The sequence below is a fragment of the Streptosporangium sp. NPDC023963 genome, assembly GCF_040639135.1.
In the GTDB taxonomy this organism is placed as follows: Bacteria; Actinomycetota; Actinomycetes; order Streptosporangiales; family Streptosporangiaceae; genus Streptosporangium.
Genome location: NZ_JBEZZK010000024.1, coordinates 1 through 90,502 on the forward strand (window position 1 = coordinate 1; position 90,502 = coordinate 90,502).

86 protein-coding genes and 1 pseudogene are annotated in these 90,502 nt (G+C 71.2%); 48 read left to right on the forward strand and 39 right to left on the reverse strand.

Features of this window, described 5'->3' with window-relative positions:
- Positions 1 to 449 precede the first annotated feature (449 nt).
- Positions 450 to 1,316, forward strand: coding sequence for a universal stress protein (locus AB0F88_RS41055; protein WP_362696948.1), 867 nt, complete (start codon positions 450 to 452; stop codon positions 1,314 to 1,316).
- Between the two features lie 110 nt (positions 1,317 to 1,426).
- On the opposite strand, the gene AB0F88_RS41060 is transcribed toward AB0F88_RS41055, so the two are convergent.
- Positions 1,427 to 2,296 (reverse strand): universal stress protein, encoded by an 870-nt coding sequence (locus tag AB0F88_RS41060; RefSeq protein ID WP_362696950.1) that lies wholly within the window; start codon positions 2,294 to 2,296, stop codon positions 1,427 to 1,429.
- A 347-nt stretch (positions 2,297 to 2,643) separates the two neighbouring features.
- Here AB0F88_RS41060 and AB0F88_RS41065 point away from each other — a divergent pair, with 347 nt between their 5' ends.
- From AB0F88_RS41065 to AB0F88_RS41075, 3 genes are all read left to right on the forward strand, one after another.
- Complete coding sequence (locus tag AB0F88_RS41065; RefSeq protein WP_362696952.1) at positions 2,644 to 3,546, forward strand: universal stress protein; 903 nt, start codon at positions 2,644 to 2,646, stop codon at positions 3,544 to 3,546.
- A gap of 38 nt (positions 3,547 to 3,584) precedes the next feature.
- Positions 3,585 to 4,229: a CBS domain-containing protein gene (locus AB0F88_RS41070; RefSeq protein ID WP_362696954.1), complete on the forward strand. Its 645-nt coding sequence runs from the start codon at positions 3,585 to 3,587 to the stop codon at positions 4,227 to 4,229.
- A 151-nt stretch (positions 4,230 to 4,380) separates the two neighbouring features.
- On the forward strand, positions 4,381 to 6,093 hold the full coding sequence (locus tag AB0F88_RS41075) for a GAF domain-containing sensor histidine kinase (protein ID WP_362696956.1): 1,713 nt from the start codon (positions 4,381 to 4,383) through the stop codon (positions 6,091 to 6,093).
- Positions 6,094 to 6,224: 131 nt separating this feature from the next.
- Here the strand turns inward: AB0F88_RS41075 and AB0F88_RS41080 are convergent, their stop codons facing one another.
- Together AB0F88_RS41080 and AB0F88_RS41085 are read right to left on the reverse strand one after the other, a co-directional pair.
- Complete coding sequence (locus AB0F88_RS41080; RefSeq protein WP_362696958.1) at positions 6,225 to 6,533, reverse strand: BON domain-containing protein; 309 nt, start codon at positions 6,531 to 6,533, stop codon at positions 6,225 to 6,227.
- A gap of 11 nt (positions 6,534 to 6,544) precedes the next feature.
- Positions 6,545 to 7,219, reverse strand: coding sequence for a pyridoxamine 5'-phosphate oxidase family protein (locus AB0F88_RS41085; RefSeq protein ID WP_362696960.1), 675 nt, complete (start codon positions 7,217 to 7,219; stop codon positions 6,545 to 6,547).
- Between the two features lie 414 nt (positions 7,220 to 7,633).
- On the opposite strand from AB0F88_RS41085, the gene AB0F88_RS41090 reads away from it, so the two are divergent.
- The 10 genes from AB0F88_RS41090 to AB0F88_RS41135 all read left to right on the forward strand — a co-directional run bounded on the left by AB0F88_RS41090 (position 7,634) and on the right by AB0F88_RS41135 (position 18,709).
- Positions 7,634 to 9,310, forward strand: coding sequence for an NAD(P)H-dependent oxidoreductase subunit E (locus AB0F88_RS41090; RefSeq protein WP_362696962.1), 1,677 nt, complete (start codon positions 7,634 to 7,636; stop codon positions 9,308 to 9,310).
- The gene (gene fdhF, locus AB0F88_RS41095; RefSeq protein ID WP_362696964.1) at positions 9,298 to 12,006 is read left to right on the forward strand and encodes a formate dehydrogenase subunit alpha; all 2,709 of its coding nucleotides are present in this window, start codon (positions 9,298 to 9,300) and stop codon (positions 12,004 to 12,006) included. The genes AB0F88_RS41090 and fdhF overlap by 13 nt, the downstream gene beginning before the upstream one ends.
- A gap of 158 nt (positions 12,007 to 12,164) precedes the next feature.
- Positions 12,165 to 13,088, forward strand: a complete 924-nt coding sequence (locus tag AB0F88_RS41100; RefSeq protein WP_362696966.1) for a universal stress protein — start codon at positions 12,165 to 12,167, stop codon at positions 13,086 to 13,088.
- 129 nt (positions 13,089 to 13,217) lie between these two features.
- A complete protein-coding gene (locus AB0F88_RS41105) occupies positions 13,218 to 14,087 on the forward strand; it encodes a universal stress protein (RefSeq protein WP_362696968.1) in 870 nt (289 codons plus the stop codon).
- A complete protein-coding gene (locus tag AB0F88_RS41110) occupies positions 14,084 to 14,566 on the forward strand; it encodes a CBS domain-containing protein (protein WP_362696970.1) in 483 nt (160 codons plus the stop codon). The genes AB0F88_RS41105 and AB0F88_RS41110 overlap by 4 nt, the downstream gene beginning before the upstream one ends.
- Positions 14,567 to 14,620: 54 nt before the next feature.
- A complete protein-coding gene (locus AB0F88_RS41115; RefSeq protein ID WP_362696972.1) occupies positions 14,621 to 15,142 on the forward strand; it encodes a universal stress protein in 522 nt (173 codons plus the stop codon).
- A 114-nt stretch (positions 15,143 to 15,256) separates the two neighbouring features.
- Positions 15,257 to 15,790 carry a hypothetical protein gene (locus AB0F88_RS41120; RefSeq protein ID WP_362696974.1) on the forward strand — a complete coding sequence of 178 codons (534 nt, stop codon included), beginning with the start codon at positions 15,257 to 15,259 and terminating at the stop codon, positions 15,788 to 15,790.
- Positions 15,685 to 16,908 (forward strand): HAD-IC family P-type ATPase, encoded by a 1,224-nt coding sequence (locus AB0F88_RS41125; protein WP_362697190.1) that lies wholly within the window; start codon positions 15,685 to 15,687, stop codon positions 16,906 to 16,908. Before AB0F88_RS41120 ends, AB0F88_RS41125 begins: the two co-directional genes overlap by 106 nt.
- Before the next feature lie 131 nt (positions 16,909 to 17,039).
- Entirely contained in the window at positions 17,040 to 17,702 is a 663-nt protein-coding gene (locus tag AB0F88_RS41130) for a CBS domain-containing protein (RefSeq protein ID WP_362696976.1), read from the forward strand.
- Between the two features lie 14 nt (positions 17,703 to 17,716).
- Complete coding sequence (locus AB0F88_RS41135) at positions 17,717 to 18,709, forward strand: hypothetical protein (RefSeq protein ID WP_362696978.1); 993 nt, start codon at positions 17,717 to 17,719, stop codon at positions 18,707 to 18,709.
- A gap of 222 nt (positions 18,710 to 18,931) precedes the next feature.
- On the opposite strand, the gene AB0F88_RS41140 is transcribed toward AB0F88_RS41135, so the two are convergent.
- Positions 18,932 to 19,948, reverse strand: a complete 1,017-nt coding sequence (locus tag AB0F88_RS41140) for a TerC family protein (RefSeq protein WP_362697193.1) — start codon at positions 19,946 to 19,948, stop codon at positions 18,932 to 18,934.
- A 302-nt stretch (positions 19,949 to 20,250) separates the two neighbouring features.
- Here AB0F88_RS41140 and AB0F88_RS41145 point away from each other — a divergent pair, with 302 nt between their 5' ends.
- Positions 20,251 to 20,574 (forward strand): helix-turn-helix domain-containing protein, encoded by a 324-nt coding sequence (locus AB0F88_RS41145; protein WP_362696980.1) that lies wholly within the window; start codon positions 20,251 to 20,253, stop codon positions 20,572 to 20,574.
- Positions 20,575 to 20,726: 152 nt separating this feature from the next.
- Here the strand turns inward: AB0F88_RS41145 and AB0F88_RS41150 are convergent, their stop codons facing one another.
- Positions 20,727 to 21,689 carry a nitroreductase family protein gene (locus AB0F88_RS41150; protein ID WP_362696982.1) on the reverse strand — a complete coding sequence of 321 codons (963 nt, stop codon included), beginning with the start codon at positions 21,687 to 21,689 and terminating at the stop codon, positions 20,727 to 20,729.
- Positions 21,690 to 21,963: 274 nt separating this feature from the next.
- Here AB0F88_RS41150 and AB0F88_RS41155 point away from each other — a divergent pair, with 274 nt between their 5' ends.
- The 5 genes and pseudogenes from AB0F88_RS41155 (at position 21,964) to AB0F88_RS41175 (ending at position 27,579) form a co-directional block, all read left to right on the forward strand.
- On the forward strand, positions 21,964 to 22,965 hold the full coding sequence (locus tag AB0F88_RS41155) for an ABC transporter ATP-binding protein (protein ID WP_362696984.1): 1,002 nt from the start codon (positions 21,964 to 21,966) through the stop codon (positions 22,963 to 22,965).
- On the forward strand, positions 22,962 to 24,584 hold the full coding sequence (locus tag AB0F88_RS41160) for an ABC transporter permease (protein WP_362696986.1): 1,623 nt from the start codon (positions 22,962 to 22,964) through the stop codon (positions 24,582 to 24,584). The genes AB0F88_RS41155 and AB0F88_RS41160 overlap by 4 nt, the downstream gene beginning before the upstream one ends.
- Before the next feature lie 98 nt (positions 24,585 to 24,682).
- Positions 24,683 to 26,464, forward strand: coding sequence for a wax ester/triacylglycerol synthase domain-containing protein (locus AB0F88_RS41165; protein WP_362696988.1), 1,782 nt, complete (start codon positions 24,683 to 24,685; stop codon positions 26,462 to 26,464).
- Between the two features lie 191 nt (positions 26,465 to 26,655).
- Positions 26,656 to 26,871 (forward strand): annotated as a pseudogene (locus AB0F88_RS41170) (glyceraldehyde 3-phosphate dehydrogenase NAD-binding domain-containing protein); the annotation flags it as partial.
- A 54-nt stretch (positions 26,872 to 26,925) separates the two neighbouring features.
- On the forward strand, positions 26,926 to 27,579 hold the full coding sequence (locus AB0F88_RS41175) for a hypothetical protein (protein ID WP_362696990.1): 654 nt from the start codon (positions 26,926 to 26,928) through the stop codon (positions 27,577 to 27,579).
- Between the two features lie 76 nt (positions 27,580 to 27,655).
- Here AB0F88_RS41175 and AB0F88_RS41180 read toward each other — a convergent pair whose 3' ends face one another.
- Together AB0F88_RS41180 and AB0F88_RS41185 are read right to left on the reverse strand one after the other, a co-directional pair.
- On the reverse strand, positions 27,656 to 28,312 hold the full coding sequence (locus tag AB0F88_RS41180) for a hypothetical protein (protein ID WP_362696992.1): 657 nt from the start codon (positions 28,310 to 28,312) through the stop codon (positions 27,656 to 27,658).
- A gap of 210 nt (positions 28,313 to 28,522) precedes the next feature.
- Complete coding sequence (locus tag AB0F88_RS41185; RefSeq protein WP_362696994.1) at positions 28,523 to 28,663, reverse strand: hypothetical protein; 141 nt, start codon at positions 28,661 to 28,663, stop codon at positions 28,523 to 28,525.
- A 488-nt stretch (positions 28,664 to 29,151) separates the two neighbouring features.
- Here AB0F88_RS41185 and AB0F88_RS41190 point away from each other — a divergent pair, with 488 nt between their 5' ends.
- The 4 genes from AB0F88_RS41190 to AB0F88_RS41205 all read left to right on the forward strand — a co-directional run bounded on the left by AB0F88_RS41190 (position 29,152) and on the right by AB0F88_RS41205 (position 33,438).
- A complete protein-coding gene (locus AB0F88_RS41190) occupies positions 29,152 to 30,525 on the forward strand; it encodes a cytochrome ubiquinol oxidase subunit I (RefSeq protein WP_362696996.1) in 1,374 nt (457 codons plus the stop codon).
- Between the two features lie 12 nt (positions 30,526 to 30,537).
- Positions 30,538 to 31,506, forward strand: a complete 969-nt coding sequence (cydB, locus tag AB0F88_RS41195; RefSeq protein ID WP_362696998.1) for a cytochrome d ubiquinol oxidase subunit II — start codon at positions 30,538 to 30,540, stop codon at positions 31,504 to 31,506.
- A gap of 404 nt (positions 31,507 to 31,910) precedes the next feature.
- Positions 31,911 to 32,771 (forward strand): universal stress protein, encoded by an 861-nt coding sequence (locus tag AB0F88_RS41200; protein ID WP_362697000.1) that lies wholly within the window; start codon positions 31,911 to 31,913, stop codon positions 32,769 to 32,771.
- Positions 32,772 to 33,282: 511 nt separating this feature from the next.
- Positions 33,283 to 33,438, forward strand: coding sequence for a hypothetical protein (locus AB0F88_RS41205; protein ID WP_362697002.1), 156 nt, complete (start codon positions 33,283 to 33,285; stop codon positions 33,436 to 33,438).
- Here AB0F88_RS41205 and AB0F88_RS41210 read toward each other — a convergent pair.
- From AB0F88_RS41210 to AB0F88_RS41230, 5 genes are all read right to left on the reverse strand, one after another.
- Positions 33,425 to 34,594 (reverse strand): DSD1 family PLP-dependent enzyme, encoded by a 1,170-nt coding sequence (locus AB0F88_RS41210; protein WP_362697004.1) that lies wholly within the window; start codon positions 34,592 to 34,594, stop codon positions 33,425 to 33,427. The two genes, AB0F88_RS41205 and AB0F88_RS41210, sit on opposite strands and share 14 nt — an antisense overlap.
- Positions 34,591 to 35,580, reverse strand: a complete 990-nt coding sequence (locus AB0F88_RS41215) for an ornithine cyclodeaminase family protein (protein WP_362697006.1) — start codon at positions 35,578 to 35,580, stop codon at positions 34,591 to 34,593. The genes AB0F88_RS41210 and AB0F88_RS41215 overlap by 4 nt, the downstream gene beginning before the upstream one ends.
- Positions 35,564 to 36,001 carry a RidA family protein gene (locus tag AB0F88_RS41220; RefSeq protein ID WP_362697008.1) on the reverse strand — a complete coding sequence of 146 codons (438 nt, stop codon included), beginning with the start codon at positions 35,999 to 36,001 and terminating at the stop codon, positions 35,564 to 35,566. Before AB0F88_RS41220 ends, AB0F88_RS41215 begins: the two co-directional genes overlap by 17 nt.
- 4 nt (positions 36,002 to 36,005) lie before the next feature.
- A complete protein-coding gene (locus tag AB0F88_RS41225) occupies positions 36,006 to 36,716 on the reverse strand; it encodes a PAS domain-containing protein (RefSeq protein WP_362697010.1) in 711 nt (236 codons plus the stop codon).
- Positions 36,717 to 37,373: 657 nt separating this feature from the next.
- Complete coding sequence (locus tag AB0F88_RS41230) at positions 37,374 to 37,757, reverse strand: DUF4389 domain-containing protein (RefSeq protein ID WP_362697012.1); 384 nt, start codon at positions 37,755 to 37,757, stop codon at positions 37,374 to 37,376.
- A 416-nt stretch (positions 37,758 to 38,173) separates the two neighbouring features.
- Here AB0F88_RS41230 and AB0F88_RS41235 point away from each other — a divergent pair, with 416 nt between their 5' ends.
- The gene (locus tag AB0F88_RS41235; protein ID WP_362697014.1) at positions 38,174 to 38,497 is read left to right on the forward strand and encodes a hypothetical protein; all 324 of its coding nucleotides are present in this window, start codon (positions 38,174 to 38,176) and stop codon (positions 38,495 to 38,497) included.
- Here AB0F88_RS41235 and AB0F88_RS41240 read toward each other — a convergent pair.
- The 3 genes from AB0F88_RS41240 to AB0F88_RS41250 form a co-directional block, all read right to left on the reverse strand.
- The gene (locus tag AB0F88_RS41240; protein ID WP_362697016.1) at positions 38,494 to 39,549 is read right to left on the reverse strand and encodes a zinc-binding alcohol dehydrogenase family protein; all 1,056 of its coding nucleotides are present in this window, start codon (positions 39,547 to 39,549) and stop codon (positions 38,494 to 38,496) included. The genes AB0F88_RS41235 and AB0F88_RS41240 overlap by 4 nt on opposite strands.
- 128 nt (positions 39,550 to 39,677) lie before the next feature.
- Positions 39,678 to 40,292 carry a class I SAM-dependent methyltransferase gene (locus AB0F88_RS41245; RefSeq protein WP_362697018.1) on the reverse strand — a complete coding sequence of 205 codons (615 nt, stop codon included), beginning with the start codon at positions 40,290 to 40,292 and terminating at the stop codon, positions 39,678 to 39,680.
- Between the two features lie 467 nt (positions 40,293 to 40,759).
- Positions 40,760 to 41,350 carry an HIT family protein gene (locus AB0F88_RS41250; RefSeq protein ID WP_362697020.1) on the reverse strand — a complete coding sequence of 197 codons (591 nt, stop codon included), beginning with the start codon at positions 41,348 to 41,350 and terminating at the stop codon, positions 40,760 to 40,762.
- A 1,111-nt stretch (positions 41,351 to 42,461) separates the two neighbouring features.
- Between AB0F88_RS41250 and AB0F88_RS41255 the strand changes: the two genes are divergently transcribed.
- Together AB0F88_RS41255 and AB0F88_RS41260 are read left to right on the forward strand one after the other, a co-directional pair.
- Positions 42,462 to 42,923: a hypothetical protein gene (locus tag AB0F88_RS41255; RefSeq protein ID WP_362697022.1), complete on the forward strand. Its 462-nt coding sequence runs from the start codon at positions 42,462 to 42,464 to the stop codon at positions 42,921 to 42,923.
- 340 nt (positions 42,924 to 43,263) lie between these two features.
- Positions 43,264 to 44,313 (forward strand): tyrosine-type recombinase/integrase, encoded by a 1,050-nt coding sequence (locus AB0F88_RS41260; protein WP_362697024.1) that lies wholly within the window; start codon positions 43,264 to 43,266, stop codon positions 44,311 to 44,313.
- A 100-nt stretch (positions 44,314 to 44,413) separates the two neighbouring features.
- On the opposite strand, the gene AB0F88_RS41265 is transcribed toward AB0F88_RS41260, so the two are convergent.
- The gene (locus AB0F88_RS41265; RefSeq protein ID WP_362697026.1) at positions 44,414 to 44,668 is read right to left on the reverse strand and encodes a helix-turn-helix transcriptional regulator; all 255 of its coding nucleotides are present in this window, start codon (positions 44,666 to 44,668) and stop codon (positions 44,414 to 44,416) included.
- A gap of 192 nt (positions 44,669 to 44,860) precedes the next feature.
- A complete protein-coding gene (locus AB0F88_RS41270; RefSeq protein ID WP_362697028.1) occupies positions 44,861 to 45,415 on the reverse strand; it encodes a helix-turn-helix domain-containing protein in 555 nt (184 codons plus the stop codon).
- A gap of 159 nt (positions 45,416 to 45,574) precedes the next feature.
- Between AB0F88_RS41270 and AB0F88_RS41275 the strand changes: the two genes are divergently transcribed.
- Positions 45,575 to 46,507, forward strand: coding sequence for a zinc-binding dehydrogenase (locus tag AB0F88_RS41275; RefSeq protein WP_362697030.1), 933 nt, complete (start codon positions 45,575 to 45,577; stop codon positions 46,505 to 46,507).
- 32 nt (positions 46,508 to 46,539) lie between these two features.
- Positions 46,540 to 46,923 (forward strand): hypothetical protein, encoded by a 384-nt coding sequence (locus AB0F88_RS41280; RefSeq protein WP_362697032.1) that lies wholly within the window; start codon positions 46,540 to 46,542, stop codon positions 46,921 to 46,923.
- Positions 46,924 to 46,986: 63 nt separating this feature from the next.
- Here AB0F88_RS41280 and AB0F88_RS41285 read toward each other — a convergent pair whose 3' ends face one another.
- On the reverse strand, positions 46,987 to 48,984 hold the full coding sequence (locus tag AB0F88_RS41285; protein WP_362697034.1) for an ABC transporter ATP-binding protein: 1,998 nt from the start codon (positions 48,982 to 48,984) through the stop codon (positions 46,987 to 46,989).
- Positions 48,985 to 49,415: 431 nt separating this feature from the next.
- Between AB0F88_RS41285 and AB0F88_RS41290 the strand changes: the two genes are divergently transcribed.
- Positions 49,416 to 49,721 carry a DUF3817 domain-containing protein gene (locus AB0F88_RS41290; RefSeq protein WP_362697036.1) on the forward strand — a complete coding sequence of 102 codons (306 nt, stop codon included), beginning with the start codon at positions 49,416 to 49,418 and terminating at the stop codon, positions 49,719 to 49,721.
- A gap of 68 nt (positions 49,722 to 49,789) precedes the next feature.
- Here AB0F88_RS41290 and AB0F88_RS41295 read toward each other — a convergent pair whose 3' ends face one another.
- The 4 genes from AB0F88_RS41295 to AB0F88_RS41310 form a co-directional block, all read right to left on the reverse strand.
- Positions 49,790 to 50,809, reverse strand: a complete 1,020-nt coding sequence (locus AB0F88_RS41295; protein ID WP_362697038.1) for a DUF4037 domain-containing protein — start codon at positions 50,807 to 50,809, stop codon at positions 49,790 to 49,792.
- Between the two features lie 79 nt (positions 50,810 to 50,888).
- Positions 50,889 to 51,578 (reverse strand): GNAT family N-acetyltransferase, encoded by a 690-nt coding sequence (locus AB0F88_RS41300; protein ID WP_362697040.1) that lies wholly within the window; start codon positions 51,576 to 51,578, stop codon positions 50,889 to 50,891.
- A 95-nt stretch (positions 51,579 to 51,673) separates the two neighbouring features.
- Positions 51,674 to 53,104, reverse strand: a complete 1,431-nt coding sequence (gene purB, locus AB0F88_RS41305) for an adenylosuccinate lyase (RefSeq protein WP_362697042.1) — start codon at positions 53,102 to 53,104, stop codon at positions 51,674 to 51,676.
- 160 nt (positions 53,105 to 53,264) lie between these two features.
- Entirely contained in the window at positions 53,265 to 56,576 is a 3,312-nt protein-coding gene (locus AB0F88_RS41310; RefSeq protein WP_362697044.1) for an efflux RND transporter permease subunit, read from the reverse strand.
- A gap of 88 nt (positions 56,577 to 56,664) precedes the next feature.
- Here AB0F88_RS41310 and AB0F88_RS41315 point away from each other — a divergent pair, with 88 nt between their 5' ends.
- The 3 genes from AB0F88_RS41315 to AB0F88_RS41325 all read left to right on the forward strand — a co-directional run bounded on the left by AB0F88_RS41315 (position 56,665) and on the right by AB0F88_RS41325 (position 59,176).
- A complete protein-coding gene (locus tag AB0F88_RS41315) occupies positions 56,665 to 57,141 on the forward strand; it encodes a MarR family transcriptional regulator (RefSeq protein WP_362697046.1) in 477 nt (158 codons plus the stop codon).
- Positions 57,142 to 57,155: 14 nt separating this feature from the next.
- A complete protein-coding gene (locus tag AB0F88_RS41320) occupies positions 57,156 to 57,929 on the forward strand; it encodes an SDR family oxidoreductase (RefSeq protein WP_362697048.1) in 774 nt (257 codons plus the stop codon).
- Between the two features lie 86 nt (positions 57,930 to 58,015).
- The gene (locus AB0F88_RS41325; RefSeq protein WP_362697050.1) at positions 58,016 to 59,176 is read left to right on the forward strand and encodes an MFS transporter; all 1,161 of its coding nucleotides are present in this window, start codon (positions 58,016 to 58,018) and stop codon (positions 59,174 to 59,176) included.
- 204 nt (positions 59,177 to 59,380) lie between these two features.
- Here AB0F88_RS41325 and AB0F88_RS41330 read toward each other — a convergent pair whose 3' ends face one another.
- Positions 59,381 to 59,812: a nuclear transport factor 2 family protein gene (locus tag AB0F88_RS41330; RefSeq protein WP_362697052.1), complete on the reverse strand. Its 432-nt coding sequence runs from the start codon at positions 59,810 to 59,812 to the stop codon at positions 59,381 to 59,383.
- A gap of 104 nt (positions 59,813 to 59,916) precedes the next feature.
- Between AB0F88_RS41330 and AB0F88_RS41335 the strand changes: the two genes are divergently transcribed.
- Positions 59,917 to 60,528 (forward strand): TetR family transcriptional regulator, encoded by a 612-nt coding sequence (locus AB0F88_RS41335; RefSeq protein ID WP_362697054.1) that lies wholly within the window; start codon positions 59,917 to 59,919, stop codon positions 60,526 to 60,528.
- A gap of 24 nt (positions 60,529 to 60,552) precedes the next feature.
- Here AB0F88_RS41335 and AB0F88_RS41340 read toward each other — a convergent pair whose 3' ends face one another.
- Positions 60,553 to 61,524 carry an alpha/beta hydrolase gene (locus AB0F88_RS41340; RefSeq protein WP_362697056.1) on the reverse strand — a complete coding sequence of 324 codons (972 nt, stop codon included), beginning with the start codon at positions 61,522 to 61,524 and terminating at the stop codon, positions 60,553 to 60,555.
- 188 nt (positions 61,525 to 61,712) lie between these two features.
- On the reverse strand, positions 61,713 to 62,654 hold the full coding sequence (locus AB0F88_RS41345) for an AraC family transcriptional regulator (protein ID WP_362697058.1): 942 nt from the start codon (positions 62,652 to 62,654) through the stop codon (positions 61,713 to 61,715).
- An 81-nt stretch (positions 62,655 to 62,735) separates the two neighbouring features.
- Between AB0F88_RS41345 and AB0F88_RS41350 the strand changes: the two genes are divergently transcribed.
- Positions 62,736 to 63,569 (forward strand): NmrA family transcriptional regulator, encoded by an 834-nt coding sequence (locus tag AB0F88_RS41350; RefSeq protein WP_362697060.1) that lies wholly within the window; start codon positions 62,736 to 62,738, stop codon positions 63,567 to 63,569.
- A gap of 196 nt (positions 63,570 to 63,765) precedes the next feature.
- On the opposite strand, the gene AB0F88_RS41355 is transcribed toward AB0F88_RS41350, so the two are convergent.
- On the reverse strand, positions 63,766 to 64,269 hold the full coding sequence (locus AB0F88_RS41355; RefSeq protein ID WP_362697062.1) for a MarR family transcriptional regulator: 504 nt from the start codon (positions 64,267 to 64,269) through the stop codon (positions 63,766 to 63,768).
- A gap of 38 nt (positions 64,270 to 64,307) precedes the next feature.
- Here AB0F88_RS41355 and AB0F88_RS41360 point away from each other — a divergent pair, with 38 nt between their 5' ends.
- The gene (locus AB0F88_RS41360) at positions 64,308 to 65,324 is read left to right on the forward strand and encodes an EamA family transporter (protein ID WP_362697064.1); all 1,017 of its coding nucleotides are present in this window, start codon (positions 64,308 to 64,310) and stop codon (positions 65,322 to 65,324) included.
- Here the strand turns inward: AB0F88_RS41360 and AB0F88_RS41365 are convergent.
- Positions 65,222 to 67,147, reverse strand: a complete 1,926-nt coding sequence (locus AB0F88_RS41365; protein WP_362697066.1) for an amino acid transporter — start codon at positions 67,145 to 67,147, stop codon at positions 65,222 to 65,224. The two genes, AB0F88_RS41360 and AB0F88_RS41365, sit on opposite strands and share 103 nt — an antisense overlap.
- A 457-nt stretch (positions 67,148 to 67,604) precedes the next feature.
- On the reverse strand, positions 67,605 to 68,363 hold the full coding sequence (locus AB0F88_RS41370) for a TetR/AcrR family transcriptional regulator C-terminal domain-containing protein (protein ID WP_362697068.1): 759 nt from the start codon (positions 68,361 to 68,363) through the stop codon (positions 67,605 to 67,607).
- Between AB0F88_RS41370 and AB0F88_RS41375 the strand changes: the two genes are divergently transcribed.
- From AB0F88_RS41375 to AB0F88_RS41385, 3 genes are all read left to right on the forward strand, one after another.
- Positions 68,340 to 68,702 carry a hypothetical protein gene (locus AB0F88_RS41375; protein WP_362697070.1) on the forward strand — a complete coding sequence of 121 codons (363 nt, stop codon included), beginning with the start codon at positions 68,340 to 68,342 and terminating at the stop codon, positions 68,700 to 68,702. The two genes, AB0F88_RS41370 and AB0F88_RS41375, sit on opposite strands and share 24 nt — an antisense overlap.
- A 196-nt stretch (positions 68,703 to 68,898) precedes the next feature.
- Positions 68,899 to 70,413, forward strand: coding sequence for a M1 family metallopeptidase (locus AB0F88_RS41380; RefSeq protein WP_362697072.1), 1,515 nt, complete (start codon positions 68,899 to 68,901; stop codon positions 70,411 to 70,413).
- 256 nt (positions 70,414 to 70,669) lie between these two features.
- Complete coding sequence (locus AB0F88_RS41385) at positions 70,670 to 71,074, forward strand: ATP-binding protein (RefSeq protein ID WP_362697074.1); 405 nt, start codon at positions 70,670 to 70,672, stop codon at positions 71,072 to 71,074.
- 81 nt (positions 71,075 to 71,155) lie between these two features.
- On the opposite strand, the gene AB0F88_RS41390 is transcribed toward AB0F88_RS41385, so the two are convergent.
- The 3 genes from AB0F88_RS41390 to AB0F88_RS41400 form a co-directional block, all read right to left on the reverse strand.
- Positions 71,156 to 71,995: a hypothetical protein gene (locus AB0F88_RS41390; protein WP_362697076.1), complete on the reverse strand. Its 840-nt coding sequence runs from the start codon at positions 71,993 to 71,995 to the stop codon at positions 71,156 to 71,158.
- 15 nt (positions 71,996 to 72,010) lie between these two features.
- Positions 72,011 to 72,565, reverse strand: a complete 555-nt coding sequence (locus AB0F88_RS41395) for a hypothetical protein (protein ID WP_362697078.1) — start codon at positions 72,563 to 72,565, stop codon at positions 72,011 to 72,013.
- A 408-nt stretch (positions 72,566 to 72,973) separates the two neighbouring features.
- Positions 72,974 to 74,005, reverse strand: a complete 1,032-nt coding sequence (locus tag AB0F88_RS41400) for an LLM class flavin-dependent oxidoreductase (protein WP_362697080.1) — start codon at positions 74,003 to 74,005, stop codon at positions 72,974 to 72,976.
- 752 nt (positions 74,006 to 74,757) lie between these two features.
- Here AB0F88_RS41400 and AB0F88_RS41405 point away from each other — a divergent pair.
- The 3 genes from AB0F88_RS41405 (at position 74,758) to AB0F88_RS41415 (ending at position 77,115) form a co-directional block, all read left to right on the forward strand.
- The gene (locus AB0F88_RS41405; RefSeq protein WP_362697082.1) at positions 74,758 to 75,105 is read left to right on the forward strand and encodes a YciI family protein; all 348 of its coding nucleotides are present in this window, start codon (positions 74,758 to 74,760) and stop codon (positions 75,103 to 75,105) included.
- Positions 75,106 to 75,107: 2 nt separating this feature from the next.
- Positions 75,108 to 76,403 carry a DUF6596 domain-containing protein gene (locus AB0F88_RS41410; RefSeq protein WP_362697084.1) on the forward strand — a complete coding sequence of 432 codons (1,296 nt, stop codon included), beginning with the start codon at positions 75,108 to 75,110 and terminating at the stop codon, positions 76,401 to 76,403.
- Positions 76,404 to 76,482: 79 nt separating this feature from the next.
- Complete coding sequence (locus AB0F88_RS41415; protein WP_362697086.1) at positions 76,483 to 77,115, forward strand: maleylpyruvate isomerase family mycothiol-dependent enzyme; 633 nt, start codon at positions 76,483 to 76,485, stop codon at positions 77,113 to 77,115.
- An 88-nt stretch (positions 77,116 to 77,203) separates the two neighbouring features.
- Here AB0F88_RS41415 and AB0F88_RS41420 read toward each other — a convergent pair whose 3' ends face one another.
- Both AB0F88_RS41420 and AB0F88_RS41425 read right to left on the reverse strand, forming a co-directional pair.
- Positions 77,204 to 77,698, reverse strand: coding sequence for an NUDIX domain-containing protein (locus AB0F88_RS41420; protein WP_362697088.1), 495 nt, complete (start codon positions 77,696 to 77,698; stop codon positions 77,204 to 77,206).
- A gap of 204 nt (positions 77,699 to 77,902) precedes the next feature.
- Positions 77,903 to 78,304, reverse strand: coding sequence for a DUF6326 family protein (locus tag AB0F88_RS41425; RefSeq protein WP_362697090.1), 402 nt, complete (start codon positions 78,302 to 78,304; stop codon positions 77,903 to 77,905).
- 234 nt (positions 78,305 to 78,538) lie between these two features.
- Here AB0F88_RS41425 and AB0F88_RS41430 point away from each other — a divergent pair, with 234 nt between their 5' ends.
- The gene (locus AB0F88_RS41430) at positions 78,539 to 79,759 is read left to right on the forward strand and encodes a histidine kinase (protein ID WP_362697092.1); all 1,221 of its coding nucleotides are present in this window, start codon (positions 78,539 to 78,541) and stop codon (positions 79,757 to 79,759) included.
- Positions 79,738 to 80,418: a response regulator transcription factor gene (locus tag AB0F88_RS41435; RefSeq protein ID WP_362697094.1), complete on the forward strand. Its 681-nt coding sequence runs from the start codon at positions 79,738 to 79,740 to the stop codon at positions 80,416 to 80,418. The genes AB0F88_RS41430 and AB0F88_RS41435 overlap by 22 nt, the downstream gene beginning before the upstream one ends.
- Positions 80,419 to 80,618: 200 nt before the next feature.
- On the opposite strand, the gene AB0F88_RS41440 is transcribed toward AB0F88_RS41435, so the two are convergent.
- From AB0F88_RS41440 to AB0F88_RS41455, 4 genes are all read right to left on the reverse strand, one after another.
- Positions 80,619 to 81,257, reverse strand: a complete 639-nt coding sequence (locus AB0F88_RS41440) for an SRPBCC family protein (protein ID WP_362697096.1) — start codon at positions 81,255 to 81,257, stop codon at positions 80,619 to 80,621.
- Positions 81,258 to 81,382: 125 nt separating this feature from the next.
- Positions 81,383 to 82,027, reverse strand: coding sequence for an SRPBCC family protein (locus tag AB0F88_RS41445; RefSeq protein ID WP_362697098.1), 645 nt, complete (start codon positions 82,025 to 82,027; stop codon positions 81,383 to 81,385).
- A gap of 1 nt (position 82,028) precedes the next feature.
- Positions 82,029 to 82,286 (reverse strand): metalloregulator ArsR/SmtB family transcription factor, encoded by a 258-nt coding sequence (locus AB0F88_RS41450; protein WP_362697100.1) that lies wholly within the window; start codon positions 82,284 to 82,286, stop codon positions 82,029 to 82,031.
- A 175-nt stretch (positions 82,287 to 82,461) separates the two neighbouring features.
- The gene (locus AB0F88_RS41455; protein WP_362697102.1) at positions 82,462 to 83,007 is read right to left on the reverse strand and encodes a MarR family transcriptional regulator; all 546 of its coding nucleotides are present in this window, start codon (positions 83,005 to 83,007) and stop codon (positions 82,462 to 82,464) included.
- Positions 83,008 to 83,133: 126 nt separating this feature from the next.
- On the opposite strand from AB0F88_RS41455, the gene AB0F88_RS41460 reads away from it, so the two are divergent.
- From AB0F88_RS41460 to AB0F88_RS41470, 3 genes are all read left to right on the forward strand, one after another.
- The gene (locus tag AB0F88_RS41460) at positions 83,134 to 84,744 is read left to right on the forward strand and encodes a DHA2 family efflux MFS transporter permease subunit (protein ID WP_362697104.1); all 1,611 of its coding nucleotides are present in this window, start codon (positions 83,134 to 83,136) and stop codon (positions 84,742 to 84,744) included.
- A 78-nt stretch (positions 84,745 to 84,822) separates the two neighbouring features.
- Positions 84,823 to 85,620, forward strand: coding sequence for an SDR family oxidoreductase (locus AB0F88_RS41465; protein ID WP_362697106.1), 798 nt, complete (start codon positions 84,823 to 84,825; stop codon positions 85,618 to 85,620).
- Positions 85,621 to 85,919: 299 nt separating this feature from the next.
- Positions 85,920 to 86,951, forward strand: a complete 1,032-nt coding sequence (locus AB0F88_RS41470) for an aldo/keto reductase (RefSeq protein ID WP_362697108.1) — start codon at positions 85,920 to 85,922, stop codon at positions 86,949 to 86,951.
- 193 nt (positions 86,952 to 87,144) lie between these two features.
- Here AB0F88_RS41470 and AB0F88_RS41475 read toward each other — a convergent pair whose 3' ends face one another.
- Entirely contained in the window at positions 87,145 to 88,296 is a 1,152-nt protein-coding gene (locus tag AB0F88_RS41475) for an ATP-binding protein (protein ID WP_362697110.1), read from the reverse strand.
- Complete coding sequence (locus AB0F88_RS41480) at positions 88,293 to 88,946, reverse strand: response regulator transcription factor (protein WP_362697112.1); 654 nt, start codon at positions 88,944 to 88,946, stop codon at positions 88,293 to 88,295. Before AB0F88_RS41480 ends, AB0F88_RS41475 begins: the two co-directional genes overlap by 4 nt.
- 88 nt (positions 88,947 to 89,034) lie before the next feature.
- Between AB0F88_RS41480 and AB0F88_RS41485 the strand changes: the two genes are divergently transcribed.
- A complete protein-coding gene (locus tag AB0F88_RS41485) occupies positions 89,035 to 90,402 on the forward strand; it encodes a S41 family peptidase (protein ID WP_362697114.1) in 1,368 nt (455 codons plus the stop codon).
- Positions 90,403 to 90,502: the final 100 nt, after the last annotated feature.

The window sequence follows — 90,502 nt, forward strand, 5'->3', positions numbered from 1 at the left end:
CCGGCCTGGCCGGGCGCTCGGCGCACCTGCGCCAGCACATGGCCGACGCCCGGCTACGCGCCCGCGCCCACACCCGCGAGCACGGCGAGGACCCCACCGACATCCGCGACTGGACCTGGCCACAGTAAGGAGAGGCTTCGATGGCCGGTCACACCGCCATCCTGTTCCTTCCTGTTCCTTCGCCGGGACGGCGGTATGAGTCCGGCCTTCGCGAAAAGGAGGCGTCCTTCTCGAAACGCCCGCGAGGGGTGTGCGGTCCGGGACGAGGAATCCGCGCAGACCGGCCGGACGGCTGACCGGACACCGCTCCCGGCGAACCTACCGAGCCCACGTGGTTTTTCGGGGGAGACGTTGGTCCTTGTGACGGGTGACGTTCGGCCGGTGCCGAATCTCTTTCGCGGGTGTGCGATGGAGGTGAAGGCACAGAGGCTCTCTGGGATGAGGCGGCCATGACCGGACTGATCGTCGTCGGTACCGACGGATCCGCACCCGCGACGGCGGCGGTGCGATGGGCGGCCGAGGACGCCGCGCGCAGCGGCGCGGCATTGAAGATCGTGCATGTGCGCGAACCGTGGAACGCCCTCGTTCTCCTTTCCGGGACCGGGGAGGAGAACGACTCGGCCGAGCATGCTCACCGCGTGCTGGCCGCGGCCGCGCAGCGGGCCCGGGACCACACACCCGACATCAAGATCACAACTGCTCTGGCGACCGGAGCGGTGGTCGAACGGCTGAAGAGTGAATCCGAGCGGGCCGACGTGCTCGTGATCGGCAGCAGGGGCGTCGGCGGGTTCGCCGGGCTGGTGCTCGGATCGGTCGGGCTCGCTCTGGCGGGCCACGCGGCCGGTCCCGTCGTCATCGTCCGCGCGCCGGTCCGGACCGCGCACGGCGTGATCGTCGTGGGGTTCGACGGGTCGGAGCATTCGCAGGCCGCGCTGGAGTACGCCTTCGCCCGGGCCCAGCAGCACGGATCGCGGCTGCGGGCGGTCCACGCCTGGCAGATGCCGGTGCTCTCGCCGTACGCTCTGGGCTACAGCCCGGCGCTGAAAAGCGTCTTCGCGGACGAGGCCGAGGCCGCCCGGCGGCTGTTGGCCCCCTGCCGGGAAAAGTATCCGGACGTCGCGGTGAAAGAGTCGATCGTCTGTGATCATCCGGTCCGCGTACTGTCCGACGCCTCACGCCGGGCGGACCTGGTCGTGGTCGGCTCACGAGGGCTGGGCGGATTCGGCTCGGCGGTGCTGGGCTCGGTCAGCCACGGCGTGCTGCACCGGGCACACTGCCCTGTCGCCGTCGTTCGCCCCCCGCTGGATGAACGATGACGCCGAGACCCTGACCGTCGGGCAGGTGACGTCGCAGGTTCGGGTGCCGTTGAAACCGTTGATTCACCGGTATGGCAGGTGATGTCGCGACGGTCCTCTGCCGGGAAGGCTCAGTTCCGGCGAGGGCGCGAGGTGCGGTGGACGGCGACGGGCGCCTGAGCGTGGTGGAGCAGGGCGCGTACGGTCGAGGTGAGGAACAGCGCCCGGCCGGGGGCTCCCACCACGACCAGCTCGGCGCTCTCGGAGGCGTCGACGAGCGCTTTGGCCGGATGCTCGTGCACGACGTGCTCGATGAGGGTCACGTCGGGGAATCTCTCGCGCCGGCCGCCGAGCGACTCGGCCAGCAGGCGGGCCTCTTCGTTGCCGACCTCTTCGACGTCGTAGACGAGTGGTTGCATGTCGCCGGGTGCTCTGGTGGCCGGATGGGTCCAGGCGTGCACCGCTCGGAGCGGGCGCCGGCGCAGGACTGCCTCGTTGAAGGCGAATTCCAAAAGGGGATCCTGGTCGGGGCGTCCGGTGAGGCCGACGGCGATTGTGGTGTCTTGAGCGGTGGGTAGTCGATTGACGACCACCACTGGGCACGGGGAGCGTGCGGCCAGGTCGTAGCTGACCGAACCCAGGAGCAGCCCGGTGAATCCGCCCAGGCCTCGGCGGCCGACGACGATCAGCTGTGCGGTCTCGGCCGCGGTGGCGATCGCCTCGGCGGCGCTTCCGTCGAGGATCTCGGTGGTGACCTCCACGGTGGGGGCTTCGGAGCGGGCCTGTTCGGCGGCCTGGCAGAGGAGTTCCTTGCAGGCTGCCTCCTCGGCGGGTCCCCAGTGGGCGGGCTGGGGAACGAGAGGGACGTCGTAGGCCCAGCGGAGGGCGGCGTGCACGACGTGCAGTGGCGCTTTCCTCAAGGTGGCCTCCTGCGCCGCCCAGGTCACGGCCTGCAGTGAGGATGTCGAGCCGTCGACGCCGACGACGACGGGGTCTGTCATGGTCACCACCTTCGATTCGTCGCCGGGGGTCGATGCCCTGGTCTCGGTGGGTGGGCCCGCGGCTGGATGAGATCGTCCGCTCGTGTCTTCCACGGCCCTGGTTTCTCTCATTTTTCGCAGCTCTGCCATTCGCCGGGTAGGGGCGAAGGTCCCCTGGGTGCCGTCGGGCGCCACTTCGTTGCCCGGCCAGCGGAAAATCGTGGTGTTTTCCTTGGTTTCGCAGGTCGGCGCTGTGATTCGCAGGTCTGCGCCGTGACGAGAGGGGGCGCAAGGTCCCATGCCGTTGGGACCTTCCGCCCTGCTCCTCGCAGTCCTTCCTGGCGAGCATGGAAAGGGAGGTGAGAGTGATGACCGGTATCCGGGAAGTCGTCGTCGGCTATGACGGTTCCGACTTCTCCATGCAGGCCCTGGAATGGGCGATGGACGAGGCCGAGCTCGGGAAGCTGCCGCTGAGGGTGGCCCACGCGTGGCGGTGGCCGTACGGGGAGGCCGACGAGGAGGCCAGGCTTCATTTGCGTAAGGCCGCCGAGCATGTGCTGTACCACGGGGCCGATTGCGCTCGTGCGTGCAGCACGCTGGCTGATGTCACCACGGATCTGCACGAGGGCGCGGCCGCTGAACGGCTGGTCGAGCTGTCGAAGCGTGCCGCGTTGATCGTGGTGGGTTCTCGTGGCATGGGCGCCCTGGCCAGGACCGTCTTGGGGTCGGTAGCCGGGTATGTGGCGGCGCACGCGTACTGTCCGGTGATCGTCGTGCGCGGACCCGGGCCGATTCCCGTGCCGAGAGAGCGCGGCGCCGTGGTCCTGGGGATGAGCGGGGACACCCCTGACGGGGTGATCGAGTTTGCTTTCCGTGAAGCCCGCATCAGGCAGCTGAAGCTGACGGCGGTGCATGCCGGACGCCTGCAGCCGTTGGCGCAGGGGGCGCGGATCGCGATGAAGGCGGTGGAGGACGGCATGCTCGAGCGCCTGGGACCATGGCGGATCGCCTGCCCCAAGGTGGCTGTTCGCGTTTGTTTCGCCGCCACGGCCGCGAAGGATCTCCTGGTGGACGCGTCAAAGGAGGCGAGCTTGGTGGTGGTCGGCGGAGCACGTGAGCACGGCAGGCTCGGCTCGACCTCCAGGGCGGTTCTCCAGCACGGTCTGTGCCCCGTCGCGATCGTTCCCGCCGTCCGAAAGAGCCCGCCGCCAAACGAGCCCGCGCCGGCGGGCTCCAACGCCTGCGGTGACGCGCGGGTCTTCAAGGGCTGAGCGGCGTAGGGCTGAAGGGGGTGAACATGACGCTTCAGGTGAAGGACGTCATGGGCGCGGTGGCCATCGCGGTCCGCCCGGAGGCGGCGCTCTCGGAGCTGGTGGAGACCATGCGTCGCTTCAAGGTGGGCGCGGTCGCCGTGATCGACGCCGAGGGGCGTCCCATCGGGGTGGTGTCGGAGGACGACCTGTTGCCGAAGGAGGTCGATCTCTCGCACGGCGAGATGATTCCCGCAGGTCATAAGCGATGCCGGGAGCACGAGAAAGCCACTGGCACGACCGCGCGCGACGTCATGACCAGTCCCGCGCTGACGGTTGTCGAGCAGACCGCGGTGCGGGAGGCGGCCCGCCTGATGAACGCCCACCGGATCAAGCAGCTGCCGGTGGTCGACGTCGCCACCGGGAAGATCGTCGGTACTGTGCACCAGGTGGACCTGCTGAAGATCTTCTCCCGGCGGGCCTGTGACGTTCTGGCGGATGTGGCGGCGGCCGTCGCGCGTCTGAGTCCGGATCCGAAAGCGCTGACGATCATGGTTGACGCGGGGGTGGTCCGTGTCGCGGGAAAGCTCGCCAGGCGCTCGCAGATCGCTGAGATCGTCGAGGCCGGCCGCCGGGTGGACGGGGTCGTCGATCTGGACGTCGATGCCACCTACGACGAGGACGACGTGGCAGGAAGCCGGTAGGGCGTCATGTCCTCGCACCTCGCCGGTCAGGGGCTCGCCGTGCATCTCGCCGGTCAGGGGCTCGCCATCGTGGGGTAAACGATGGTCGGCCGGTGGATGCCGGCTCCTGGGCGGGACGGACGTCCACGTGCCCCGGTGTGAGACTTGAGGTATGGCGAAGATCGAGCCAGGTGCGTTGATCGCGCACATGCGCCTGGATGAGCTCTTGGCGGAGTTGCGGGTGCGCCTGGAGGCGGTGCTGGCGACCCGGGACCGGGTGCACGCGCTGCTGAACGCGGTGGTCGCGGTGGGCGGCGATCTGGATCTGGAGACGGTGCTGCGCCGGATCGTGGAGGCCGCCACCGCGCTGGTGGACGCCACCTACGGCGCGTTGGGGGTAGCCGGGGACCACAGCACACTCATTCAGTTCGTCCCGGTGGGTTTGAGCGAGGAGGAGATCGCCAGGATCGAGCACTGGCCGCACGGGCTGGGCCTGCTGGGGTTGTTGATCAAGGAGCCGCAGACGCTGCGGCTGGCCCACATCTCCGACCATCCGGCGTCCTACGGTTTCCCGCCCGGCCACCCGCCGATGGGGTCGTTCCTGGGGGTGCCGGTGCGGGTGCGCGAGGAGGTGTTCGGCAACCTCTACCTGACCGAGAAGCGCGGGGGAGGGGAGTTCGACGCCGACGACGAGGCGATGGTGACGGCGCTGGCGAGTGCGGCCGGGGTGGCCATCGAGAACGCGCGGTTGTACGAGGAGAGCCGGCGCAGGGAGATGTGGCTGCAGGCCTCGGCGGAGGTCACCACCAGCCTGCTGTCGGGTGCCGAGCCGCACGAGGTGCTCGTGCTGATCGCGCGGCGGGCACGGAAGATGGCCGGGGCCGACGTCGTGGCGGTTTTGTTGCCCGATGAGGGCGGACGGGTTCTGCGGGTGCTGATCGCCGACGGGGAGGCCTGCGATCAGGTGGCCCATGCCGAGGCGCCGATCGCCGACTCCCTGGCCGGTCGCGCCTTCACCAGTGGTGAGCCGCTCATGGTCACCGACGTGTGCGAGGCGACGGTGCCGATCGTGATCGCCGAGTACGTCTCGCTCGGGCCGGTGGCGGTGGTGCCGATCGGCGCGTCGGGCGGTGTGCGGGGGGTGTTGTCGCTGGGTAAGCGTTCGGGTCGCATCCCGTTCAGCCGGGATGAGCTGCGCACTTTGCACTCTTTTGCCGGGCAGGCCGCGATCGCTCTGGAGCTGGCCGAGAGCCGGATGGACACCGAGCGGCTGAGCTTGCTGGAAGATCGCGACCGGATCGCCAAGGACCTGCACGATGTGGTGATCCAGCGGTTGTTCGCCGTGGCCATGACGCTGATGAGCACGGTACGGCTGATCGAACGGCCGGAGATCTCCTCGCGGGTGCGGAACTCCATCGACGAGCTGGACGGCACCATCCGGCAGATCCGCTCCACCGTCTTCGCCCTGCAGGCTTTTCCCCAGGAGGGTGATTCCGGTGTGCGCGCGCAGATCGTGGCCCTGGTGGAGGGGGCGCGCGGTCATCTGGGTTTCATGCCGGGTTTGGACATGGGGGGCCCGTTGGACAGCGAGGTGCCGCCGCGGACGGCCGAGCACCTGCTGGCCGCGTTGCGCGAGGCGTTGTCCAACGTGGTGCGTCATGCCGAGGCTTCGAAGGTCGATATATCAGTGAATGTCGGTCAGGAGCGGCTCGTCCTGACCGTGGCCGACAACGGCGTCGGGCTGTCCGCCGATGGCAGGCACGATGGCAGGCACCGTGGGCTGCGCAACCTTCGGGAGCGGGCCGAGCGGCTCGGCGGTTCCTTCGCCGTCGGCTGCCGGCCAGGGGGCGGTACCCGCCTGAGGTGGAGCGTTCCCCTGGCGTGAGGGCGGGCCACAGAGCCGATCGGCGAAGGCCGGCTCCAGGCGCGCCGGGCGCCCGGCCGGTAGGGCGCCCTACCGGTAGGGCGCCCTACCGGTAGGGCGGAGGGGCGGTAGGGCGGTAGGGCGCGGAGGGCTTACCGCCACTCCCCGGCGGGAGTGTTGTCCCGGTCCCAGGTGAGTTCGTCGATCACGTCGACGACCCCGTTGGTCTGCCAGGTCATCCACAGCGCGATCCGTGTGTCCGCGCGCAGGGTCATCCGCCCGCTGAGCGTCACCACACCGTCCTCGACCGTGACCTGGACACGGGAGGTGTCCATCCACAGCGACCGCGTCAAGACCTCCACGCGGACCTCGTGCTCGATGTCGTGGTCGGAGCGGACGAATACCTTCAGCAGGTCGCAGCGGCTGACGATGCCCGCCAGGCGGCCATGCTCGTCGATCACCCCGGCGTCGATCACCGGCTGTGCCGGATGCGGCGGCCCGTGATCTCAACGGGAGTGATCTTGATGTAGAGCTCGCGGTCGCCGCCGGCCCAGGGCTGGACGCTCGAAGCCATCACGGCCGCCTGCTCCTCGGCGGTGGAGACGTGGTGGACGCCGCCGCGGACGAGCACGCTCCAGCCCTCCCGGTTGGCGTCGTCGATCCGATCGACCTCGAAGGCGACTTTGAACTCGACCCCCTTCACCCCGGTGCTCAGATTCGCGTCGAACGGGCCGCCGAAGGCGGTACGGAAGATCACGCAGCCCTCGTGCAGGACGTAGTTGACCGGCAAGATCGTCGGACTGCCAAGGTCGTCGAAAGCCAGCCGGCCGACCCCGCCGGGGGAGATGAGCCGCAGGCACTCCTTCGTGTCCAGGCGCTCCAAACCGGGATGAAGGGCGGCTCGCCCCTGCCCGGGCGGCTGGTCGAGGGTCGCTCCGAGAAGTTCGGCGGTGCTGGTGTCCAGAGCGAAAGCCAGGCGCTCTATGGTCTCGATGGCGGGCGCCGCCGCCCTCTGCTCCACGTAGGCGAGGTAGGAGGGCTCGATCCCAGCGCGTTCTGCCAGCTCCTTGCGGTCCAGACCGAGGCTTTCACGTCGGCCGGCGATCCGGCGGCCGAGGTCACCGGGAGCGGCGAGGCGTTCAGCCATGGGACTCTCCTTTCACACGGTCGGACATCGTCGGCGAAGGCCGCGCCCGATACGACGCCGATACGACGCCGAGCTCTCATCGGTGGCCCCTGGAGATCGACGACCTCTGGAGATGTCTTCTCACTGGGAACGCTATGGCGAGGAAAGAGGGACAAACAGGGCCGAAAGTCCTGTTCGTCGTGACTGGGTGACCTTGCTGGTTCCCGGCATCCGACCTGGACGCACACCGTGACCGGCAGGCCGTACCGGCTCATCGCGGCCGGTGGGCAGCTCGGCGCTCACGCCTCCCGCAGGGCAGGTCGAAAGATGAAACATGTCATCAAAGGTCGAGAAAAAGTATCCGAGGGCTAAAAGTCCCCCTGGGTGGGTTCATAGGGCCTGATGGACTGCGGGAGGCGGGTCCATGATGAAGGTATGGGTTCGGCCGGTCGTTTCGACGCCTTCCGCGCGCTGGCCGACCGGCGTGGACGTCCCGGTGCCCGGCTGACAAAATCCCTGGCCAGGGCCGCCGCCGATTCGCCGGACGGCCCGCAGGCATGGGCGCCCGAGGCGGCGAGGCGGCTCGGGCTGCCGGCGGCCGCCGGGCTGGGACCGGCCACCTTCTACGCCGACCTCGCCGCCCGGCACGGTCGCCGTCACGTGCGGATCTGCACCGCCGCGGCCTGCTTCGCCGCCCGCGCCGGCTGCCACCTGGCCGAGGTCGAGAACGCGCTCGGCGCCACCGCCGACAGCACCGACCCCGATCCTCAGGTGTCGCTGCAGACGGTCCGCTGCCTGGGCTACTGCTACGCGGGCCCCGCCGCTCTCGACGGCGACACCCCCTGTACCGGCCCGGACCTCGCCGGCCAGCTCTCCGGCCGTGTACCGCCACGGGCCCCCTCGATCCCGGCCGCCGACGCCACCGGTGATCCGGTGGTGCTCGCCGGCGTCGTCGCCGGGGAAGCCGCCTGGCAGGTGTGGCCGGAAACGGTGGGGGCGCTCACCCCCGAGCAGATCCAGGCCGAGGTGGCGGCGTCCGGGCTGCGAGGGCGCGGCGGAGCCGGATTTCCGGTGGCCGCCAAGTGGGCGGCCACCGGCGGCTCACCCGAGACCGTGGTGGTCGCCAACGGCGACGAGGGCGACCCCGGCTCCTACGCCGACCGGCTGCTGATGGAGGCCGACCCGGCGCGGGTACTGGAGGGGCTGGCCCTGGCCTGCCTGGCCTGCCGGGCCCGCCACGCCGTCGTGCTGGTGCGCTCGGAGTACCCGCGAGCGCTGGCCCGGATGCGAGCCGCGGTACGAAAGGCCTACCAGGACGGGCACCTGGGACGAAGGATCCACGGCAGCGACCTGGAACTCGACGTCGAGGTGGCCGAGGGCGCCGGATCCTACGTGGCCGGCGAGGAGACCGCCCTGATCGCCGGCCTGGAAGGGGGACGCGGATGCGCCCGGCCGCGGCCGCCCTACCCGACGCGACACGGCCTGTGGGACGTGCCCACCGTGGTCAACAACGTCGAGACGCTGGCCGCCCTCCCCTGGATCGTGCGGCGAGGCGGCGACGCGTACGCCCGGCGCGGCACACGAGCCGAGACCGGCACGAAACTGGTCTGCCTGTCCGAACGGTTCGCCCGGCCCGGCTGCTACGAGGTCGAACTCGGCACCTCGGTGCTCGGCATCGTCACCGAACTGGGCGGCGGCCTGCGCCAGGGGGCACGATTGAGCGTTTTGCAGGTGGGCGGGCCGCTGGGCGGCTTCTTGGCCCCCGACCGGCTGGACGTGCCGCTGACCGACGCCGACCTGACGAGCCGCGGCGCGGCGCTCGGCCACGCCGGCCTCGTCGCCTTCGACCAGCGACTGGAAGCGCGAGAGGTGCTGCGGCACGTGTGGGAGTTCGCCGCCGCCGAGAGCTGCGGGGCCTGCTCGCCGTGCCGGGCAGGCTCCCGCCGCGGCCTGGAGATCGCCGCGTCCGGGACGCCCGCCGGTGAGGAGTACGCGCGGCTGCTGCGGGTGATGGGCCAGGCCAGCCTGTGCGCCTTCGGGCGGCGGGTTCCCGCCGCCGTGCGCAGCCTCGCCCGCGCCTACGGGAACCGGCTGAAGGGATGGGACCCGTGAGGGTCACCGTCGACGGCATCACCGTCCGCCCGGCCCAGGGCGCCACACTGCTCACCACGGTGCGCCTGGCCAAAGCCGAGCTGCCCACACTGTGCCATGACGACCGGTTGACCCCGGCGGGCTCCTGCCGCACCTGCCTGGTGAGATCGGACGGGAACGTGGTGGCCGCGTGCGTGACCCCGGCCGCCGACGGCGCGGTGGTCGAGGTCGCCGGCGAGGAGTTGCGGGTGCTGCGCCGCGAGGCCGTTCAGGTGATCGTCGCGGCCCTGCCGCCCCACGCGCTGGACGGCGATGTCGACGACCACGAGCTGGCCCGGGTCTGCCACACGATGGGGATCGCGCCGCAGACCGCCCAAGGACGCGGCGGCCGGGGCCGCGACGACAGCCACCCCTACGTCCACCTGGATCGGGATCTGTGCATCGCCTGCGGCCGCTGCGTGCGCATGTGCGCCGAGGTCCAGGGCACCTTCGCCCTCACCCTGACCGGCCGGGGCGCCGACACGGTCGTCGCCCCCGGCACGGGCGGGCCGTGGGCGCAGTCCGACTGCGTCGCCTGCGGCGGCTGCGTCGACACCTGCCCCACCGGGGCCCTCACCGAACCCGGACTGCCCCTCGGCGGCGGGACGGCGGCCCTGACACGCACGGTGACCACGTGCGGCTACTGCGGCGTCGGCTGTTCCCTGGAGGCCCTCACCCGTGACGGTCAGGTCGTGGCCGTCCTGCCGGACCGCGAAGGCCCGGTCAACCGCGGGCACGCCTGCGTCAAGGGCCGCTTCGCCCACGGCTTCCTGCGTTCCCCCGAACGCCTCACCCGGCCACTGCTGCGCCGTGACGGCCGCCTGGAGCCGGTGACCTGGGACGAGGCCCTGGAGCACGTCGCCCAAGGCCTGCGGGCCGCCGTCGCCGCCGGCGGTCCCGACGCGGTGGCGGTGATCTCCTCGGCGAGGGCCACCAACGAGGAGAACTATCTGATCCAGAAGTTCATGCGGGTCGCCGTCGGCACCAACAACATCGACAACTGCTCCCGGCTCTGCCACGCCCCCTCGGCGGCCGGGCTGACGGCCGCGTTCGGCCTGTCCGGCGGCACCGACACCTTCGACGACGTCGAGACGGCCGACTGCCTGCTGCTGGTGGGCGCCAACCCGGTCGAGGCCCACCCGGTGGTCGGCGCACGGCTGCTGCAGCGGGTCCTGCGCGGGGCGCGGCTGGTCGTCGCCGACCCCAGGGCCGTCGGGCTGGCCCGCTACGCCGACGTGCACCTGCGGCCCCGCCCCGGAACCAACGTCGCCCTGTTCCACGGGCTGGCGCACGCGCTCTGGGCCGAAGGCCTGGCCGACGAGGAGTTCCTGCGCCGCCGCGCCGGCGGCCTGCCCGAGCTCCTCGCGCTGCTCGCCGGCTACCCGCCGGACCGGGTGGCCGCCCTGACCGGCGTTCCCGCCGAGGATCTGGTCGCCGCGGCCCGGCTCTACGGGCGGGCCGAGCGGCCGGCGATCGTCTACGGGCTGGGGGTCACCGAGCACCTGCACGGCACCGACGGAGTGCGCGCCCTGGCCAATCTGGCGATCCTGCGCGGTGCGGTCGGCACGGAGCGCGGCTTCGGGGTGAACCCGCTACGCGGCCAGAACAACGTCCAGGGCGCCTCCGACATGGGGGCGCTGCCCGACGTCCTGCCCGGGTACGGCAAGGTGACCGATCCGCTCGCCCGGGCCAGGGCCGAGGACGTGTGGGCAGCTCCGGTGCCGGACCGGCCCGGGATGCGCATCCCGCAGATGTTCGCGGCCGCCCGCGCGGGAACGCTTGGCGCATTGTGGATCGTGGGGGAGGACGTGTGCGCCACCGACCCGAACGCCACCCGGGTCGCCCAGGCACTGGAGGCCTGCCCGCTCGTCGTCTGCCAGGAACTGTTCATGTCCCAGACCGCTCAGCGCGCCGACGTCGTGCTGCCGGCCGCGTCCTGGCTGGAAAAAGACGGCACCTTCGTCAACTTCGACCGCCGCTTCCAACGGGTGCGCCCCGCCCTGGCCCCACCGGGACAGGCCAGGACCGACTTCGCGGTCGTGCACGCCCTGGCCTCGGCGCTGGGGGTGGATCTGGGCTGCCGGACGCCGGCCGAGGCGCTGGCCGAATGCGGCCGGGTGGCGCCCCTGTTCGCGGGCCTGTCCCATGAACGTCTGGACCGGGAGGGCGCCATCGCGTGGCCGTGCCCCGATCCCGACGGCCCCGGAGAGGCCAAACTCTACCGGGAACGGTTCGCCACCCCCGACGGACGGGCACACCTGGCCGCCTGCCCCTACCTGCCGCCGGGCGAGAACCCCGACGACCACTACCCGCTGATCCTGGTGACCGGACGGCGCTGGGCCCACTACAACTCCGGCGGCATGACCCGCCGCACCGGCAACATCCGGCTGGATCACACCGACCGGCTCGACCTGCACCCCGCCGACGCCGCCCGGTACGGGCTTCACGACGGCCACCCGGTCACGGTGGAAAGCCGCCACGGCCACGCCACACTGACCACCAGGCTGAGCGACGACCTGATGCCCGGACAGGTCTTCTGCGCCTTCCACTTCCCCTCCAGCGCAGTCAACACCCTGACCTCCGATCACGCGGACACCGTGACCTCATGCCCGGAGTACAAGGTGACCGCGGTACGGCTGATCCCCGGACCCGGCACCGCGGCGCAACGAGGTGAATGACCCGCCCCTCGCCTGGATCACCCCGCGGCTCATCCCGAGCCGGTGAGGGCCTGACAGGCCGGACCGTGTCGAAAGGCAGAAGGTCCCTACGAGGAAGGGACCTTCCGCCCTGCTGATGAAGCCCCGCATCGCCAAACGATGGAACAGAGGTGAGGACCATGACGAGACAACATGGGATCGTCGTCGGCTACGACGGTTCGGACTTCTCCCTGCGAGCCCTGGAATGGGCAACAGAGGAGGCCGAATCCCGAAAACTCCCGCTCACCGTCACCTACGCCTGGCGCTGGCCCTACAGCGAGGCCGACGGCGAGGCCAAACTCCACCTGGGCAAGGCGGCCGAGCACGTGCTGCTCCACGGCGCCAAATGCGCCCACGCGCACTCCCCGATCGTCGAGGTGATCACCGACCTTCACGAAGGCTCGGCCGCACAGCGACTCGTCGAACTGTCCGACAACGCGCACCTCCTCGTGGTCGGTGCCCACAACCGGGGGATGACCGCCCGATTCATGATCGGCTCTGTCGCGGCGTTCGTGGCGGCCCGAGCCCGATCTCCAGTGATCATCGTGCGCGAAGCGGGCCCGGCACCCGTCCTCCCGCAGCCGAAGCCCGTCCTCCTGGGGGTCAAGGACACCACGGCCGACGCGGTGCTGGACTTCGCGTTCCAGGAGGCCGCCCTGCGGAATCTTCCTTTGAGGGTGATGCACGCCGGCCACCCGCGCCCGATGGCGTGGGGCATCGCCATGGCCCACGCGCCCGATCTCGAAGACTCCGCCCGTGCCTGCCGCGAGCGGGTGCAGGAGCGCCTCATCCCGTGGCGGCGCAAGTACGCGGACGTCCGCCTCGACGTCGCCTCGGCCACGACCGCGCCCAGGGACGCTCTGTTGGCCGCGTCGGCCGAGGCCGCCCTCGTCGTGGTGGGTACGGGCCGGACGGCATCGCGCACCGGCCACCTCGGAACGATCACCGGATCCCTGGTCAGGCACGCGTCCTGCCCCGTGGCCGTCGTACCGTCCCAGGAGCACCGCTCCTCGCCCACACCGCCCACCGATCAGGCGAGAGCGGCGCGGGACCGGTCCCGGTGATCGACCCAGCGGTCGTCGGGCTGGTGACGGGGGCCGGAAGTCCCTGACGGACAGGCCTTTGGACCGCTGCCAAAACCACCGCCGGCCGGTCGAATGGAAGAAGAAACCACAGAGCCCAGGGAGGTCGCCATGACAGCGCATGTGGTGGTGGGAGTGGACGGTTCGTCTCCCTCGGACGGTGCGGTCGAATGGGCCGCCGACGACGCGATGCGGCGCGGATGCGCCTTGAAGATCGTCCATGTGTGCGAGCCGTGGCCCGGTGACATCCCGCTGCAGACCCCGCCGGGCTTTCGCGACTCCGTCACCGAGTACGGCCAGGAGGTGCTGGAACGCGCCGCCGCGCTGGCGCGCGAGCGCGCCCCGCACCTGGAGGTGGACACCTTCATGGAGTCGGGCCGGGTGAGCGAGGTCCTGCGGCGCGAGGCCGAGGACGCCGAACAGGTCGTACTGGGCAGCCGCGGACTGGGCGGATTCACCGGGATGCTGCTCGGCTCGGTCTCCCTGGCAATGGCCGGACACGTGGCCGCTCCCGTCGTGGTCGTCAGAGGCACACCGGAGCGCACGCACGAGCGGATCGTGGTGGGCTTCGACGGCTCCGACCACTCGGCGGTGGCGCTGGAGTACGCCTTCGAGGAGGCCGCCCGCCGCGGCGCCAGGCTGCAGGCGATCCACACCTGGCAGATGCCCCTCGTGGGACCGGGCGCCCTGATCTACACCCCGCTGGTCGAGGACGTCCTGGCCGCCGAACGGCAGGTCTGCGCCGGCACGCTCACCCCGTGGCGGGAGAAGTACCCGCGGGTCGAGGTCGAGCAGACACTGGTCTGCGGGCACCCGGCCGGCGTCCTGTGCGAGGCCTCGGCGGCCGCGGACCTGGTCGTCGTCGGCTCCCGGGGACTGGGCAGGTTCGGCTCGGCCGTGCTGGGCTCGATCAGCCACGGAGTCCTGCACCACGCCCACTGCCCCGTCGCCGTGGTCCGCGCCCGAGGGGAGGCACGATGAAGGCCGCCACCCTCACCGTGGCACAGGTGATGAGCCGGACGCTGGTCGCCGTCGACCTCGAGGAGTCCCCGCTGCTGGCCTGGGAGATCATGCGCCGCGCGGGAGTCCACCACCTGCCGGTCGTCGACCGGCACGGCTGCCTGCGCGGGATCCTGACCCGAGAAGACCTCACCGCCCGCTGGTCCGGCGGCCCGATCGAGCAGTCACACGTGCGCGTGCGCACGCTCCTGGCCGATCGCCGCCGCCCGCACACCACACCCGACATGCCCCTGGCCGACGCCGTCGCCGCGATGCTCGACGCCGGCGTCGACGCGATCGGGGTCATCGGAAAAGATCACCGGCTGGCGGGAATGATGACCACCACCGACGTACTGCGAGCCGTGGCCGGCCGCATCACCGAGCACCGGGAACCCCCCGAGCTGATGACGGGAATGTTCCGCCTGGTCCCGGTCCTGCCCTCCCACGTCCCCGCCGGATGAGGCGGGATTCTCGCCGTTGATATGACGTCACCGTCATGGCTGGAGGGTGTTCCCATGAGGCGAGAGATCATCGTCGCGTTCGACGGGTCGCCACACAGCCGTCGCGCGGTCGAATGGGCGGCGCTGGAGTGCGTAACGCAACGAGCGGAGCTGACCGTCTGCCACATCTGGGACGGCCCCCACGCCGAACGCGAGACGGCGATCACCGAACAACGGCGCCGGCACGCGAGCCACATCCTGCTCGAAGGAGTACAACTGGCCGAACGACTACTACCGGGCCGAGAGGTACGCTCGATCCTGGCCCGGGGAAACCCAGGACCGGAACTGGTCTCACTCAGCCGGACGGCCAGAACCCTGGTGGTCGGATCCCGGGGACTCGGCGGACTCACCAGCCTGCTGCTCGGCTCGGTCAGCGCCCACGTCGCCGCCCACGCGTTCTGCCCCGTACTGGTCATCCCGCCACACGCCACCCCACAGGTGTCACCCATCACCGCCGGCCACCGGCTCCCGAAGATCAGGTCGTGCCTGGGCCCGGACTTCGGGTTCGGTGAGCCAAGGACCGCCCCGAGCGAGTAGGCGCCGGCTCGCCGCCCGGACCCGGGCCGGTCAAGACGACCCCGGACGAGCCGGTGCGGGCCGCGCTCATCGGCGGGCGCAAGGTCCTGATCGAACGAGAGCACCTACGCGGGAGTGGTACGGCTGGCGCGGCAGGCCGAAACGGACAGCGCTCCCGTCGTACGGCTCGCCGACCGGTTCGCCGCCTGGTTCCTGCCCCTCACCCTCCTGCTGGCGGGAGCCGCCTGGCTGCTGTCGGGCCAGCCGGTACGGGCCGTCGCCGTACTGGTCGTGGCCACCCCCTGCCCGCTGCTGCTCGCCGCCCCCGCCGCCATCGCCTCGGGGCTGTCTCGCACGGCACGCCACGGCGTGGTGGTCAAGGGCGGGGGAGCGCTGGAAAAGCTGGGACAGGCCCGCACGCTCATCGTGGACAAGACCGGAACGCTGACCGCCGGACGCCCCCGGGTCGTCGACGTCGTGGCCGCACCCGGCGCCCGCGCCGACGACGTGCTGCGCTGGGCCGCCGCGGTGGACAGATGTCCTCTCACGTCCTGGCCGCCGCGATCGTCGAGACCGCCCGCACCCACCAGGCCGAGCTGCCGCAGCCGGCCGCGGTCCTGGAGAAGCCGGGCACCGGCACCACGGGGGTGGTGGAGGGCCGCCGGATAGAGGTCGGCAAGGCGACGACCTTCTCCTCGGAGTGGGAACGGGCCCAGCGGGCACGGGCCGCGCTGGACGGCGCCATGACCGTCTGGGTGAGCGTGGACGGCGAAACGGCGGGCGTGATCCTGCTTCGCGACGCCGTACGGGCGGATGCGGCACGGACCCTGCGGCGGTTGCGCGCCGCCGGGATCGAACGGGTGATCATGCTCACCGGGGACCGGGCCGAGGTCGCCGAGAGCGTGGGCACGGTGCTCGGCGTCGACCAGGTGCTGGCCGAGCAGAGCCCCGCGGCCAAGGTGCGGGCGGTACGACATGAGGCGGCCAAGGCGGTGAGCGTGATGGTGGGCGACGGGATCAACGACGCCCCGGCCCTGGCCGCCGCCGACGTCGGGGTCGCCATGGGCGCCCACGGCTCGGCCGCCTCCGCCCAGGCGGCCGACGTGGTGCTCACCACCGATCGCCTGGACCGGCTCGCCGACGCCATGGACGTCGCCCGCCGCTCCCGCCGCATCGCCGTGCAGAGCGCGAGCGCGGGAATGGCCCTCTCGCTGCTGGCCATGATCGTGGCGGCGGCCGGAGCGTTGCCGCCCGCGGCCGGCGCCCTGCTGCAGGAGGTCATCGACGTGGCGGTGATCCTCAACGCGCTGCGGGCCCTGCGTCCCGCCCGGGGGACCCGCACGGTGGTCGACGCCACCACCGAATCCCTGCTGCACCGCTTCAAGACGGAACACACCTCGTTGCGGCCGCCGCTGGAGCTGATCCGGGAGACCGCCGACGAGCTGGCCGGGAACCCCACAGCGCGGGCCGTTGACCGGCTGAGGGAGGTTCACGCCTTTCTCACCGAACGCCTGCTCCCGCACGAACGGGCCGAGGAAAAGCGGCTCTACCCGGCGATGGAACGCGTTCTCGGCGGCCCCGAGGTCACGATGACCATGAGCAGGGCACACGCGGAGATCGAACGGCTCGTCCGCCGGCTGGGGCGCCATCTCGCCCTGGCCGAGGACGGCGGAGTGCGCCCAGAGCAGCTCGACGACCTGTGCGCCTGCCTCTACGGCCTGCACGCGGTCCTGCTGCTGCATTTCGATCAGGAGGAGGAGGCCTACTTCTCGCTGGCCTCCTTGTGATCACCGGTTCACGGGCGGGACGAAGGTCGGCCCCCTGGAAAGAAACAGACCATAAGTCCCTCTGATCAGGGGACTTTCGCCGCTGACGCTTCCCGGACCGCTTTGCGATCGTTGAAGTGAGGAGGTGCGTCATGAAGGTCAGGGAAGTCATGGGCGGCGCGGCGATCGCGGTGCGGCCGGAGGCGACGTTCACCGAGATGGTCGACGCCATGCGGCGTTTCAAGGTCGGCGCGCTCACCGTCATCGACGCCGACGATCACCCGATCGGGGTGGTCGCCGACGATGATCTCCTGCTCAAGGAGACCGATTCCGGCGCACACGCCGGCAGCGTCTTCGACAGCCGCAAAAGACGGCAGGAACATCGCAAAGCCGCAGGCGGTACGGCCAGGCAGGTCATGACCACCCCGGCGATCACCATCACGAAGGACGCCACCGTCCGGGACGCGGCGCGGCTGATGCACCGCCATCGGATCAAGCAGCTGCCGGTGATCGACGCGGTCACCGGGCGCATCACCGGCACCGTCCACCAAAGCGATCTGCTCAAGGTCTTCGCCCGCCCGGCCGAGGAGATCGAACGCGAGGTCACCACGATCTGTGACCGGCTCGCCATCGACCCGGAGACGATAAGCGCCGGCGTCGAGGCGGGGACGCTCACGCTGACAGGCCGGCTCGCCTTCCGGTCGCAGATCGCCCCTCTGATCACCGCGGCCCGCGAGATCGACGGCGTCCTCGACGTCGCGAACGCCCTCACCTACCGATCCGACGACCTGGCCGTCGTCCCGCCGTTCCTGTGACAGGGGTGAACGTCATGAACACCCGTACCAGCGAGGAGATCGCCTCGGTGATCCGTACGGCGGTGCGGGCCGCCACATGGGCGCCGTCGGTCCACAACACCCAGCCCTGGTCCTTCGCCGTCGACGGCGACGAGATCGCGCTACGTGCCGACAGTGACAGGAAACTGCGCGTCGGCGACCCTATCGGCAGGGAGTTGCTGGTCAGCTGTGGTGCGGCCCTGATGAACGTGCGGCTCGCGCTGCGTGCGCTGGGGTACGAGCCGCAGGTGCGCGTGCTGCCCGATCCCGACCGGCCGGCCCTGCTGGCCACGGTGCGGCCGGGAGCGGCCGTGACCGCCGACGAGCACACCCGGATGCTGTACGCCGAGATCGAACGCCGCCGCACCCACCGGGCCGGTTTCACGCGGTTGCCCGTGCCGGAATGTCTGCTGGAGGCGCTGGTGGCCGAGGCGGGCGGCGAGGGGGCGCGGCTGACGCCCGTCCGGTCCGAGCCGGCGATCCGGGTGTTTTCCGCGATCACCTGCGCCGCCCAGGACGTGCAGGCCCAGGACCGGCCGCTGTCACTGGAGCTGATCGGCTGGGCGCGGCCGCCGGGCAGCCCCCGCGAGGACGGCGTGCCCGCCGAGAGTTATCCGCGCGAGCCCCGGCGGACCGAGCCGCACTTCGCCCAGCGCGACTACGCCCGCGGCCGCCCCTGGGGCAGTGACGCCGACCAGTCGTTCTCCGTCTCCACCGGTGTCGTGGCGGTCCTGACCACGAAGGGCGACTCGCGCGGAGACTGGCTCGCGGCCGGCCAGGCACTGCAGCGGATCTTGCTGCGCGCCTCCGCCTACGGTCTCAGCGCGGCCTTCCACACCCAGGCGCTGGAGATGTTCCACCTGCGGGAGTTCCTGCGCCAGGAGCTGTGCTCGCAGGAGTACCCCCAGATGATCATGCGGCTGGGCATCACCTTCGACGACAGCCAGGGTGTCCGCCGCCCGGCCACCGAGGTACTGGAAGAACGCTGACCGAATCGGCCGCCAGACCCAAGGGCCCGGAAGGCCACCGATGGGGCGGGGCACCCGTCGTGCCGGTTACGCATGGGCCGTCGCCGGCCTTCCGGGCCGGTGGGCCCGGCCGTGAGGTCACCAGGGGCTGTGAGCGGCCCGCCGTCACCCCGGAGACGATGACCGCCGGTGCCGAGACGGGGATGCGCACGCCGAGAGGGCGGAACGCCACGGCCGGGCAGATCACCTCGTCCGTCCGCGGTGGTTCGCGCTGGACCGGGCGGGAATGCGGGGCGGTTGCGGGGCGCCAGTGGCGGACGGAGCCGCCGGGTCGCCGCCGGGAGGACCGTCGGTGCCGCGTGTGCTGCGCAGGCTCCACACGATCGACACCGTGATCGTTGCCACGATCACGCCCAGCGTCACCGGGATGGGCAGCTTCCCGATCGGGGTCTCGGAGAGGATGAGCTTGACGCCGGCGAAGGCCAGCAGCACGGCAAGGCCGTAGTGCAGGTGCACGAAGCGGCGCAGCAGCCCGGCCAGGCAGAAGTACAGGCTGCGCAGGCCCAGGATGGCGAAGGCGTTGGCGGCCCAGACGATGAACGTGCTGGTGGTGATGGCCAGGATCGCGGCGACGGAGTCGATGGCGAAGATCAGGTCGGTGGTCTCGACGGCGATCAGGACGACGAGCAGCAGGGTGGCGACGCGCCTGCCGTTGACGCGGGTGAAGAACTTGTCGTCGTGGTAGTTCGCGTCGGTGGGGATGACCCGCCGGACCAGGCGCACCACGGGGTTGCGGTCCGGTGGGGTCTGCTCGTCGTGGCGGAAGGCCATCTTGTAGCCGGTGTAGATCAGGAACGCGCCGAAGACGTACGCGGTCCAGAAGAACGTCTCGAGCAGTTCCGCTCCGACGAAGATGAACACCAGCCGGAACATCAGCGCTCCGATCACGCCCCAGAACAGCACCTTGTGCTGCACCGCCGCCGGCACGGCGAAGTAGGAGAAGATCAGTGCGAAGACGAAGACGTTGTCGATCGACAACGCCTTCTCGATCAGATACCCGGCGTAGTAGGTGCCGGCCACGTCGCCGCCCTGCCAGACCCACAGGATCACGCCGAACAGCAGTCCCGCGGCTATCCAGACACCGGACCAGACGGCGGCCTCACGAAAACCGATGAGGTGATTATCGCGGTGCAGGAACAGGTCGATCGCGAGCATCGCGGCGATCGCCAGCATCAGCACCGCCCAGACCCACCAGGACACGGACAACGGGAAACCTCTCGACCGGCCGGACCTCCGCGCGAAGGCCCGGTGCTGCTGGCCGAAGGTCTCCCCAGCCCACCGCACCGGTGGGTGCGCCGCCGGGACCCGGATCTGCCAGGGCCGTGCTGACGGCGACGCGTCGGACGTCGGGTACTCCCCCTCAAACTACGATCGAGTATTCACGAAGTGCAGTTCGTATGTCAAGGGGCGGGTGCGGGACCCACGATTCTGCTTTCGTGTCTTCGTGTGCGTACATTGAAGGATGACCTGCCCCCCGGCCACACCGTACGGATGGTGATCAGATGTCTTCGACGGCTCGCGCCGGAGCGGATCGCGGGGCGAAGGAGTGGACGTTCCTGACCAACCACGCCCACGTGCTGCTGGCCATCGCCCGGGAGCCGACCGTCCGGCTGCGTGACGTCGCCGACGCCGTCGGCATCACCGAACGCGCCGCGCAGGCCATCGTCGCCGACCTCGAGGCCGCCGGCTACCTGCGCCGCGAACGCGTCGGACGGCGCAACGAGTACACCGTCAACCCGGCCGGGCACTTCCGCCATCCCGCCGAGGCCGACCGGCGCATCGGTGACCTGCTCGCCCTGTTCACCGACTCCCGGATCACCGGGTGACGGCCGGACCGGCCGGGAGGAAACGCTCGCGTCAACCGGATGATCCCGGTGCCCGCGCGGGTCGCGTGTGACATGACCGACGTCCGCGCCTTCGCCGACCTGACGGGAACTCGCGTCACGGTCCGGGGTACGCGGGGCGAGGCCGCCGCGGGTCACGCCATCCCGAGCAGTTCCAAGGCCGGTCGACGCGGGGCACGTGGTACGGCGGGACCGTAGCCGAGACGGATGATCATCTGAGGGTGGCCGCCGGGGTGCCGGGGGTCGGCATGACGGCGCATGTCGCGCAGGTCCAGCGGCTGGTTGAGAAACGACGCTGACACCCCGTGCAGGGTGGCGACGAGCAGCAGGCGCTGCAGCGCCTGCCCGGCTCGCAGCCAGTCCGCCGGGCCGTCGCCCAGCGTGGTCACCACGGCGAGCCGGGGGTGGGGCTCGAACCGGGCCCGCTCCCCGCTCAGCCGGGCGAGGTCACGCACGGGCGCGCGGTCGCCGATCGGCCGGGGTCCCTGGACGTAGGGCGGCATGCCGTCGCGATGCGACCGTCCCGAGGTCCACCGCGCCAGCTCGGCACGGTAGTCACGGTCACGCGCGAGCGCCTCCTCGGCCGCGGCGACCTCCTCCAGGAGTACGGCGCTCGCCGAGGCATCGAGGAGGACCAGCTCGGCGCCTTCCATCCGGGCCGCCGTGCTCAGCTCGTCCATGACCGCCCGGGGGACAGGCCTCCCGGTGAACGGCTGCCGGTTGGTGCGCCGCGTCGTGATCGCTTCGTACAGGTCACACTCGGCCGCCGAGGCGGGCGCGGCCGATGCGGGCCGGACGGCGGCCAGCAGGGTGGGCGAGCCGTCCCCGGCGGGCGCGACGGACCAGGTGACCGGCCGATGGCCGCTCACCCGCAGGGCGAGGCGGAGGTTGAGCAGGGCCGCGCCGCAGCTGATGTGCAGGGAGCGGCCGCGCGGGTCGGCCACCTTCAGCCGGCGGCCGGGGTCGGCGTGGAGTTCGACGTACTCCCGGTGGCGGACGACGAAGCGCCACGGCTGGGTGTTGTGCACCGAGGGCGCAGCGCCGGCCGCGGTGAGGAGACGGCGCGCCCCGGCGTGCGTGGCAAGTGGATTGAGCATGGCGAACCTCCTTGACTCAAGAGTCGTCCGCCGTCACCGGCCGGGGCAGGGGCGAAGGTCCTGGTGAGGAAAGACTTCCGGCTCGAGAGCTCGGGGGAGGACCTCATCGTCAGACCAAAGCCCCGCCGGTGGCCGGCGTTGGTCCCCACCGTCGTCGGCCAGGTCCACCGGGGCCTGCCGGTAAGGCCCAAAGGCCCTGCGCTCACGCGTCCTATGACTCTGCCCGATCCCGGTGCGGCGGCGGATCATCAAAATCCCCGAGGGAGGAGCCGACATGACCGCGGTGATCGTCGATGGGCTGCGCAAGCACTACGGGCCGGTACGCGCGCTCGACGGAGTGAGCTTCACCGTCGCCGAAGGCGAGGTGTTCGCCCTGCTGGGGCCCAACGGTGCCGGTAAGACCACCGCGGTGGAGATCCTGGAGGGCCACCGTGACCGCGACGGCGGCACGGTCTCGGTACTGGGGTTCGACCCGGCCACCGGCGGGCGCGCCTACCGCGAACGCATCGGGATCGTGCTGCAGGAGGCCGGATTCGAGGAGGAGTTCACCGTCGCCGAACTGGTCCGGCTGTACGCGGGCCTCTACCCGCATCCGCGCCGCCCGGACGAGGTGATCGAGCAGGTCGGGCTGGCTGACAAGAAGGACGCCCGGGTCCGTACCCTGTCCGGCGGGCAAAGACGCCGCCTGGATCTGGCGCTGGGACTGGTGGGCCGGCCCGACCTGCTGTTCCTGGACGAGCCGACCACCGGGTTCGACCCCTCGGCCCGGCACCGCGCGTGGGAGCTGATCGAGGGTCTGCGCGCCCTGGGCACCACGATCCTGCTCACCACCCACTACATGGACGAGGCCCAGCACCTGGCCGACCGGGTCGCGGTGCTGCGCGCGGGACGGCTCGTGGCCGTCGGCGCGCCGGACACACTCGGCGGCAGCGGCCGGGGCAGCGTGCTGTCCTTCCAGCTGCCCGAAGGCACGGCCCCGGCCGACCTGCCCGTCCTCACGGGGGTGATCGAGCCGCGCGGCGCGGCGGTGGCCGTACGGACCACCGAGCCTGCCCGTGACATGCACACCCTGACCGGGTGGGCCCTGGAGCGGGGAGCGGAGCTGACCTCGCTGACGCTGTCGCGGCCGAGCCTGGAGGAGGTCTATCTCGACCTCGTCGAGGAGGCCGATGAACGCTCCGGCGGCCCACCGCCCACACCCGAGGCGGGCCTCGGGCCCGCGACGAGGAAGAGCCCGGTCACCGAGGAAGAGCCCGCACCCGGGAGGCGGTCATGAACGTCCGCCTGGTCGCCCGCCTGGCCCGGCACGAGACGCTCTCGTTCCTGCGCACACCGGTCGCGGCGTTCTTCACCGTCGCGATGCCGCTGCTGATGACGGTGATCGTCGGCGCGGCGGTGGGCAACGAGACCGTCGATCCCGCCTCCGGCGTGCGCGTGATGCAGTTCGTCGTCCCGGTCATGACCGTGTTCGGCATCGCCCAGGGCTGCTTCGGCGCCCTGGCCATCCACCTGGCGGACCTGCGCGATCGCGGCTGGCTCAAGCGCATGCGCGGCACCCCGGTACCGGCCTGGGCGCTGATGGCCGGACTGGCCGGCGCGTCCCTGGCGATCGCGCTGGCGACGGTCGTCGTGCTGCTCGGGGCGGGGCTGGTCTTCTACGACGTACACCTGCTATGGCGCACGATGCTGGCGCTGCTGCTCACTCTGCTGCTGGGTGCACTGTGCTTCACCGCGCTCGGCTTCGCCATCGTCGCGCTGGTGCGCAACGCGGCGGCGGTGCAGCTGATCGGCACCGGTCTGCTGCTGGCGCTGGCGTTCATCTCCGACATCATCTTGGTCGGCGCCCGGATGCCGGCCTGGCTGGAGACCGTCGGCTGGCTCTTCCCGCTACGCCATTTCGCCGAGGCCGTACGCGATGACTTCAACCCCTTCCTGCACGGAGCAGGCTTCCACGGTGACCACCTGGCCGTCCTGGCGGCCTGGGGACTGGGTGCGGGGGCGGTGGCGGTGTGGCGCTTTCGCTGGGAACGTCCGCCGACGCGAGAGAAGGCGGGGACGGCGCAGACGGCGCCCGCCCTGAGCCCGGCGCAGATGGGGTCCGGTCACCTGCCGCGTCCCGAGGGCCGCCCTCCGGCCTGGCGGCTGATCGGCGACCAGGCCGCGCACGCCACGCTCCGGCTCCGCCGGGACCCGTCCACGGCGTTCTTCACCGTGCTGCTGCCGGTGCTGCTGCTGGTGCTCATCTCGCTGGTCTTCGGCGAGGTGCGAGTGGAGGGGGTACGGCTGCCGCTGTTCATGCTGGCCGCGATGATCACTTACACGGTCGGGGTGTCGGCCTACGTCAACCTCGCCGAGGCCGTCACCGGCGACCGGGACCGGGGCGTGCTCAAGCGGCTGGCCGGCACACCACTGCCGAACTGGGCCTATTACGCGGGCTGGATCACCTGCGCGCTGTGGGTGACGCTGGCCACCGCCGTCGTGCTGGCGCTGGTCGCGACATTCGGCTACGGCGTCCGGATCGGACTCTTGGCGATCCCCGCGATTTTGGTGACGGTGCTGCTCGGGGTGGCGTGCTTCGCCGCTTTGGGAGCGCTGGTGGCGACACTGGTACCCCGCGCTCCGGCCGCGAACGCGATCACCCTGGGCACCTTCCTGCCGATGGCCTTCGTCTCGGACGTGTTCGTCGTCGGCGGGCCGCTGCCCGATGTGCTGGAGAGGGCCGGGGACGTGCTCCCGCTCAAGCACGTCTCGCACGCGCTGCTGGCCGCGCTGGACCCGGCGGGCCGCCCTTGGCCGTGGGCGGACCTGGCGGTCGTGGCCGCCTGGACGCTGGCAGCGGTTCTGGCCGTCGCCGTCGTGAACAGCCGGCGGACGAGAGGTGGTGCGCCCTCATGACAGGAGCCGGCCGCAAGACGGGTACAGGGCGGAGAGCACCTGCAGTCCCGCCCGTCGCGCCCCCGCCGGGCCGGCGGCCGCACCGGGTCGCGGACCGGGTGCAAAGGCACCTGGTCGATCCGCTGGTGCGCCGGCTGCTGCGCTCCCCGTGGCATGCTCTGATCTCCCGGCGGGTCGTCCTGCTGGCCATCACCGGCCGGCGCAGCGGCGCCACCGTCGTGGTTCCGGCGCAGTACGCCTACAACGGTCAGGGGCTGACGCTGGTCAGCAAGCGGTCGCGGGTGTGGTGGCGCAACCTGGAGGGCGGGGCTTCGCTGCGGCTCACCCTGCGGGGCGTCGAGCGCGCCGGGCGGGCGGATGTCAGTCGTGATCCCGAGCGGGTGCGCGCTGCACTGCTGGCGGTCGGGCGGGCCATCGGCCGCGACAAGCTGATCATGCCGGTGGAGGAGGCCGTCGCGGTCACCGTACATCTGGACCCTCTCGACCTCGGGGAAACGATGACCGGTCCACGGCAGGCGATTGAACGTGCCGGTCCCACGGATCTGGCGATGCTGGCGATGGGTGCGTCCGGACCGGTGCCTCAGCAGATGGGGGCACTGCTGGTGCTGGCGGCGGGACCCGGATTCGACCCGGCGGCCGCACGAGAAGTGCTCGCCGAGCGGATCCGGTCCGTCCCGCGGCTGCGGCAGCGCCTGCTGCGGGTGCCGCCGGGATGCGGCCGTCCGGTGTGGGTGGACGACCCGGCCTTCGACGTCGGATCGCACGTGCGGAGCATGCGCTGCCCGCCGCCGGGGGATGAGCGTGCGCTGCTGGATGCGGCCACCGCCGTGGTGTGCGAGCGGCTGCCAAGGGACCGGCCGCTGTGGGCGGCGGTGTTCGTCACGGGCCTGGCCGATGGTGCGACCGGGCTGGTCATGGTCGTGGACCACGTGCTGGCTGACGGCATCGGCGGGCTGGCCGTACTCGCCGAGCTGGTGGACGAGACAGCTACGTCGGCGTCTTTCGCCTTTCCCCGGCGCCCGCCCTCGCTTCCCGCGCTCGCCGCCGACGCCCTCCGCGAGCGGCTGCGGGCACGGCCCCGGCCGTCGCTGTTGTGGCGTGCCGTACGCGCGGTCACCTCGGCCGGGGACGAGCTCCATCCGGTAGCGGCCGCCCGGTGCTCGCTGCTGCGGCCGACCGGGCCCCGGCGCCGGGTGGAGGTGGTCCGAACCGATCTGGCCGAGCTCCGGACGGCGGCTCACCGCTGCGGCGGGACCGTCAACGACGCCCTGCTGACCGCGATCACCGGTGCGCTGCGTGCGCTGCTGACCCACCGAGGCGAGGCCGCCGACACCCTCACCGTGGGGATCATGGTGGCCGGCCGTCGCGTCGCCGCCGGCGACCGGCTGGGCAACGAGGCCCGCCCGCTGGTGGTGACCCTTCCCGCCACGGGCGACCCAACCGGGCGCCTGGAGAAAGTCGCCGCCATCCTGGCGGCAAGCAAGGAACGGATGTCGGGTCCGCCCGTCATCGCCCTGCTGACCCCGCTGCTGCGCGGCGCGATTCGGCTCGGTCTCTACCGCTGGTTCATGCGGCGTCAGCGCCGCATCCACACGCTGGTGAGCAACGTGCGCGGCCCCGACCGGCCACTGACCTTCGCCGACGCCGCGATCCGCACGCTCGTCCCGCTCGCGGTCTCCGAGAGCGGCAACATTCCGGTGAGCTTCGACATCCTGTCCTATGCCGGGACGCTCACGATCGCGCTCATCGCCGACCCCGACCACATTCCCGACCTGCCCGTCCTGGTCGCCGCCCTGCGGACCGAACTCGCCGGCCTTGGCGCGCCTCACGCCCTCCCTGAAAGCCAGGGCCCTCCCTTTGTTGCCGGCCCTGCCGTGTGAGCAGGGCCGTAGGTCCTCCCGTCACCGGGCCATCGTGCCGCTTCGCCGGCCCCTTGGTCCCTACAGCACCGGGCCCCGGCGCCGGACGATGAGATCAGAACCCCATGTCGGAAGGAACCACCATGAAAATCGGCATCAACGGATTCGGCCGCATCGGCAGAGCCTTCCTGTGACGCGCGCTGCCCGCGGGCCTGGAGGTCGTCGCGATCAACGACCTCGCCGACGCCCCCGCTCTGGCGCACCTGCTGGCGTTCGACTCCACCTATGGCCCCTTCGGCCTCCCGGTCGCCTCCTCGGCGACCTCGATCGATGTCGGCGGCCGCAGCATCCCGGTCGCCGCGCACCGCGACCCGGCGGACATCGACTGGGCCGCCTGCGGAGCCGACCTGGTCATCGAGGCCACCGGCAGGTTCCGCACCCGTGACCAGACGGCCGTCCATCTCAAGGGCGGCGCCCGCCGGGTGCTCATCTCCGTCCCGGGCAAGAACACCGACGCCACCATCGTGCCCGGCGTCAACGATGCCGCCTACGACCCGGCCCACCACGAGATCATCTCCCTGGCCTCCTGCACCACCAACTGCGTCGCGCCGATGGTCAAGGTGCTGCACGAGAGCTTCGGCCTGGTCAAGGGGTTCATGACGACGGTGCACGCCTACACCGGCGACCAGCGGCTACTGGACGCCCCGCACAAGGACCCGCGCCGGGCCCGGTCCGCCGGGGTCAACATCATCCCCACCACCACCGGCGCGGCCCGCATGGTGGGCGAGGTCCTGCCCGAGCTGGCCGGACGGCTCGACGGCACCGCCCTGCGGGTGCCGGTGGAGGACGGTCCACTGACCGACCTGTCGGCGCTGCTGGCCCGTCCGGTCACCGCCGAGGAGGTCAACCAGGCCTTCGCCGAGGCGGCCGGGGGAGAGCTGAAGGGCATCCTGCGCTACAGCACCGCCCCGCTGGTCTCCCGCGACATCATCGGCGACCCCGCCTCCTGCGTCTTCGACTCCGCCCTCACCCAGGCGAGCGGCGAGCTGGTCAAGGTCTTCGGCTGGTACGACAACGAGGGCGGTTACGCCGGCCGGCTGGTGGAGATGGCCGCCCGCATGGCCGCGCAGCGGTAGCCGCGATCCGTGACGCATCCCTCGGCGGCGGGTCACCGGCCCGCCGCCGAGGGGAACACCCCGTCGACCGGCGCGGTCACCCGATGCGCGCCAGGCGTTCGGCCCGCTCTTTGACGCCCAGGAGCATCTTGCGTTCCATGATCAGGCTGCCCGGCTCCATGAGCAGGGTGACCAGCCGCCCGAGCGGGCCGGCGTCAGGGGCCGCGATCCGGTTGCGGCTGATGAGCCTGGTCATCTCCCCTTCGGGACGCAAGACGAAGGCCCACACCCAGTTGCCGTCCTCGGACCAGAACACCAGTGCCTGTTCGGCCTGCACGACCTGCGCGCGCATCCGCGGGCCGGTCGCCCCCAAAGGCAGGACGTCGCCGGCCTTGAGGCCCTGGAACCGCGGCAGGATCTCGTCGGCGCTGTGCATGTTCAGACCGAAGAGGTTCTCGATCCAGTCGTAGGTGTAGGCGCCCCCGCGACCGCTGCCCATCTGCACCAGCCACGGCCAGACGGCACCGGGCGGCGCGTCGACGGTGACGGCGCGGGTGGCGACCAGGCAGGGCCCGGGCAGCAGTTCGTCCCCGGGCAACACACTTCCCGCCTCGTCATGAGTCGCTCCCCAGGTCAGGCACCATCTGCGGAGCAGCAGCGGGTAGGCCGCCGCGGCGATGCCCGCGGCCAGTAACCCCATCCGGACAGATGACTTCAGCACGGTGTTCATTGGGGTGTTCATTGCGGTGTTCATCACGCTCTCCTGTGGCGTTTCTCTTCGACGCCATGTATGTGGCCACGGGTCGTTTCGGAGTCGAAAGCCTGGAATGCGGGGCCGAAGGACCGCCGGCGCTGCGGGCCGTCGACACCGACAGTGCCGTCGGCCGACGCGTCGAGCAGACGGATCGTCCCCGTGGCGATGGCCGCCTTGCTCTCCGTTTCGGGCTCCGGCGGCCCCATCCGGTCAGAAGCGGGTCGTGGGCGCTTGTATCAGCGCCTCGACCAGTTCCGTGAGGTGGGCGACCTGAATCTCCAGGTCATGGATGCGGGCCTCAAGACCCGCCACGGAGGGGGGCTGATAGGTCATGGCAATCTGGCGGGCCATCGTCGCTCCTCTTCCTCTTTCCGGTCCGGGACGTGCCGGGACGCACGATGACCGCATCCGGCTCGATCCCGTCGTCACGCACGGACGGATCGTCCACGCCCTCAGTGTCCGCGCCGACCCAGCCGCAGACCACGGCCGATGGGCCCACGGGCGTGGGCCGACCGGCCCTGGTTGTGTCCTCGCGCAGGAACGCGGAGACGGGGGAGCGGTGGTCCTGCGCGACCAAGCCGCCGGCGCCACCGAGATCGTGGTCACCGGCAGGGGCCCGTACGCTGCGCGGCGCCACGCCGCGGGCCCTCTCACCTCGTAGCGGCAGACCTACCCGCAGGTGAAAGTCGTTCTGGCGCGCGACGCCCAGATCCGAGCCGTCGAAACCGGCAGGACACGCAGTAGCCGGGAACGCCGGTGGCAGGCGCGGGACCAAGGTCCCCCGGGGCAGGGGCCGCTCGGCTCTACGGGACGAAGCGGCCGTCCTCCAGCCTGGCGGCATGGATGTGCTCGACCTCTCGCGCTGGCAGTTCGGTATCACGACCGTCTACCACTTCTTGTTCGTGCCGCTCACGATCGGCTTGTCAATCATCGTGGCAGGGCTGCAGACGGCCTGGTACCGGACGAAGAAGCCGCAGTACCTGCGGCTGACCCGGTTCTGGGGGCGCCTGTTTCTGATCAACTTCGCGATGGGCGTGGTGACGGGGATCGTGCAGGAGTTCCAGTTCGGAATGAACTGGAGTGATTACTCGCGCTTCGTCGGGGACGTGTTCGGGGCGCCGCTGGCCATGGAAGGGCTGATGGCGTTCTTCCTGGAGTCGACGTTCCTCGGATTGTGGATCTTCGGGTGGGACAAGCTGCCGCCCCGGCTGCACCTGGCCACCATCTGGCTGGCCGCGATCGGCACCAACATCTCGGCCTATTTCATCCTGGCGGCCAACTCCTGGATGCAGCACCCGGTCGGCTACCGCATCGACAACGGCCGCGCCGAGCTGACCGACATCTGGGCGGTACTCACCAACTCGACCACCCTGGTCACCTTCCCGCACGTCATCTTCGGCGCGTTCCTGACGGCCGGCGCGTTCGTGCTGGGCATCAGCGCGTGGTTCCTGCTGCGCGAGCGAGACGTCCCGCTGTTTCGCACGTCGGCGCGGCTGGCGCTGGCCATCAGCGCGGTGGCGGCGATCGGGGTGTCGATGTCCGGCCACTGGCAGGCGCAGATCATGACCGAGCAGCAGCCGATGAAGATGGCCGCCGCCGAGGCCCTGTGGGAGGACGAGAGCGCGGCCGGCTTCTCACTGTTCGCCGTCGGCGACGTCGAGAACGGCCGCAACCACATCAACGTGCAGATCCCCCACGGGCTGAGCCTGCTGTCCACCAACACCCTGGACGGGAAGGTCGAGGGCGTCAACGACATCCAGGCCCGCTACCAGGCCCTGTACGGGCCGGGCGACTACCGGCCGGTGGTCGGGCTGGCCTACTGGTCGTTCCGGCTGATGATCGGCTTCGGGGCGTTGTCGGCGCTGCTGGCACTGGCCGGTCTGTGGCTGACCCGGCGCGGCCGGCTGCCGTCGAGCCGCTGGGCCTACCGGCTGGCCATCGCCGGGATCGGGCTGCCGTTCCTGGCCAACAGCCTGGGCTGGATCTTCACCGAGATGGGCCGCCAGCCGTGGGCCGTCTTCGGCCTGATGCGCACCGCCGCGGCCGTGTCGCCCAGCGTCGACGTCGCCTCGGCGGCGATCACATTGACCGGCTTCACCCTCGCCTACGCCGTGCTGGCGGTGATCGAGGTGCGGCTGCTGATCAAATTCATCCGCATCGGGCCGCACGAGGAGCCCGCCCTGGAAACCCCCGCGCCCGCGCTGAGCTACTGAGGGATCCCCGCCATGGAACTCACCACTGTCTGGTTCGTACTGATCGCCGTGCTGTGGACCGGCTACTTCGTTCTCGAGGGCTTCGACTTCGGCGTCGGCATCCTGCTGCCCTTCCTCAGCAGAGGGGAGACCGACCGGCGCACCATCGTCACGACGATCGGCCCGGTGTGGGACGGCAACGAGGTGTGGCTCCTGGTGGCCGGCGGCGCCACGTTCGCCGCGTTCCCCGAGTGGTACGCCACCTTGTTCAGCGGCTTCTACCTGCCGCTGTTCCTCATCCTGCTGGCCCTGATCGCACGCGGGGTGGCGCTGGAGTACCGCGGCAAATCCGACAGCACGCGCGGCTGGGACCGGGCCTTCTTCTGGGGCTCCCTCGGCCCGGCCTTCCTGTGGGGCGTCGCCTTCGCCAACATCCTGCGCGGCGTCCCCTTGGACGCCGACCACGAATACACCGGCACCCTGCTGACCCTTCTCAACCCGTTCGCGCTGCTCGGCGGGCTGGCCACACTCCTGCTGTTCACCCTGCACGGCGCCATCTTCCTGACCCTGCGCACCACGGGCGAGCTACGCCAGAGCGCCTCCCGCACGGCCAAGAGCCTGGCCCCGGTGACGATCGCGGTGGTGATCGCGTTCCTGCTGTTCGCAGGCGGTGGCAAGCCGATCTGGTGGGCCGCGGTGGCACTGGTCGCGCTCGGCCTGACCGGCGCCCTGGCCGCGACGCTACGCGGCCGCGACGGGTGGGCGTTCACCGCCAGCGCGATCGCCGTGATCGCGCTGGTGACCGCCCTGTTCAGCGGCCTGTGGCCGAACGTGCTGCCCGCCCTGGATCCGGCCAACAGCCTCACAGTGACCAACGCCGCCTCCTCGCCGTACACGCTGACGGTGATGACCTGGGTCGCGGCCATCTTCACACCCGTGGTGCTGGCCTACCAGGCGTGGACGTACTGGGTGTTTCGCCGCCGCCTCACCGGCGCGACCTGACGATCTCGACCACTGCCCAGCCGGCAACCGATGCTTCTACCGCACCTTAGACCGGCTCACCAGCCTGCAGGCTCGGCACGCCGCACCCGCCGGCCTCGGCACGAGGCCGACCTGCTCACCGCTCACGGGCCGGACGCAACCACCATCCGCCGCATGACCATCGCCTTGCCGCAACACCCAGCCCAGAGTCGGCATCGCCACGCCCGGCAACGGGAACGCCGACCTCCACCAGCGCCATGACACCACCCGGGTCTTCCCGGACACCCACTCCGCAATTCCCACGCGCCGACCCGGCGCAGACTACGGCCGATAGGCCCGCGGTCATGGGCCGACCGGCCCTGGTACGTCCTCGCGGGGAAACGCTGAGATGGGGGAAAGACAAAGAAACACGAAGGAGAACGACCATGTCCGATCCCGTGATCGTGGGCACCGATGGTTCGGCCGCCGCTTCCGCCGCCGTGGAATGGGCCGCCGACGACGCGGCGCGCATGCGTGCTCCGCTGCGCATCGTCTTCGCCCTGAACCTCTTGCCGTACGACATCCCGAAGTTCTCCGCCCCCGAGTGGGAGGATCCCCTGACCCGCAACGCGGAGCGGGTCCTGGCCGAAGCCGAGGCCCTCGTCCGCGAACGCCGGCCCGAGGTCGAGGTCACCACCCAGACGATCCAGGGCGCACCCCCGGTGGTCCTGCGCGACCAGGCCGCCGGCGCCACCGAGATCGTGGTCGGCAGCAGGGGCCTGGGCGGGTTCGCCGAAGCCGTGCTCGGCTCGGTGAGCATGCACGTGGCCGGGCACGCTCGCGGTCCGGTGGTCGTCGTCCATTCCGGGCCCCGGACCGTTCACGGGGAGATCGTCGTCGGTATCGACGACTCCCCGCAGTGCGATCCCGCGCTGGCCTATGCCTTCGAGCAGGCCTCGCTGCGCAACGCCACGCTGCGGGCCCTGTACGCCTGGCAGGCACCGGTGCACGCCTACGCCCCGGAGATCGTCTACGACATGGACGAGATCCGCCGCGCCCAGCACCAGGTCGCAGCCGACAAGCTCACCTCGTGGCAGCAGACCTACCCGCAGGTGAAGGTCATCGAGGACGTCCGGTGCGGGCATCCGGTCGAGGTCTTGACCGCGGCGTCGAAAGAAGCGGACCTGGTCGTCGTGGGCTCCCACGGCCGGGGAGCTCTGGGGTCGCTGGCCCTGGGCTCTGTCAGCCGGGGCGTCTTGCACCACGCCCGCGGCACCGTGGCCGTGGTCCGCTCACCCCTCGCCTGAGACCACGAGCTCCGCGGGTCCCCTCGACGAGCGGACCCGCAGCAGTTCCTCGGCGCCGCAGCCGCCGCTCTCGGCACCTTCCGCCTGGACATGGACAAGCGCCTCGACCTGGCGCCGGCCGCCGTCGTGCCCCGCTCCCGCACACTGGCGGATGCCGCCGACCGAACGCGTACGGAGACACGATGAAAGACTTCCAGGCCCCCGGATGAACGAGACCGTATGGTGGATTCCCGCTCGCCGAACCCTTGCTTGTCCGGGCGGTCGGTACATCGGGTTTGACCGGTACGGCTGGTGCCCGTGACCGCTGAGCGTCGCCAGGCCCGCCCAGCGCGGGTGACCACGGCGACGTTCACAGCGGTAGCCGTCTCACCTGCGGCGGGCGACCGAGCCGGAGATGCCTGGAGACGCGAGACTCGACGGGTGTTCCGCGGCTGGCCATGCGATGTCGTCAACAGCGAGAAACAGCTCGTTGGCCACGGACGCGGGGGTTGCTCCGGTGAACGGGGGTGTGGTGGGCGATACCGTTGAGCCGGGCAGCGGCATCGCCGACGTCGCCGAAGGTCACGGGCAAGGCAGTGGCCATGGGGTGTCGTTGAGCAGGCCGGGCAGTGAGGGCGAGTCGGGCGGCAGGGTGACAGCGGTCCTGTTGCTGGTCACCAGCCGGTGATGCGCTCCCAGTGGGCCTGGATGGCGGGTGCGGGGTCCGTGGGCTGGGTGCTGTCGATGACGTGATAGCCGCGGTGCTGGGCGGCGGTGGCGCACGCGTGGTTGGGCAGGATGCGCAGCCGGGTGCCGACGGGCAGGTCGGGCAGGTCGGCGCCGTCGCGGGCGGTGAGAGTGCCGTGCTCCTGGCTCACAGCGCTCGTGATCAGGTTCGGGATCGGGTTTCCGGCCAGGTCCAGGACGAGGCCGTAGCCCTGGTCCTGGACCTGGACAGCGGTGCCGCGGTCCCGGGACATGGCCATCCATCCGCCGTCGGTGACGATCCAGCCGTGCTCGGGGCGGTGGCCGATGACGGTCACGACGACCGACAGGGCGAGGTCTTCCACGCGGCAGACGCCCAGACCGGCCATGACGAGGTCGAAGAAGACGTAGTTGCCTGCGCGCAGTTCGGTGACGCCGGTGAGGTCCTCGGCCGCGTGCGCGGTCGGTGTGGAGCCGACGCTGACCGTGCTGACGGGCAGACCGGCGGCGCGCAGCCGCTCTGCTGCCGCGACCGCGGTGTCGCGTTCGTTCTTGGCTGCCAGCCGCTGGTCTTCCGGGGTGTAGGCGAAGTAGGACTCGCCCGCGTGGGTCAGAACGCCGTCGAGGCATCCGGCCTCGTGCAGGATGCGGCCGATGTCGACGAGTCCGGGGGCATCGGCCCTGAGGCCGCCGCGGTGGCCGTCGCAGTCGATCTCGATCTGCGCCGGGACGGCGAGACCGGCTTTACGGGAGGCGTCGGCGACGAAGGCGGCCTGTTCGCGGCTGTCGAGCAGGACGCGCAGGGTGACGCCGCGGCGCAGGAGGGCGATGACGCGGGGAAGCTTGTGCGGGTCGATGCCGACGGCGTACGTGATGTCGGTGTAGCCGCCGTCGGCGAACGCCTCGGCCTCGGCGAGGGTGGAGACGGTGACCGGACACGGGGTGCCGCCGTGCATCAGGGCGGCGATGTCGAGGCTCTTGGCCGTCTTCACGTGCGGCCGCAGGGTGACCCCGAGTCGGTCGGCCCGCCTCGCCAGTCGTTCGATGTTGCGCAGGGCCTTGTGCACGTCGACGACGGCGAACGGGGTGTCGGGGTCGGCAAGCGTCGTCGCGGAGGCCGGGGGCGGGGTGATGTTCACAGGGTTATGTCCATCTTCTTGAGGAGGGCCAGACCCAGGTAGAGGTCCTGCAGCCCGATCCCGGAGCTGTCGAAGAGCGTGATGTCGTCGTTGCCGCCCCGCCCCGGGGCGCGCCCGATAAGGACGGCGCCGAGCGCGATGAGCTCTGTGCCCTGTGAGGCGTGCTGGCTCTCGCCCATGCGCTGGGCCTGCTCGGGGAGATCGCAGAAGACGCGGGCGCGGGCGAACAGATCGGGCGGGAGTTCCCGCTTGCCGGGGGCGTCGGCGCCCATGCAGGAGAGGTGGGTGCCGGGGCGGACCCAGTCGGCCTCGAACAGGGGCGGGGCGTCGGCTCGGGTGGTGGTGGCGGTGACGATGACATCGGCCCGTGCGCAGGCTTCCTCGGCGCTGACGGTCCGGGCGTCGTGGCCTTCTGAGGTCAGCTGTGCGGCCAGCCGGCCGGCGCGGTCCTTGTCCCGTCCCACGACCAGCACCGTACTGATGGGTCGTACGCGCGAGACGGCCCTGACCTCGTAGGCGGCCTGGTGCCCGGTGCCGAAAACGGCCAGGGTCGCGGCGTCGGTGCGGGCGAGAAGGTCCACCGCCAGGGCGTCGGCGGCGGCGGTCCGGTAGGCGTTGGCAGTGCCGACCTCCAGGACGGCCGCGATCCTGCCGATGGTCTGGTCGAACAGCAACAGGGTGGAGTGGTGCCGCGGCAGCCCCTGCGCGGGGTTGTCCGGCCAGAAGGTACCGATCTTCACTCCGGCATGGGTCGCGGAGGCGGACGGTTTGAGGCTGAACTGATTGCGTGGGTCGGATCCATGCACGACAAGGCTGGGCAGGACGGTAGCGTCCATGGTGGCGGCGAACGCGGCGCGGGCCGCGTCGAACGCGAGGACCTCATCCACCAGCGTGGCGGTCTGCTGCTCGGTGATGTACAGCAGGCCGGACGGTCCCGGCAGCCGGTCCGCGCTCGGCACGGGGTGGCGGTCAGTCGAGGGCTGCAACTGCGTGCACCTCCACCGCGGACTCGTGGTGCAGCTCCCTGGCGCCGGCGACGGCCCGCGCGGGCCTGGTCGTACCGCGCCACTCCTTGTACACCTGGTCGAAGGCCGACCAGTCACCGATGTCGCTCAGGTAGACGGCGACCGAGATCTGCCTCTCGCTGCCGGTGCCGGCCGTGCCCGGACACGCATCGAGGTTGTTGAGCACTTGGCGTGCCTGGACTTCGAACGGCTCGCCGGCCAGGGGGGAGTCGTCGGGCGTCACGGGGAGCCGGCCGGAGATGTAGGCCACGCCGCGGTGGGTGGCGATATGCGAGGAGTGGTCTGCCGGCGGTGTCGGCTGCGGACTGTCGAACGTGTGGATCGACGGGGTACCGCCCATGTGGGGGCGGTCGTTCCCCGTGGTGATCTCGCTGGTGGCCATCGTCTCACTTCGTGTAGGAGTAGACGCTGGCTCGGGAGATGCCGAGGAGGTCGGCGATGGTCTGGGCGGCGTTGCGGGTGTCGAAGTAGCCGTCCTCGTACAGGCGTCGCACCAGGTCCTTCTTCGCTTCCCGGGGCAGGGCCCGTGGGGTTGTGGAGCGCTCGGCGGCCGCCGTCTCGATGACTTCGCGCAGTTCCCGGCGGCTCCGGTCACTCAGCCTCTCGAGCTGGACGTCCCGGTTCTCGGGATCGGTCGCGACCAGGTTCGACAGCGTCAGCGTGATGGGCGAGAGCGTTGAGATGTCCAGGTTCAGGCAGAGGGCGGCGATGTACTGCCCGGCGGCGTTCTTGATCCCGATCGAGGTGCTCTTCGCGGGGCGTCCGTCGGGGAACTGGTTGGCGTAGTTCTGGATGACGCTGGGGTAGTGCGGGTCCCTGATACGGGCGAGACCCAGTTCCGTGGCGGACTCTCCCACCTCGCGTCCGGACAGGTTGTTCTCGATGAAGCGGATGGCGTGGTCCGGATCGCGCAGGTCGTGCAGCACGACCTCGCAGATGCCGGGGAACATGCGGCCCAGCGCCTGGGCGATCTTCTCCGCCTCGGCCAGGAGGTGCTCGTCCTCCGGCGCCCCTGACCTCGCCGGCCCGGGGAGCCGCCCGGCCTGTAGCTGCGTGCCGTCCTGGCCGCTCACGTGGCGGTTGCCTTGCGAGGTCATAGCCCGGCCCTCCGTAGGGGTGTCACTGCCACTCATCTCCTGATCCTGCTTCCGTCAGGTGCTCTGTGCACTCACCCACGCGCCGCAGGAGTTCGCTCTCGCCAAGCCTGCGGCCGTGCGCAGGGACCGGCATTCGATGTTCTCGGATTTTTCGTCCAGCTTTATATGGACAATCTATCTATCTCTGGAGTTATTGTCCAGCACTGGGGCTGGCTGGTACCGGCCGACCAGGACGAAGACAGGCCGATGCCGCTTCGCCAGTAGGGGTGAGGCCGGAATACGAGCCAAACGTGCCACGCTCCAGCGGCCAAGTAGGTCACAGGCGCGAACCGGTGCCGTAGGCGGTGGCGCGGACGTCCGCCGACTCCAAGTGACGACTGCGCGGACACTGAGGCCGTTTCGTGCGCCCAGCAGAACCAGAGGTGAAGCCGTGACATAGCGGCTCATCTTGTTGTTCGTAAGCTCGTCGTCGCTCGCCGGTGAAAGTCCGGCCCGGGTAGCTGCCAGGAGGCCCGGTAGCAGGCTGGCGATCTCGTCTGGAAACGGGCGGGGTCGAAGCCCAGCGTCAAAGGCCCTGCAAGAGGGGGAGCGAGGATGCGGTCCGTAGCATGAAGCGAAGCCTGCGGCGTCGTTACTCAGCCGCCCTTGGTGTCTAAGCTAGGACTCCAGGGCCGACCACACATGGGACTGCTGCCGGGGCGGGACGGTGGTGACCGCTCCCGGTTCCGCTCCTGTGAGCAGGGGGTTCCCGCCCGCCGGGGGAAGGCCGGTCTCTGCCGGCGGAGGCTGGGGGCCTTCTGCGGGTTCGTCCTCACCGGCATCGAGGCGGAAGAGCGGGTAGACGTCGGTCATCAGGGTGGCATAGGCGGCCACCCGCAGCGTCCACCGGTTCATGCCCAGCACGAACTCGAAGATCGAACGCGGGTAGCGGCCGGTGAACAGGATCGCGAAGAAGGCGATCACCGTCAAGACGGCGAAGGCGAACCACAGCAATCCCAGAACAAGGTAGTGGGGGAGTGCCAGTAGCCCTTGACCAGCCACAGGCCACGGCTCAGCGGCTCGTCCAGGTGGCCGCGCACGCGTACGGGATAGGCGCTCATGGTCCGGGCTCCTTCCGGGAGACACCGATGAGAACGGCTTACCCCCACCAGCCCATCAGCCGGCCGCGCTCGCGCCACCGGCTGAAGGCCCCGAACTGCCGCGCTGATGGCCCTGGATTCCAGGTGTTTTCCACGCCTGGCGGTCATGACGATCGGCGGCCCTGTTACCACGGATCTCACGATGATGAGGCGTTTCACGGCCTGGACGGTTTCCATACCCGATGTCGAGCGGAGGCTGGCCAGCGCGGTGGCTCAGGACGATGGTCCTTGCGGCAACTGACGTCCGACCGGTGCCGCGGCTCTCCCGCAGGTGTGTGATGGAGACGAAGGAAGACGGATCTCTCGAAGGAGACGGCTGTGGCCGACCGCACCGTCGTCACCGGAGAGCCAGAAGCGCCGGTCGCTTCGTTCCGCGTCGAACCGGTGTCGCTCACTACTGAGGAGCCACTCGTGAAACGTTCGCACAAGCACTGGAGTGACCTTTCCGCCCGGCAGCAGGCGGCGATCTTGACGCTGGCCTCCGTGGAGCTGTCGCTCACCGCTACGGCGGCCGCCGACCTGTGGTGCAGACCCGCCGGCCAGATCCGGGGTTCCAAGACGCTGTGGTGGCCGCTGTTGCTCATCCAGCCGATCGGGCCGATCATCTATCTCACGCTGGGTCGTGCCCCCTTCACCGGCTAACCCACCGGCCGGACACCGCGATCTGCGGCAGGTGAGCTGTCGCCGATGCGAAGGATGGCGGCGCCGGTGACCCGGTCGGCGGCCAGGTCCGCCAACGCCTGGTCGGCCCGCTCGAAGTCGTAGGCGGTGGTGGTGACGCGTGGTGGATGGCGGGCGGTGTGCTCCAGCAGGGCTCGGCCGTCGGCGCGGGTGTTGGCGGTGACGCTACGCAGCGTACGCTCCTGGAACAGATGGTCGCAGTAGTTCAGCGGCGGGATGTCGCTGAGATGGATTCCGGCCACGGCCAGGGTGCCGCCGCGGTCCAGGGCGGCCAGCGCCACCGGGACCAGGTCGCCGACCGGGGCGAACAAAATGGCGGCGTCCAACGGTTCGGGAGGAACGTCGTAGGCGCCGCCCGCCGAGGCCACGCCCAGCTCCAGGGCCAGCCCGCGGGCGGACGCGGAACGGGTCAGCACGTGCACCGTGGCGCCCCGGGCGAGCGCGACCTGAGCGGTGAGGTGGGCCGAGGCGCCGAACCCGTACACACCCAGCCGCCCACCCGGCGGCAACTCCGCGCGCAGCAACGCCCGGTAGCCGATGATGCCCGCGCACAGCAACGGAGCCAGCTCCTCGGCAGGCTGATCCTCGGGCAGGGGATAGGCGAAGCCCTGCGGCACGGTCAGGTACTCGGCGTAACCGCCGTCGGCGTCCCAGCCGGTGTAGCGCGAGTACGGGCACAGATTCTCCGCACCCCGCGCGCAGTAACGGCACTCACCACAGGTGGAACGAAGCCAGGCCACACCGACCCGGGCGCCGACGCAGAACCGATCGGCTCCGGGGCCGCGGTCCGCGACACGCCCGACCACCTCGTGCCCGGGCACCGTACCGGGCCGCCGGGGGAGCAGGTCACCCTCGGCCAGATGCAGATCGGTGCGGCAGACGGCGCACACCTCGACCCGGACGAGCACCTCACCGGCAGCGGGCTCGGGCACCGGCAGCCGCACCCGCTCCAGCGGGTGGGTGGCCATGGGCCCGGGGCGGCGAACCACCCAGGCGGTCATCGTCCGCGTCACCCTCCCATCGTCACACGCACCGCCGCGCACGCCCCCACCGACACCCCACCGGCCCGAGCCGGGAACTCACACGACCCCGCACGACCTGGCGCGACCTGGCGCGACCTGGCGTGATCGAAACAGCACAGCTAGCGGCCGGGCTTCTCCCAGGTCAGCGAATACCGGCGGAGCACATGCCGGCGATAGCGCATGCCGGGCAGCAGCCGCCGCGCCGCGGCCCGCACCTGCCCGTAACTCATCGGCGGGGCGGCGACCGGCATCCCCTCCGGGCCGTGCGCGCGACGCAGCACCTTGACGATCCGCACGACGGGGGCAGCCGCGATCGTCGCCGCCCACTCCGCCGGGGTCGTCTCGCAGGCCAGGCCGACCACCACCAACGTGCCGCCAGGGCGCAGCATCCGGCGCATGCGCGCCAGGGCCGACTCGAAGTCCATGTGATGGATCGCAGACACCGAGCAGATGAAGTCATAGCCCGCAGCGGGAAGGTCCGCGGTAAGGAAGTCACCCTCGACGAAGGTGAGATCCGAAGGGCCGGGGGCGAGTTCACGGGCGCGGGCGATCATCTGTGGCGAGCTGTCGATACCGGTGACGCGCTCTGCCCGCTCGGCCAGCTTCCGCGCGAGCAGACCGTCACCGCAGCCGACGTCCAGCGCATCGCCGCACCCCTCGGGGACGGCGCGGAGGATGCCCGGGTGCCGGGCGACGTTGGTGTTCCAGTAGGGCTTCGGGTCGGCCTGGCGCATCGGATCATCGTAGGAGCGCAACGGCCATCGTAGGAGCGCAACGGCAGAAACCCGAGCTTGCCCAAGATTCACCGGCAAAGAGGAAGATCAACCGTCACAGGACCGGGCCCCGCGGGAACCGGGCGGACGAGAGCGCGGGGCCGTTTTGCTGAGAAGACGATCACCCATGTGGGCCCGGGAACGAGACTCAAGGAGCATTTCGCTGAGACGAAATCACGCGTGGGGCCAAGGTGGGGCCAAGGTGGTGAGACAGGGGCCGACTTCCGTGAGACAGGACAGCGACTGTCCTGTCTCAAGCAAAGTGGCCCCGTCTCACGAAAATGGCCCCGTGGTTGGAGCCTGTGAAGTGGGCGTTCACGCATAGTGTCTAGCCAGGCGGTTGAGTCGTCTCACGAAAATGGTCCCGCGATCGCGTTTATCTCAGCAAAGTGGCCCTGTAGAACAAGGGACAGTGACCGCAGTCAAGATCACATACTTCCACTGCGCTTGGCCAGGATCGCGCGGAGGCGTTCGGCGAGGTCAACGGCCTGGCGCATTGTCCAGGGGAGCACGCCGTTCTCAGTCATCAGGGCGTGGTACTGCTGCTGCTCGTAGGGGGTTCCAGGCGGCAACGGGGCAATGTGCCAGTGAAGGTGGGCGTTGCCCTGCTGACTGCCCAGCGAGAGCAGATAGGTGCGCTCGGACGGGACGGCTTCCTCAACGGCGAGAGCGATCAGGCGAACTGTCAGCATCAACCGCAGGTAGGCCGCTTCGTCGAGGTCACGGATCACATGCTCGACGTGAGCCTTCGGGGCCACCAGGACTTTACCGGGCATCGTGGGATAGCGATCCAGGAAGGCGACGTGATGCTCGTCCTCGAAGACGATTTGTTCAAGATCGTAGCCGGGGTCGCCGGCCAGTAGTGCACAGATGAAACAAGGCCCGCCTTGGCTGCGCCGGACGTAAGAAGCAAGGTCAAAACCCACTTTCTGCCGGGTCTCAGCGGCGATCACGGCCTCTCCCGTGCCGGAACCGACGATCGCCGAACGGATCACACCAGAAGACATCTCCTCGCTCATGCCCGTCACCCTAAGCCTTGGCGAAACCGGAGCCATTTCGCTGAGACGAAATCACGCGTGGGGCCACTTTAGTGAGACGGGGGCCAAGTTCCGTGAGACGAGACAGCGACGCGAAGAACGCCCATAAATCATGAGATCTTATACCAGACAGAATTGACCTTCTGTCTGGTATAAGACGAATGGTGTTAATCTGTCGCCTTATCGCCCCACCTCCGGGCCACCTGCTCGAACCACAGACCCGGCCCGGCTCACGCGACCCGCTCGGTGAAGATCTTTGCGGGCGTACGCCGGGTCTCGCGTCTCACCCGGCCCGCGTTGCGAGCATGATCGTCCAACCCGCTTTCGATCATGATCATCGCCGCGATCATGATCTTCTTGAGTGATCCGTTCGATGGTCGTGCTCACCTGGAGGACGCGCAGGCCTTCAGGGGGCAACCGCCCGGCTGCGGGCGCAAGCCTGTCGGCGATTTGGCGATTTGGCGATGTCGGCGCACGGGCGGCCTCTCCCCCGTCGCGAGAACGAATATGTACTGATTGTCGGTTTTGTTACTGGGAGTGCTTTCATGCGTGAGGACCGGCCGCCCTGCCCGCGCTCCCCCTGAAGGCACTCGGCCGGGCAACGGCCAAATCCGGCGAAATATGCCCTGAAAATATGTCCTGACCTGCATTGATGCTGCCGGCTTCGTCCGGTCTGCGCCCTCATCCGCCGGCGGCGTCCCACCTCGTTGCGTCGGGACCTCCGCGCCGGCGGGTTTCCGGTGCAGGACACCGGGTTTCCTCGGCCGGGTGGCGAGCTCTCGAGATGCGTCGTTCTCACCGATTGTCGTCCTCGCCGATGATCGAGCCAGGGCGTATACGTATGAGTTGAGCAGTCCGCTTCCGGCTTCTCCCCCGCGATCGGGTACGTCGCACCGCACTATGCTCCATGGGGTGTCCGAGATCCGATCCCGCACCGGCTGGGGTAACGGCCGGGTCCCGCCTCGGGGAGCATGTGGGGCGACCTGGGGTGAGGCGTCCTGAGCGGGTCGCCACCGAACCCCTTTCGCGATCTTCGCGAGTGCTTTTCGGCCGGATCACCCGCCGGGCCCCCGACCGTATTGGAGAAGTCGTCATGAGCGTGCCTGAGCACATCACCACCTGGCGCGACGCCCGCTTCGACATGCCTGTCGGCCGGCAGCTGGAGCGCTACAACGAGCTGGCCGCCAAGAACGCGTCGGCTCGTGCCCGGGCCGAGCTGGTGGCCCGGGGAGTCTATGATCCTGCCCGGCACGGGGCCGAGGAGCGGCCCGCGCTGACCGTGGACGAGCACGTCGAGCTGCTGGCGCTGGCGGAGTGCGTCGCGCGTACGGTGCGTCATCCCTCCAACGTTCACCACGCGTTGCTGGCCGGGGTCACGTGGACGCAGATCGCCCATGTCGTCGATTCCGACGAGCTCACCGTACGGCGGGCCTACCGGCAGTGGGCCGAGGACCAGCATGACCTCAACCAGCGCTACCCCGACCGCGGCATGACCGCCGAGGAGTATGCCGCCGCGAGCGCCAGGGTGGCGGAGGGCGCCGGGGACACCCGCTGAGCGGGACGGCCGCCTGGGTGAGGGACGCGGCGCCTCAGGGCCGGGGTGGGCGGGACTTTTCGCGCGGGCCCTGCGGGCGCGGGCGTTCGTCTACCGTGGGGGGATGTGCATGATCGGTGATCTGCCGGGTGGGCCGCTCCCCCGCGGTCGTGGCCGGCGGTGCCGTCCGGGTCGTCCGGGTCGTGGCCGGTGACGGCGGCGTGGCGGGCGGGCGCCGGTGGCGGTGTTTCGGCGGGCGCGGATGTGGCACTGGTGCGGGGTGAGCGGCCGTTGACGGCGGCCCGGATGCGGGAGGGGTGTCGCCGGGATCATGCGGCCTGCTGATCTGAATCGTCTCAGTGTGGGCGAGTCGGCCGATCGTTACGTGGAGCTGGTGCGGGCCAAGACCCTGACCGGCGCGCTGTCGGTGTCGACGGCGGAGGTGTACGCGCGTGATGTGGCCACCTTCGTGGATCTGGTGGGTGAGGAGGTGGTGCTGGACGACCTGAGCGGCGAGGACGTGGACGCCGTCTTGCTGGCCTTCGCCCGCAAGCCCGACGGCCGGCGGCGCTCGCAGCCCGGCGAGCAGGCGGGTGCCACGCAGTCGGCCTCCTCCCAGGCGCGGTTTCGGCGGTCGATCTCGGCGTTGTTCAAGCACGCGGTGCTGGCGGGGTGGGTGCAGGTCAATCCGATGGCGATGGCGACGGTGACGGCCCGGGAGCGCGGGGGGTTGCGGCCCGAGCGGCGGGCGTTGACCCGCGAGCAGGCGCGGGGGCTGATCGGTGCGGCGCGTGAGCTGGGTGGCGGGCCGGGCGGTGGTGCGTCGGAGGCGTCGGAGGCGCCCGTGGCGGGTGCGGCGGGTGCGGGGCGGGTGCGGCGGCGTGACCAGCACACCGAGTTGCGTGACGGGCTGATCGTGTTGATGTTGTCGACGATGGGGCCGCGGGTGTCGGAGCTGGTGCGGGCCAATGTGGAGGACTTCTACACCAACGACGGGGTGCGGTACTGGCGGATCTTCGGTAAGGGCGGCAAGACGCGGGATGTGCCGCTGCCCGATGATGTCGCGCTGGTGCTGCAGGCCTATCTGCTGCATGGGCGGATGGCCTCGGCCGACAAGGCGTTGTTGTTGTCGTGGCGGGGGCGGCGTCTGGCGCGGGGGGATGTGCAGGCGGTGATCGACCGGGTGCAGCGCAGGGTGGATCCCGATCGTCGTCGTTCGGTGACGCCGCACGGGTTGCGGCATACCACGGCCACTCACCTGCTGGCCGACGCGGTGGACATGGACGCGGTGCGGCGGGTTCTGGGGCACAGTGATCTGGCGACGCTGGGGCGTTACCGCGATGAGCTGCCCGGGGAGCTGGAGGTGGCGATGCGGTCGCATCCGTTGCTGCGCGGTCCGGCGTCGAGCTGATCGGTCGAGCCGGTCATCGGCCGGGTGGTGGGGTGCGGTGGGCTCCCCGGCGGGTTCTCTGTCGCGGGGTCACCGGCTTCGGGGTGGTCGGGGTGGGTGGTCAGGCGGCGCGTTCTTCGGCGTAGACCTGGGCCAGGACGTCCAGGGAGACGTTGAGGGCGTGGGCCAGGGCGGCGACGGTGAAGAAGGCCGGGGTGGGGATGCGGCCTGTCTCGATCTTGCGGAGGGTCTCCGCGGACAGTCCGGCGGCGGCGGCCACTTCGGTCATGCTGCGCGTGCCGCGTGCCTGGCGCAGGATGGCGCCCAGGCGGTGGCCGCGTTCGCGGTCGAGTTCGGTCAGCGGGGGTCGCACCATGGACCGGATCCTAGCAAGCGGTGATAACAATACCGGTCGAGGTGGCCGGCGCCGGGGTTGAGGGAGGCGTGGCGCACCTGGACGGGCAGCCGGCCGGGGCCGGGTTCGGGGTCGGCGGTCTCGCCCGCCGCAGGGCGCGGCGCCGGTCGGGCCGGTTCAGGCGGCTGGGCTGGTTCAGACGGTCGGGCTGGTTCAGGCCAGCAGCTCCCCCACCAGCTGGCGCAGTGAGCGGGCGAACCTGCCGGGGTCGCCCTCCCGGGTGAGGCGGCGCACCATGTCGGCGTCGAACATGCCCAGCAGGGCGTGGGCCACGAAGGTGGCGTCCAGGTCGGGGCGGGCCTGGGCGATCAGGGTTTCCAGGTGGGCGTGCCAGCGCACGTAGGTGGGGTCGGCGTGTCGGTCGGTGGCGCAGGAGCGTTCGTGGGCGGCCAGCAGGGCGAGGTTGCCGGCGGCCAGCTGGGAGAGGGCGTCGAGGAAGGCGACGATGCGCTCGGCGGGCGGCGCGCCGGGTCCCAGGGGTGCCGGCCCCGACTCCAGTGCCTCGCGCAGTTGCACGGCCCGCTCCTGCAGCAGGGCCTGCATCAGGCCGGTGCGGCTGCCGAAGCGCCGGAAGACGGTGCCCTTGCCGACCTGGGCGTGCGCGGCGACCTGGTCCAGGGAGATGTGGGCGCCGTGGGTGGCCAGCAGTTCCTCTGTGGCGCGCAGGATGGCGTGGCGGTTGCGGGCGGCGTCGGCGCGTTCGCCCATCGCTCTCCCCTTTTTTCTCAGGTGACAGGTAACCGGTCGCGTTTGCGTAACCGGACTATTAGTCCGTATATTAGCCCACATGTAACCGGACTATTAGTCCGTTTTGTTCGGTGTGCGGGGGTTCTCGTGCGCCGCCTCTCCCGGTCAGGAGCATCCGCCATGCGCGCTCTCGTCGTCGATCCCTCGCTCCCCTGCGGTCTGCGCCTGGGTGAGGCCGCCGACCCCGAACCCGGCCCCGGCCAGCTGCTCGTCCAGGTGCGCCACGCCTCCCTCAACCCCGGCGAGCTGGGCATGCTCGCCCAGCTGCCCGCCGGTCACGTGGGCGGCTACGACGCCGCCGGAGTCGTCGTGCGCCCTGCGGCCGACGGCACCGGCCCGGCGGCGGGCACCCGGGTGCTGGCCTTCGGCCCGGGCGCGTGGGCCGAGCTGCTGGCGGTCTCCAGTGCCGACGTCGCCCCCCTGCCGCGGGGAGCCGCCCTGGCCGAGGCCGCGGCACTGCCCATGGCGGGCATGACGGTCCTGCGTACCCTGCGCGCCGCCGGCTCCGTCCTGGGCCGGCGGGTGCTGATCACCGGGGCGAGCGGCGCCGTGGGCCGCTACGGCGTGCAGCTGGCCGCCCGGGCCGGGGCCCACGTTCTGGCCTCGGTCCGTGACGGCGCCTGCGCACCCGACCTGACCGCGCTGGGCGCCCACGAGGTCGTCGTGGGCCTCACCGGCCTGCGGCAGGTGGCCGAGCCGGTCGACGTGGTGCTGGAGACCGTCGGCGGACCCTACCTGGTGGCCGCCTGGGCGCTGCTGGCCCCCGGCGCCACCCTGCAGAGCATCGGCTGGGCAGGCGGCGAGCCCGCCGTCTTCCCTCCCGGCTCGACCTTCTTTCCCGGCGCGGCCCGCACTTTGAGCTCCTTCGGTGACGCCGCCGCCGTCGGCGCCGACCTGGGCCTGCTGGCCGGGCTGCTCGCCTCGGGGGCGCTGTCGGCGCAGGTCGGCTGGCGCGGTCCCTGGGAGCGGGCCGAGGAGGCGGTACGGGCGGTCCGCGAGCGGAAGGTCACCGGCAAGGCCGTCATCGACGTCACCTCGGCCCCGGCCGTATAGGCACGGGCCCGGGGATTTGACCCTGCCGTAACGTGAGGGTGCAGGCTGGCACGGTGAACCAGGAGAGGCGATCTGGCGCACCTGCGGCGCCAGCACGAGTCACCCGGCGCATCGACCGGCTGCGGGCGATGGCGGGGGCGGTCGAGCACGCGATGGAGGCGAACGTCCTGAGCATTCCCCTGACCCCCCAGGAGCGTTTCGAGATCTTCGGCGACTTCGTTCCCGAGGACCACGACGAGGAGGCGCGCCGGCGCTGGGGCCACGGCGAGGCCCGGCGGCAGTCCCGCGACAGGGCGGCCGCGATGACCGGCGCCGACTGGGCGCGATTCACCGAGGATGCCTCGGCCGCCGGCCTGACCGTCTACATCCGCGACGCCATCCACGCCAACGCCGACCGCGCCGAGCGGCCGGCCTGACCGCCCCTCCCCCTCCCCCGGTACGGGGAGAGGGGGCCGGGCGGCCGAGGGGTGTTCAGCGGATCAGCGGGCGGCCACGGCGCCGCCGGCGACCTCCCGCCCCCCGCCGAGCTCACCATCGAGCTCACCATCGAGCTCACCGCCGCCGGGCCGGGCCGCGCCCAGGTGGCCGGTGTCCAGGTGGCCGGCCGGGGTGGTGGCCTGGCGGCCGAACTGGGTGCGGTACAGCTGCGCGTAGCGGCCTCCGGCGGCCAGCAGCGTGGCGTGCGTGCCCCGCTCGGCGATCCGCCCGCCCTCCACCACCAAGATCAGGTCTGCGGCGCGGACCGTCGAGAGCCGGTGGGCGATGACCAGCGCCGTGCGCCCGGCCAACGCCTCGGCCAGGGCTTCTTGGACCGCGGCCTCGGAGGTGGAGTCCAGGTGCGCGGTGGCCTCGTCCAGCACCACCACCCGGGGGCGGGCCAGCAGCAGGCGGGCGATGGTCAGCCGCTGGCGTTCCCCGCCCGAGAGCCGGTAGCCGCGCTCGCCGACCACGGTGTCCAGCCCGTCGGGCAGTGCCTCGACCAGATCGGCCAGCCGCGCTCGCCGCAGCACCTGCCACAGCTCCTCGGTTTCGGCCTCGGGGCGGGCCAGCAGCAGGTTGGCGCGGATCGAGTCGTGAAACAGGTGCCCGTCCTGGGTCACCACGCCCAGCGTCTGGCGGATCGAGGCCGCCGACAGCTCGCGCACGTCCACCCCCGACAATCGCACCGCGCCGTCGTCGACGTCGTACAGGCGGGCCAGCAGTTGCGCGATCGTGGACTTGCCCGCCCCCGAGGAGCCCACCAGGGCGATCATCTGCCCGGCCTCGGCGCGGAAGGACACCTCGTGCAGCACCGTCGCGCCGCCGCGCGCGTCCAGCGTGGCGACCTCCTCCAGGGAGGCCAGCGACACCTTCTCGGCCGAGGGGTAGGCGAAGCCGACGTGGTCGAACTCCACCGTCACCGGCCCCTCGGGCACCGCGCGGGCGTCGGCCCTGTCGGTGATCAGCGGTCGCAGGTCGAGGATCTCGAAGACCCGCTCGAAGCTGACCAGGGCGCTCATCACCTCCACCCGCGCCCCGGCCAGCGCGGTCAGCGGCGCGTACAGGCGGGTCAGCAGCAACGCCAGCGCCACCAGCGCGCCCGGCTCCAGGCGGCCGCTCAGTGCGTAGAAGCCGCCGACCCCGTACACCAGGGCCAGGGCCAGCGCCGAGACCAGGGTGAGGGCGGTGACGAACACCGACTGCACCATCGCGGTGCGGACCCCGATGTCACGCACCCGCCGGGCCCGCGCCAGGAACTCGGCCGACTCCTGGGCCGGGCGGCCGAACAGCTTGACGAGGGTGGCGCCGGGCGCGGAGAAGCGTTCGGTCATCTGGTTGCTCATCGCCGCGTTGTGGTCGGCGGCCTCGCGTTCCATCCGGGCCAGCCGGGTGCCCACGCGCCGGGCGGGCAGCACGAACAGCGGCAGCAGGACCAGTGCCAGCGCGGTCAGCTGCCAGGAGATGCCGATCATCACCACCAGGGTCAAGGTGAGCGTCACCAGGTTGCCCGCCACCCCTGAAAGGGTGTCGCTGAAGGCCCGCTGGGCGCCGATGACGTCGTTGTTCAACCGGCTGACCAGGGCGCCGGTACGGGTGCGGGTGAAGAAGGCGATGGGCATGCGCTGCACGTGGTCGAAGACGGCGCCGCGCAACCGCAGGATCAGCCCTTCACCGATGCTCGCCGACATCCACCGGGTCACCAGGCCCAGTCCCGCCTCGGCCAGCGCGATCACCGCGATCAGGACGGCCAGCCTGACCACGACGCCCGCCGCGGCGCCGCCGACGATGGCGTCGACCACCTGCCCGGCCAGCACCGGGGTGGCCACCGCCAGCACCGCCGACACCACGCTCAACAGCAGGAACCACGCCAGCAGGGTGCGGTGCGGGCGGGCGAAGGCGGCGATGCGCCGCAGCGTGGCCGCCGAGAAGGGCCGCCGGTCGTCTCGGGCGTGCATCGTGCTGTACAGCGAGTGCCAGGCCGCCATTTCCATGCTCATCACACGTCACCATGTTTCCTGTGTTTCCTGCGCTCGTTGTAGGCGCTCGTCGTACGGGGGATCGCCGGCGGCCGGCTGCGGCCCGCCTCCTGCGCACCACCGGGCCGCGTCCGGCGAGGGCGCGTGGGCGGTGCCACACCACGACCCTAGAACCTGAAGTTAACTTCAGGTCAACGGCGCCGGCTCCGCCGTTCCACAGCACCACCGCCGCCGGGTCCTGCCCGCCCCGCCGGGACGGTGCCCTCCGCCGCGTGTCGCGCGTGCCCGCGCCGCCGGAGTAGGCCGCCCGTCTCGCGCGGCCGGCTCCGGCGGCGCGGGTGGGGCCCGGCGGGGTGGGCGGCGCCCCGTCCCCCTAGGCTGGAGGCCGTTCCCCTCCGGTCCGGACGCCCCGTTTTCCGGACGGTTTCCCCTTTTGGAGAGGTGTATCCGCCGTGCCGACCGCACTCCGCCTGTTCCGTTACGTGGCGATCGCCGAAGCGTGCTCGTGGGCGGGACTGCTCATCGGCATGTACTTCAAGTACGTCGCCGCCACCGGGGACCTCGGCGTGAAGATCTTCGGCCCGGTGCACGGCGCCCTGTTCGTGCTCTACCTGGCCGCGGTGCTGTACGCGGCCCGCCAGGCCCGCTGGAGCCTGGGCACGATCGTCGTCGGCCTGGTGTGCTCGGTGCCGCCGCTGGCGACCTTGTGGTTCGAGCGGCGCATGCTCGCCCGCCACCGGGAACCGGTCACCGCCTGACCCCGGCTCCACCGCCCCGTCCCACCGCACCCCGGCTCCCCCGCCCCCCGCTTCGCGGTTTCGCGGTTTCACAGCTCCAGGACGGCGCGGGTGGCCGCCCGGCAGCGCCGCGGGTCGGTCAGCAGGTCGACGCAGTCGCCGAACTGGTCGATCGAGCCCACCGGTGGCAGTGCCCGCACCCGGGGGTCGGTGATGGCGCCGTGCAGGGCGCCGGCGAACCGGCCGGCGTCGATCACCTGGAAGGGCCGGCGGTGGTAGGGCCGCAGGCTCCCCTCCAGCGCCGGCGCCACCCCCATCCGGTTGTGCAGGGCCGCCACCCGCCGGTACACCACCCCCAGGTGCTCCTCGCGCCGGCGCCACCCGGTGGCCGCCACCGCCGCCGACAGCGCGTCCCCCAGTTCCGCGGTGCCCGGCAGGCGGGCGAAGGCGCTGCCCAGCCATTTGGCGTACGGCGGGTAGCGGCGGCGCGTCAGCACCACCAGCCGCATCAGGTCGCGGGCCAGCTCGGCGGTGACCAGTGCCGAGCCCAGGTCGTCGCCGACCTCTCCGCACCGCCCGGGGAAGGCCTCCTGCTGGGCCAGGCGGCGCCACTGCCCGGCCAGCACGTAGCGTTCCAGGTCGGGCGGATACCAGCGCAGCGCGGCGCGGGCCGGCTCGATGACCTGCAGGCCGTCGTGGAAGACCTCCCCGCTGGTGACCTCGGCCAGGCGCTGCCAGGGGGTCGACAGCCAGTCCAGCACGCTCACCCCGCCCAGCGGGTCGAAGCCGAGCCGTTCGGTGAACCAGGTGGCCGGGTCGCTCACCTGCACCCCGTGGCACTCACCGGTCACGGTGGTGCGGTATCCGCGAAAGTCCTCGGGCAGGTGTTCGCCGACGGCGCGCCGGACCGCTTCGGCCCGGTGCGCCGCGACGAACACCACCACCCTGGGTCCCCAGTCATGGTCGGTGGAGCGTTCGGTGTCGAAGGCCAATACCTCCGACCCGGCGCCGATCAGCGCGGCACTGTGCGGCACGTCGGCCACGATCGGCCGCACGACCTGGGCGTAGAAAGCACGCGAAAGCTCCAGGCCAGGTATGAAACTGGACATCATTTCGTCCACTCTGCCTGCCGGGGCCGCGCCCCGCACCAGGTTTTCCCTCGTCCCCGCCCCGGCGCCGGGGCGGGGGTCAGGTGGCGTCCAGCGCCGCGGCGGCCAGTGGCCGCCCGCGCAGTCCCAGCCGCTCGTACAGGGCGATGGCGGCGTGGTTGTCGGTGTCGACCATCAGCGCGACCCGCTCGTGCGCGGCCGCCAGCTCGCCCAGGGCGAACCGGCACACCCGCTCGCCGTACCCGCGGCCGCGCACGGCCGGCGCGGTGGCGACCCCGGCGAGGAATCCCACCGGCGGGCAGGACCAGGCGTCGGCGGCCACGGCCACCAGGTGCCCGTCGTCGTCGCGCACTCCGGCCCAGCGCCGCACCCCCGTCACGCCGGGTACCGCCCACGCCGAGGGGGCCGCCCGCGCCAGCAGGGCGCTCACCTCCCCCTCCTGGTCGTCGCGCAGCCACCCCACCCGTCCCGGGCCGGCCTCCTCGCCCGCCGGGCGGGTGAGCGCGGCGCCCGGGGCGCCGGGCGGGGTGTCCATCCACTCGAAGGTGCCCAGTACCCGCAGCCCCGCGTCCCGGGCGACCACCTCCTCGACCAGTGCCCGCTCCCCCACCATCCGGTAGGACGGGCCGGCCTGCGCCAGCGCCCATCGCACCAGGGTGCTGACCGCTCCCGTCGGGCCGCACACCGTGAGGCGGTCGCGGCGGTTGAGGTCGGGGCAGGCCACCGCCACGGCCTCCCCCAGCGCCCACGCCCGCACCTTCGGGCCCATCGTCTGGGCCCCCCACAACACGAGCGCGTCGCCCAGGCAGGCGTCGGCGACCTCGGCCGCCTTCGTCAGCGTTGTCGGCGTTGTCGGCGTGCCGTTCAGAGGATCGCTCCGGGCCGGTAGGCGGCCGCCTGGGGGTGGCGGTCCACGACCTGGGCCACGCGCGCCACGACCGCCTCCACCTGGGCCGAGGCCGCGCCGGTGAAGGAGATCGGCTCGCCCAGCAGGTCGCGCAGCTCCGCCTCGCCCAGCGGGAACCGCTCGTCGGCTCCCAGGCGGGCGATCAGCTCGTTGCCGCCCGCCCCCTCGCGCATCGCCAGGGCCGAGGCCACCGCGTGCTCCTTGATCAGCTCATGGGCGCTCTCGCGGCCCACCCCGGCCCGCACCGCGGCCATCAGCATCTTCGTCGTGGCCAGGAACGGCAGGTAGCGGTCCAGCTCGGCGGCGATCACCGCGGGGAAGGCGCCGAACTCCTCCAGCACCGTCAGCATGGTCTCCACCAGCCCGTCGAAGGCGAAGAACGCGTCCGGCAGCGCCACCCTGCGCACCACCGAGCACGACACGTCGCCCTCGTTCCACTGGTCGCCGGCCAGCTCCCCGGTCATCGAGGCGTACCCGCGCAGGATGACCGCCAGGCCGTTGACCCGTTCGCAGGAGCGGGTGTTCATCTTGTGCGGCATCGCCGAGGAGCCGACCTGTCCCTCGGCGAAGCCCTCGGTGACCAGCTCGTGCCCGGCCATCAGCCGGATCGTCTTGGCCAGCGAGGAGGGGGCCGCGGCCAGCTGCACCAGCGCGGTGACCACCTCGTAGTCCAGTGAACGCGGGTACACCTGCCCCACGCTGGTCAGCCGGTGGGCGAATCCCAGGTGGGCGGCGACCTCGTCCTCCAGCGCCGCCAGCTTGGCCGCGTCGCCGCCCAGCAGGTCCAGCATGTCCTGGGCGGTGCCGACCGGCCCCTTGATCCCGCGCAGCGGGTAGCGGGCGATGAGCTCCTCCAGCCGGGTGAACGCCACCAGCAGCTCGTCGGCCGCCGAGGCGAACCGCTTGCCCAGCGTCGTGGACTGGGCGGCCACGTTGTGCGAGCGCCCGGCCATCACCAGCTGCGAGTGCTCGGCCGCCAGGCGTGCCAGCGCGGCCAGCAGCGCCACGCACCGGTCGCGGACCACCACCAGGCTGTCGCGGATCTGCAGCTGTTCGACGTTCTCGGTCAGGTCCCGCGAGGTCATGCCCTTGTGGACCTGCTCGTGGCCGGCCAGCGCGTTGAACTCCTCGATGCGGGCCTTGACGTCGTGGCGGGTGACGCGCTCGCGGGCGGCGATCGACTCCAGGTCGACGTGGTCGACCACCTTCTCGTAGTCCGCCGGCGCCTCAGGCGGCACCGCCACTCCCAGCCGCGCCTGGGCGGCCAGCACGGCCAGCCACAGGCGTCGCTCGGCCACCACCTTGTACTCGGAAGACCACAGGCGGGCCAGCTGCGCGGAGGCGTAGCGGGCGGCAAGGACATTGGGGATACGCGGCTTGGCAGTCACGTTGGGTCAGTATATTCCGCCGTCCCCGCCCGCCCCGCCCCGCCCCGGCCCCTCCTGACCCGGCCTGACCCGTCCTGAACAGGGGTACTTGCCTCCGCGAAGCGGGAGAGCCGCTCGCCACGCGGGCGAGCGGCTCTCCTTCCTGCCTCACCGCAGGGACCTACCGGGTCGTCGGCGCCAGCTCGTCCTTGTCGTAGACCTTCAGCTGCGGCCGCTCGCCGCCGTCCTTGGGTGTGCGCCGCAGCCGCTCCTTGAGCCGCTCCACCATCACGTACAGGGTCGGCACCAGCACCAGCGTCAGCAGCGTCGACGACAGCAGCCCGCCGATCACCACGATCGCCAGCGGCTGGGAGATGAACCCGCCGGAACCGGTCAGCCCCAGGGCCATCGGGACCAGCGCGAAGATCGTCGCCACCGCGGTCATCAGGATCGGCCGCAGCCTGCGCCGGCCTCCCTCGATCACCGCCTCCACGATGCCCATGCCCTGCTCGCGGTACTGGTTGATCAGGTCGATCAGCACGATCGCGTTGGTCACCACGATGCCGATCAGCATCAGCATGCCGATCAGGGCCGGAACCCCCATCGGCGTGCCCGTCGCCAGCAGCAGCCCGATCGCGCCGGTCGCCGCGAACGGCACCGACACCAGCAGGATCAGCGGCTGCACAAAGCTGCGGAACGCCGCCACCATGATCATGAAGACGATCGCGATCGCCGCCAGCATCGCCAGTCCCAGCTGCCCGAACGCCTCGGCCTGGTCCGCGCTCACCCCGCCCATGGTGAAGCTCGCCCCCGCGGGCAACGCCAATGCCTCCAGCTTCGACGTCAGCCGTGTCGTCACCGCGCCCAGGTCGCTGCCGGTCGCCGTGCCCGACACCGTGGCGCTGCGCTCACCGTCGATCCGCGTCACCTGCGTGGGGCCGGCCACCGTGGACACCTTGGCCACCTGCGACAGCTTCACCACGCCCGTGGCCGTCGGCAGCTTCAGCGCGCCCACCGCCTTGACGTCCTCGGGCGCGTCCGCCGTCCGCAGCACCACCGCGCCCGAGCGGCCGTCCAGCGTCAGCTCACCCAGCGGCGCCCCGCGGAACTGCTGGGCCACCAGCTGCCCGATCTGCGTCTCCGTCAGCCCCCTGGCCGCGGCCTTCTCCCGGTCGACCCGCACCTCGACCCGCTCGGCGCCGGCCGCCAGGTTGGAGGTCACATCCCGCAGCCCGCCCAGGTCGGCCATCGCGGTGCGGACCGTCTCGGCCGCCGTCCGCAGCGTCGCCACATCCGGCGCCTGCACGATCACCTGCAGCTGGTCGGTCGCCCCGCCGCCGGGGCCGCCCTGGCCGCCGCCCACGGTGACCTCGCCGATCTCGCTCTCGGGCAGCTCCTTCAGCCGCCCGCGCAGCTCCTCCTCCAGCGCCGCGCTGTCGGTCTCCTCGGCGACCGTCACCGAGTACGACGCCCGGTCACCGCCGCCGCCGCCCGTTCCCAGGAATCCGCCGCCGCCGCCCACGTTCACCTGGTAGTCGCGCACGCCCTTCAGCGATGCCAGGACCTCCTCGACCTCCTTGGCCGCCGCGTCCGTCGTCGCCAGGTCGGTGCCGGCCGGCATCCGCTGGCTGATCGACACGGTGTCCTGGCCGGAGGAGTCGATGAAGTTGGTCTCCAGCCGCCCGGCCAGGCCCATCGTCGCGGCGAACACCAGCACGCCGGCCAGGAGCGTCACCAGGCGCCGCCGGGTGGCGAACCGCAGCACCGGCAGGTAGGCCCGCTGCAGCGGGCTGCGCAGCTCCTTGGCCTCGGCCTCCTGGCGCACCGCCCGCGCCTGCTCCGGCGAGAGCACCGGCGCCTTGAGGAACCAGTACGCCAGCACCGGCACCACCGTCAGCGACACCAGCAGCGACGCCAGCAGCGCCACCGTCACCGTGATCGCGAACGGCGCGAACAGCTGCCCCACCATGCCGCCCACCACCGCGATCGGCAGGAACACCGCCACCGTCGTCAACGTCGAGGCCGTCACCGCGCCGCTGACCTCGCGCACCCCGGCCAGCACCGCCTTGCGCTTGGCCTCCCCGTATCCCAGGTGCCGCTTGATGTTCTCCAGGACCACGATCGAGTCGTCGACCACCCGGCCCACCGCGATCGTCAGCGCGCCCAGCGTCAGCAGGTTCAGCGAGTAGTCGCCCACCCACAACGCGATCAGCGCGATGACCACCGACAGCGGGATCGACGCCGCCGTCACCAGCGTCGAGCGCACCGACAGCAGGAAGACCAGGATGACCAGCACCGCGAACGCCAGGCCCAGCAATCCCTCGGTCGTCAGGTCCTCGATCGACCGCTCCACGTACGGCGCCTGATCGAAGATCACCGTTATCTCCGAGGAGTCCCCGATCGCCCGTACCAGCTCCGCGCGCTTTTCACGCACCTGGTGCGAGATCGCCACCGCGTTGCCGTCGGGCGTCATCGTCACCGACAGCCCCAGGCTCGGCTGCCCGTTGGTCCGCGTCAGCGACGTCCCCTCGGCCAGCGTCCGCTCCACCGTGGCCACGTCCCCCAGCCGCACCGGCTTGGGGGCCGCCGGGGGGCGCTGCGCCTGCGCCTGCGCCTGGGCCCGCTGTGCCTGCTGGGCCTGCTGGGCCTGCTGGATCTGCTGGGCCGATCCGCCGCCCGGCGCCTGCCGGGCCTGCGCCGGCGCCTGCTGCGCCGCCGGCGCGGCGGGCGTCAGGTACAGGTCCTTCAGCTCCTCCAGCGTCGAGACCCGCGCCCCCACCTGAACCGTCAGCGACAGCTTGTCCTGGGTCACGCTGCCCGCCGGAACCGGCTGCCCGTTGGCCCGCAGCACCTCGGCCACCGACGCCGGCGACAACCCCAGCAACGCCAGCTTGCGGGCGTCCGGAGTGATCGTCACCACCTCGTCGCGGGCCCCCGTCACCGTCGCCGAGCGCACCCCCTCGATGGCCTGCAGCTCCGGCACCACCAGCCGCTCCAGCTTCTCGGCCATGTCCCGCTGGTCACCGCCGTCGCCCACCGCCAGCTGCATCACCGGGATGTCGTCGGTCCCGCCTGAGAGAACCTGCGGATCGACCCCCTCGGGCAGCTGCGCCTCGATCCGCGAGATCGCCTGCTGCATGTCCGCGACCGCCGCGTCGATGTCGGTGCCGTACTCGAACGCCACCTGGACCTGCGCCATCCCCTCCCGGGAGGTCGAGGTCACCTCCGAGACCCCCTCCAGCCCCTGGAAGCTGTTCTCGATCGGCTCGGTCACCTGCTCCTCGACGATCTCGGGAGAGGCGCCCGGGTAGGAGGCCGCCACGAACGCTCCCGGGAACGACAGCGAGGGCAGCAGCTGCTGTTTCAGCGAGGGGATCGCGAACAGGCCGAACGCGCTCAACACCAGCGCGATCATTATGACGAGGCTGCGGTTGGCGAGGCTCAACCTGGCCAGGGAGGTCATGGGGGCGGGCTCCTCAAGGAGGGATGTCACAACAAGATTCGCCCTAGACTAACACTTCGCCTCATACGAATATTTAACGATGCTTACCAATCCTGATAACCTTCTCAGGAAGCGAGAGGTGAGCGTGAACGACGACCGCGAACAGCTGATCGACCAGATCGGCGCCATGCAACGCGACCTGGGCCGGCTCCTGGCCCAGCACCGCGCCCCATCCCCCCTCTTCGACTCCAACCTGACCATGCGCCAGCTCAAAGTCGTCATGATCCTCTCCGGTCAGGACTCCGCCTCCGGCCAGGACCTCGCCACCCACCTCGACGTCGGCCTCGGCACCGTCACCGGCATCGTCGACCGCCTCGTCGCCCACGGCCTCGTCGCCCGCCGCGAGGACCCCCACGACCGCCGCATCCGCCGCGCCCGGCTCACCCCCGCCGGACGCGCCCTCGTCGAACAGATCGCCGACGCCGGACTCGCCGAGTTCCGCCGCCTCCTGCAACACCTCGACACCCCCACCCTGCACGACCTGTCCGCCGTCATGGACAAGATCCAGCAGGCCGCCCTGACCCTCCACGATCACCCCCACAAAAAGGTCGGATGATAGGTTCTGTCGTTGTGACAGCGCCCACCCACACCCTCTTCTCCCTCGCCGGCCGCACCGCCCTCGTCACCGGCGGCAGCTCCGGCATCGGACACGCCATCGCCCACGCCCTCGGCCACGCCGGCGCGGCCGTCGTCATCGCCGCCCGCCGCACCACCGAACTCACCCGCACCCTCACCGAACTCCACGAGCACGACATCACCGCCGCCGCCATCACCGCCGACCTCGCCGACCCCGACGACCTCACCCGCCTGTGCCACCAGGCCCCCACCCACTTCGGCGACATCGACATCCTCGTCAACAACGCCGCCAACAACATCCGCGCCCCCATGGCAGACCTCACCACCGACGACTACCAGCAGACGATGGCCGTCAACATCACCGCCCCCTACCTCCTCGGCCAGCACTTCGGCCCCCGCATGGCCCGGCGCGGCTGGGGCCGCATCATCAACATCGGCTCCCAGCAATCCCACAGGGCCTTCGGCGACAGCGGCGCCTACGGCATCTCCAAAGCCGCCATCACCGGCCTCACCCGCTCCCAGGCCGAAGCCTGGTCCCCCCACGGCGTCTGCGCCAACACCATCATCCCCGGCTTCGTCCTCACCCCCCTCACCGAACCCGCCCAAGCCATCCCCGGCCGCGTCGAAGCACTCGCCGCCCGCACCATGACCGGCCGCAACGGCCTGCCCGCCGACTTCGCCGGCATCGCCGTCCTGCTCGCGAGCGACGCCAGCGCCTACATCACCGGACAGGCCATCTGCGTCGACGGCGGCTTCTCCGTCCACTGACACCCCCGCCACCCCCCAGCACCCCCGCCACCACCAAAACCCGCCATGATTGAATACGCCCCCGATCCAACACACCCGGGGACCTCATGACCACCACCCAGCGGCCCCCCGCCCACGCCCGCAAAGCCGTCTGCTACTTCTTCATCCTCCTCGGCATCACCTCCGGAGCCTGGGCTGCCCGCATCCCCGCCGTCAAACACACCCTCAACCTCAGCGACGGCCAGCTCAGCTACGGCCTCCTCGCCGTCGCCATCGGACTCGTCACCGGCATGCGCTTCGCCGGACACCTCACCGACCGCCTCGGCAGCGCCCGCCTCATCACCCCCGCCGCCATCGCCACCGCACTCACCGTCATCCCCCCCGGCTACGCCACCACCCTGCCCGCCCTCATCGCCACCCTCTTCCTCTTCGGCTTCACCAACGCCTTCCTCGACGTCTCCATGAACGCCCACGGCGTCGAAGTCGAACGCGCCTACCGCCGCCCCATCATGTCCTCCTTCCACGGCATGTTCAGCCTCGGCTGCTTCACCGGAGCAGGCATCGGCGGCCTCTTCGCCGCCCTCGACCTCAGCGCCGCCGCCACCCTCACCACCGTCGGCCTCCCCCTGGCCCTCATCTCCCTGTACGCCCGCCGCCACCTCCTCCCCACCACCCCACCCCCAACAACCCCCACCACACCCCGCCAGAGCGCCCCCTGGACCGCCTGGATCATCCTCATGGGCATCGTCGCCTTCGCCGGCCTCGTCGGAGAAGGCGCCGCCAACGACTGGACCGCCGTCTACCTCTTCCAAAACCTCGGCGCCCCCCAGGCCGTCGCCGCCGCCGGATTCGCCGCCTTCTCCATCGCCATGACCATCGGCCGCTTCACCGGCGACCACCTCGCCCAACGCCTCGGCCCCGTACGCCTGGTCCGCTACTCCGGCCTCCTCGCCGCCCTCGGCCTCGCCACCGCCCTGCTCGTCGGACAGATCCCCATCGCCATCGCCGGATTCACCCTGTTCGGCCTCGGCCTGGCCGCCATCGTCCCCCAGGTCTTCTCCGCCGCCGGCAACCACGACCCCGCCCGCGCCGGACAAGCCATCGCCCAGGTCGCCACCGTCGGCTACGCCGGCCTCGTCGCCGGCCCCGCCATCATCGGCGGCGCCGCCGAACTCATCGGCCTGCCCGCCGCCCTGGGCATCCCCGCCCTGCTCGCCACCTTCATGGCCGCCTCCGCCGGAGCATTACACCCCAGAAAACCGGCATGACACGGGGGCCGGGCTGCGACCGACCGGAAAACGGCGTCAGCGGGCCGGCCCGGCCGCGGTTGTCGCCGTTCACCGTTGTGACAGGTAATACGAATTCCGTGTCACAGCAGCACAGGGGGTTTGGGGACGGGTACCGGCGAGGTCCCCGAACCGGATGAGGAGCTCGCCGTTCTCATGGGTGCCGATGGCGATGTGGTGGCGCGTTCATATATCGCGTCCTATGGCGGCTGCGGCTGCCGGGATGTTGACATAGTCGCGCAGATGGGTGATCTGCCCGTTATGCACCGTGAGCACAACGATGTTGGGAAGCGCGAACTCGCCGGTGGACGCGCTGGTCCCGAGAGCCTCCTGCTCGACGATGATCGTTTCTGGATCGTCGGTCTCGTGGATGGCGAGAGTCCGGTAACGCTCATACCTCAGCAGGTCGGCCTTCCACCCCGCGGCTATCCAGTTCACGATTTCGTCCCGGCCCTCAAGCCGGGACGGCAGGCCTGGGAGGGTGAACGGGAACTCGTGGACCGCACCGACTGCGTACAGACGGCTCATGTCATCGACGGACTGGCCGATAGCGGCTTGGCGGAAACGCTCCAAGACCTCGCGCGCGCCAGCTGCCCGCTCTCGTTCCGACAGCGCCATGGGGCACTCCTCCCTGCCTCGGGTGAGCCATGCCAGTAAAGTGAGGCATGGTCCGGTTAAATGGATACGGTAGCGGACCGTGTCCCCGGTTAACAAAAGGTGTGGTGATCGCGCTGGCGGGCCAAAATTCACGGCCGCACGCCGGGCGCCCGATGCGTGCGGACGCCCGGCGCAACCACGGGCAGTTGGTCGAACAGGCCCGCATCGCGTTCGCCGAGTTCGGCGTGGACGCCTCCCTGGACGAGATCGCCCGGCGGGCAGGAGTGGCCAGCGGAACGCTGTACCGGCATTTCCCCACCCGACTGAATCTCATAGAGGCGGTGCTCGCCAAGCAGATAACCGAGCTGACCGGCCTCGGCCGCGAGCTGCTGACGGCCAAGGACGAGTTCGACGCGTTGTCCACGTGGTTGCGTGCCGCGCTCACACACGCCTTGACCTATCGAGGTCTGGCGGCCACGGTGATGAACTCGGCGCTCGACCGCGGGAACAGCCCGGTATCAACCTGGCACACGGAGTTGTTCGAGGTGGGAGCCGCACTGCTGGCGCGGGCACGGCAATCAGGCGTGGTCGTCGCCGATGCGGACGAAGCGGATGTGCTGAAGATGGTCGGCGCCATCGCCTGGGCCGCCCAGGACACCCCGGACAGCTCAGCCCAAGCCGACCGCCTGCTCGCCCTCCTCATGAACGGACTACATCACGGCGGCGCCCAGCGATGACCTTACCGACGACAAGACCCACCCTCACGGCACCCGCGACGCACGCCAGCGCGCCACCGCCTCCACATAAGCCGCCGGAACCTCCATCGGCGCCAGATGCCCCACCCCCTCCAACACCCGCGACTGCCAGTCAGGCCTGCGCCCCAGCAGATAATCGACCACCGCCCGCCCGATCAACGGATCCCGATCACCCCACAACAACAACGTCGCCACCCCCACCCCGTCCACCGCCCCCAGAACAGGCCCCCGATCGACATACATCGCCGACACCACCGAAGCGAAGGCCACCACCGCATCACCCAACCTGTCCGGCCGGGCACGCATCTCCCAACGCTCCTCGGCCTGCAACGCCACCAACTCCGGCGAGACCCGCCGCAGATCACCCCCCACCAGATCCAACCCACCACCCGGCGAGACCACAGGATCACCCCTGCGCAACTTCGCCTCCAGCAACCGCCCTCCACACAACCCCAACGTGCCACGCAAGACCGGCACCCCGGCCAGCAGCGCGAACCGCCCCACCGTCTGCCAGCCCAGCGCCTCGCCCACCGTCAAAGGACCCGGCAGAGTCGGACTGGTCAACACCAACCCCTCCACCTCCACCTCACCGGCACCCCGCGCGAACAACAGACCCACCAACCCACCCATCGACCAGCCGTGAACGACCACCCGCTCCACCCCGAGCCTGCGCATCAACGCCCGCAGAAACCTCGCATTGACATGCGCCCTGGCCGCCCGGCGATGCGGCGTCCCCGTGTGACCGGTGAACGTACCCGGCAGATCCGGCGCGACGACCGGCCCATGAGCAGCCAGCGACGAGATGACATCCAGCCAGAACGTCCCGGTGGCACCCATCGGATGAACCAGCAACTGCGTGGGCATCCCCGCATCCCCCCGCGCACGCAGAAGATGCACCGCAGTGCCCTGCAGATCGACCATCTCACTGCGGATGCCCGCCCAACGCGGCGAACGCTCCCCCCAGTCGTCGTATCGCACCAGGCCTCCCCGGATCGCGGTGATCGCCGGAACTCCACGCTACAACCGGCGAACGCGCCACGGACCCGGACCCGGACCCGGACAAACAGTCCCCCGCCAGAAACCCCCGCCACAACACCACCAGCCCGAACAGACCCCAGCCCGAACAACCGACGCCGCACCCGCCAAACCCGCCGACCACACCCGGCTCACCACGCCGGCCCGGCACCGCGATACTCCTGCGGGCTGATGCCGTACACCCGCTTGAACGCCGAACTGAGAGCGAACCCACTGCCATAACCGACCTGCCGGGCGACGACGTTCAACGTGGCATCAGACTGACGCAACAGATCGGCGGCCAACGCCAGACGCCACTCCGTCAGATAAGTCATCGGCGGCGTACCGACAGCACTACGGAAACACTCCGCCAGCGTCGCCCGCGACACACCCACCTCGGCCGCGACCCGCGCCAACGTCCAACCGCTCGCCGGGTCCTCGTGAAACAACCGCAAAACCTCCCCCGCCACCGGATGGGTGTAAGCCCGATACCAGGCCGGAGCCTCACTCTCAGGCCGGTCCAACCACACCCGCAACACCGAGATGAGCAACAGATCGAGCAGGCGATCGAGCATGACCCCCTGAGCCGGCCCCTGCTTGGACACCTCACCGGCCAGCACCGCCACCAGCGCCGCATCCCACATGTCCTCGGACACGACCAGCAACGGCGGCAGCACATCAAGCAGACGCTGACCGACGGCACCGACCTCCTCGTACACCCCCAGCAGCATCTGCACCGACCCGTCGGGATCGCTGCCCCACGTACGCACCCCCAACGCCATCCGCTCACGCAACTCCACACCCTCAGGCGTGACACACTGCTGACCGGGATACACGATGACCCGCGGCGGGCTTGTCATGCCGTCACTCATCACATAGGGATCCGGCCCGCGAACGACCGCGACGTCACCCGGACGCAACCACACCGGCTCACCGTGCTCAGGCGCGAAACACGCCTCACCCCTGAGCATGACGGCCACACACAACGGCGACCCGTCCTGCACCCGGATCGACCATGGGGGATCCAGCACGATGCGAAGAAGGAAAGCACCACTGGCCCGCGGCCCCTCAAGCAACCCCGCGAGCGCGTCCACCCCCCAACAGTAGACGACCGGACATGCATTCCGGCATCTCAGCCATGGACCATCCAGACAGCACCGCTCCAGGCTGTAACCATGACAACAAACAAGCACACGACACTGGTCCTCGGCGGCACCGGCCGGATCGGCCGCCGGGTGACCCGGAAACTGATCGAACGAGGCCTCGACGTACGAATCGGCTCCCGCACCGGCGAGCCCCCGTTCGACTGGGAGAACCCCTCAACCTGGGCCGGCGCCGTCACCGGCGTCACCTCGGCCTACCTGATGTACCACCCCGAGATCGAATGGCCCGGCGCCGGCGACGCCATCGCCACCATGGCCCGGCTAGCGGCCGACGCCGGCGTCGAGCGCCTGGTCCTGCTGTCCGCCCGCAACCAGGCCGAGGCCGTCCGCTGCGAGAACGCCGTGACAAGCCTCCCCGTCCAGTGGACCATCCTCGCCCCGGCCTCGTTCAACCAGAACTTCGACGAGGGCGTGTTCCTCCAACCGCTGCGCCACGGCGTGCTGTCCCTGCCCGCCGGCGACAACGCCGACCCCTTCATCGACGCCGACGACATCGCCGACGTCGCCGTGGCGGCCCTCACCGAGGACGGCCACGCGGGCGAGCGCTACGAGCTGACAGGCCCCCGCCTGTGGACCTTCGCCGAAGGCGTCGGCGAGATCGCCCGGGCGACGGGCCGCGAGCTCCGCTACGAGCCGATCACCCGGGACCGGTTCGCCGACGCGATCGCCGACGACGGCGCCCCGCGCGAGTTCGCCGAACCGCTGGCCACCCTCATCTCCGAGTTCTTCGACGGCCGCAACAGCTCGCTGGCCGACGGCGTCGAACGCGCCCTGAACCGCAAGCCCCGCGACTTCGCCGACTGGGTGGCCGAGATCGCCCCCACCGGCGTGTGGAAAGCCGCCTAGCCGAGCGGCTCCAAGGGGTGCCCGGCCGAGCGTGAGGCGAGGGAGCCCATACCTGACCCGCTCCGGCACCGTACGGCGGCGCGCGCCCATCGCCTACCGAGCCGCACTCCGGCGGCCCTTGCTTTTTGGAGAGGGGTCTTCAGTCCGCTGTAAATGATCTTGGCACCGGCCGAACGCCTTTACAATGTAGATTTATTTATCGAGGTGCCTCGAAACGGGCCAGCCAGGTGGTGAGGAGCGATTCCAGCAGGGCCGCCTCCTCGGGAGACAGCTCTTCCAGGAGGCGGTGCTCGTTGCGCATGTGCTCGGTGAAGGCCCGGTCGATCAGCTCCCTGCCCGCGGCGGTGAGCGCGACCACCCGCCCCCGGCCGTCGCTCTCGCTCGGCCGGCGGGTGACGAGCCCGTCGCGTTCGAGCCGGTCGATGCGCTTGGTCATCGCGCCGGTGGTGACCATGGTGAAGGCGGCGAGCTCCCCGGGGGCGCGCTCGAAGGGCGCCCCCCCGCGCCGCAGGGCGGCCAGGACGTCGAACTCCCCCTCCCCCAGCCCGTACCGCCGGTAGACGACGCAGAGCTGTTCGGTGAGGTGCCCGGCGAGCCGGTGCAGGCGCCCGATCACCCCCTGCGGGCTCACGTCCACATCCGGGCGCTCACGGGCCCACTCCCGCTGGATGCGGGCGACATGATCCAGAGGTTCGCTCATGCCCCCAGCATAGCTTCCCGGGAAGCTATATTCCTTCCATGGAAGCTACCTTTCGTTGGACGTTGGTCACGGCGACGGCACCGGTCGCGTGGGGGACGACCTACTTCGTCACCCAGCAGTTCCTGCCGCCCGGCTACCCGCTGTACGGGGCGGCCATCAGGGCGCTGCCCGCCGGGCTCCTGCTCCTCCTCCTGAGCGGGAGGCTCCCGCACGGGTCGTGGTGGTGGAAGTCCCTCGTCCTGGGAACGCTCAACATGAGCGCGTTCTTCGCGCTGATCTATCTCGCGGCCCAGCTGCTGCCGACGAGCGTCGCCTCGACGATCATGGCGATGTCGCCCGTGGTGATGATGCTCCTGGCCTGGTCGATGCTCGCCGAACGGCCGCGGATCGCGCACCTGGCCGGAGCGGGCGTCGGCATCGCGGGGGTGTGCCTCATGCTGTTCACCGGCACGGCCGCCGTCGACGCCCTCGGCGTGCTCGCCTCCGTCGCGGCCATGGTGATGTCGTCGTTCGGCTACGTGCTGGCCAAGCGATGGACCACCGGCGCCGGCACGCTGTCGTCGACCTCCTGGCAGCTCATCGCCGGAGGGCTGGTCCTGCTGCCCTTCGCCGCCGCGCTGGAGGGGCCGCCGCCGGCGCTGGAGGGACCCGCCCTCCTCGGGTTCGGCTACGTCACCGTCGTCGCGACGGCTCTCGCCTTCGCCGCCTGGTTCTCGGGACTGCGCCACCTGCCGGCGGCGACGGTGGGACTCGTCGGGCTGCTGAACCCGGTGACCGGGGTGCTGCTCGGCACGACGGTCACCGCAGAGGCCCTCACCGCGCGCCAGCTCTGCGGGCTGGCCCTGGTCGGCCTCGGAATCCTCCTCGGGCAGCCCGCCGCGACCCGCCTCGCCGCCCTCCTGCGGGACCGCGAGCGGCCTTCGCGACCGGAAGGAGGAGGGCGCGGCCGGTCTCAGCCGACGTGGACCAGGGGGCGGCGGGCCGTCTCGTGCTCGGCCTGGCGCAACACCTCGCGGGTGAGCGGCGGGATGTCGCCGCCGCCGAAGACGAGGTAGCGCAGCAGCGCGCCGACCGGGTTGCCCTCGGCGGCCCAGTGGAAGTAGACGTGCGGGGTCTTGCCGGTCTGGTCACGCAGGTACAGCAGCAAGGCGGCGATGGCGTTGGCGATGGTGGGGCTCTCCATCCGCAGGATGCGGAACCCGTGGCGTTCCTCGCCGACGACGTGCAGCTCACCGGCGAACTCCGAGGCGTCGGAGACGCTCACCTCCAAGAACAGCAGGCCCTCGCCGGTGCGCAGCCGGTGCAGCTCCCAGGCCTCGCGGGCCTTGTCGACGTACTCCTTGCAGTCGCGCGCGTGCGGCTCGTTGGCGATCAGCCGGATCTCTCCGCACTCGCTGACGTAGCGGCGGGCCAGGTCGTCCATGGTGACCTTGGTGACGCGCAGCTCGGTGGAGCGGGTGGCCCGGGAGATCAGCGAGGTGATCACGATGGCCAGCACGAACAGCAGGGCGATCACCAGGCCGTCGGGGCGTTCGACGACGTTGGCGACGGTGGCGTAGGCGAAGATCAGCGTGATGATCCCGAACGAGACCGCCACGCGGGTGCGGCCGTCGTTCCAGGCGGCCAGGGTGACCGCGACGGCGGCCGACAGGATCAGCGCGAGCACGCCGGTGGCATAGGCGCCACCCTGGGACTCCACGTCGGCGCCGAAGAACAGGGTGATGAGGAAGGAGATGGCGGTGAAGACCAGCACCATCGGCCGGGCGGCGCGCGACCAGTCGGGGGCCATGCCGTAGCGGGGAAGGTAGCGCGGCACGATGTTGAGCAGCCCGGCCAGCGCGGAGGCTCCGGCGAACCACAGGATCGCGATGGTGGACAGGTCGTAGGCGGTGCCGAACCCGTCGCCCAGATACTCGTGCGCCAGATAGGCCAGGGCGCGCCCGTTGGCCGCGCCGCCCTCGGCGAACTCACCGGCCGGGATGAGCATGGTGGTGGCGAAGCTGGAGGCGATCAGGAAGACGCTCATGATGATCGCCGCGGTGGTCAGCAGTTTCCTCGCGCCGCCGATCCTCTGGGCGAGGTCCCCCTTGACCAGCGGCATCACGGCCACGCCCGTCTCGAAGCCCGACAGGCCCAGGGCAAGCTTGGGCATCACGTACAGCGAGACGGCGACCATCGCCAGCGGGCTGGAATGCTCGGCCGCCAACGCCTCACCCCAGCCGGTGACCAGCGCGGGGTCGGCGAGCACCCGGTGCAGGGCCGTGCCCAGGACGACCACGTTCAGCACCAGGTAGAGGGCGACCAGGACGACGGCGATCGAGATGGCCTCGCTGAACCCGACCAGGAACACCCCGCCGAGTGCGGCGATCAGCGCCAGGGTGACCGGGACCTGCCAGCCGGACAGGAACTCCGGCACGAAGGGGTTGTGCAGGATGTGGGCGGTGGCGTCGGCCGCCGACAGGGTGATGGTCACGATGAAGGCGGTGGCCACGAACCCGAGCAGGAACAGCACCAGCAGCTTGCCGCGCCAGCCGGGCAGCAGGCGCTCCAGCATCGACAGCGAGCCCAGCCCGTGGGGACTCTGCCCGGCCACCGCCCGGTAGGTCGGCAGCGCGCCGAACAGGGTCAGCGCCACCAGCAGCAATGTCGCGAGCGGGCTGAGGGCGCCGGCGGCCAGCGCGGCGATGCCCGGCTGGTAGCCCAGGGTGGAGAAGTAGTCCACCCCGGTCAGGCACATCACCTGCCACCAGGAATGCCGGCGCTCGGGTGGTTCCTCGTGGTGCGGGCCGCTGGTCCTGGGGTCGGAGCGTTGCAGCCCCTGCAGCAACCACCCCCGCAGCCTCGAGTCCACCCGCGCCGATGCCGACGTACCTGCCACTGTTCCCTCTCCCTGCGCTCACGTCGTTGCCCTGCTCCTGACGGGTGTGGGCGGCGCGCTGTCGCGCCGCCGGCCGCCGGGTGCCGATGTCCGGCCCTTGCCGCCGGTCACGTCCTGCGGCCGCGGGATCAGAGCGGGTGATCGAGGAATGTCCGCCGGGAGGGGTGTCCGGTACGGGGGCGGCGTGGCCGGTGGCCACCGGCCGGTGAGGGAACGGCGAGGCGTTCCGGACGGCGGGGCGCGGCCGGGAGGGGTCGCCGCGGGAGAAGAACCGGGAGGAACAACCGGAGAGGGAGACAAGACACCCCATATTCCCTACCGGTCCGGCCGCCGGGCGCCTAGAAAATCATGCGGATCCATACGCGTTCTTGACACCGGTTCGCCCGAATTCAGCCGTTTTCGCCCTATTTTGCTCGGGCGCCGGCCGTGTCGCGCTTTTCCGGGTCCGCACCCCGCCCTAGACCTCGCGCCGGCTCGCGCCGCCGCAGGGCGGCCAAGCGGGCGCCGCGTCGTCCCGCTGCTCCGGGAGGCCGGAGAGCCGGCCCTCCAGGCCGTCGAGGAGGACCTGGAGGCCGAACTCGAAGGTCCGGTCGGGGGCGGCGGTGTAGTCCGTGGCCGTCGGCGTCTCAAGGCGGGTGCGCAGCCGGGGGAAGCCCATGGCGACCTCGCTCGCCCTGGCCATCGTGTCCTGGATCAGCGTCTCGGCGTCCGCGCCGTCCCGGCTCAGCCGCCTGGCCAGGGAGACCGCGGCCGAGGCGCCGAGGACGTTGCCCAGGACGAACGTGAAGACGGTCGCCGCGGCGCGGTCCGCCCGCGCGCCGGCGAAGCCGGCCGCCTCGTAGACGGCCAGGTTGTGGTCGTCGTGGCGCGCCTTGCCGGGACCGTGGAACAGGTGGGAGCCGAAGGCCTGGACGAGCCACGGGTGGCGGCTGAACATCGCGTGCAGGCCGGTGGCCATCGTGGTGGCCGCCGCGCGCCAGCCGACCGCCTCCGGGTCGGGCAGCTCGACCTCGTCCCAGACGCGGTCGCCGGCGAGCAGGATGAGGTTGTCCTTGTTCTTGACGTGCCAGTAGACCGCCGTCGCGGCGGTGCCGAGCCTGCCGCCCAGGTACGGGGGGCCACCGCGATGGCCGGCGCGGAGGCAGAGCTGGAGCGCCAGGGGGTGCGGACCACCGTCCTGGCCGAGAACGGGATGAGGTTCGACGCCGGCGGCCACGAGACCGCCGTCCCGGCCACGGTGGCCGCGGTGATGGTGGCGCTGGCCGGGCTCAACCTGTTCGGCGGCGACTGGGCCCGGCCCCTGACCCTGACCTTCCAGTCCCTCGTCCTGGCCGGGAACTGCCTCATCCTCTACAGCCAGCTGACGGCCGAGACGTCCGTACGGGCCGCCTTCCGGCGCAAGGGCGACCCGATGCTGGCCCGCGTCGACGTGCCGGCCCTGCTCAAGGCGGCCGAGAACGGCTTCCCCGCCTGGACGTGGACCCTGCAGAACGTCCGGCACGTCGTGGTCTTCGGCGCCTCCGTCCTCGCCCTGGCCGCGACGCTCCTCGCCTGACCGCCCCCGCCGGCCGGGGCGCGAGGGCTCCCGCCCCGGGCACCCTCGCAGAACGCGACCGGCCGGCCGCCGCACCGCTCCGGCCGGGGACGGCGGGGACGGCGGGGACGGCGGATACCCGGCCGATACGTGACCGAGCGCCGGCGCATACGCGGCCTCGACGGGACCGATGTCCGATTCGCGAAGGATGACGGCCATGTTCTCTTTTCGAATGACCAGCGCGCTGGCCGCGGTCACCGCATCCGCGATGGCGCTGACCGGATGCGGTGGCGCGAGCGCGCTGGCCGGACCGCCCGCGTCCGCCACGCCGGGCGCGCGAAGCGCGGGCGACCCGCTCTTCGCCTACCTGGGCAACGGCGGCTACGACGTCGACTCCTACGACGTGAGCTACGACTACCGCCGCGGCACCACGAAGATGGACGCCTCGGTGCGGATCAGGGCCACCGCGACGCACTCCCTGTCCGGCTTCAGCCTGGACGCGGCGGTAGAGAAGATCACCAAGGTGACCGTGGAGGGCCGCCCCGCCGGCTTCCGCGTCGCGGGAGAGAAACTGCTGATCACACCCGGGCGGGTGCTGCCCCGAGGCCGGCCGTTCCGCGTGGACGTCTCCTATCGCGTCGACCGCGCCGCCAACCCGCAGTCCCCCGCCTTCCCCAAGGACGAGAAACCGCACCGCACCGCCTGGGTCGACAAGAAGGACGGCTTCGCGGTCATGGGACAGCCGGACCGAGCTCACCTGTACTTCCCCGGCAACGACCATCCCGGCGACAAGGCGAAGGTCACCTTCCGCATCACCACCCCGAAGGACCTGCAGGCGGTCGCCAACGGAACGCTCCGCTCGCGCACGCAGAAGGCCGGGCGCGTCACCCACGTCTTCACCACCCGCGATCCCATCCCGACCCACGTCGTGCAGGCGGCCGTCGGCCGTTTCACCCTGATCAAGGGCACGGGGCCGCACGGCCTGCCGCTGCGCAGCCACGTCGCCACCGCACAGGCCGCCAAGACCCGCGCCCTCGTCGACGACATCGCCGGCCAGATGGCCTGGATGGAAAAGCAGGTCGGCCCCTTCCCCTTCGAGACCTACGGCGTGCTCGGCGTGCCCGGCGACTACAACGGCGTCGCCCTGGAGAGCGCGACCATCTCCACCTACGCCGTGGAAAACCTGACCGGCACCGACCGGCAGGGCCGGGTGACCACGCAGGACACCCGGGACGACGCGATCACCATGGTCCACGAGCTGGCCCACCAGTACTTCGGCGACGCCGTCGCGGTGCGTGACTGGAACCAGATGTGGATCAGCGAGGGCCACGCCGAGTTCTACCAGCTCCTGTACGCCGCGGAGAAGGGCTGGCGCGACCTCGACGACCCCTCGCGCGGCCTGCGCGCCCGCTACGAATTCGACGGGGAAAAGCGCGTCGAGTCGGGCCCTCCGGGAAAGATGAAGCACGCGCGGGACGTGCTGGTCGGCACCAACACCGCGGGCCTGCTGATGCTGTTCGGCCTGCGGGAGATGGTCGGCGAGGAGACCTTCCAGCGGATCGAGAAGACCTTCTTCGCCGAGTTCCGCGGCCGCTCGGCCGACACCCGGGACTACATCAAGGTCGCCAACCGGGTGAGCGGCAAGGACCTGACCGGCTACGTCAACGGTTGGATCTACGACGCGAAGACCCCGCCGATGCCGGGCCACCCGGACTGGAAGCCCACGGCGTAACCGGCTTCCCCGCAGGCCCCCGCATCCGCCGGTGCCGCCGGTGCCGCCGTCAGCCTCGGGGGCGACGGCGGCACCGGCACGATTCGGACCACCTCACCTGGGGATGGAGCGTTCCCACCGCGAATCGATGATTGAGCAGGTCAGAACGGGTAGTACCCCTTGCACGACTTTCACAGCGACCGTTCTGATCCTGGCAGACACGTCGGTAGCCCCCCGCTGAACGCCACGGACGGCACTCACGTAAGGGGAACCGGACATGCACACCGAGCAGCGGGACCACTGGCCGATCAGCACCGACCTGATCGGCCTGCGCCGGCACCTGTACCGCCACATGAGCCAGGTGGGGCTGGCCGGGACGCGGCGCGACGACCTGCTGCTGGCGGCCAACGAGGCCGTCATCAACGTGCTGGAACACGGCGACGCGGCCGGCAGCGTGAGCGTCTGGCGCGAGGAGAGCGACCTCGTCGTCGAGGTCGTCGACGACGCCGGACGCCTCACCCCCGACCAGGCCGACCGCCGCCGGCCCGGCCCCGGCGCGGTCCGCGGGTTCGGGCTGTGGCTGATGGGCCGGCTCTGCGACGAGTTCACCATCTGCCAGAGCGGTGGCCGCTCCCGCGTCCGGCTGCGGATGCGCCTGTACGCCACCTCCGGCGCCGGATAGAGCGGCCGGCGCCCGCGGGGCGGCGCCCGCCGTCCCGCGGGCCCGGCGAGCCCGCGCTTCCCGCACGGACCGCCGCCGGACTCAGCCCAAGCCCGTATCAGGCTCCGCGGAGAGCCCGGCCGTGAGCATCAACGGGGTGACGACCCCGTGCCGGGAACCCGCGTCGGCGAGGAAGGCGGCCAGCCACCCCAGCGCCTCCAGCGACCACTCGGCGAGGGTGCCGTGGAAGGTGACCCGGTGATGAGCGGGCCCGAGCCACACCTCGTCGATGACGGCGGGTTCCAGGACCAGATCGTCGTCGTCCGTCACGGAGACCGCGTCGCACCGGAAGACGTCCTGGTCGAACTCCCGCACCCACCGGAGTATCCCGGGCGCCGCCGAGCGGACGGACGGATCCTGCCCGCCGTCCAGCGTCACCCGCACCCGTGCTCTCAGGCGCGGGTCACCGTCGGCGAACCAGCCCGCGTCCTGGAGCAGGGGCAGCACGGCACCCGCCCGCGACGACGCGCCCGCCGGCGCGTCGAGGCTCTGCACGGGCAGCAAAAGCCGGACCGCCCGCAGATGAGCGGTGCCGATACGCGCCACGACGTCGTCCGCGCACGACAGGAACGCCTGCACCGGCAACGGCCGTCCGTCCGGAACCGGTCCGGTCAGCGACACCTGGAACCACGCGACGCGCGGCGGCCGCGACCGCGGGGCCGGAGCCGGAGCCGGGTCGTGACCGGCGTCGTTCATCCCCCAGAGGCCGCCGACCGCGTTCTCCTCGGCCTCGGTGAGCCACCCCATCGCGGACGACCTCGCCACGAACAGGCTGTAGGCGTCCGAGGAGAAGGAGGAGGCGACGAGAGGATCCCGCCACGGGTGCACCACCAGCTCGCCGTACAAAGCCGCGAACATGGTGCTGTCGGGTCTGATACTCACGTCGCCCCTCCCGCGTCATCGCCTGCAGTAGATGTTCTGCCCCGGGGTGAAGAGCTTGCCCGGGTCGTCGGCCAGGCCGACCAGGTCCACGTCGACGACGCTACGCCACCCCGTCAGGCTGCCGTTGGCGCAGACCGCGCGCCCGGTCGCGCGGTTGCCGGCCCCGCCGCCGGACCTCACCGTCGCGCTGCCCGCCGTACCGGCGTTCCTCCAGGTGCCGTCGGCGTAGTACTGCTGCAGCTGGACCGTGACGATCGCCAGCGTGGCGTTGCAGTTGCCGTTGACCCACCAGCCGTGCCCGGACGCCTCGAAGGCGGACCCGGAGATGTGGACGTAGTCGCCCATGGTCTGGAAGAAGCACACCGCGGAAGGCGCCCGGCCGTTCTCCGGGGAACCCGAGTTCCGGGAACCCGCCTCGCCGCCCGCGGGGGCGGGCGTGGGAACCGGGGCGGGCACGGGCGGCGGGGCGGACCCCTCCGGAACCGCGATCGCAGAGGTCTGGGACATCGCGAAAAGCATCGCGCCCACGATGCCGGCCGTTGTGGAGATCCTGCGAAAAGGGTTACGCATGAACCGCACCTCCGAGCTGGGTCGAGCGGGATCAGGGATTTCCGCGCACCCCCTGACGGGCGCGCCCCTGACGGCGGTTGAGAACGCGCACGGCGCTGACCTCGATCGGCGCGCCGAGCGTAAGTAAAAGTGTCATCGCCATTCCGCCGTGTCAAGAAAATTAAAATCGTTTGGCAGCGTTTTGTTGCTATAAGACATGCGATTTCACATATATCCCGATAGGCGGCAGGAGAATAGCTTTAGCGGGAATTCAACGGCGATTACCCAAAGGCTGGAAACGGAGGGGGTTTCGCACGGAGAATCGCCGGACCTTGGGGAGCCGAAGGTTTTTTGGGTGTGCGGGACGGGATGGACACCCGCTGCCCGCCTTTACAATGTAGATCAAAATATGATCGGGCCCGGCGGGTGTCAGCCGCCGAGCCCGGGCAGCACCTCGGCGCCCAGCCGGCGGATGTTCTCCAGGGTGCGGGCGTGCTCGCCCGCGCCCTCGACCATGAGGATCAGGTGTTCGAGCCCGGTCACCTCGCGGGTGCGCCGGATCGTCTCCACGCAGTGGCCGGCGTCCCCCACCGGATGGACCCCGGTCAGGAAGTCGACGTACTCCCCCACGTCCCGCACGGGCCGCCGCCGGCCGTCCACCGGCACGTACCCGGCCAGGCCGGGCTCCAGCCAGCCGGGCATGGCGGCCTTCACCTCCCGCACGGCCGCCCTCGTCGAGTCGGCCACGTGCCCGACGACGGCGGCCACGTGGCGGATCGCACCCGCACCCGTGCCCGCTTCACCATCCGCCTCCGGTGGGAGTGGCGGCGCGGGTGGGCGTGCCGCGTCGTATCCGGCGAGCATCGCCGCCCTGCCCGCGTCGTCCATGTGCATGCCGAGCAGCATCGGCAGCCCCCGCTCGGCCGCCAGCCGCGCCGTCTCCGGTGAGGTGCACGCCACCACGGGCCGCATCGACGCCGCCGGCACCATCGCGACCTCGCGGAAACGGAAGAACTCCCCCTCGGCCGACACCGTGCGCCGCCCCAGGGCCCGGCACAGCAGGTCGAGTGACTCGGCGAAGCCGCGCTCGAACCTCGCCAGGCCGGTGCCGAACACCTCCAGGTCGACCCAGGGCCCGCCCCTGCCGACCCCCAGCGTGAAACGCCCGCCGGACAGGTGGTGCAACATCGCCGCCTGCTCCGCCAGTGCCACCGGGTGCTGCGTGGACAGCACGCTCACCGCCGTCCCCACCCCGATCGCCCGCGTGCGCCCGAGCGCCACGGCCGCCAGCGTGGCCGCCGACGGGCAGACCCCGTACGACATGAAGTGGTGCTCGGCGATCCACGCGTCGTCGAATCCCGCCTCCTCCGCGACCTCGATCGCCTCCACGCAGTCACGCAGCACCTGTCCCTGCGGCCGTCCGGGGAAGCCCGCCGCGACCAGGAAGATTCCGATCCGCATCCTGCTCACGCTCTCTCACGTACGGGCCGGCGACTGTGCCGTGCCCCCCACCTCGGCCCCGGCAGGCTCCGGCGTGGAATCGCGGCCCGGAGCTCCATCATCTCGAACGGCCGGGTGAAGGACTCCCGCCCGCCTACCGGAGATACCGACATCTCGTACGCCCTCCCCCTGACCCGTCGCGGCGCGGAGAAGGCCACGCGGTTCCCTTTCTGTGACCTCTCCCGGCCGGTTCCGCGGCAGGGCGTCGACGAGGAGCACTCGTTCGGGGATCTCGTGTCCGGCCGGTCGCTTCGCGAGGCTAGAGATCACGCGCCGAATCCGTCAAGGTTTCGCGCTCGTTCCCGGCCGTTACGGAGCCGGACCGGCCGGGACGCCGGAAAGACCGGTTCATGAGGTGCACGCGAGCGCACTGGCCCGGATCAGACCCGACTCGGCGCACAGCGCGCCGAACCGGAGGGACCGGGCCTGCCCGCGCGGAACTCCGAGGCCGGGCAGGTGACGCGGTCCAGGCCAGGGGCAAGATGGTGGTCGTCAACACCTGAACGGCAACGAGCGGGACCCGCCGGACACGGCCAGAAGCGGATCGAACAGCACCGTCCCCGGCCTGAGCCCTTCTCGAGTGCGGCGAGGCCGAAGGGAATCTCCGGGAAATCTCCGGGGCGTGTCGATCCGGCCGGGCCCCGTTCGTCGTCATGGTGTACGCCCGCCGGGCGGGAACACCACGGAACGCGAAAACACGAAGGAGCCAGATCGTGAAGTACATATTGCTGATGTACGGTGCCGCGACGGCCGACGGGGACGACCAGTGCGACTTCGAGGAGTGGGTGGTCTACGACAAGGCGCTGAAGGAGGCGGGGGTCCTGGTCTCCGGGCACGCGCTGAAGGACGTGAGCACCGCCACGACGATCCGGATCGGCCCTGCGGGCGAGCGGATCGTCACCACCGACGGGCCGTTCGCCGAGACCCGCGAGATCCTCGGCGGCTACGACGTCATCGACGTGCCGAACCTCGACGTCGCGCTCGACTGGGCCGCCCGCTGCCCCGGCGCGCGCTACGGCGGATCGGTCGTGGTGCGGCCGATCGACGAGTTCGAGGTCTGACGGTGACGGGCGGGGCGGCGCACGAGCGGGCCACCGATGCCAGGTCGTCCGTGGAGTCGGTGTTCCGCGAGGAACGCGGCCGGCTGCTCGCCTCCCTGGTCCGCCGCTTCGGCGATCTCGACCTGGCCGAGGAGGTCGCCTCCGAGGCCGTCGAGGCGGCGCTGGTGCACTGGCCGGTCGAGGGGGTTCCGCTCAAGCCGGGGGCCTGGCTGCTGACGACGGCGCGGCGCCGGGCCGTCGACCGGCTGCGGCGGGACCGGGCCTACGCCGCCCGGCTCGCCGTCCTGCAGGTGGAGGCGGACCGGGCCGACCCCGCCCCGCCCGCGGACGCGGACGGCGATCTCCCCGACGAGCGGCTGCGGCTGTTCTTCACCTGCGCCCACCCGGCCCTCCCGGCCGACGATCGCACGGCCCTGACCCTGCGCTGCCTCGCCGGGCTGACGACGCCCGAGGTCGCGCGGGCCTTCCTCGTCCCGTCCGCGACGATGGCCCAGCGGATCGTGCGGGCTAAGAGGAAGATCCGCGAGGCCCGCATCCCGTTCCGCGTGCCCGGTGCCGACGAGCTGCCGGAGCGCCTGCCAGGGGTGCTCCAGGTCATCTATTCGATCTTCACTGAGGGCTACGCGGCCAGCTCGGGCCCGGACCTGCAGCGGCTCGACCTCGCAGAGGAGGCCGTCCGGCTGGGGAGGATCCTGCGCCGGTTGCTGCCCGCCGAGCGGGAGGTCGCCGGCCTGCTCGGGCTGATGCTGCTGGTCCACGCGCGGCGCGAGGCCCGCACCGGCCCGGGCCGCGAGCTGGTACTGCTCGACGACCAGGACCGCCGCCGGTGGGACCGCCCCATGATCGAGGAGGGCGGTGACCTGGTGCTCGTCGCGCTGACCGGCGGGCCGCCCGGCCCGTACGGGGTGCAGGCCGCGATCGCCGCCCTGCACGACGAGGCCCCGGACGTCGCGACCACCGACTGGCCGCAGGTCGTGGCCCTCTACGACGTGCTGCTCGCCCTCGCGCCGTCCCCGGTGGTCGCGCTGAACCGGGCCGTGGCGGTGGCGATGCGCGACGGGCCGGAGGCGGGCCTGGCGCTGCTCGACGAGCTGGCCGGCGAGCCTCGGCTGCGCGACCACCACCCCTACCCGACGGCACGGGCGGACCTGCTGCACCGGCTCGGACGCCTCCCCGAGGCCGCCGCGGCCTATCGGGAGGCGCTCGACCTGGCCGGCACCGACCCCGAACGGGCGCACCTGCTGCGCAGGCTCGGCGCGGTCGAGACATCCGATCCCGGCGGCACGGCCGGCACCTGACGGCGGGACACCTCCAGGCCGTCGCCATCACCCACGCACACGACCGATCACCCACGCACACGACCGAGAAGAGCCGTACATGGACGACGAAGAGATCTTTTCCTGGACAGCGGACGAACGGCTCGGCCTCGCCGCCCTGCTCGGCGAGCTCGAAGATCACGAGTGGGCGGTGGCCTCCCTGTGCCCCGGCTGGACGGTGCACGACGTGGCCGCCCATATGACGCTGTCCACGCACACCCTGTTCCTCGACACGCTCAGGGGCGTGATCCGGACGCGCGGCGACATCAACCGGGTCTTCGCCGACCAGGCGCGGGACCGGGCGGCCAGGTTCGGGCCCGCGGAGCTCGTCGCGCAGCTCCGCGAGACGGCCGGCTCGCGGCGCCGCGGGCTCGGCTCCCGTCCGCTGGACACGCTCGTCGACGTGCTGGTGCACGGGCAGGACATCGCGCGCCCGCTCGGGCGCGTGCGGGAGATGCCCGCCGAGCGGGCGGTCGCGGGGCTCGGCCGCGTCCTGGGGACCGGTTTCTACGGCGCTCCCAGGCGTCTACGCGGCACGAGACTGGTCGCCACCGACCTGGACTGGGCGGCGGGCGAGGGCCCGGACGAGGTCCGGGGCCCGGCGGGCGATCTCCTCCTGCTGGCGACCGGGCGGGCCGCGGGGCTCGCGGGCCTGTCAGGTCCGGGTGTCGAGCGGGTCGCGGCCGCTCTGTAGGCGAGAGTTCTGCAGGCGAGAGCTCTACAAGGGGTGCCGGTGATGCCCACTGCAACCGAGGAGGCATCAGCTGGGGAGCGGCTGTTCGTCACTGAGCCGGGCGGCCAAGATATCGGCGCAGGGCTTCTCGCCCACCTGGGACGAAGGGCCCTCGATCGACCACCTTCCGCAGTTCGAGCTCCGTGAGCCAGGCATGCCAAGCGATCTCGGACGGATCTGGAGCCAACGGCTCGGCGATCAGGGCCTCGTGCACCCCGAACCAGACAGGGCTGATCCCGTCCTGGCACAGGAACTTGAACAAAGGGCGGACCGGGACGCCGGTGCCCAGTTCCTCGACCAGTTCGCGGGCCGCCGCGTCCTCATACGATTCGCCTACGCCCACGGCGCCGCCGACCATCACGTCATAGTGGCCGGGAAAGCGGACATGCCCCTCGGCTCGGCGCAGCACGAGGATCCGCCCCGTCGGATCGCGGCAGATCGTCGTCGCGATCCGATGCGTCCACCGCCGACGCACCGCCTCTGCGCGCTCCACGACTTCCAGCACGCGGTCCTGTTCGTCCACCCGCTCGATCAGCTCACCCATGCAGCACACGGTCGCAGGCGCCACCGACAACCCGGCTTGGGATCACCCCACCACGTCGAGCGGCTGCGAACCGGTACGGCCGGAGTACACCGGAAACACACCGCACGTTGTACGCGCCCGGCGCCGGCGCCTGCAACGTCGGCGGCTCGCTCGGCCGCAGCTCTGGCCTGGCCCGCGAGTAAGGCCGCCGCCGACGGCGAAGCCTCATCGCGCAGGACGGCTCACGGCGGGTGAGGTGTCCATGCGCCAGGCCTGCCGCAGGATGACGGCCAGGCACACCACTTCCACGGTGGCCAGGACCAGGTAGTGGGGTTTCGCCGATCCGCCGCCGATGATGAACGCCGCGGTCAGCGGGGCCGCCACCAAGGTGACCCGCCGGGTCACCGCCGGTCTCAGCACACGCGACAACACCACCATCACGATCGGGATCTCGACCATGACCGCGGATCCCACCAGGAGCAGCGGGGTGACGGGAACGCCCTCGGCATGCCCCGCCATGAGCCCCCGCAGAAATCCGGCGTTCAGGAAACTGAGGACATCCGCGTAGAGCATGGTGAACATGACGACGATCCACAGGGTGGAGAGTCTTGCTCGCACGTCACTCATTTCGGCCTCGGCCCCTTTCTGGGTCGTTGAACGGGGGTCCGGGGATTCCCGGCCGGTTCCGCGCGGCTGCCGGCGATGACGGAAGCCGCCCGTACCGGTCATGGGGACAGGCTGGCGCGACGGGCGGGCGCATCGCTACGGCCACAGGTCGGCGCCCGGATGGCCGAAGGTCGGCGGTACGGGATCTACTTTGGTCGGATTCCGCCGGAGCGGGGGCGGCCGTACCCTTTGATCGTGACGACCCCGGCAGACCTGGGCCATCGGATCCTGCTCCCCGCCGGCGCGCTCGGCGGCCCCGAGCCCGTCCCGGCGCGCCCGGCCGGACGCACCAGGCGCGACTGGGCGGCCGATGTGGCGTTGTTCCTGCTGGCCATCGGCCTCACGGCGCTCAACGCGGTGGAAGGCCTCGGCCGGCATCCCGCACCGGTGCCGTTCGCGGTGGACGCCGCCCTCGGCGGGCTGAGCTGCCTGGGGGTGTGGCTGCGCCGGCGCCGGCCGGTCGGCTTCGCGGCGGTCGTGGTGGCGTTCAGCGTCTATTCGATGTCGGCCGCGGGGGTGGCGCTGATCGCGCTGTTCACCGTCGCGGCGCACCGGCGCGTGACGGTGGCCGGCCCGATCGTGGCCGGGTGCCTGCTGGTGCCGTTCCTGACGCCGCTGGTCCGGCCGGACGTCCCGGTGCCGCCCTGGTGGCAGGCCCTGCTGGGCTTCGCCTGCGTCGCCGCGGTGCTCGCCTGGGGGATGTTCGTACGCGCCCGGCGGCAGTCCCTGCGCGAACGGGCCCGGCGGGTCGAATCCGAGCGGGAACTGCACCTCGCCCAGGTCCGCCGGTCCGAACGCGACCGGATCGCCCGGGAGATGCACGATGTGCTCGCCCATCGCCTGTCCCTGCTCAGCCTGCACGCCGGGGCGCTGGAGCTTCGTCCCGACGCCGCGCCCGAGGAGGTCGCCCGGGCCGCCGGGGTGATCCGCGACAGCGCGCACCGGGCGCTGGAGGAACTGCGCGAGGTCATCGGCATGCTCCGCGCCGGCCTCGACCGGTCCGAGGAGGCGCCGGAGCGGCCCCAGCCCACCCTTGCCGATCTTCCCGACCTGGTCGATCAGTCACGGCGCGCGGGCATGCGGGTGCTCCTCGACTGCCAGGTGAGGGAACCGGCGGCCGCGCCCGCGGCGATCGGGCGCGGCGCGTACCGGATCGTGCAGGAAGGGCTGACCAATGCCCGCAAGCACGGCCGCGACGGCCAGGTGTCGGTGGCCGTCGGCGGGGCGGCGGGGGAGGGACTGACGGTCGAGGTGCGTAACCCGGCCGGCGCCACCGCCGTCGCCGGGATCCCGGGCGGCGGCAGTGGCCTGATCGGCCTGGCCGAGCGGGCCGGCCTGGCCGGTGGACGGCTGGAGTACGGCCCGACCGCCGCGGGTGAGTTCCGGCTGTGGGCATGGCTGCCGTGGCCGAGGTGAACGCCGTGATCCGGGTTCTCATCGTGGACGACGACCCGCTGGTACGGGCCGGCCTGGCGATGATCATCGGCGGTTCGCCCGAGCTGAGCGTGGTGGGCGAGGCGGCCTGCGGAGCCGAGGTGCCCGCCGCGGTGGAGGCCTGCGCCCCGGACGTGGTGCTGATGGACATCCGCATGCCCGTGCTGGACGGCCTGGCCGCCACCGAGCTGCTGCGTGCCCGGCCCGACCCGCCCGAGGTCGTCGTGCTGACGACCTTCGACGCCGACGAGTACGTGCTACGCGCCCTGCGCGCCGGGGCCTGCGGCTTCCTGCTCAAGCACACGCCGCCCGCCGAGATCCTGCGCGCGATCGTACGGGTGTCGGCCGGGGAGCCCATCTTGTCGCCGACGGTGACCCGCCGGTTGATCGCCCACGTCGCCGACACCGGCGCCGCCGCCCGGCGGCAGCACGCCGTACGCGTGCTGAGCCTGCTCAGCGAACGGGAACGGGAGGTGGCCGTCGCCGTGGGCCGGGGCGGGTCCAACGCCGAGATCAGCGGCGAGTTGTTCATGAGCGTCGCGACCGTGAAGGCCCACATCTCGCGCATTCTCGACAAGCTCGACCTCAACAACCGCACCCAGATCGCCCTGCTCGCCCACGACGCCGACCTGACCGGCTGACCCTCACCCCGGCGGCCCGGTCCCGGCAAGGTGCTCAGCGGCCGGGACGTGTGCCCGGACACCGGGCCGGCCCGCGGCCTCGCCGCCTTCGGCAACGGTCGTCTCCAGACAGCGCCGGTGGAGCTTGCCCCAGCGGTCATCGACGAACGAAGGGAAGATCGACACGCCACGCCACCCGACACCTGACCGGTTACGGCAGATCAGTCCGTCGCTTCGCGGACGTCCTTTCCCTGCTCGGCGAACGCCTTGAAGTCCTGCATGTGCTGTTGTGACTGCTTGCGGAAGGCGCCGGGCATCAGAACTCCCACCAGCTTCATCGGAAAGCCGCTGAACCGATATTCGTTCTCGCTCTCCCAGAGCGTCGTTTCCGGGCCGGCTTCGGTCAGCCGCTCGCGCACGGCGCTCCACATGCCCTCGCCGACGATCTCGCGGTCGAAGTGAACGAGGCTCGTTTTCGGGATCTCGCGCAGGTCTGCCGGTTCCCGGCGTGTGATGACCTCGGTGCACTCGATCTTCCGCCGGCCCATCTGCATCACGACCCGCGACGTGGTGCCGAGCTGCCCGTGCTCCCCGCTCAGCGGCTCGTGCAGCACCAGGCCCCGCAGCCATTTCGGCAGGTGTGCCGGGTCGGCGAGCAGCTGGGCCGCCTTCTCCCGCGGCAGGGCGATCTCGATGGAGACGGTGTATTTCATGGGCGCGTCATTCTTTTCCTTCTGAGTGTGGGACAACGTGCTTTTGTACTGCTCGTCGTGCTCCTCGGCTGAGGGCACTGCATTCTGTGCCCGTAAAGTAAAGGGCAGCCGTGTGACCTGCGGTTGGGTGCCGGAGGGTGCGTTCACCGTGCAATCTCGGTACGCGTTGATGAGCTTACGCAGCGTGGGGGCGGCCCTCCGCCTGGTGATTCGTCATCCTCATCGTGGGTGCGAGCGCCGAGGGCGCCGGTCAGCCCACCGCGGCAGGGATGTCAGGCCGGGTCGGGTGCGTAGAACTTGGTGGTGGCCTCGACTGCGGCCGCGACGTGCTCCGGTTCGCCACCGGCGGCCAAATGAGCCTGGCCCCAGGCCGCGGCGCTGCGCCGGCTGAACTCGCGCCCTTCGGGCGACTTCTCGAACTCCTCGTGGTCGGCGATCTCACCATCGGCCAAGAATCGGGCCAGGGTGAGCAGAGCCAGGTCCCAGCCGACGCCGCCGGCGCCTGGTCCGTAGGTGGGGAAGGAGGGCTCCCCGATGAACGCTGCGTGGATCAGCTCGAGCTCCGTGTCGCCGGCGGGGCCCGGGGCCAGGCGCACTTCCACCTCGCTCGTGCCGGGCCAGGCGTCGGCGTCCGGTCCGTAGAGCCAGGACACCTTGAGCAGACGCGGCGGTTCGCAGCGGAGGATGTCGCCGTGCTCACCGCCGTCCAACTCGAACTTTCCGCCAAGCCGAAGGTCCCCGGTGACCGGCTTCAACCAGCGGCGCAGCCGCTCGGGGTCGGTGACGGCCTCCCAGACGTCGTCGATCTCCGCGTCGTATCGACGCCGCAGCTCCACGGTGTACGCCTCGCCGGCGGGCACTTTGCCGTTGCCCATCGCCCGGTGCACGGCGGCCAGCTCGTCCAGTACGTCTTTCATGTCATACCTCTGTCGGTGGTGGATCGGTTTTGCCCGTATCGGTGCCGGACCCGGCCTGCCGGGTGGGTTTCCCCCTGGCCCGCACCGACGCGAACCCGCTGTCACGCAGCACACGCAGATGCCGGGAGACAGCCGGTTGGGGGATGGCGAACCCGGCCCGGATGACGTCCGTGATCGCCCCGGAGGTCCGCTCACCGTCGGCGGGCGGCTCCAGAACGCGCCGGCGCACGGGGTCACCGAGGATGTCGAACACGTGCACGACGGAGATCGTACCGGCCTACACTTATATAAGTAAAGACTGATATCTTGGCGCCGCATCGGCGGCACCGCACAGGTTGACCCGCAGAACGCCCGATGAGCTCCCAGAGCAGAGGGGACGCGTTCCCGGACCCTCTCCTTGAGTCCACTGACCTGCGGTTTCTTAATGCCGGGGGTCACGGCCGGGAGGGCCCGGCCCCCGGTTCTGGCCCCGGTGCCGCCGGTGCCGCCGGCGCGCCGGTCTCCTCGGAGATGACCTGTCCGTGCCGGATGCGGTCGGCCTGGCGGGCGTGCCGGGTGACGGTGGCCCGAAGGAAGTCCCGGATGAGCACCAGCTCCTCCTCGGTGTGACCGGCCAGCCCGGCTTCGTCCTCCTCGCTCAGCTGACCCCAGATCTCCTGGGCGACCCGCTCGGCCTGGGGCGTCGGCACCACCCGCACCTGCCGCCGGTCCCGCTGGTCCCGGACCCTTTGCGCGTACCCCGCCCGCTCCAGCCTGTCGATGGCGATGGTCGCCGCGCCGGGGGACAGCTTCGCGGCCACGGCCAGCTCCCCCGCCGTCATCGGACCGAGCGCGAACACGCACCCCATGCAGCGCATGTCGGTCCGGTTGATCCCCAGGCGTGCCGCCGCGGCCTCGTCCACCGCGTCCGAGACGTTCTGCAGCTCCATCATGGCCACCTGGACCTCGTCCACCAGGGACTTCCATTTTTCTTTTGACATTTAAAATTTCTAACTACTAGACTTCTCGACAGTCGAATCATATACCGATCTTTCCGGCAACACACCCCTCCCGGGCCCCACCGAGGCGATTCCCGGGATCCGGGTCTTCCCGAGGAGGTGCGAGGAGTGGGCAGCGGAGTGGGCGAACGCGGCAGCCCCTGGGCCGTCATGGCGACGCTCTGCGTCGGGTCCTTCATCACCGTCCTGGACACCACGATCGTCAACATCGCCATCCCCGACATCCTCACGGACCTGAACGCGACGATCACCGAGGCCCTGTGGGTGATGAGCGCCTACATCCTCGTGACGGCCGCGCTGGTGATCACGGCGGGCAGGATGGGCGACATCGTCGGACCGCGCGACGTCTTCATCGCGGGCATGATCCTTTTCACCGTCGCGTCGGCACTGTGCGGGGCCGCCCGGGAACCCTGGCAGCTCATCGCCGCCCGCGCCGCGCAGGGCGTCGGCGCCGCGCTGATCACCCCGCAGACCCTGACCATCCTGACGACGGTCTTCCCGCCCGACAGGCGCGGTCTGCCCAGCGCGGTGTGGGGCGTCACGGCGGGGCTGGCCGGGCTGGCCGGTCCGACGCTCGGCGGGCTCCTCGTCGCCGAGGGCGGCTGGCGCTGGATCTTCCACGTCAACGTGCCGATCGGAATCGTCACCGTCGTCATGGCGTTCGTCCTCATTCCCGGCACACGCCCGGGCGGGCGTCCCCACCTGGATCTCACCGGGGCGCTCCTGGCGACCGCCGCGCTCGGCGCGATCACTTACGGGCTCCTCGAAGGCGACAGGTACGGGTGGGGGACGATCACCTCCTTCCTCACCGTCCCGATGGTCATCGGGACCGGCCTGGTGCTGCTGGCGGTGTTTTTGGCGACCCAGGCGCGGACCCGGCAGCCGCTGCTCCCCCTGGGGGTTTTCCGGGACCGCGGTTTCTCCCTGATGAGCTTCGTGATCGTCGCCGTCTCCTTCGGGATGATGGGGCTGTCGCTGACCCTCACCATCCACCTGCAGCGGGTGCTCGGCCTCAGCGCGCTCCAGGCGGGGCTCACGCTCGCGCCGACCGCGCTCGCGATGATGGTCTCCTTCCCGGTCGTGGGCTTCCTGATCGACAGGATCGGCGGGAAGTACGTCCTCATCGGCGGGCTCACCCTCTATCCGATCAGCCTGGTGCTCATCGCGGTGACAGCGCGGGCCGATTCCGGCCGGTGGGCGCTGCTCGGGCCGCTCGTCCTGGCGGGGATCGGCCAGGCGGCCGCCTTCGCCCCGACCGTCACCATGGCCATGCGGGACGTGCGGGAGGAGTTCACCGGTGCCGCGTCGGGCGCCTTCAACGCGATCCGCCAGCTGGGTTTCCTGATCGCGATCGCCGCGATGGGCGCGGTCCTGCAGAACCGCCTGAGCGCCGGGCTCGGCGCCGAGGCGCGACGCCAGGCCGAGCGGTTCCCCGGCCGGTACCGCGAGGACTTCGTCGACGCGGTCACCGCTGCGGCCGCAGGCGCCGAGGCGGGAGCCGGCCGGATGCGGCCGCCCCCCGGGGTGAGCGACCGGCTCGCCCAGCAGATGCGGGAGAGCGCCCAGCTGGCCTTCGACCACGCCTTCGTCGGCGCGCTGCGATGGACCCTGCTGGTCTGCGCCGCGGTGGTGGTCGTCGCGGGCCTGCTGAGCCTCGCCGCCAAGCGGCCCGGCCCCGCCACGCTCACCGCCCCCGAGGGGGAACCGGCACCGCGGTGAGGCCCCCACTCACCCGTCCTCACCCGTCAACCACAAAAACTCGCCCGTCAACCACAAAGACAGAAGGAGTGTGTCGGCATGGATCTCGGTCTCGTCGGGAAGGTCGTCCTCGTCACGGGCGGCAGCGGCTCGATCGGCGCTCACCTCGCCGCCGCGTTCGCGGCCGAGGGCGCCAGAGTGGCGATCACGTACCACCGCAACAAGGACGGCGCGCGGCGGGTGGCGCAGGACGTGGCCGGACAGGGCGGTGAGGCGATCATCGTTCGGTACGACCTGACCGACCCCGCGTCGATCCGCGCCGCCTTCGACACGGTCGCCGCGCAGTGGGGCGGTGTGGACGTGCTCGTCGTCAACGCCTCGGCCATTCCGGGGACGAAGGTCGATCCGGTCGCCTTCGAGGACGTCTCCGTCGAGGAGTGGCGGTCATCGCTGCGCGCCGACGTGGAGGGCTCCTTCCACACCGTGCAGGCGGCCCTGCCCGGCATGAAGGAGCGGGGCTGGGGACGCATCGTCTTCATCTCGGCCGACATCGTCCAGCGTGGCGGCGGCGGCGACGAGGCGTTCGTCGCGAGCAAGATGGCCATGCACGGGCTGAGCAGGACGCTGGCCACCGAGCTGGCACCGGAGGGCGTCCTCGTCAACGTCGTCGCCCCCGGCCCCACCGTCACCAGGGGCTTCCTCGCGCGGGTCCCCGAGGAGTTCAGGCAGGACCTCGCCGGCAGGTCCGCGGAGGAGATCAAACGCTTCCTGAACAGGGGAAAGCCGGCCGGTCACATCTCCACGCCCCAGGACGTCGCCGGCATCGTCCTCTACCTCGCGTCCGCGACCAACGGCAACATCACCGGCAGCGTGGTCCACGTCGCCGGAGGCAACTGACGTCCACCTCCCGCCGGGGGGTTTCCGGCCGCCGCACGTGCGGGTCCCTCCCTCGCGGCGCCGGGATCGTGGCCCTGCCGGGGCTGGTCTCACCGCGGCCTCCCCGGGCGCGGTCCCGGCTGCCAGGCTCGGCCCCATGAGCGCATTCACCGACGGCGAGATCGCGTACCCGACCAGCCGGCCGCTGAACCACCCGGCCCCGTTCCGGCGGGGCGGTTCCGGCAGGACCTCGGAGCCATAGGGCCACGGGGCCTGCGAGCTCGGCTTCCACGAACACCGACCACCGGAAAGGAACTTCCTTGCGTTACCGACCACTGGGCCGGACCGGGCTGCGGGTGTCCGAGCTGTTCTTCGGCGCGATGACCTTCTACGAGCGCGGCGGCTCCGACGTGCCGCAGGAGTACCGGGCCATGCTCGACACCTACGCCGACGCCGGGGGCAACGTCATCGACACCGCCTCGGCGTACGGCGAGAGCGAGGAGATCCTCGGCGAGCTCCTCGCCGGCCGCCGCGACCGCTTCGTCGTCGCCACCAAGTACACGCTCTCCCGCGACCGCGACGACCCGAACGCCGCCGGCAACCACCGCAAGAATCTCACCCTGTCGCTGGAGCGCAGCCTGCGGCGGCTGCGGACCGACCACATCGACCTGCACTGGGTGCACATCTGGGACCGCCACACCCCGGTGGAGGAGACGATGCGGGCGCTGGACGACGCCGTGCGCGCCGGGAAGATCCTCTACGTGGGCATGTCCAACGCCCCGGCCTGGCTGATCAGCCGCGCCAACACGCTGGCGGAGTGGCGGGACTGGACGCCGTTCGCGGGCCTGCAGGTGCCGTACAACCTGCTCAGGCGCGACGTCGAGCGGGAGCTGCTGCCGATGGCCGAGGCGTTCGGGATGAGCGTGGCCGCGTGGGGGCCGCTCGCCGGCGGCGTGCTGTCGGGGAAGTTCACCGGCCAGGCGGCCGCGGAGGGGGCCACCGGGGTCGACCCCGGCTCCCTCACCGCGCGGGACCACGCGGTCGCGGGCGCCGTGCGGGAGGTCGCGGGCGACCTGGGCGTCACGGCGGCCCAGGTGGCGATCGCCTGGACCCGCGCCCGCTCCGCCGCCGTCCACCCGATCGTCGGCGCGAGAGACGTCGAGCAGCTCACCGAGAACCTGGGCTCGATCGACGTCGTCCTCCCCGAGGAGGCGGTCCGGCGCCTGGAGTCGGCGACGGGGTTCGAGGTGGGATTCCCCGGTGACTTCATCGCCGAGTGCGAGGCCGATCCGCGGGTGTTCGGCGAGGCGCTCACGCGGCCCCGCGTCCGCTCACAGGTCTCCGGGCCATAGGTCTCCGGGCCATAGGTCTCCGGGGATCCTGGCCCGCCTGGCCGTCGGCAACCGGGCGGCGGCGGCCGTGGTGGCCCACGAGGCCGGAATCGTCCCCGCCCGGGCGCCCGAGCAGCCGTGCAAAGCCGCTGTCGTCCTCGACGGCCGCCCCGGCGCGCGGCCGCTCCCGCGGCGACGGCGAGTACGCGCGTCATCATGTCCGCCACGACGTACGGCGGGCGGGTTCGGTTCGGCCCGGCGGGGTTTCCCGCCTCCGGTCCCGGGGTCCGGCGAACGCCACGACGAGTTCCAGCCCGCCCCCCGGATTGGGGCTCGCCCGCACGCCGGCCCCGTGCGCCTTCGCGATCGACGCGACGATCGACAACCCGAGCCCGGCGCCCTGCTCCCGGGTCGTGTGCAGGCGCCGGAAGGGCTCGAAGAGGTCGCCGAAACGTTCCTCCGGCACCTTGGGGCCGGTGTTCCTGACGGTCAGGACCCCGTCGGCGAGCGTCACCTCGACGGTTCCGCCGGGACGGTTGTGGCGGACCGCGTTGTCGACGAGGTTGGTGACGAGCCGGTTCAGCAGGATCGGATCGCCGTGGACGACGAACGGCTCCGTCCGTGCCGTCACGGTGATGTCGCCGGAGCCCTCTTCGGCCAGGACGAGGCGTACCACCTGGTCCAGGGCCACCGGTCTCAGCCTTTCCAGGCCGTGTTCCGCCTGGGCCAGGACCAGCAGGGCGTCGATGAGGTTCTCGGTGCGGCGGTTGTGGAACAGGAGCTTGTCGCGGATCTCTCCGACGTCCTCGGGAAGGCCGATCTCGATCGCCGCCCGCTGGACGGCCAGCGGGGTGCGCAGCTCGTGGGAGGCGTTCGCGACGAACCGCCGCTGCCCCTCGACCGAGCGTTCGAGGCGGTCGAGCATCGCGTCGAACGTGTCGGCCAGCTCCTTCAGCTCGTCCTTCGGCCCGGTGAGCGCGATCCGCTCGTGCAGGTTCGACAGGGACAGCCGCCGCGCGGTGGCGGTGATCCGGTGGACGGGCCGCAGGATCCGCCCGGCGACCAGCCATCCGACGACCACCGACACCACCGCCAGGATCCCGACCGTCAGCGCGGTCACCTCCCACTGGTAGCCGATGACGTCGTCCACCAGGTCGGGCAGCGGCACCGGCATCGGCCGATCCTCCGGAATCCCCATCCCCGGCACCGGTGCCGGCGGCTCGGGGGGCCGCGGCACCGGGAACCGCGCGATCCGCGTGCGCAGCGTCCGGCCCAGCAGCAGGTTGACCGTGACGAGCAGGATGACCGAGGTCAGCAGGAACAGCCCGGAGTAGGCCAGCGTGAGCCGTACCCGGACCGTCGTCACAGCAGGTACCCCGCGCCGGGAATCGTCTGGACGCACGGCGGGTCGCCCAGTTTCGCCCGCAGGCGGCTGACCACGACCCGCACCACCGTCGTGAACGGGTCGGCGTTCTCGTCCCAGGCCTCCTCGAGCAGCCGTTCGGAGCTCACGACCGCGCCGTCCGCCCTCATCAGCACCTCCAGGACGGCGAACTCCTTGAGCGACAGGTGCAGGTGCCGCCCGTCCCGCGACGCCTGGAGCCGGTGGGTGTCGAGCACGATCCCGTGCCGTGCCAGCACCGGCGGTACCGGCGACCGGCTGCGCCGCCCCAGCGCCTTCACCCGCGCGACCAGCTCGGCGTAGTCGAACGGCTTGGGCAGGTAGTCGTCGGCGCCCATCCCGAGACCCTCCACCCGCTCGGGCACCGACGCCGCCGCCGTCATCATCAGGATCCGCGTACGGCTCCCGCGCGCCACCAGCTCACCGCACACGAGGTCGCCGTGCAGACTGGGCAGGTCCCGGTCCAGCACGAGGACGTCGTAGTCGTGCAGCGCCAGCCGTTCGGCCGCCGCGGCACCGTCGTACACCACGTCGACGGCCATGGCGTGGCGGCGCAGTCCCATCGCCACGAGATCGGCCAGGTCACGTTCGTCTTCGGCCACCAGAACCCGCATGCCGACGTTCTTACTCGAACGGGGGTAACAGCGGCGTTAACCGATCCGTTCACCGCCGCGAAACCCGCTTCCGGCCACGCTGACGTTCATGATCAGAACCCTCTGTGCGGCCGTCCTGGTGACGGCCTGCTCCCTGTCCGCCCCCGCCCCGGCATTCGCGGCCGACCCGTCGCCCCGGCCGAAGCCCTCGTCCTCACCGGCCGCCCCGGACGGGGACTGCGCGCCCGCCACGGCTCCGCCGCCGGAATCGGCGCCGCCGACCTCGGTGAACACGCTCCGGCAGGCCTACTTCTGCGTGCTGGACAACTACTACGGCGGCCCCGCCCTGGATTCGAGAGAGCTGCTGAAGAACGCCCTGGCCGCCTACACCCAGGACCTGATGCGGCGCGGCGCCGACCGGGCCGATCTCCAGCTGCCCGCGCTGACCGGCGGCCGCGACACCGACTGGGCCGCCTTCGCGAAGGTCCTGGGCACCGGTGACCCAGCGGCGCTGCGCGCCGCGATCACCGGCATGGTCGCCGGGCTGCACGACAACCACGCCCGCTGGGAGAGGCCGTCCCCGCCGCCGGAGGGCGGTCCCGCCGGGACGGGCATCGTGGGCGTCTCCGCCCTGCAGGGGCCCCGGCTCGACCCGGCGGCCCGGCCTCCGCTGTTCATCACCCGCGTCCTGCCCGGCAGCCCCGCGGCCAAGGCCGACATCAGACCCGGCGACATCGTGGTCAAGGTCAACGGCATACCGCCGTTCTTCGGGGACAAGGTGAACCAGGGCTTCGTCGACGCCGTCGCCGCCGACCCGGTACGGATCACGCTCAAGCGCCCCACGACGGGACGGATCCGCACGGTCGAGCTCAAGGAGGGCCCGATCACGCGGCAGCCTCCGGCGGTGACATCGAGGACACTGCCCGGTGGCGTCGCGTACGTCCAGCTGCCCGGGTTCTACGAGGGCGCCGCCGACCAGGTCATCGCCAAGCTGAAGGACACACCGAAGGCGGTCGTCCTCGACCTGCGCGGCAACGGCGGCGGATCGCCTCGCGAGGTGACGCGGCTGCTCGGCGCGTTCGCGCACGGCAAGGTCACCAGCTACTTCTGCCCGTCCAAGGGCGACTGCGTGCCCAACAGGACCGACGACAGCGTTCCACTGCTCGGCCTGCGCCTGGTCGTTCTCACCGACCGCGGGTGCGCCTCGGCCTGCGAGGACTTCAGCGCGGCCGTGAGGGGCAACGGCCTGGGCACTCTCGTGGGGACCCGCACCGCCGGAGCCGTCTCCGGTCCCGCCGCCGCGTTCCTCCTCGACGACGGCAGCGTCCTGCTGCTGCCCAGGGTCCGGCACCTCGGCCCCGACCGCGAGATCATCGACACGATCGGCGTGCCGGTCGACCACCACGCTCCCCTGACCGCCCTCGACCTGGCCACCGGGCGCGACCCGGGCGTGGCCAAGGCGCTCTCGCTCCTGTAGTCCGGTGGTCCGCGGGCGCCCGCGGGGCACCCCCACGGCGGGTCTCGCCGGGTCAGTAGACTAGGACGGAGATGCGGGCGCCATACGGAGGTGCGGGTGG

Excerpts from the sequence above, each read along its gene's own strand:
- AB0F88_RS41055 (WP_362696948.1), top strand. The coding sequence starts at position 450 with ATGACCGGACTGATCGTCGTCGGTACCGACGGATCCGCACCCGCGACG.
- AB0F88_RS41060 (WP_362696950.1), bottom strand. The coding sequence starts at position 2,296 with ATGACAGACCCCGTCGTCGTCGGCGTCGACGGCTCGACATCCTCACTG.
- AB0F88_RS41065 (WP_362696952.1), top strand. The coding sequence starts at position 2,644 with ATGACCGGTATCCGGGAAGTCGTCGTCGGCTATGACGGTTCCGACTTC.
- AB0F88_RS41075 (WP_362696956.1), top strand. The coding sequence starts at position 4,381 with ATGGCGAAGATCGAGCCAGGTGCGTTGATCGCGCACATGCGCCTGGAT.
- AB0F88_RS41085 (WP_362696960.1), bottom strand. The coding sequence starts at position 7,219 with ATGGCTGAACGCCTCGCCGCTCCCGGTGACCTCGGCCGCCGGATCGCC.
- AB0F88_RS41090 (WP_362696962.1), top strand. The coding sequence starts at position 7,634 with ATGGGTTCGGCCGGTCGTTTCGACGCCTTCCGCGCGCTGGCCGACCGG.
- fdhF (WP_362696964.1), top strand. The coding sequence starts at position 9,298 with ATGGGACCCGTGAGGGTCACCGTCGACGGCATCACCGTCCGCCCGGCC.
- AB0F88_RS41100 (WP_362696966.1), top strand. The coding sequence starts at position 12,165 with ATGACGAGACAACATGGGATCGTCGTCGGCTACGACGGTTCGGACTTC.
- AB0F88_RS41105 (WP_362696968.1), top strand. The coding sequence starts at position 13,218 with ATGACAGCGCATGTGGTGGTGGGAGTGGACGGTTCGTCTCCCTCGGAC.
- AB0F88_RS41110 (WP_362696970.1), top strand. The coding sequence starts at position 14,084 with ATGAAGGCCGCCACCCTCACCGTGGCACAGGTGATGAGCCGGACGCTG.
- AB0F88_RS41115 (WP_362696972.1), top strand. The coding sequence starts at position 14,621 with ATGAGGCGAGAGATCATCGTCGCGTTCGACGGGTCGCCACACAGCCGT.
- AB0F88_RS41130 (WP_362696976.1), top strand. The coding sequence starts at position 17,040 with ATGAAGGTCAGGGAAGTCATGGGCGGCGCGGCGATCGCGGTGCGGCCG.
- AB0F88_RS41135 (WP_362696978.1), top strand. The coding sequence starts at position 17,717 with ATGAACACCCGTACCAGCGAGGAGATCGCCTCGGTGATCCGTACGGCG.
- AB0F88_RS41145 (WP_362696980.1), top strand. The coding sequence starts at position 20,251 with ATGTCTTCGACGGCTCGCGCCGGAGCGGATCGCGGGGCGAAGGAGTGG.
- AB0F88_RS41150 (WP_362696982.1), bottom strand. The coding sequence starts at position 21,689 with ATGCTCAATCCACTTGCCACGCACGCCGGGGCGCGCCGTCTCCTCACC.
- AB0F88_RS41155 (WP_362696984.1), top strand. The coding sequence starts at position 21,964 with ATGACCGCGGTGATCGTCGATGGGCTGCGCAAGCACTACGGGCCGGTA.
- AB0F88_RS41160 (WP_362696986.1), top strand. The coding sequence starts at position 22,962 with ATGAACGTCCGCCTGGTCGCCCGCCTGGCCCGGCACGAGACGCTCTCG.
- AB0F88_RS41180 (WP_362696992.1), bottom strand. The coding sequence starts at position 28,312 with ATGAACACCGCAATGAACACCCCAATGAACACCGTGCTGAAGTCATCT.
- AB0F88_RS41185 (WP_362696994.1), bottom strand. The coding sequence starts at position 28,663 with ATGGCCCGCCAGATTGCCATGACCTATCAGCCCCCCTCCGTGGCGGGT.
- AB0F88_RS41190 (WP_362696996.1), top strand. The coding sequence starts at position 29,152 with ATGGATGTGCTCGACCTCTCGCGCTGGCAGTTCGGTATCACGACCGTC.
- cydB (WP_362696998.1), top strand. The coding sequence starts at position 30,538 with ATGGAACTCACCACTGTCTGGTTCGTACTGATCGCCGTGCTGTGGACC.
- AB0F88_RS41200 (WP_362697000.1), top strand. The coding sequence starts at position 31,911 with ATGTCCGATCCCGTGATCGTGGGCACCGATGGTTCGGCCGCCGCTTCC.
- AB0F88_RS41220 (WP_362697008.1), bottom strand. The coding sequence starts at position 36,001 with ATGGCCACCAGCGAGATCACCACGGGGAACGACCGCCCCCACATGGGC.
- AB0F88_RS41225 (WP_362697010.1), bottom strand. The coding sequence starts at position 36,716 with ATGACCTCGCAAGGCAACCGCCACGTGAGCGGCCAGGACGGCACGCAG.
- AB0F88_RS41245 (WP_362697018.1), bottom strand. The coding sequence starts at position 40,292 with ATGCGCCAGGCCGACCCGAAGCCCTACTGGAACACCAACGTCGCCCGG.
- AB0F88_RS41250 (WP_362697020.1), bottom strand. The coding sequence starts at position 41,350 with ATGAGCGAGGAGATGTCTTCTGGTGTGATCCGTTCGGCGATCGTCGGT.
- AB0F88_RS41255 (WP_362697022.1), top strand. The coding sequence starts at position 42,462 with ATGAGCGTGCCTGAGCACATCACCACCTGGCGCGACGCCCGCTTCGAC.
- AB0F88_RS41265 (WP_362697026.1), bottom strand. The coding sequence starts at position 44,668 with ATGGTGCGACCCCCGCTGACCGAACTCGACCGCGAACGCGGCCACCGC.
- AB0F88_RS41270 (WP_362697028.1), bottom strand. The coding sequence starts at position 45,415 with ATGGGCGAACGCGCCGACGCCGCCCGCAACCGCCACGCCATCCTGCGC.
- AB0F88_RS41275 (WP_362697030.1), top strand. The coding sequence starts at position 45,575 with ATGCGCGCTCTCGTCGTCGATCCCTCGCTCCCCTGCGGTCTGCGCCTG.
- AB0F88_RS41285 (WP_362697034.1), bottom strand. The coding sequence starts at position 48,984 with ATGAGCATGGAAATGGCGGCCTGGCACTCGCTGTACAGCACGATGCAC.
- AB0F88_RS41295 (WP_362697038.1), bottom strand. The coding sequence starts at position 50,809 with ATGTCCAGTTTCATACCTGGCCTGGAGCTTTCGCGTGCTTTCTACGCC.
- AB0F88_RS41300 (WP_362697040.1), bottom strand. The coding sequence starts at position 51,578 with ATGGGCCCGAAGGTGCGGGCGTGGGCGCTGGGGGAGGCCGTGGCGGTG.
- AB0F88_RS41325 (WP_362697050.1), top strand. The coding sequence starts at position 58,016 with ATGACCACCACCCAGCGGCCCCCCGCCCACGCCCGCAAAGCCGTCTGC.
- AB0F88_RS41330 (WP_362697052.1), bottom strand. The coding sequence starts at position 59,812 with ATGGCGCTGTCGGAACGAGAGCGGGCAGCTGGCGCGCGCGAGGTCTTG.
- AB0F88_RS41350 (WP_362697060.1), top strand. The coding sequence starts at position 62,736 with ATGACAACAAACAAGCACACGACACTGGTCCTCGGCGGCACCGGCCGG.
- AB0F88_RS41355 (WP_362697062.1), bottom strand. The coding sequence starts at position 64,269 with ATGAGCGAACCTCTGGATCATGTCGCCCGCATCCAGCGGGAGTGGGCC.
- AB0F88_RS41360 (WP_362697064.1), top strand. The coding sequence starts at position 64,308 with ATGGAAGCTACCTTTCGTTGGACGTTGGTCACGGCGACGGCACCGGTC.
- AB0F88_RS41375 (WP_362697070.1), top strand. The coding sequence starts at position 68,340 with ATGAGGTTCGACGCCGGCGGCCACGAGACCGCCGTCCCGGCCACGGTG.
- AB0F88_RS41380 (WP_362697072.1), top strand. The coding sequence starts at position 68,899 with ATGTTCTCTTTTCGAATGACCAGCGCGCTGGCCGCGGTCACCGCATCC.
- AB0F88_RS41385 (WP_362697074.1), top strand. The coding sequence starts at position 70,670 with ATGCACACCGAGCAGCGGGACCACTGGCCGATCAGCACCGACCTGATC.
- AB0F88_RS41395 (WP_362697078.1), bottom strand. The coding sequence starts at position 72,565 with ATGCGTAACCCTTTTCGCAGGATCTCCACAACGGCCGGCATCGTGGGC.
- AB0F88_RS41400 (WP_362697080.1), bottom strand. The coding sequence starts at position 74,005 with ATGCGGATCGGAATCTTCCTGGTCGCGGCGGGCTTCCCCGGACGGCCG.
- AB0F88_RS41415 (WP_362697086.1), top strand. The coding sequence starts at position 76,483 with ATGGACGACGAAGAGATCTTTTCCTGGACAGCGGACGAACGGCTCGGC.
- AB0F88_RS41420 (WP_362697088.1), bottom strand. The coding sequence starts at position 77,698 with ATGGGTGAGCTGATCGAGCGGGTGGACGAACAGGACCGCGTGCTGGAA.
- AB0F88_RS41425 (WP_362697090.1), bottom strand. The coding sequence starts at position 78,304 with ATGAGTGACGTGCGAGCAAGACTCTCCACCCTGTGGATCGTCGTCATG.
- AB0F88_RS41435 (WP_362697094.1), top strand. The coding sequence starts at position 79,738 with ATGGCTGCCGTGGCCGAGGTGAACGCCGTGATCCGGGTTCTCATCGTG.
- AB0F88_RS41445 (WP_362697098.1), bottom strand. The coding sequence starts at position 82,027 with ATGAAAGACGTACTGGACGAGCTGGCCGCCGTGCACCGGGCGATGGGC.
- AB0F88_RS41455 (WP_362697102.1), bottom strand. The coding sequence starts at position 83,007 with ATGTCAAAAGAAAAATGGAAGTCCCTGGTGGACGAGGTCCAGGTGGCC.
- AB0F88_RS41465 (WP_362697106.1), top strand. The coding sequence starts at position 84,823 with ATGGATCTCGGTCTCGTCGGGAAGGTCGTCCTCGTCACGGGCGGCAGC.
- AB0F88_RS41480 (WP_362697112.1), bottom strand. The coding sequence starts at position 88,946 with ATGCGGGTTCTGGTGGCCGAAGACGAACGTGACCTGGCCGATCTCGTG.
- AB0F88_RS41485 (WP_362697114.1), top strand. The coding sequence starts at position 89,035 with ATGATCAGAACCCTCTGTGCGGCCGTCCTGGTGACGGCCTGCTCCCTG.